An 84,581-nucleotide genomic window follows, 5' to 3' on the forward strand; every position below is an offset into this window, starting at 1 on the left:
GCCGCCCGCTGCTGTGGGTGGGCGTGGGCCTGGTGCTGATGGGCATCGGCATCGAGTTCGCGCAGGGCGCGCTGACCAGCAACCGCATGGCCGACCCGATGGATGCGCTGGCCAACACGATTGGCGTGCTGGCCGGCATGGCCACCGCGCTGACCCCGCTGCGCGACCTGCTGCTGCGCTGGCGGGGGTAAAGGCGTGCCAACCAAGGTTGGCACCTACCAGTAGATCCACGCCAAGCGTGGATGGAATTTCAGTAGATCCACGCCAAGCGTGGATGGACTGCCCGAGGTGCCGACCAAGGTCGGCACCCACCAGGACAGACCTGCCGTTACTTCCCCAGCGTCACCTCATCCAGCACCCACATCGCCGGGCGCGTATCGCCGGTGAAGTTGATGCACAGGTCACCGGTGCCCTGGGTCCCCTTCGGCAGCGTGGCGCGTAGCGTCACGAAGCCATCGGCATCCGGCTTGGCCGGTAGCGGTACCTCAGCCAGCACCTTGCCGCTGCAGTCACCGCGACGCACCTGCATCTCGCCGTGCGCACGCTTGGCCTTCTCGAAGCGGCGCTTGGGTTCGTCGTGGGCCAGCTGGAAGTAGTACGGAATGCGGCCCGCACGGACTTTCACGCTGCCGACATCGTCCAGCTGCGCCTGCGGCCAGCGCCAGCAAGGCTGGAAGATGTCCACGTTGAACACAGCACGCGTTCCCTCGCGCGGACCATCGTCTTCCAGGCGCAGCACCAGCCCCTTCTTGCCCACGCAGCTGAGCAGTTCATCGCTGCGGCGGCTGAGCAGCGACTGCGCGGTGAACGCGGCGATGGTCGGTTTCGCGGCCAGCATCTGGCCCTGGTAGAACGCGGCGGCCTGTACGTTGGCGGGCAGCGGCGAGGTCAGCGGCTGCTGGTACAGCGGCGACTGCGCGGTCACCGGCTGGCCATCGGTGCTGTAACGCACTTCATAGCCCAGCGGATTGGCCAGCGACACGGTCACGGTGTTCTTCGCGCGATCATCGGTGTAGTCCACGCCCACCTCGAACGGGGTCTGCGCGTAGGCCAGGCCCCAGGCGCGGTAACGCTGCAACTGTGCGGGCAGGCGTGCGAGAAAATCGCGGAAGTCACGATGCTCCGGCGTGCTCCAACCGGTCTCGGCCACCGCAGCCAGGCGCGGAAACAGGTTGTGCTGCAGGCGTGCGTAGCTGCGTGTGTGCTCGGTGAACATGTTGGCTTGAAGGCCGAGGATGTGCCCGCGCTTGTCGGCCGCCAGCTCGGCTGGCACCGGCTCGAAGTTGTAGAGCTTGCCGAGGTTGACCTGGGTCGGTCGGCCCGGCGGTTCGTTCGGCGAGGCGGTCTGCAGGTAGTCCAGGTACAGGTAGCCGACCGGCGACATGATCACGTCATGGCCGGCACTGGCTGCAGCCAGCCCACCTTCGGTGCCCTGCCACGACATCACCGTGGCCTGTGGCGGCAGCCCGCCTTCGAGGATCTCGTCCCAGCCGATCAGGCGCCGGTCGTGTTCCTCCAGGAAGGTCTCCAGGCGCTTGATGATGTGGCTCTGCATGGCCATCTCATCCTTGATGCCCAGCGCACGCATGCGCTGCTGCACCTGCTTCGAAGCTTCCCACTGGTCCTTCACTGCCTCGTCGCCACCCACGTGCACGTACTTGGCCGGGAACAGCGCGATCACTTCTTCCAGCACGTTCTCCAGGAAGGTGACGGTGCTGTCTTCCACGTTGAACAGGTTCGGGAACACGCCCCATTCGCTGATCGGCTTCAGCGGCGTGCTGATCGAACCCAGCTCCGGATACGCGGCGATCGCGGCGGTGGCATGGCCGGGCACGTCGATTTCCGGAATCACCTGGATATGCAGCTTGGCGGCGTAGGCGATCACTTCGCGGATCTGCGCCTGCGTGTAGAAGCCGCAGTACGGGTGCTCCTGGCCGCTGACCGGATCGATGCCACCGTCGCCGGCCGGCAGGCGGCAACTGCCCACTTCGGTCAGCTTCGGGTAGCGCTTGATCTCCATGCGCCAGCCCTGGTCATCGGTCAGGTGCCAATGGAACGTGTTGAGCTTGTGTGCGGCCATCGCGTCGAGCACGTGCTTGATCTCGTCCAGGCTCTGGAAATGCCGCGCCGAGTCGAGCATGAAGCCGCGCCAGCTGAAGCGCGGCGCATCCTGGATCTGCACCGCCGGCAATACGCCGTTGCTGCCGCCGGTGGCGAGCTGGGCAAGGGTGGCCGCGCCATAGAACAGGCCGGTCTCGTTGCCGGCCTGCACCAGCACGCCCTGTGCGCTGCTTTCCAGCGTGTAGCCCTCACCGCTGTCGCGGAAGGTCGGGACGATCTGGAAACGGATGCCGCCGTCCTGGGCGGCCGACTTGCCCTTGGCCAGCGCAAGGCGCGGGCCACCGCTGCGCGCCAGCAGGTCGGCGAACTGGGTGGCGACCCGCTGCGCGGCCTCGCCTTCGGCATGCAGCGGGGTGCCAGCACGTACGCTGATGCCGCTGCCCTGGCCGGACTGCACATTGGCCGGGGCGGGAATCAGCATCAGGCTGCCGGCGCGCAGCTGCGGGCCAGGAGCTTCAGCGGCGGGCGTCGGGTCGGCGGCGAGTGCCGGCATCGCCGGCAGCATCGCGAACAGGCTGCCCAGCAGCAGTGCGCTGCGCATCCGGGCGCGGGAAGGCTTGACCATCGGAACGACTCCTTGGAACGGTGCGATGAACGCTATACATGAAAAACGCCGGGCCCGGAATGACCCAGGCCCGGCGTGCGTGCACGACTCGGCGATGTTGCCGCCGCTGGATCAGTACTTGAAGCGGAAGTTGAGGTAGTACTGGCGACCGTTGCTGTAGAACGAGGTCGGGATGGCCGCGGTCTGGTAGTACTTGTAGGTCGGGTTGTTGAGGTTCAGCGCATCGAAGCTGATGCTCAGCCAGTCGGTGGCCTTGTAGCTCAGCGATGCCGACAGCGTGCCGAAGTCATCCTGGTAGTAAGGGTTGGCACCGGACAGGCCGATCAGGAACGACGAACGGCGGGTGTAGCTGACGCGTGCACCGAAGGTGTCGTTCTCGAAGTAGGCACCCACGTTGTAGGTGTTCTTCGAGGTGCCCAGCAGGTTGTCGGTGCCATCGGCCCAGGTGTGCTCGGTGCTGCCATCGGCGTAGGTGTAGTTGGCGTTGACGCCGAAGTACTCGCCGATCGGCTGCTCATAGGCCACTTCGATACCGCGTACCTTGCCGTCGGCGTTCTTCGGACGCGAGATGTCGTACTCCTCGAGCCTGTTGGTCAGCTCGCTGAACAGCATCTGCTTCTCGGTGCTGAAGGCCACGTAGTCCTTCAGGCGCATCGAGTACGCACCGACCGACAGCATGCCGCGCGGCATGAAGTACCACTCCAGGTTGGCGTCGAAGTTGGTCGAGATCACCGGCTTCAGCTTCGGGTTGCCGCCGCCGCCCTTGCGGTTCAGATCCGAGCCGTACGAAGACGCACCCAGTGCGGAGTAGTCAGGCAGGGTCTGGGTCTGGGAGGCGGCGAGGCGCAGCACCAGGTCGTCGCGCAGGTCGTACTTGAAGTTGGCGCTCGGCAGCACGCGGTTGTGCTTGTTCTCGAAGGCTTCGCGGGTCCACGCACCGAACAGGCTCTTCACGTCCGGCACGGTCGAGCCCGTGGCGGTGGCGTAGGTATCGATGTCCTGCTTGATGTTGACGTAGCGCAGGCCGACGTTGCCGCTCCAGCGGTCGCCGCTGAAATTGCCCTGCACGTAGGCAGCGAAGTTCTTTTCGGTCACCTTCCATTCGGCGCCGTAGTTGTGGCGGCCATCCGGACCATCATTGCCCGACAGCCATTCGGAATTGTTGGTCACCGCATTGCGCAGCGCTGCCGGGGTGTAGTACCAGATGTTGCGCGGGAAGTTGCCGCCGATGTCGCCGGCGAAGCCACCCGGGTAGTTGGCGGTGGGGCTGCCGCGCAAGGCGTCCCAGATGTTGCCCGGGGTGGCGCCTTCCGGCGACTTCGCTTCACGCGTGTGGTCGGCGTAGCGGGCGCCGAAATCGATCGAGCTCAATACGCCGGCATTGAAGTACTGGCTGAAATCGACGTTGGCCCACTTTTCCTTGTCGATCGCAGTGACCTGCTGGTTACCCCAGGTACCGCCCCAGCTGGCGCCGGCAGGGCTGATATCGCCCCCCACATTCCAGTCCACCGGCGAGCCGTTGCCATGGGTGGTCCAGCTGGCGCCACCACCGTTGGCGGTCAACAGCTCTGCGATGTACTGGCGCGGCGTTTCGCCAGTGCCCTTGGTGGTACCGGCCTGGAACTTCGCAGTCAGGTTTTCGCTGACCTGCCAGTCGGCATCCAGGGTGATGTAGTTGGTCTTGGCCGTCGACTCGCGGTAGATCATGTCGTACACCGCGTAGTTCGTGCCTGGCTTGCCGACGTAGCTGGCCTGGGTCAGCACGCCATCCTTGACCACGTAGCCCGGATCAGGTGCCTGCGACTTGCCGAAGCTGTTGCCGAACATCATGAAGTTGCGGTTGTAGTTGTTCGCTTCCAGCTTGGAGCTGAAGCCGCTGAGTACGAAGCTCAGATCGTCGGTCGGCTTGAACTGCAGCGAAACCAGGCCGCCGGTACGCTTGCGGGTCTGTTCGAACAGGGTTGAGCCCAGCAGGCCCGGAACCTGTACGCCGACCAGATCCGGGTTGGTCTTGGCCACCGGATCGTTGGCTTCAATAGTGAAGAAGCCACCCGGGATTTCCTGCGCTTCGCGGCGCAGCTCGCGCTTCTGGCTGAAGGCCTGCAGCATCACGCCGAAGGTGCCTTCATCGTTCTTGTAGTTGAACAGCGCCGACAGCTGCGGGTCGTTCGACTTGGCCTGGTCCGAGCGCACCGCGCCGATCGAGCCTTCAGCGGTGAACTGCTTGGAGAATTCCAGCGGCTTGCGGGTGATGATGTTGACGGTACCGGTGGTGCCGCCGTCCTGCAGCTTGGCCTGCGAGGACTTGTTCACTTCCACCGAGCTGACCAGTTCCGACGGCAGCAGCGAGTAGCTGACGCTGCGGCCGACGTTGTTGCCCTGGCTGAGCACGAACCAGTCGGCGGAGCCGACGGTGTGGCCGTTGATCAGGGTCTGGGTCAGGCTCGGGCTGGTGCCGCGAAGGCTGACACGGTCGGCTTCGTCGAAGCCGCCTTCATCGGCGCTGGACGAACTGATGTTGACGCCCGGCAGGCGCTGCAGGGTGTCGGCGACGTTGTGCGCGGGCAGTTTGCCCACGTCTTCGGCAGTGACCACTTCCACGCGCGCATTGGCTTCGCGCTTGGTGTCCAGCGACTTTTCCATCGAACCGCGGATGCCGGTGACGGTGACGGTGTCCAGATCGGTGGCGGTCTGGGGGGGCTGCTGCGCGTGCGCACTGAAGGCGATGCAGCTGACGATGGCGGCCGAAAGCAGGGTCTTGCGGGTGTTCATGATGTCTCTCCTCATCACTCGAATGGATGCCGGCGGCGGTGTTCGATTACGGTTGCGATGACATGCGCGGGGCGGCGGCGAAGTCCCGTGCGTTGGCGTGCCACGTACTGCGTGCTGCGATTGCGTTGAAGCCTGTTGCGGTGTCAGGCGGCGGACTGCTGCTGCAGGTACCAGCTGGCAGCGCCGACCACGCCCAGCTGGCCGTGTTCGACCACCTTCACCGGGATGCGTGCCAGCGCTTCGCCCATCGGACCCTTCTGCAGGTAGCGTTCGACGAAGGTGCTGCCGCGCAGGTATTCGCGGATCTGCGGCAGGATGCCGCCGGCCAGGTAGACGCCGCCATGGGCGCCGTAGAACAGGGCCATGTCGCCGATGGTGCTGCCGAGCAGGCCGCAGAACACATCCAGCGCCTGGCGCGCATGCGCATCGGTATCGGCCATGGCCGCTGCGGTGACCGCGTCGGGGCTGGCCAAGGTCGGTGCCTGGTCCTGCAGCGCACACACTGCGCGGTACAGGTTCATCAGGCCCGGGCCGGAGATTGCGTGTTCGATCGACACGTGGGCGCGGTCACGCTGCATGTGGCGGACGATGGCCATTTCCAGTTCGGTGCTGGCCGCCAGGGTCGGCTGGCCGGCTTCGGTGGGCAGGACCACCGGGCCGTGCGCGGTGGGAATCCACAGCGCCGCGCCAAGCCCGGTGCCGGGGCCGACAACCAGGGTCGGACCGCGTGCGGCAGTGTCAGGTCCGCACAGGTGCAGCACGCCACTGGCGTCAACCTGCGCGGCTGCGTAGGCCACTGCTTCGAAGTCGTTGACGATGTAGACCCGCTGCAGGCCGACGTCGGCTTCCACCTGGCGGGCTGACAGCGGCCACGGCAGGTTGGCGGTGATCACCGTGCCGTCTTCGCGGGCATAGCCGGCGCTGGCGACCACGCAATGGGTAGGACGCACGCCTTCACCCAGGAAATCGGACAGGATCGCGCTGAGGCCAGCATGGTCGGCATTGCGGTACTTGCGGTATTCCAGCACCTGCACCGGATGGGCAGCATCACCGCTGGCCTGGACCCGGGCAACGCGCACATGGGTGCCACCGACGTCGGCGGCCAGGAACGAGGGCGCGACTCGGGACAGGACATGGGCCGGGGCGGGGTGGCTGGCGGTCACGCGGGCTCCTGCTGCAGGTGGGGCCGGCCCCGGGATCGGGGGCGGCGATTGGGGCGGAGTCTGTAACCCCGCTGACAACGATGTCAACGAGTTCGTGACACTTTCGTTGCTGCATCGCAACGAATGCGATAGGCAGTAAACGTTTACATGGCGTGAGTGCGGGTTTCACGTTGGAACCATTGCCGCACATGGCCCAAGGCCTCCGGCGCATTCAGCACGAGGCGCCGCGATCGGGTTGCGCAGTGCAGCACGAGGTTCACAGGGCTGCGCGTGGAAGTTGACAAACCGCAGCTGTCCATCGAAAGAATGTGACAACGTTGTTCCCAGCCACTCTCCGACGCCGCGTTCTGCGGCCGTCGCCGCAGGAGCCCTCCTGATGTCCGCCGTCCCCGCTGCAAGCGCGCGCCCGAACGTGGCCACCTCCATCGCCATCGTTGGCGTGTTGTTCTTCCTGATCGGCTTCTTCACCTGGCTCAACGGCCCGCTGATCACCTTCGTCAAGTTGGCCTTCGAACTCAGTGAGGTCGGCGCCTTCCTGGTGCTGATGGTGTTCTACCTGTCCTACTTCTTCCTGGCCTTGCCGGCGTCGTGGATCCTGCGTCGCACCGGCATGAAGAAGGGCCTGAGCCTGAGCCTGCTGGTGATGGCCGGTGGTGCCGCGTTGTTCGGCGAATTCGCCACCCAGCGCTGGTACCCGGGCGCGCTCGGTGGCCTGTTCGTGATCGGCAGCGGCCTGGCGCTGCTGCAGACCGCGATCAACCCCTACATCTCCATCCTCGGCCCGATCGAGACCGCGGCACGCCGCATCGCACTGATGGGTATCTGCAACAAGATCGCCGGCATGCTCGCCCCGGTGCTGATCGGTACCGTGGTGCTGCATGGCATCGGTGACCTGTCGGCCACGGTGGCCGCTGCGGACGAAGCCACCAAGGCGCAGCTGCTCAACGAATTCGCCGCCAAGATCCACGCGCCTTACCTGGCCATGGCCGGCCTGCTGGTGGTGCTGGCGGTGGCCGTGCTGTTCTCGCCGCTGCCGGAAATCAAGTCCTCCGAGGCCAACGCCACGCCGGTGGCTGCCGGTGCCGCCGAGCGCCGCAGCATCTTCCAGTTCCCGCACCTGTGGCTGGGCGTGCTTTGCCTGTTCGTCTACGTGGGCGTTGAGGTGATGGCCGGTGATGCGATCGGCACCTACGGCCATGGTTTCGACCTGCCGCTGGACCAGACCAAGATGTTCACCTCGCTCACCCTCGGCGCGATGCTGGTGGGCTACGTGGTCGGCCTGCTGCTGATCCCCAAGGTCGTGTCGCAGTCGCGCTACCTGACCATTTCGGCGGTGCTGGGCGTGGTGTTCTGCCTCGGTGCCTGGGCCACCCACGGCTATGTGTCGGTGGCCTTCGTGGCCCTGCTGGGCTTCGCCAACGCGATGATGTGGCCGGCGATCTTCCCGCTGGCGATCCGCGGCCTGGGCCGTTTCACCGAGACCGGCTCGGCGCTGCTGGTAATGGGCATTGCCGGTGGCGCGATCATTCCGCAGCTGTTCGCCGTGCTCAAGCAGCACATCGACTTCCAGCTGGTGTTCGTGCTGCTGATGGTGCCCTGCTACCTGTACATCCTGTTCTATTCGGTGATCGGCCATCGCGCCGGCCTGCCGCAGGACAAGGTCTGATCGGCGATGATGGACGGCAGCCAACCCCAGGGGAAACCGATGCGCAGAGCGACCATCAAGGACGTTGCGGAGAAGGCCAAGGTCTCGCTGAAGACGGTCTCGCGGGTGATCAACAACGAGCCTTCGGTGATGCAGGCCACCCGTGCACGGGTGCTGCGTGCCATCGCCGAACTCGATTACGAGCCCGATCCGTCCGCGCGCAACCTGCGCAGTGGCACCACCTTCGTGATCGGGCTGGTCTACGACAACCCGAACCCGTACCACATCATCGGCGTGCAGAACGGCGTGCTGGCCGCGTGCCGCGAGACCGGCTTCGGCCTGCAGATCCATCCCTGCGATTCCAGCTCGCCGCTGCTGGCCGACGAGCTGGCCGATTGGGTGCAGCGTTCGCGCCTGGCCGGTCTGGTACTGACCGCGCCGATGTCCGAGCGTCGTGACCTGATCCAGGCGCTGACCGCGCGCGGCATCAAGCTGGTGCGGATCATCGCCGCTACCGAAGACCCGGCCGATGGCGCCTGCGTGTTCGTCGACGACCGTGAGGCCGCCTATGAGATCACCGAGCACCTGATCCAGCTGGGCCACCAGCGTATCGGCTTCCTCTGGGGCGGCATCTCGCACCGTTCCTCGGGCGAGCGCTACGCCGGTTACGAAGCCGCGCTGAAGGACTACGGCATGACCGTGGACAAGCACCTGGTGGTGCAGGGCGACTACACCTTCGACGATGGTTTCCGTGGTGCGCGCCGCCTGTTGGCGCTGCGCGAACCGCCCACGGCCATCTTCGGTTCCAACGACGAAATCGCCGCCGGTGTGCTGGCCGCAGCGAAGTCGGCCGGCATGAACGTGCCGTACGACCTGTCCATCGCCGGCTTCGAGGACAGCCCGTTCTCGCGCCAGTCATGGCCGCCGCTGACCACCGCCAAGCAGGCCACCGAAGACATCGCCCGCCATGCCGCGCGCCTGCTGATCGCACAGCTGCGCAGCGACGCCTACGACGACGCGCCGGCATCGCTGCACAACCAGGGCTTCGTGCCGCAGCTGGTGGTGCGCGGTTCGACCGCGCCGATGCGCCCGGCCGGCGCACGCCCCCTTCCTTCCGATCCTGCCTGAGCCTGCCATGTCGCTGTCAGACCCCACTTCCACCCTGATGTTCGCCGAAGCCGCTGAAGCGGCCGACGTGGTCGCCCGCCAGTTCTCGCGCAACCACGCCACCATGGAGACCCTGGCCGCCAGCCTGCGCGCGGCGCCGCCGCCGTTCGTGGTCACCTGTGCCCGTGGCAGCTCCGACCATGCCGCCACCTACGGCAAGTACCTGCTGGAAACCCAGCTGGGCCTGGTGGTGGCCTCGGCCTCGCCGTCGGTGGGGTCGGTCTATGCCGCACCGCTGCAGCTGCGCGGCGCGCTGTTCATCGTCATCTCGCAGTCGGGCAAGAGCCCGGACCTGCTGCGCAACGCCGAGGCCGCCAAGGCGGCCGGCGCGCGCGTGATCGCGCTGGTCAATGTCGAGGATTCGCCGTTGGCGCAGCTGGCCGACACGGTCATTCCGCTGCATGCCGGTGCCGAGAAGAGCGTGGCAGCGACCAAGAGCTACCTTGCTTCGCTGGCCGCATTGCTGCAGCTGGCCGCGTACTGGAAGCAGGACAGCAGCCTGCGCAATGCGCTGGATCTGCTGCCGGATGCGATGCGCGAGGCCTGGCAGTGCGATTGGACGCCGGTGACCGAGGGCCTGGTCGAGGCGACCAATCTGTTCGTGCTGGGGCGCGGCTTGGGGCTCGGCGCGGCGCAGGAAGCTGCATTGAAGTTCAAGGAAACCTGCAGCCTGCATGCCGAGGCCTACAGCTCGGCCGAAGTGAAGCACGGCCCGATGGCGCTGGTCGATCGCGGTTTCCCGGTGCTGGCTTTTGCCCAGCCCGACGAAACCGGCGCCGGCACTCGTGCTGTCGTCGAAGAATTCACTTCGCGTGGCGCGCAGGTGTGGATGGCCGGTGCCGGTGGCAACCTGCCGGTGGCCGCCGCGCCGCACCCGCTGTGCGCACCGCTGCTGACCGTGCAGAGCTTCTACCGCGCGATCAACGCGCTGGCACTGCGTCGTGGCTTCAACCCGGACCTGCCGCCGCACTTGAACAAGGTTACGGAGACGGTGTGATGGCAGCGGTCCTGCGCAACGCTCGCGTCCTTGCCGGCGACGAGTTCCGTGATGATCTGGCGGTGGTGATCGAGCACGGACGCATCAGCGCGCTGCTGCCCGATGCAGCGCCGCAACTGGGCCAGGCTGCCGAGCAGTTTGATCTGGGCGGTGGCTGGCTGCTGCCCGGTTTCATCGATGTGCAGGTCAATGGCGGTGGTGGTGCGCTGTTCAACAACACGCCGGACGTGGCGGCACTGCGCACCATCGCGCAGGCGCACCGCCGCTTCGGTACCACCGCGATGCTGCCGACGTTGATCAGCGATGACCTGGGCGTGATGCGTGAAGCCATCGATGCGATGCGCGAGGCGATCGCGCAGGGTGTGCCAGGCGTGATCGGCATCCATCTGGAAGGACCGTACATCGCGCCGGCGCGCAAGGGCACGCACGATGCCAGCAAGTTCCGCGTGCCCGACGAAGAAGAAATCGCACTGGCCGCATCGCTGGACAACGGCGTGACCCTGCTGACGCTGGCGCCGGAGCGCGTGCCGCTGGAGACCATCCGCGCGTTGGTGGAGCGCGGCGTGATCGTTGCCGCTGGGCACACCGCAGGCACCTACGAAGAGATCCGCGCCGGCCTGGATGCCGGCGTGCGTGGCTTCACCCATCTGTACAACGCGATGTCGCCGCTGCAGGGGCGTGAGCCCGGCGCGGTGGGCGCTGCGCTGGAAGACCGCGACAGCTGGATCGGCATCATCGTCGATGGCGTGCATGTGCATCCGGCCAGCCTGCGCGTGGCGCTGGCGGCCAAGCCGCGCGGTCGCCTGCTGCTGGTGACCGATGCGATGCCACCGGTGGGTGCCGATGAACCCAGCTATGTGCTGTATGGCGAAACCATCACCGCCATCGATGGCGTGGTGCGCAATGCCGCCGGTTCGCTGGCCGGCTCGGCGCTGGACATGGCCACTGCCGTGCGAAACACCGTGCAACTGCTCGGCCAGCCGTTGGCAGAAGCCGCGCGCATGGCCTCGACCTATCCGGCGCAGTTCCTCAACGTTGACGATCGTCTGGGTCACATCGCCGAGGGCTACCAGGCTGACCTGGTGCTGCTGGATGATGCCCTGCAGGTGCGTGGTACCTGGATTGCCGGACAGTACGAGGCTGCCTGATGAACAGTACGCCGCCACGCCGGCTGGGCTCGATCGATGCCCTGCGCGGCATCACCGTGGCGGCGATGCTGCTGGTCAACAACCCGGGTGACTGGAGCGCGGTGTTCGCGCCGCTGCGTCATTCGGAATGGCATGGCTGCACGCCCACCGATCTGGTGTTCCCGTTCTTCCTGTTCCTGGTCGGCGTGTCGATGGCCTTCAGCGTAGCGCCGCGCGCGCTGGACGCGTCGGCGCGACCTGCACTGGCGCGTGGCGTGCTGGAACGCGCGCTGCGCATCCTGGTGGCCGGTGCGCTGCTGCATCTGCTGATCTGGTGGGCGCTGCATACCCATCACTTCCGCATCTGGGGCGTGCTGCAACGGATCGCGGTGTGCGCAGCCTTGGTGGGTGTACTGGCGGTGTATGCACGGCCGCGCGTGCAGTCCGGCGTGCTGGTCGCGCTGCTGGTGGGCTATACCGTGTTGCTGCTGGGCATCGGTGACCTGGCGCCGTGGACCAACCCGGCCAGCCGCCTCGATACCACGCTGTTCGCGCCATGGATCTACCAATGGCACGCCGATACCGGGCTGGGCCATGACCCGGAAGGGCTGCTGAGCACGCTGGGCGCGTTGGCCAGCACCGTGCTTGGCCTGCTGGCCGGTGGCCTGCTGCGCAACCGGCGCACTGCTGCATTGGCTGGGCTGGGCGCGGTTGCTGCCGTGCTGGGCCTGCTGCTGGCCGTGGTTCTCCCGTTGAACAAGCAGCTGTGGACGCCCAGCTACGTGCTGTGGACCGGCGGCCTGGCGGCGCTGGCGCTGTGGCTGGGCCACGTGTTGATCGACCAGAAGGGTTGGCCGGCGCTGGGCCGTCGCTTCGGCGTCAATGCGATCACCGCGTATCTCGGGGCATCGGTGATGTCGGTGGCATTGATGGCGACCGGTGCCTGGGGCTGGATCTGGCAGCAGCTGGCCACCGCGATGCCGCAGGCGCTCGAGCTGGCATCGATGCTGCAGGCGCTGGCGTTCGTCGCGCTGTGGTGGGGCGTGGCGTGGTGGCTGGACCGGCGGAAGATCTATCTGAAGATCTGATGGCACAGGGTCGGATGCCTTTCCGCGGGAAAGGGCCCAGACCCTTCCCGCGAACGCCATGCGTGGATGTTCTGAGCGCAGCCTGTGGGCGCCGCAAAGATGAACTTTTTCAGGCACGTAAAGGCGAAGTGATGCTCGATCAAGTTCGCATCTGAACTGTGATAGCCAACACGCAAGTTCACCTGTCGAAACGGTTCACATCACGGCAGACTAAGCCCGCAGTACCGCATGTCCGCAGTTCCTGATCCCCTGTCCAGGAGTGCTGTATGACCCATGCCGTCCCGCGCGCATTCCGTCCGCGCCGCCTCACCGTTTCCGTGCTGCAGGCCCTGGCTGTCCCGTCCGTCATGCTGATGACCGCCAGCGTCGCCTGGGCCGGCTGCAACAACTCGGCACCGACCGCCGGCCAGACAGTCACCTGCGATGCCAATGCGCCGAATCCGCATACCGTTCCCATCACCGCCAGTGGCGCGGCCGGCATCACCGTCAACGTCGCCAATGCCGCGCAGCTGCAACAGAGCAGCGGCGGAAGCGCGGTTTCGCTCGTCGGTGAAGGTGGTCACCTGCTGTCCAATCTGGGGGCGATCAGTTCGACGGGTGGTGTAGCCGTCCAACTTGGTGGCGGCAGCCGCGTCGAGAACAGCGGCAGCATCAGCGCGGGCAACAACGTGGCCCTGCAGTTCGTCGGCACTGGTGACAGCGTTCTGGTCAACCGCGGAACGATCAGTGGCCGCACTGGCGTGCAGTTCGGTGCCGGCAACGATCGCCTCGAGATGCAGGCCGGCAGCATTACCGGCGGCGTCCTGCAAGGGGATGGCAACGACGTGTTGCTGCTCAACGACGGAACGATCGACAGTGTCGACCAGGGCGCCGGTGATGATCAGATGACGATCAACGGTGGCACCGTTACTGGCCTGGTGACGCAGGGCAGCGGCCGCGACGATTTCGTCATGACCGGCGGCACCGTCGGGGCCCTGCAGCAGGGTGACAACATCGATACCTTCCGCATGAGCGGCGGTCGCATCGTCGGCGCGCTCGAGGATGGCGACCAGGCCTGGATGACCGGTGGCCGCATCGGCCGGGTCAACATGAAGCTGGACAAGAACCTGTGGGACCAGTCCGGCGGCACGGTGGACGGCAACGTGGTCACCGGCTTCGACACCGATACCATCATCATCTCCGGTACGGCCTACATCGGCGGCAATATCAGCGTCAGCGGCGGCAATGACAGCGTGACCATCACCGATGGCACCGTGCGTGGCCAGGTGCTGCTCAGTACCGGCAATGACACGTTCAACTGGAATGGCGGCGGCATCGTCTACGGCGCGATCGACATGGGCCCTGACAACGATGTGGCCAACCTCAGCAATCTCAACCAGGCCAACCTGGGCGCGGTGCCGCTGTTCGACGGTGGCGCAGGCGACGACAGGCTCAGCTTCAACAACGTAAAGACCGCAGGCGTGGGGCGCTTCCAGAACTGGGAAGCGATCAGCCTGGCCAACAGCACCGAGCTGAACTTCGACGGCGATCTGGTGCTGGGCGACAGTGCCAGCGGCACCGGTTCGCTCACCGTGGATGACACCAGCACGGTCTACGCAGGCAGTGGCGGCCATGCCATCCGTCCGTTCAACAGTGGTGCATTGGTGGAGATGGTCAATGCAGGGCGCATCGACCTGACCGGTAGCGGCGCCGGGGATGTGTTCACTGTCCGCGGCAACTATCGCGGTGACGGCGGTGGCCTGTACCTGCGCACCGTGCTGGGCGCGGACAATTCCACCAGCGACCGACTGGTGATCGATGGCGGCACCGCAACCGGCACTACCGGCATCGGCATTCTCAACGCCGGCGGCGGCGGAGCGGCGACGCTGGCAGACGGCATTCTGGTGGTACAGGCCTTGAATGGTGGCAGCACCGCAGCAGGCGCATTCTCCTTGTTCGCGCCGGTGTCTGCGGGTGCCTACGAGTACTTCCTGTTCAAGGGCGGCGTCAGTGCCGGCACCGGCGAGAACTGGTATCTGCGCTCCACGTTGGTCAGCGGGCCGACGCCGGCACCCAACGGCGGCGGCAGCGCGACACCGCCGCCCCTGACGCCGCCGGTGGCGCCACCTCCGCCGATCACCCCAGCGCCGCCACCGCCGCCCGAAGGCGCTACTGATCCGAACCTGACCGCGGGCGAGACCGCACCGCCACCGCCGCCTCCAGAACCCGCGCCGGTGGCCCCACCCAGCGATCCAGCGGTGCCTGACGTGCCGGTGGCCGGCGGTGCATTGCCCGGTACCGGCGCGCCGCCGACACCGGGTGCGCGTCCCGCCGAAGGCGCGGTGGTGCCGCTGTACCGCGTGGAGACCGCCACCTATGCGGTGGTGCCTCCGTTGCTGCGTGAGGCTTCGCTGGCCAGCCTGGGTACCTTCCACGAGCGCCAGGGCGAGCAGCGCCTGCTGTACAACCAGGGTGCGCTGCGTACCGCATGGGGCCGGTTGGTCGGGCAGAGCAGCGAGATCCACTGGAAGGGCGATGCGCAGCCGGGCTTCGATGGCGATGTGATGGGCCTGCAGGCCGGTCTGGATGTATGGGCCGCCGCCTCCGACAATCATCGCAACCAGATTGGCGTGTTCGTCGGCCGCACCCGCGCGCAGGGCAAGACCACTGGTCTGGCTCTGGGCTGGGAAAACGTGCAGGTCGGCCAGAACCGTCTGGATGACAAGCACGTGGGCCTGTACTGGACGTTCACCGACAGCAGCGGCGGCTATATCGATGCGGTGGCGATGCAGAGCCGTTACGACGGCCGCGTGCGTTCCTCGCGTGGGCTCGGCTTCGGCGTGAGCGGTGACGGTACCGGCGCGTCGGTGGAGGCTGGCAAGCCGCTGCTGCACTTCGGGCAATCCGCATGGTGGCTGGAGCCGCAGGTGCAGGTGATCTGGCAGCGCACCTCGCTGGACGATCGCCGCGATGAAGTGTCGAGCGTGCGCTTCGACAATGACAATGCCTGGACCGGCCGCATCGGACTGCGCCTTGCCGGCGACTACCAGCTGGCCGACAACGGCTGGCAGCCGTACTTCAAGCTCAACTACTGGCATGGCCGTTCCGGCGAGGATCGCATCCGTTTCGACGACGACGTGATCGTCAATTCGCAGCGTTCGCGTGCACTGGAAGCCGGCGTGGGTGTGGTCGGGCGCTTCAACCGCACCATCAGCGCCTATGCCGTGGCCGACTACACGCGCGAGCTGGGCGGTGACCGCAACGAGAAGCGCCGCACCATCGAAGGCAACATCGGCCTGCGCGCGGATTGGTAGCGCGTAGGCCATGCCCGGCGGCGTGACCCGCTCTGATAGGTGCCGACCTCGGTCGGCACCTATTCCGCCGACGCCATGACCCTGCTCTGGTAGGTGTCGACCTTGGTCGACACGAATCCATCGGTGCCATTACCCCGCGCATTCACCCGGCGCCACCAGCGCGCTGGCATGATCGGCCAACACCACCACCGCGTGCAGCAGGCCTTCCTCCACCTGCGGCGGACACTGCGCCTGCGCATCGTCTGTCTCGCGCGCCGACTGTGCAGCCAGCAGTACCCCGCCGCACGCAGACAATGCTGCCAAGCAGCGCGTCGCCTCCGCTAGTTCCCGGCCACGCACATCGCTGAGTTGCCGTTCGCGCCAGACCTGACCATCGGCGGCGTGGCTTTGCGCGATGCCGTGCAACCGGGCGAAGAAGGCCGGCGGCGGAGCGTGTTCATGGGCTTCTGTGAGCGCATCTTCCAACGCTTCGGCTGCGGCATTGGAGAGCTGCAGGCCGGGCATTGCGGCACCGAGCAGTACATGCAGACGTGGGTAGGTGGGGTAGAGCGTGGTCATGGCAGCAACCTCACAAGGCTGGGCCACCTGCAGGAATGCAAGGTGGCGGGCGGTGCGGGTTGGCGTGCCGGTGAAGCTACCCAAAGGAAACGAAGCCGGCGGATCGGAAGGATCCCCACGCACCGCCCGCCGCAGAACGACGGACGGTGCAGTATTCGAGCCCGCGACATGGTCGCAAGCCCGACTTCAGGTAGCTTCATTCAGGACGCCAATCCCGGCCAGCGCAGGAGGCGCCGACGGAGGTAACCTTCTCGCGCTCTACGTGGCGATGACATGGGCAAAGTTGCAATTTGCTGATCGCGTGCACGCTGTCTTGCTGCAACCCGCGACCGGGCCAGATACGACAGTTCGCGCATGGTGGAAACCATCACCCGCGAGCTATGCTGCGCGCCTGACTCAACGACAGGGAAACGTCACATGCAGGTTCGCAAGGGAGTGCGTCGTATTGGTACGCTGGTGATCGCGCTGGTGGCTGCCAACGCCATGGCCGATACGCCCAAGGCAATCGAAGTGCCCTCGCCGGAGGCGGAGGCCGAGATCCTCAACCTGCTTGAACGGCAGGCGCTGTATCGCGACCGGGTGGACTGGCCTGCGACCCGCACACGACTGCAATCGGTGCAGGGCGACCCCGTGAAGCGGCTGGCGTTGCTGCGCGAAGCCATTGCGCTCAGCACGGGCAATCATGGCGTATGGATGACGACCCAGCGCCAGAGCGAATCCCTTGCGCGCGCGCAGCAGGTCGGCGCCGCCGCCGTGGAAAGGGCCAAGGCCGCCGATGCGGTGGATGCGCGCATCGGCTGGCTGGTCATCGAGGGATATGCCTCCACGCCCGGCGCGACGCCACAGGAAGCGTTCCGCCAGAACATCCAGCGCGCCGCGCGGTGGCAGCAGGTCATCCGCAGCAAGGACGACGGCATGCGCTGTGGCTGGATCGTCGACCTGCGTGACAACAGCGGTGGCAACATGTGGCCAATGCTGCTGGGCATGGCACCGCTGCTGCGCACCTCGATGGTGAACAACGAAGATGTGGGGTCGTTCGAAACCGCACAGGGGCCGGAGCGCTGGACGTTGACCGCGACCGCCGTGCAGCGTGCAGGCAAGCCGGTGCTGGACTTCGGCCAGACCGGCTATGTGCTGCGGCAGCCTGGCGCGCCGGTGGCGGTGCTGTTCGGACCGCGTACCGGCAGTTCGGGCGAGGCCTCGGCGCTGGCGTGGCGTGGCCGCGCGCAGACGCGCAGCTTCGGCCAGCCGACGGCAGGGGTCTCGACTGGCAACAACGTGCGCACACTGGCCGATGGCAGCCGCCTGTTGTTGACCACCACCGTGATGCGCGACCGCAATGATCGTGGTGATGGGTTAAAGATCGAGCCCGACCAGCGCATCGAGGGTGATGCCGCCACTTTGGCCGCCGCCCAGCAATGGCTGCTGGCCCAACCCGCCTGCCAGGGCCGCTGACCCATGATCCTGATCGGCCAACAGGAACGGGTGGTGATCGTCGGCCCCACCGAAGCGCATCACTGCCTGCGCTGCCAGACGGAAACCGAGTTCGCCCCGCAGTTGCGCTACAGGATGGCGCGCATCGACCTGCTGTTCGGCTTCACCTACCAGCGCCGTTACGAGCTGGCCTGCACCCGCTGCGGGCACGGTTGGCTGCTGGACACCGACACCCTGGACCAGCAGCTGGGCGGGGTGCCGATCCCGTGGCGGCATCGCTTCGGCCTGCCGCTGATGCTGGTGGTGGTAACCGGGCTGGCCCTGCTGGGCTGGCTGTGGCGGCACGGATTCATCGGTTGAGGGCCGGGGCTGTTAAAGTCTGTCCTGCAATCACGTACCGGAAGCGACCATGGACCACGACACCCCGTTCGAACCCCTCAACGACCTCGAGGTGCGCCTGCTGCAGGCCCAGGACGGCACGCTGACCGCGGCCCAGTTCCTCGATGGCCTGCTGACCTCGACGGCGTTCGTGCTGCTGGACAAAGCCATCGGCGAAGACGGTGCCTGGGATGAAAGCATTTCGCCGCTGGTGCTGACCAGCGAGAACGGCGAGGCGATGTTCGCGGTGTTCACCGCGCCCGAGCGCGCCGGCCTGTGGCATGAGCAGCTGCCGCAGTTTGCGCATGCCATGCCGATCGCGGTGCACGCGCTGCTGGCCGGTATCGGCGATGGCGTGGGCCTGGTGCTGAACCCGGGTCTGGACGTGGGCATGGAGATGATTCCCGATGCCGTGGCCCAGCTGAAGCAGCGTGCGGCCGCGATCACCCGCGGCATGGCGCATTGAATCCAGGGACTATCTGGTTGCCGGCCAGCGGCCGGCACTACCAGTAACAGTTCGCGCGCGGCCGGAACGGCCGTTGCGGATCAGCGGGCGGCGGCGATGGCTTTCACCCGCGCCTTGGCCAGTGCTTCACCGATGGCTGGGCCCTTCAGATGCGTGGTATCCAGATCGCGTGCCTGCACTGACAGCGCTGCCTGATGCAGGCGCTTGAGCGTCTCGCCCTGCGGGTAGTCGGCATCCTCGAAACCGAGCCGGCCGCGCTTGTCGGCCTCGCAGCACAGCGCGATGCGGGCCACGCGCTCCGGTCGGCGCAGCGCATCGCAGCGGCCCAGCAGTTCCAGCACGGTGGCATCGCGCAGCTCGTCGATGCGGTGCACGTTCAAGTGCTCACGGCAGACGGCCTCGGCCAGCTGCTGGTGTTCGGTGGGAACCTTCAGCCGTGCACACAGTTCCTTCAACGGCGTGGTGCCGCGCTGCTCGTGCATGATGTGGCGCGGCCATTCCTCTGGCGGGGTCAGGCCCTTGCCGAGGTCGTGGGTGAGGGCAGCGAAGCCGACCAGGTCATCACCCGGCGCCAGTTTCGCGGCCATGTCGCTGACCATTTCCTGGTGGATGCCGGTGTCGACTTCCGGGTGGAATTCGGCACGCTGCGGCACGCCGTACAGCGCTTCCAGTTCGGGCAGGATCGGGCCCAGTGCCTGTGCATCGTGCAGCGTGCGCAGGAAGGCGGAGGGCCGTTCACTGACCAGCGCCTTGCGCAGTTCCTGCCAGACGCGTTCCGGCACCAGCGCGTCCAGCTCGCCACTGGCGGCGACCTCGCGCATCAGTGCCATGGTCTCTTCGGCGATGGTGAAGCCCAGCGGCGCGAAGCGCGCCATGAAGCGCGCCGCGCGCAGCACGCGCAGCGGGTCTTCGACAAAGGCCGGACCGACGTGCCGCAGCACACGCTGTTCGATATCGCGTAGGCCGCCGTAAGGATCGACCAGTGAGCCGGTCTCCTCATCGCAGGCGATCGCGTTGATGGTGAAGTCGCGGCGCTGCAGGTCTTCTTCAAGGGTGACCGCCGGATCGGCATCGACCACGAAGCCGCGATAGCCACGGCCGGATTTGCGCTCGGTGCGAGCCAGCGCGTACTCCTCGCCGGTCTTCGGGTGCAGGAACACCGGGAAATCGCGGCCCACCGCAGTAAAGCCCTGCGCTTCCATCTGCGTGGGCGTGGCGCCGACGACGACCCAGTCACGGTCGCCGGCCGGGCGCTGCAGCAGGCGGTCGCGTACGGCGCCGCCGACAAGATAGATCTTCATGGGAGGATGATGGCACGGTAGCGCCGGGCCATGCCCGGCGGGATACATTGCGGCGTCCGCCGGGCATGGCCCGGCGCTACCGCCACCGGGGGATCAATCCCCGCCCTGGTCCGCGTTGGCGGCGCAGCTGAAGCTCTTGCGCTTGTCCACCAGGCGGCCCATCAGGCGGTCGCTCAGCGGCAGCGCATCGCCGTTGAGGCGCCAGTCGTAGATCACGCTGAAGGCCAGCACGCGGGCGACGTACTCGCGGGTTTCCTTGTAGCTGATGGTCTCGATCCACAGGTCCGGATCAAAGCCCGGGCGCTGGCCCTGCCAGCGTGCGGTCGGGGTCGGGCCGGCGTTGTACGCGGCGATGGTCACGTACGGCAGGCCGTCGTACTTGTTCATCAGCTGGCGCAGGTAGGCGGTGCCGATGGCAATGTTGGTATCCGGATCGTACAGGCTGTCGGCGCCGCCGTAGCCGGTCAGGCCGATCGACTTGGCCACGCCGGCACCGGTGGCCGGCAGCACCTGCATCAGGCCCATGGCGTTGGCAGGCGAGCGCGCGCGCGGGGTGAAGGTGCTCTCGGCGCGGATCTCGGCGGCCACCCAGGCCGGATCGATCGCATTGCGCGCCGATTCGCGGCGGATGGTGGCGTCGTGGTGCAGCGGGAAGCGCAGGTCATACAGGCGCTGTTCCTGCGGCTGCTTGCCGAGTGCGAACACAGCGCGGTCGAACCAGCCGTTGTCCTGCGCCACGCGAACGGCGAGGCGGCGCTGGGTGTCATCGAAGCGCGACAGCGCGCTGTTCCATTCGGCCACGGCCCAGCCAGCGCGATCGATCTGGTACAGCGCCATCGCGCGCTGGATGGCCGGGTCGCGCGCGATCACCGCCTGTGCCTGTGCGCTGTCGTTCGGCTTCCACGGGCACAGTGTGTAGCCCTGCTGCAGTTTGTCGGCGGCGAGGAAACCATGGAAGGTCGGTGCACGTGCGGCCTCGCGGAACAGGGGCTGCGCCTGCTGGGCCTGGCCGGTCTTCTCCAGCATGCGGCCTTCGAAATAGCGCCAACGCGGGTCGCTGCGCTGCTTGCTGGCCATCTTGCGGATCGCGGTCAGCGCCGCCGGCCAGTCACCGCGCGACATCGCTTCGCGCACGCGCCATTCGTGCAGGCGTTCGTCATACGCCGATTCGGGCACCGCGTTGAGGCGGCGCGCCGAATCGGGCAGGTAGGAGGCCACCGTCCACAGCGCAATCTGGTATAGCACCTGGCCCTGCTGGTCGGCACTCAGGCCGAGCGCCTGGGCGTACTGCGGCAGCTGCTGTTCGGTGGCGCCGGGGTCGGCCTTGGCCAGCTTGGCCAGGCCGTCGGTGGCGATGCGCCGGCTGCGCTCGTTGCGCGGCCAGTTCAACGCGCTGGTATTGGGCTTATCGACGAAGGCGGCGTAGCTGTTGGCCAGTGTCAGGTCGGTGGCAGGCAGGCCACGTGCGGCGCTGCGCATCACGGCCGGTTGCTGCGCATCGGCGGCGGCATCGATGCGTTCCCAGCGCAGGGCGTCGCTCAGACCACCCTGCGCCTGCAGCACGGCGAAAACGGCATCACAGCCGTCCGGCAGCGACTTGCCGTTCTTGCGCCACAGATCCTGCGCTTCGCTGATCCACTGCGGATTGACCTTGCCCGTCACTTGGCGCGCGGTCAGCTGCGCACAGCGCAGGCCGGCGTTGTCGGTGGGCACCCAGTTGGCGAGCAGGGTCGGCCAATCCTGGCGGCGCGCGACCGAGGGCAGCCACACGCTGCGGAACGTGTTGGCCACGGCCTGGCCGTCATAGCGCTTGAGGAAGGCCTGCGCCTGCGCGGTATCGACGGTGTCGATGTTGCGGCGCAGGTTGGCGTACTCCAGCCAGCCGTATGCCGGATGGCGGCTGAGCGCAGCGGCCTGGCCAGGATCGAACTGGCCGCGTTCGGCGGCCGCGATCGCGGCCTTCAGCTGCGCGTTCTGGGCATCGAGGGACTGGGCATTGGCGCAGCCGATCAGCAGCGTGGTGGCCAAGGGCAGCAGGGACAGGGCGGTCGAAGAGCGTCGGGTCATGGCGATCAGCATAGCGGGCAGAGGCTGAATTCAGTTTCGCATTGCGTGCACGTCCTTGGCCGGCAACGGCAGCTGAATGTCACAGCGGCGGGCACTGCCCCGCAGGGCTGCGGGAGCCGTACTGTCGACCTTGGGCGAACGGCCCGGCTGCAGGGAGCGGCACATGGCGTTCAGTAGCGCAGGAAGAAGCGGCCCGCTGGCGGACATCAATGTCACGCCACTGGTGGATGTGATGCTGGTGCTGTTGATCATCTTCATCGTGACCGCGCCGATCGTGGCCCGGCCGATTGCCGTGCAGTTGCCACAGGCCACCGATCGCACGATAGATCGCCCCGAACCGCCACCGCCGATCGAGCTGCGCCTGGATGCGGCGAACCAGCTGAGCTGGGATGGCCAGCCGATGGCCATCAGCGATCTGCAGGCGCGTCTGCAGGCACAGGCCGGCGAGCATGCCGGCAACCTGCCGGAGCTGCGCATCGCCACCGATCCGTCGGCCGAGTACGAAGGCATGGCCCGGATATTGGTTGCGGCCGAAGCGACCGGGATGGAGCGTATCGCCTTCGTGCGATAGGGCGTTGTCTCACTGCCGCTCATGCGGTGATTGCTGCATGAGCGGTGCTTGCCCTGCTGACAGCGTCGCATCCAGGATCCGCAGAAAAGCCATTTCAATCTGCGCTGGAACCGGGGTTGGATGTGCTCGCCACCTTCCGGTCCCAGGGTCATGTTCAACGTCGAAAGCAGTCAACTCGGCACTCTCGAAATCCACCACAACCGTCAATCCCTCTCCCGAGGCCAAGGCCGCATCGGTGGGAGAAGGGCAGTTGTTGCACTCGATCAGGCCGCCTGCTCTCGGTTCGCCCGCTGGGGAAAGAAGCAGCGTCATCACCGTCGTGACGCCCAGCACCGCACTCACTGCTTTCATGATCGACTCTCCCGCGAATGGCTGGAGGTGCGAGTCTGCGCTGGGTCGATTAGCGGTGCCTTCTGAATGAAGGAATTTCAAACTATTCCTGAAACGGTCCGGCAAAGACCTTTTCCATGAATGCGGCAGCTCCCGGCGCGCGCTGTCGCAGCCGGCATCAAGGCTGCCTGTCGTGAACAATATCGTCCGGTCATAAACTGCAGCTATCTGACGCAATCACCAGTCAATTGCGTCAATTCCGTGTGAAAGAGTGTCGATCATCACGCCGTGGTTTTTACCACTTGTTTACAAAGGAGACGCTGCCGCCATGCAGGGGGGAGCGCGGCAGCCAATGTCCCGACATTCCTTTGGAGAGAGAGCGAATGATTCACCTGCATCACCGCCCGTTGGCGGTTGCCGTTGCGCTGTGCGTGACGGCCCTGGCACCGCTGGGTGCCGCTGCACAATCCACCACCAACCTCGATGCGGTGGAAGTGACCGGTACCCGCATCAAGCGCGCTGAAGTCGAAGGCCAGGTACCGATCCAGACCCTGACCCGCGGCGACATCGAACGCACCGGCCTGACCTCGATCGGCGAGGTGCTGCAGCAGCTCACCGGCTCTGGTTCGGCGCTCAATGCCAAGTTCAACTCGTCCGGTAACTTCGGCTTTCCGCCCGATGGCAGCGGTGTAGGCGCCGGCTCGGCGCAGGTCGATCTGCGCCATCTGGGTGCCAAACGCGTGCTGGTGCTGGTCGATGGCATCCGCTGGGTCAATGAGTCGTCCGCGTCCGGCGTGGGCTCGGCCACCGACCTCAACACCATTCCGCTGGCCATCGTCGAACGCATTGAAGTGCTGGAAGATGGTGCGTCGTCGCTGTATGGCTCCGACGCCATTGCGGGCGTGGTCAACATCATCACCCGCCGCGATTTCGACGGCGGGCAGGTGACACTGAACTACGGTGAGTACAGCAAGGGCGACGGCACGCAGAAGGGCGTGGATCTGGCCTGGGGCAAGAGCGGTGACCGCTACAGCCTGTTCCTGGGCGCCAGCTGGACCAAGCAGGATCCGGTGTTCGCCAAGGATCGCGAGCAGTCGCGCTTCCCGATTCCCGGCACTGGCCTGGCCTTCGGCAGCGGCGGCATTCCGCAGGGCCGCTTCGCCTTCGTCGATCCCAACACCGGTGCCGAGCAGGACATCGTGCCCAATACCGGCGTAGGCAACCCGCGTTACGACGGCAGTGCCGGCTGCAACCGCAGTGATGACTACCACTGCTTCACCAGCGCCGACCGCTTCAACTTCGCCGAGTACAACATGGTGCTGACGCCGTCGGAGCGCAAAGGCCTGTTCGGTCAGTTCCGCTTTGACATCACCGACAACGTGCAGTGGTACGTCAAGGCACTGGGCAACCGCCGCGAGTCGACCAACCAGGCCGGGCCGGAGCCGCTGTTCTTCGGCCCCGATGGCGCCACAGGCAACCCGCTGGCCGACAACATCGTGGTGTCGCGCTTGAACCCGTACAACCCGTTCGGCTTCGATCTGGTGTCCGGCGGCAACATGAGCCTGATCGGCCGCCGCCCGGTGGAAGGCGGCGCGCGCGTGTTCGAGCAGAAGGTGGATACCACGTACTTCGCCACCGGTCTGGTCGGTGACTTCCATGCCGCTGATCGCAGCTGGTACTGGGACGTCAACGGCATGTACAGCAAGAACAAGGCCGAGCAGACCAACTACGGCAGCTACAACATCTACAACGTCAACATGGCACTGGGCGATCCTGCAATCTGTGCGGCGACGCCGGGGTGTGTGCCGCTGAACATCTTCGGCGGCGTCGGCTCGATCACGCCGGACATGCTGAAGTGGATCCAGCCGGTGGTGCGCGACCGCAGCCAGAACGAACTGAGCCTGTTCACCGCCAACCTGTCCAGCGAACTGTTCTCGCTGCCGGCTGGTCCGGTCTCGTTCGCCACCGGTTTCGAGTACCGCAAGTACGAGGGGTCGTACCAGCCGGATCCGTTGACCGTGGCCGGCCATTACAACGGTGTGCCATCGCAGCCGACCTCGGGCTCGTACGACGTCAACGAGGCCTACCTGGAGCTGAGCGTGCCGATCTTCGCCGACTCCTCGTTCGGCAAGAAGCTGGACCTGAGCCTGGCCGGTCGCTACTCGGATTACTCGACTTTCGGCGGCGAGTTCACGCCCAAGTACGGCCTGCGCTGGCAGGTGACCGATGACTTCGTGCTGCGCACGACCTATGCGGAAGGCTTCCGAGCGCCGTCGATCGGCGAACTGTATGGCTCGGCGGCGCGTGCCGACCTGCAGCTGTTCGATCCATGCTCGGTGGGCCTGGGCGGTACGCCGCCGCGCGGCAGTGCGGCCAACTGCGCTGCGCTGGGCGTGCCGGCCGGCTTCCAGCAGGCCAACTCGCAGATCTCGGTGACCACCGGCGGCAACCGCGAGCTGGACCCGGAGCGTTCGCGCAGCTTCAGTGCCGGCTTCGTCTGGAGCCCGTGGTTCGGCAACAACACCTCGTGGTCGGAACGCTTCGACGTGGAAGTGACCTTCTACCGCCACGCCATCGACGGCGCTATCCAAGCGATCAACGCGCAGACCCAGCTGGACCTGTGCGTGGAGACGCTCGACCCGATCTACTGTGATGGCATTACCCGGGCCAGCACCGGTGCGGTCAGCAGCTTCAACAATCGCCTGACCAACCTCGGCTCGATCAAGACAGATGGCTGGGACGTGGACCTGTTCTGGACGTTGCCACAGTCCTCCATCGGCCAGTTCAAGCTGGGCTGGAAGAACACCTTCGTCGGCCGCTATGAGGCTACCGGCGCGGCTGGCCAGAAGCAGCCGCAGAAGCCGGGCGTGGAAGTGGCCGACAGTTCGATTCCGGAATGGACCAGCAATGCCAGCATCGGCTGGACACTGGACCGCTGGAGCGCCAACTGGACGGTGCGCCACATCTCCGAGCTGACCGAGAATTGTGGAGATGCCGCTGCGTTCCCGGTGTGCAGCAACCAGGCCGCCGGAACCAACACGCTCTCGGCCACCACCTTCCACGACATGCAGGTGGGCTACAAGATCGACTGGATGAAGGGGCTGCAGCTGACCGCTGGCCTGAACAACGTGTTCGACAAGGATCCGCCGATCTGCCTGTCGTGCTCGTTGAACGGCTACGACGTTTCGACCTATGACATCCCGCGTGGCCGTTACTGGTACCTGCGCGCGGATTTGCGCTTCTGATGTGACGTGGCAGCGCCGGTCAGTTCCGGCGCTGCCTTGCTAGTGTGGAGCCGAGCCCACGCTCGGCTGATTCTCTGATCCGGGCATGGGCTCGGCTCTACAGGAGCGGGGCGGTTGTGCCCCGCAGCTGATCAGAACGCCCAGGTAAACGTCAGCGAGCCGTTGCGGCCATCGCCGTACGCACCGTAACCGGTGATCTGCGAGTAGTACTTCTTGTCCAGCAGGTTGTTGAGGTTGGCCTGCACGCTGAACTCCGGCGAGATGCGGTAGCGCAAGAAGGCACTCACCAGCGCGTAGCCTTCCTGTTCGAAACGGCCCACCACCGGCGCAGCGTAGTAGATGCGGTTCTGCCAGTTGGCGCCGCCGCCGACGGTCAGTGCCTGCAGCGACTGCGGGGTGTAGCTGGTGAACAGCTTCAGTGCGGTCTGCGGCAGGTTGGTGTTGATGTCGGCGTCGTTGATGTCCTTGGCCACATAGCGCGAAGCACCGAAGGTGGCATTCCAGCCCGGTGCCAGTTCGCCGTTCACTTCGAACTCGAAGCCACGGCTGACGGTGCCGCGTGCGGCGATCGATGCGAACTCGCCTGGACGGCCGATGATCGGTTCGCTGGTGGCCTGGGCCACGTTGTCCTGTTCGATACGGAACACCCCCAGCGAAGCGTTCAGGCGGTTGTCGAACCAGGCACCCTTGACGCCCACCTCGTAGCTCTTGCCGTCAACCGGATCGAGGTAGCGGTCGTTGCGGTCGCGTGCGGTCTGCGGCTGGAAGATCTCGGTGTAGCTGGCGTAGGCCGAGTAGGTGTCGTTGATGTCATACACCAGGCCGGCGTACGGGGTGGTCACCTTGTGCTCGCGGTCGTCGTTCTCGCCTTCGCTCTTCCAGTTGGTGTAACGCGCACCGAGGATCAGCTTCAGCGGATCGGCCAGGGACAGGCGTGCGGCCGCGTAGCCGGCCTTCTGGGTGATGGTGCCCTGGCTGGCGAGCGCCAGCGGATTCCAGTTCGGCTGGGCGATGTTGCCGGTCCAGTTGAGATAGCTGTCGAATGGTTTCCAATTGGGACCGCCCATCTGGAAGTCACCGTAGTTGGCGAACTCGCGCTTGTTGTAGCTCAGGCCGGCCATGAACTGGTGCTCGCGGCCGAACAGCTGGAACGGCCCATCGATGTAGCCATCGATACCATCGACCTTGCGCTCGGTGTTGTAGAAACCGGCCATCGGTGTGACGCCAGCACCGGTATTCTTGTCGAACGCGGTGTAGGACGGATAGAACAGCTTGTCGTCGGCCTTGGTGCGGTCATGGGTGGCGCCGATCTTGAACTTCCAGCCATTGCTGAAGGCGTGCTGCAGGGTGGCGAACGCACGCTTGCTGGTGGTGTCCCAGTAGGTCCAGTCCGGCGACGGATTGAACGAGGTCGGGTAGTTGGTCGGGCTACCGTCGGCGTACCACATCGGGAAGCCGCCCCAGGTCGCGCCGTTGGCGCGCTTCTGCTGGTAGTCGTAGCCCACGCTGAGCTGCGTGTCCGGGGTCAGGTCGGCGTCGATCACCGCATAGCCCAGTGTCTTGCGCTGGTTGTAGCGGTCCATCTGGCCATCGGTATCCAGGTAGCTGCCGATCACGCGGCCACGCACCGTGCCACTGGCATTCAGCGCACTGCCCACGTCCACGGTGGTCCGGGTGCGGCCCCAGCTGCCCACGTTCACCGAGACGCTGCCGGTCAGCTCGGCGCTGTCGGCGTGCTTGCGGATCAGGTTCACCGATGCGGATGGATTGCCGGCGCCGCTGAGCAGGCCGGTGGCGCCGCGCACGACTTCCACGCGGTCATACAGGGCCAGGTCCAGGCCGGAATCGCCGTAGCTCCAGTTCTGCACCATCTGCGTCGGCAGGCCGTCGAACTGGTAGGCATCGATGTAGAAGCCGCGCGCGTAGAACTCGGTGCGCTCGCTGTCGGACTGGGTGCTGGTCACGCCGGTGGTGTTGGCCAGCACGTCGATGATGTCGTCCAGCTTCTGATCTTCGATGCGCTGGTGGCTGATGATGCTGACCGACTGCGGGATCTCGCGCGGTGCCAGATCGAAGCGGGTGCCGGCCGAGGTGCGGCGTACCGAATAGCCTTCGGCACGCTCGCCCTTGACCACCACCTTGTCCAGCGTGGTCGGGTCGGCGGCGGTGTCGGCAAAGGCGGCCGGGGCCACGGTGCAGAGAACAGCGAACACGGCAATGGACAGCCGCTGCGGCTGCAGGGTACGGAAGGCGGGACGGGTCATGGGGAATCCTGGACGAGCACGCGCGTTCGGCCGGCATCCAGGAGGCGAGGCGCTTACGGGTAGGGGAAGGGCGGGCAGGCCGTCCTGGCACCACCGGAAATGAAAGAAATGGTAATACGAACTATTCCTATTTACAAACCATGAACGATGAAGGCAGTCGGGCATGCTTGACGGTACAAAATGGGTCAGCGCAGCAGTGGCAGTGGATCGCGTGCACCGTCGGCGCCGTAGATGCCCCAGTGCAGGTGCGGCGGCGTGCCCTTGGCATTGCCGCTGTCGCCGACGTGGCCGAGCAGGTCGCCGGGCTGGACCACCTGGCCGCGCGCCAGGCCCTCGGCCCAGCCTTCCAGATGCGCGTAGTAGTAGCGCTCGCGCCCGGGCCCGATCACCCAGACCTGGCGGCCGCCGAGCCCGCGTTCGCTGACATCCGCGATGACGCCGGCAGTGACGCTGCGCACCGGCGTGCCGCGCTTGGCGAAGATGTCGATGCCGGCGTGGGATCGGTCACGGCCTCGCGGCGCGCCGAAGGTGTCGGCAATCTGCCGGGGGCGTACACCCTCCACCGGCACCGGCAGTTCGGTGGCCGGCGGCATCCGCGAGAGTGCCCACAGCATTTTCGGCGCGGCCGCCCATGGGCTGTTCCAAAGCATCATCGCGGCAACGATGGCAATGCCCAGCCACAGGCCGCGCAGCAGCCAGCGGCGCAGGCGACGGGCAAGGGAGGACGGTGTGCTCATGGTTTCGGAGTGTAGAGTCGAGCGCTGCTCGACGGCTGTTGCTTTGAGGTCAAAAAGCAGTCGAGCATGGCTCGACGCTACAGAACCGGCAGCAGCGGCACCTCGAAACTCCGCTTCAACGTCCCAAGTGCCACCGAGGTACGGAAGCGCTCGATGTTGTCGTCGCCGCCGAACAACCGCTCAGTGATCGCTTCGTATTCTTCCATCGACGCCGCCGAAAGCAGCAGCAGGAAATCGCCGTCACCGGTAATTGAATAGCACTGCTGCACGGCCGGGTCGTCCTGCACGCGGCGCTTGAACGGCGCCACGCGTTCGCGTTGCTCGCTGACCACGCGCACCTCGACAATGATGGTCAGCGGCCGCCCCACCTTGGCCGCGGCAACCACGGCCACATTGGCCGCGATCACGCCACTGTCCTGGAGGCGCTTGATCCGGCGCTGCACCGCAGGAGTGGACAGGTGCACGGCCTCGGCGATCTCGCGCTGCGGCAGGGTGTTGTCCCGCTGCAGCAGGTCGAGGATGGCGCGGTCGAAACTGTCGAGCACGGGGGCGATGGCCATGGTGAGCAGAAATTGCACGAACGGGCTGTCAATTGAGCCAAGTGCTCGGCGCCGGCGCAATAGACTTTGCGCATGCAGACTTCACGATTCGCGCCGATGTTGCCGGCGCTGGCAGTGCTCGGTTCGGTCACCTCGCTGGCCATCGGCACGTCCTACGCCAAACACCTGTTCCCGCTGATCGGCGCGCAGGGCACCAGCGCATTGCGGGTGGGCTTCTCGGCGCTGTTGCTGCTGCTGTTCTGGCGGCCGTGGCGCTGGAAGACCAGCCGCGTGGATGCGATCACCATCCTGCGCTACGGGCTCACCCTGGGCCTGATGAACCTGCTGTTCTACATGGCCCTGCGCACCATCCCCTTCGGCATCGCGGTGGCCATCGAGTTCACCGGCCCGCTGACGGTAGCGATGCTGTCATCACGACGACCGATCGACTTCCTGTGGGTGGGCTGCGCGGCGGTGGGGCTGCTGTTGCTGTTGCCGATCGGTGGCGGCCCGGCGCTGGATCCGGCCGGCGTGCTGTATGCCATGGGTGCGGCGGCGTGCTGGGGCCTGTACATCGTGTTCGGCAAGCGCGCCGGTCACCTGCATGCCGGGCATTCGGTGTCGCTGGGCCTGTTGGCCGCGTCGCTGGTGGTGGTGCCGGTGGGCGTGGTGCATGCCGGCGCCGCGCTGCTCGATCCGAAGATTCTGGCGGCAGGCCTGCTGGTGGCGCTGGTGTCCAGCGCGATCCCGATGTCGCTGGAGATGATGGCGCTCAAACGCCTGCCGAAGGAGACCTTCGGCATCCTGATCAGCATGGAGCCAGCGGTGGCCGCTCTGTGGGCGATGCTGCTGCTGCACGAGCACCTGCATGGACTGCAGTGGCTGGCCATCGGCTGCACGGTGCTGGCCTCGGTGGGCAGCACGATGACGGCACGACGGCTGAAGGTGCCGGTGGTGCAGGCGGGGTAGCGCCGGGCCTTGACCGGCGGAGAGCGTGCGGACCAACGGTCCTCACCCACCAGGGCAGCGTGCCAACCAAGGTTGGCACCCACCAGGGCAGTGGTCCGCACCCACCAGAGCGGCGTGCCAACCAAGGTTGGCACCCACCAGGGCAGTGGTCCGCACCCACCAGAGCGGCGTGCCAACCAAGGTTGGCCCCTACCAGGGGCGGTAGCGCCGGGCCATGCCCGGCGAGCGCAGCGGAAGCGCTCAGCGCAGGGCGTTGGCCGGTACGTCGATCGCCATCGCCAGCGCGAGGTGATCGGAGAACGCCGCCGGTACGGCTTCCACGCTGCGGGTCTGCAGGCCGCTGCTGACCAGGATGTGGTCGATGGCGCGGTCGGGGCGCCAGCTGGGGAAGGTCGGCACGATGCAGCCGGGTGGCTGCAACCGGGTCTTCTGGTACAGCACCTGCATTTCCGGGCGTTCGGCCAGGCAGTTGAAGTCGCCCATCAGTACGGCGTTGGGGTGGTCGGACAGCAGCTCGGCGATGAAGCCCAGCTGCGACATCCGCGAACCCGCCCCCAGCGACAGATGGGCCACCGCCACCGCCAGGCCGTCCTCGCCATCCCCGAACTTGGCCAGCAGTACGCCGCGCCCGCCGATGCGGCCGGGCAGGGCGTGGTCCTGTACTTCCACCGGTTCCAGTTTGCTCAGCAGGCCATTGGCGCTGGAAGCGACCCCGCCCATGCGCCGGTTCGGCTGGTGGCTCCAGTAGTTGAAGCCGGCGCGCTGGGCCAGGTAGTGGGTCTGGTTGGTGAAGCCCGAGCGCAGGCTGCCCGGGTCGGCCTCCTGCAGGCCGACGATGTCGTGTTCGCGTGCCAATGTGGCGATCGCGTCAAGACTGCTGCGCTTGCGACCCGCCGGCAGTGCATGTGACCAGCTGCGGGTCACATAGTCACTGTAGCGGCGGGTACTTGAGCCGGCCTGGATGTTGGCCGTCAGCAAGCGCAGGGTCCGTGTGTGGGGGGAAGTCACGGCCGGGAACAGCTTCTCTTGGATCAGTGAGCCTGGGCCGCACCGCGCTCGCGGGCGATCAGGTGGTCGGCGATGCGCAGCATGTCCGGGAAGCTCTTGCCCTTCACCAGGTACTTGCCGTTGACGATGATCGACGGGGTGCCGCTGATCTGGCTGCGCTGGGCGAACTGCTTGGCCGAGTTGGTCTTGGCGTTCACCGCGAAGCTGCCCATGGTGGCGGCGAACTGCTTCGGATCCACGCCATAGGCGCCGTAGAACTTGGCGATGTCGTCCACCGAGTCACGGCCGCGCTCGCCCTTCAGGGTCTTCTGCGAGTGGATGGCGGCGTACAGCGCTTCGTGGGTCTTTTCCTGCACGCCCAGGGTCTGCGCGGCGTAGAAGGCACGGGCGTAGTCATCCCAGGTGCCGCCGAACATGGCCGGCACGTAGACGAAGTTCACATCGCTCGGCAGGCCGGCCTTCCACGGGCCGACCAGCGGCTGGAACGCTGCGCAGGCCGGGCAGACATAGCCGAAGATCTCGGTCACTTCGATCTTGCCGGCGGCCGGCTGGAACGGCTGGCCGTTCGGGATCACCTGGTAGTCGGCGCCTTCCACCGGGGCCGGGCCGGTCAGTGCGGCGGTGGTCGGGGCCGGTGCCGCGGCCGGTGCGGCTTCAGCCGGGGCCTTGTCGCCTTCAGCGGCCGGGGCGGCGCCTTCGCTGCCAGCGGCCGGTGCTGCCGGCTCGGTGGTGGCCGGAGCGGCGGTCGGCTCAGCCGGGGCGGCGGTGGTGTTGGTGCTGCCATCGTCGGCCTTGCAGGCGGCCAGGATCGGCAGCAGCGCTGCGAGTGCGAGGGCGTAACGGATCTTCATGGAAACGTCTCCAGCATCTGGATAGGTGGGGCCGGCAACCAGTGCCGGCCAGAGGGAAATGATGACATGCGGCGGCGACAGCGCCGTGTCGATGGTGTGTATTGGTTCAGCGGCCGCGGGCGGCGCGGGCCTGGGCGATCAGCGCCGAGGCGATGCGCAGCTGGTCGTCGAAACTGTTGCCACGCACAAGGTACTGGCCGTTGATGATGATCGCCGGGGTGCCCGGAATCTTGGTGCGCTGGGCGAAGGCGCGGGCCGCGTCGACCTTCTTCTGCACCGCATCGCTACGCAGGGCCTGGATGTAGCGGTCCGGGGTCACGCCATAGGCCTTGTAGAAGTTGGCGAGCTCATCGGCCGAGACGTTCTGCATCGGCAGCGAGCCATCCTGATGCAGGGCCTTGAACACGGCCGCGTGGCTGCGCTTGGCCACGCCTACCTGGTCGGCGGCGTAGTAGGCCAGGGCCCAGGCATCCCAGGCGCCACCGAATGCGGCCGGGACCGGGGTGAAGCGCACGTCGGCCGGCAGCTTGGCCGCCCAGGCTTCCAGCTGCGGCTCGAAATGGGCGCAGTGTGGGCAGGTGTAGCCAAAGACTTCGACCACCTCGATCTTGCCGGCCAGCGGCTGGAACGGGCCCGGCTGGGCGATGCGTTCGTAGTCTTTGCCTTCCACCAGCGGCGCGTTGGCAGGGGTGGCGGCGCTGGCGGCCAGCGGCAGCAGGACCAGCAGGGACAACAGCAGGCGGGAAATCAACCTCATCGACACGCATCTCCGTTGAAAAAAGCAACGCCGGCGCAGTCGCCGGCGTGAAGGAAACATACCGCAGGCGCGGGCCGTGGTGGCGGCCCGGGCCGGCCAATGGTGGTCAGGGGGCGGCGGCCGGTTGTGCCGGCACAGGCGCGGCAGCCACGTCATCGGCCTTGTTGTGCAGGCCCTGCAGGTAGCTCGACAACGCCTGCACCTCCTGCTCGCTCAGCTTCTGCGCGACCGCAGCCATGATCTGGAAGTGCGCCTTGTCGGTCTCGTGGGTCTGCCCGGCCTGGTATTCCTGCAGGCGCCGCGCGACGTAGCTGGCGTGCTGACCACCGATATGCGGGTAGGCCGGGCCCGGATTGCCGGCGCCGCTGGGGCCGTGGCAGGCCATGCAGGCCGGCAGGCCACGCTTGGCGTCGCCGCCGCGGTACAGCTGCTGGCCGATCTCATAGAACTTCATGCCCTTGTAGGGGCCTTCGGTGACCGCCGTGTCGTCGGCGATGCCGGCGGTGGCTTTCTGCGTGGCGAAGAACGCGCCGATATCGCGCATGTCCTGCGGGGTGAGGTTCTGCACGAACGGCACCATCGCCACCGCCGCACCGGAACTGCGCTGGCCGTTGGCGATCAGGGCCATCTGCTGGGCCACGTAGCGTTCGCTCTGGCCGGCGATGGACGGGTACATCTCCACCGTGGAGTTGCCGTCGGCGCCATGGCAGGCCGCGCAGGCCGAGGCCTTGGTCTGGCCTGCCTTGGCATCGCCCCAGTGGGTCTTGCTGAAATCCACCTCCAGCGAGGCGGTGTTGATCGGCCCGTTGTCGGGCAGCGGGGTCAACGTGGTCTGCGCGAACGCAGCGGCGGCAACGACTACGGCAGTGGCAAGGGCGGATACGGCAAGAACGCGAGCGTGGCGCATGCTAAAGCTCCGTATGGACCGGGCCGGGCGGCAGCCACGGCATCGCCCGGATTATCAACGCCGTTTCCGCGCACGGTCAACGCAGCAGTGCAGCATTTTCCCGCTGGAAGGCCCCGGGCCGGGCGCGCGGCGCCGCAACATGCGATCCTATGCGCATGTCATTGCTCATCGAACGCGCCCAATACCACCTCTCTGCCCACAACATGGGGCAGCTGCCGCCCGATGAGGGGGCCGAAGTGGCCTTTGCGGGCCGCTCCAACGCCGGCAAGTCCAGTGCTCTCAACGCATTGACCCGCCAGAACAGCCTGGCCCGGGTCTCCAAGACCCCCGGCCGCACCCAGCAGCTGGTGTTCTTCCAGGTGACCCCGGAAGCCCATCTGGTCGATCTGCCCGGTTACGGCTACGCCAAGGTGCCGCTGGACCTGCAGGCGCACTGGCAGGCCTTCATCGACCGCTACTTCCGCACCCGCAATGCGCTGAGGGGGCTGGTGGTGGTGATGGATATCCGCCACCCGCTGAAGGACTACGACCGGCAGATGCTGGCCTATGCCGTGCAGCGTGGCCTGCCGGCGCATGCGTTGCTGACCAAGGCCGACAAGCTGAGCCGCAGCCAGCAGATGCAGACCCTGCAGAAGGTGCGCAAGGAACTGCACTCCTCCTTCGGGGATACGGTCAGCGTGCAGGTGTTCTCCGGCGCCGCCCGCACCGGTGTGGACGAAGCCCGCGGCATCATCGGCGGCTGGCTGGGGCTGGAATAAGAACAAGGTGCGCCGGGCGACGCCCGGCGGCATTCCTGTAGAGCCGAGCCCATGCTCGGCTGCCGCGCGCAGCGCAGCGAGACCCCGAAGAACCGAGCATGAGCTCGGCTCTGCAAGGTTCATTTCAGCGGCGAATACTCCGCCGGCACCCAGGCATAGGCCTGGCCCTCGCTGCGCACATGGCCCAGGCCGGGGAACGGCAGGTGCGCACCTGCCACCCACCAGCGGTTGGTGGTGGCCTGCTGCAGCAGGCTGCGGCGACTGGCGATGGCCGCCTTGCGGTCCGAATCGGCCTCGAACGCGGCCTCCGGGTGCGCGAACTGCACCGCGTGGAAGTGCAGCACATCACCCCACACCAGCAGTGACTGGCCCAGGCTGTCGAACCGGTAGGAGACATGGCCCGGGGTATGGCCATGGGTATCCATCGCCACAGCACCGCCGGGCAGGGCATCGCCGGGGCTGAAGGTACGCAGATGGCCGCTGGCCTGGTACGGCGCTATCGCGTTGCGTGCCAGTGGGAAGGCGAAGCGTATGCCTTGCGGTGCACTGGCCTCGCTGGCCGGGTTGAGCCAGTAACCGGCATCGGCCTTGGACAGCCACACCGTGGCGTTCGGGTAGGCCGGCTTGCCCTGCGCGTCGAGTACGCCACACAGGTGATCCGGATGGGCATGGGTCAGCAGCACGTCATCCACCTCGGCCGGGTCGACGCCGGAAGCACGCAGATTGCCCAGCACCTGGCCCAGGCCGGGGCCGAAGCACTGCGCGGTACCGGTATCGACCAGGGTCAGGTGATTGCCCTGACGCACAAGGAAAGCGTTGATCGCGGTCTGCAGCCCCTTCTTGTCTTCCGGCACATAGCGACCTTCCAGCAGGCGGCTGACCAGCGTCGGCGGCACGTCCACCACTTCCTGCCGGCCCAGTGCGACCACACCATCGAACAGGGCGGTGACCTGCAGCGCCCCGACGCGCTGGTGGTAGACGCCGGGCACCTGTTGTGTGGGGGCAGGCGAGGTGGCTTCGGCCAGCGCGGTCAGCGGCAGGCACGACAGGGCCAGCAGCAGGGCGCCGTGCAGCGGCAGGTGACGCAGGGTCATGGCGGTTCTCGGTGGATGACGGGCAATTCCGTTGCTGCATAGCCTGCCGTGGCCGGTGTGCGCGCGGCGCTCAAACCACTACGCGGAATGCTCAGGGAAGGGGTGTCTGCAGGGCTGCGCCCTGCACCCGCAGAGGCAAAGGCCGAAGCAACAGCAACAGCAACAGCAACAGCAACAGCGGCTATCCGTGGGATGGCGGGGTGGGTCCGGTTGCGGGGGACGCTGCAAGTGCGTCCATGTAAGCTCGGTCGCCGCATCCATGCGGCTCACGCCCCCGCAACCGGACCCACCCCGCCTTCGACAGTTTTCCGCGATCTGTTGGAAATGCTCTTGGGGTCAGATCCGTTTTCCGTAGGAAAACGGATCTGACCCCAGAATTTCATTCGATATCTGACAGATGTGTCGACCAAGGTCGACACCTACCAACAGCCGCCGGAATCTATCGAAGGCGGGGCACTGTGGGGTTGCGGGGTGTGAGCGGCATGGATGCCGCGATCAAGCCCCCATGGACGGGTTTACGGCGTCCCCGCAAGCCCACAGTGCCCCGCCATCCCACGGAATGCACGCTGTTGCTGTTGCTTCGGCTGTTGCCGTTGCCTCTGCGGGTGCAGGGCGCAGCCCTGCCGAACACCCTTAAATGTCTGTAGGGGCCAACCCGTACTGCTCGGCGAAGCGCTTGCTGAAACTGGCGGCAGACCGGTAGCCCGCGCGTGCGGCCACGGTCTTCAGCGGCAGATCCGTCGTGTACAGCAACGTCATTCCATGTGCCAGCCGCGCCTCGGTCAACAACTGCCGCAGGCTGGTGCGCTCGGCTGCCAGCCGACGGCGCAGGGTCGCGCCGCTCAGCGCGAACTGCTCTTCCACATCGCGTGATTGCCAGTCGCGGGCCGGTTCGGCGGCGATGCGGTCGCGGATCTGTTCACCCAGGCTCGGCACCTGCGGCAGCAGCAGGTTGCCATGGCCCTGCCGGCACAGGGTCAGTACCAGCGAGGCCAGGGCCAGCCGTGCGTCGCTGTAACGGCCGTCCTGCAGCGATTGCCGCCACTGTCGCAGCACCGCGCCATGCTCGGTCAATGGCAACCGCCCCATCATCGGGCCGGGGCTGGGCAGCGCTTCGCTCCACAGCGTGCGCGCCGCGGCCAGTACTTCGGCACACAGCGGTACGATGGCACTGAGGTAGCGGCCGGTCCCCGGGTCGGGCGTGTTGACTACATCGATGCGGCAGCGCTGGGTGATCAGCAGGATGTCGCCGGGCACGAAATCCAGCGACTGATGCGCGGTGCGTACCTGCTTGCGGCCTTCCAGCAGGATTGCGAACTGCGGCTGTGGAATTTCCACCGAACTGGCGCCGTGTTCGCGGCGCGCAGTGATGCAGGCATAGCCTTCGGCGCGGTCGCAGCCGGCCAGGCTGGCCATCTCCGCCAGCAGGGCGACGGCCGGTGGCAGCATCGTGGTCATGACACGTGGGCTCCCAGCAGTCTGCCGACACCGGCAGCGGCGGCCATCGCCAGCGCGCCCCAGAACATTACCCGGATCGCACCGCGTGCAGGCGAAGCACCGCCGGCCCGGGCGGCCATTGCGCCGGTCAGGCACAGGCCGAGCAGGGTGCTGGCCGTGGTCATCATCGCCACCTTGTCGGCCGGTGCCAGCAGCGCGGTCAGCACCGGCAGCGCGGCGCCGCAGGTGAAGGCACCGGCCGAGGCCATCGCCGCCTGCAGCGGGCGTGCGCGCAGTTCTTCGGTGATGCCCAGCTCGTCGCGTGCGTGGGCGCCCAGCGCATCGTGGGCGGTGAGCTGTTCGGCCACCTGCCGCGCCAGTGCCGGCTCCAGCCCGCGATGGCGGTAGATCGCGGTCAGTTCGTCCAGTTCGCTGTGCGGGTCTTCGTGCAGCTCACGCTTCTCCATCGCCAGATCGGCATTTTCGGTATCGGCCTGGGTCTGTACCGACACATACTCGCCGGCGGCCATCGACATCGCGCCGGCCACGGTGCCGGCCACGCCGGTGGCGAGGATCGTGCTGGCCGAGGCGCCGCTGGCGGCCACGCCGACCACCAGGCCGGCGACCGAGACGATGCCATCGTTGGCGCCCAGTACGGCGGCCCGCAGCCAGCCGACGCGATCGGCACGGTGCAGCTCGGGATGTCGTGAATGGCGGCTCATGGCCCTGAGTGTACGAGGGTCAAGAGGGTGTCGGTAGGATGCTGAAACCCGTCACCGTCGCATGACGCGACGAAGTGCCACGCTATAGTGCGCCCTTGCGATGCAAGGCCCTCAGCCCCACATCCCCTGCCACTGTCCAGCGAGTCCTCCCCTTGTCGAGCCCCAGCCACGTCGCCGATACGCCCATTACCGACCGCTCGCAACTGGTGGCGGAGATCGCCTCCGGCGAGAAGCCCCGTTCGCAGTGGCGCATCGGTACCGAGCACGAGAAGTTCGGGTTCCGCCTGGATGACCTGCGTCCGCCGACCTTCGATGGAGAGCGCGGCATCGAGGCACTGCTCAACGGCCTGGTCCGCTTCGGCTGGACGCCGGTGCAGGAAAACGGCAACACCATCGCCCTGCTGCGTGATGGCGCCTCGGTGACCCTGGAGCCGGCGGGCCAGCTGGAGCTGTCCGGTGCGGCGCTGGAAACCATCCATCAGACCTGCGTGGAAACCGGCACCCACCTCAATGAAGTGGCGCAGGTGGCCGGTGAACTGCAGCTGGGTTTCCTCGGCATGGGCTTCCAGCCGAAGTGGACGCGCGATGAAATGCCGTGGATGCCCAAGGGCCGCTACAAGATCATGCGCTCGTACATGCCCAAGGTCGGTTCGCTCGGCCTGGACATGATGACCCGCACCTGCACCGTGCAGGTGAACCTGGATTACGCCAGCGAAGCGGACATGGTGAAGAAGTTCCGCGTGTCGTTGGCGCTGCAGCCGATCGCCACCGCACTGTTCGCCGACTCGCCGTTCACCGAAGGCAGGCCGAACGGCTACCTCAGCTACCGCTCGCACATCTGGACCGATACCGATGCCGATCGTACCGGCATGCTCGACTTCGTGTTCGAGGACGGCTTCGGTTACGAGCGCTATGTCGACTACCTGCTCGATGTGCCGATGTATTTCTCCTACCGCGATGGCATCTACCACGATGCCAGCGGGCAGAGCTTCCGCGACTTCATGCAGGGCAAGCTGCCGGTGCTGCCAGGCCAGCTGCCGACGCTGCGCGACTGGTCGGACCACACCACGACCGCGTTCCCGGAAGTGCGCCTGAAGAAGTACCTGGAAATGCGCGGCGCCGATGGTGGCCCGTGGAGCCGCCTGTGTGCGCTGCCGGCATTCTGGGTCGGCCTGCTGTACGACGACACCGCCCTGGATGCCGCCTGGGATCTGGTGCGTGACTTCACCCTGGCCGAGCGTCATGCGCTGCGTGACGGCGTGCCGAAGCATGCGATGAACCTGCCGTTCCGCAATGGCAGCGTGCGTGACCTGGCCCGCGAGGCGGTGAAGATTTCCGTGGAAGGCCTCAAGCGCCGTGCCGCACGCAATACCGACGGCCAGGACGAGAGCAAGTTCCTGGACGTGTTGCAGGAAATTGTCGAGTCCGGCCTGACCCCCGCCGAGCGCAAGCTGGCGCTGTTCCATGGCCGTTGGCACGGCGACGTCGATCCGGTGTTCCGCGAGTTCGCGTATTGATCGCCTTGCGGGGTTGCCGACCAGCGGCCGGCACTACCAAAAGAAAAACCCCGGCATTGCCGGGGTTTTTCTTTTTTCACACCTGCCTTGGATCAGGCGGCGTTCTTCATCGTCGCCATGTCGATCACGAAGCGATAGCGCACATCGTTCTTCGCCATGCGCTCCCAGGCTTCATTGACGTTCTTGATGTCGATCATCTCGACATCGCTGACGATGCCGTGCTCGGCACAGAAGTCCATCATTTCCTGGGTCTCGGCCATGCCGCCGATCGCAGAACCGGTCAGGTGCTTGCGGCCGAAGATCACGCTGCCACCGGTCAGCGGCGGGTCCAGTTCGGTCAGCACGCCGACCAGGCACATGGTGGCCTCGCGCTTGAGCAGACCCATGTACGGGTTGGTGTCATGGCCGACCGGGATGGTGTTGAGCAGGAAGTCGAAGCTGCCCGCATGTGCCTTCATCTGTGCGGCATCGCGCGAGACCAGCACTTCGTCGGCGCCCAGGCGCTTGGCATCGGCACCCTTTTCCGGCGTGGTGGTGATCATCACCACGTGCGCGCCGAGCGCCTTGGCGAACTTCACGCCCATGTGGCCGAGGCCACCGAGGCCGATCACGCCCACCTTCTGGCCTGGCCCCACCTTCCAGTGGCGCAGTGGCGACCAGGTGGTGATGCCGGCGCACAGCAGCGGCGCGGCCGCCTTCAGGTCGAGGCTGTCGGACACCTTCACCACGAAGCGCTGTTCGACCACCACGTGGTCGGAATAGCCACCGTAGGTCGGTGCGCCGCTTTCGCGTTCACGGCCGTTGTAGGTCCAGGTCGCGCCTTCGGCGCAGTACTGCTCCAGATCGTGCTCGCAGGCATCGCAGTGGCGGCAGGAATCGACCATGCAGCCCACGCCGGCATGGTCGCCGACCTTGAAGCGGGTGACGTTGCTGCCGACCTCGGTCACGCGGCCGATGATCTCGTGGCCCGGCACCATCGGGTAGATCGAACCACCCCAGTCGTCGCGGGCCTGGTGCAGGTCGGAGTGGCAGATGCCGCTGTAGAGGATCTCGATACGCACATCGTCCGGGCCGACCGCGCGGCGTTCGAACTCGTACGGGATCAGCGGGTCGGTATGTGAATGGGCGGCGTAACCACGGGCGAGGGACATGGGGAATCCTTGGCAGGGTTTGTCGAAAGGCGCTTTACAATACGCCCCGTACCCAGCGGCAGAAAGCCCGGATATCGGCATGATTCATCAAGTGAAACTGCACAATCATGGCCGCTGACAATCTCTCCCACCTGGCTGCGTTCGCCGCAGTCGCCCGCCACCGCAGCTTCCGCCGTGCCGGCGCCGAGCTGGCGCTGTCGACCTCGGCGGTGAGCTATGCGATCCGCGCGCTGGAAGAACGGTTGGGGGTGGGCCTGTTCCATCGCACCACCCGCAGCGTGGCCCTGACCGAGGCCGGGCAGCGCCTGCTGGAGCGCCTGCAGCCGGCCTTGGGGCAGGTGCACGATGCGTTGGAGGAGATGAATCAGTTCCGTGCTGTCCCGGCTGGCCTGCTGCGCATCAACGCCACCCGCGCGGCGGTGTCGACCCAGCTGGGGCCGCGGTTGGCGCGCTTCCTGCGCGCCCATCCCGACGTGCGGGTGGAGCTGACCGAGAACGACGGCCTGGTCGACATCGTGGCCGAGGGCTACGACGCCGGCGTGCGCCTGCACGAGTTCGTGCCCGAGGACATGGTGGCAGTGCCTATGGGGCCACCGCTGCGCGGGCTGATTGTCGGCTCGCCGGACTATCTGCGGCGTCACCCCGCGCCACAGCATCCGCGCGATCTCGCTGCACACGAATGCATCCGCTTCCGCTTCGCCAGCGGGCATCTGTACAAGTGGCAGTTCGAGCGCGGTGGGCAGGCGCTGGAGATCGACGTGCCCGGACGGCTGACGCTGGGCGAGCAGGGCACCGTGGTTGGCGCGGTGCTCGATGGAATCGGCCTGGCTTACGTGCTGGAAGACACCGCGCGGCCCTACATCGAATCGGGCCAGATGGTGGCGGTGCTGGAAGACTGGAGCGAGCCGTTCGCCGGCTTCGCGCTGTACTACCCGAAGCAGCGGCAGATGCCCGGTGCACTGCGTGCGTTCGTGGATATGCTGCGCGAGTGAGTGCTGGTCTGCTCCAGTAGATCCACGCCATGCGTGGATGGCGCCACGCTACGGCGCCTGCAACACCGGCGCCAACAACGCCATGCACTCGCGCAGATGCACCTCTACCGGCGCATCCTCGGCCACCACACCGATCACGCGTTCGCGTAGTGGCTCGGCCACGGCCATCGCCAGGATCAGCCGTGCCATGCACGCGGCATCTCCCTCGCGCAGCAGCCCACACTGCTGCTGCCGTGCCAGCCAGTCGGCCAACAGCGCCCGGCAGCGCTCGATGCCGTTGTCCAGGTAGGCCTGCAGCAGCGCTTCCTTGCCGGGAAAGTCCGTCGCCAGCAGGCGGAACACCTGCACCGCCTGCGGCGAAAGCGCCTGTGCACACACTGCCTGCAGGATGACCTGCAGCAACGGCACGACCTCTTGGGCATTGCGCGCATCGCGCTGCAGCTGCGGCGCGAAGCCGTCGGTCCACTCGCGCACCGCCAACCCGACCAGTTCCTCGCGGTTGCTGGCGTGGCGGTACACGGTCTTCTTCGCCACCCCGGCATGCGCCGCCACCGCTTCGATGGTGGTGGCCTCGTAACCCTGTGCCAGCAACAGCTCCAGCGTGGCCTGCAGCACGGCGTGGCGGACTTCGGCTTCCGGCCGCGCAGGACGGCCGCGGCGGCGGGTCGGCGTTGAGGGCTCGGGCAGGGTGGTGCTGTTCATTGCGCCCATCTTACCTCATCCGGGTAATTGAGAAACGACGAACGTTTCCGTATTGTCGGGCATCCGAACCCCGTAGGAGACCTTCATGGATACCGCTGTGAACGCACGCGCCTGGCTGGATCACCACGATCTGCTCGACCCGGCACCGATGCATCTGGAAACCGGGATCCAGCGCCGGGAAGATGGCACCTTGCTGGTGGCGGTGCGCACTGACCTGCACGGTTGCAAGGGCCGCATGCTGGACTGGTGGTTCACCTTCTTCGAGACCACCCAGCACATCCGCTGGTGGCATCCAGTCGATCATGTCGAACATCGCGGCTGGGATGAGGCCTGGCAGCGCGGACGCAGCTATCACGGCGCCAGCATCCATGCCGTGGAATCGCTCGCCGACATCCCGCCGGTGGCGGCGCGTTTGAAGTTCCATGACCCGAGCACGCTGCTCGCACCCGAGCACCTGCGGGCGGCGCAGGAAGCAGGAGATGTGTCGGCGGTGATCGCCGCGCGCATCGGTTTTGGTGATCACGTGCGTCTGGATGCGCACGGTGATCCCTGCGACGGGCAGATGTTGCATGTGGCACGCGATACACCGTTCGGCTGCGTGCTGCGTAGCCGTTTCGTGCTCGGCCTGGACAGCACCGATCCGCAACGCGATGCCAGCGATGCGGTAGGCCTGGGCCTGCTCAAGCACTGCTACACGGAGTTCAGTTTTCTTTCCCGCCTGCTGCCGTCGCTGTACTACGGCGAGCGTGCCAACGGCGAGGCAGTGCCGTTGCCGTGGTGAACCACGCGCTGGTCATTCGAGCAACGCGTCGTAGCCTTCGCCACTGAACTGGATCAGGCAGAAACCGTGGCCGAAAGGATCGGCCAGCACGGCGATGCGACCCCAGCGATGTTCGCGCAGCGGCTGCTCGAGTGTTGCCCCGGCCGCAACCGCACGTGCCAACGCCGCTTCGATTTCATTCACCACCCAGTCCAGGTGCAGCGGCGTCCAATGGCGCTCGTAATCGCGCACGTCGCCGTCCTCGGTGGCGGCGCTGCCGGCCTCGTTCTGCAGCAGGTACAGCGGCGTTGGTCCGCCGAGCAGTTCCACTGCGCCCGGGCCGAGGCGCCGGCCGATCTGCAGGCCGAAGGCTTCGATGTAGAAGGCCTCAGCCACTGCAAGATCGGGAACGTCGAGATTGACGATGAATGATGCGGTGGGCGTATCCATGGGCGCATCCAGTGAATCCGGGCGGGCAGTGTACGCCCGCTGTGCGATGCGGCGCACCGGCGCTGTGCGGGTGCGGCCGCATCCACGCATGGCGGGGATCTACTGTGCGCGCGGGTAATCGAGATAGCCAGCTTCGCCGCCGCCGTAATAGGTGCCGCGATCGGGTATGGCGAGTGCAACATCGCGTTGCAGGCGCTCGACCAGATCTGGATTGGCGATGAACGGCTGGCCGAACGCGGCCAGGTCGATGGTGCCGGCCTCGACCAGTTGCAGGGCGCGCTCGCGGGTCATGCCACCGGCCAGGATCACGGTGCCACCGTAGGCCTGCTTGAACTGCTGCAGGAACGCTTCGCCCAGCACCGACTGCCCTGCCTGCAGGTTGTCGTTGAGATGCACATAGGCCAGCCCGCGCTTGCCCAGTTCCTCGGCCAGATACAGATAGGTGGCCTCGTTGTCGGGGTAGTACGGCATGTCGAAGGTGAGGTTGTTCGGCGCCAGGCGCACGCCGATGCGGTGGGCGCCGATGCGCTGGGCCATCGCGTCGACGGTCTCCAGGATCAATCGCGTGCGGTTGGGCAGCGAGCCGCCGTAGCGGTCCTCGCGTTCGTTGATGAGCGGGTTGAGGAACTGTTCGAACAGGTAGCCGTTGGCCGCATGCAGCTCGATGCCATCGAAGCCGGCGGCGATGGCGTTGTCGGCGCCCCGTGCGAAGTCGGCAATGATGCCCGGGATCTCTTCAGTGGCCAGTGCACGTGCCGGAGTGGGATCAGCATGGCCTCGGCTGCCATCGTCCAGATACACGAATGAGGTGTTCTTCGGCGCGCTGGCCACCGTGCGCGTACCCGCACTTACCGGTTGGCCGCCATTGGGCTGCAGCGAGGAATGCGACATGCGGCCCACATGCCAGAGCTGGGCGAAGATCGTGCCTTGGGCGGCATGCACCGCCTCGGTGACCAGCTTCCAGCCGGCCACCTGTTCGGCTGACCAGATGCCCGGCACGTCGATGTAGCCCTGGCCTTGCGGCGAGACCGGCGTGCCTTCGCTGATGATCAGGCCGGCGCTGGCGCGCTGCCGGTAGTACTGCGCGGTGAGCGCGTTGGCGATCGAGCCGGGATTGCGGGCGCGGGTCATCGGCGCCATCGCGATGCGGTTGCGCAGGGCGGCTCCAGCGAGGTCGTAGGGGTGGAAGAGGGCGGCGGTCATGTCGGTCATCTCGGTGCGGGGGAGAGGCGCCACAGGCGCGATGCACACAGGATGGAGTTGACATGCGGGCGCATAAAGCGCTTCGATCTCCCTTGGTGCGGGACTATTTGTCCCCAATGGGGGGGTGTAAGAGATGCTGCCGCTGGAATCCTTGAATGGCTTGGTGACGTTCGTCACTACCGCACGCTCGGGCAGCTTCACCGAGGCCGCCGATGCATTGGGCATCTCGCGCTCGGCCGTGGGCAAGGCCATCGCCCGGCTGGAAACACGGTTGGGGGTGCGCCTGTTCCACCGCACTACGCGGCGCATCGCACTGACCACCGATGGCGAGGCGTACTACGCGTCGTGTGCGGCGGCGCTGGAAGAGATCTCCGCGGCCGAGGCCTGCCTGGGTTCGGCCGGCCTGCCCAGCGGGCGGCTGCGCATCGACATGCCGTCCTCGTTCGGGCGGCTGGTGGTGCTGCCGGTGCTGCTGCGGTTGTGCCGGCAGTACCCGGACCTGCAGTTGACGTTGACCTTCACCGATCACTTTGTAGATCCGGTCGAAGAGGGCATCGACCTGCTGATCCGGTTTGGTGGGCTGCACCATGCCGAGCATCTGGTCGCGCGCCGGCTGGGTCGCCAGCGCCTGGTCACGTGTGCATCGCCGGCGTACCTGCAGGCACATGGCGTGCCGCGCACGGTGGAGGAACTGGCGCAGCACCGCAGCATCGTCGGCTTCCGCCATGGCCAGCCGGTCTGGTGGCGGATCGGCAGCGAGGAGGACGAGGGAACGTTCATCCCCAGTGCGCCGTATCAACTCAATGACGGCGACGCGGTGATCGAAGCGGCCATCGCCGGGCTCGGTATCTGCCAGATGCCTGTTTCACTGGTGCGTCGCCACCTGGAATCCGGTGCACTGCAATCGGTGCTGGACGAGCACATGCAGCGGCACATCGACATCCATGCGCTGTGGCCACCGACGCGTCACCTGCGGCCGAAGGTGCGCTACGTGGTGGATGAACTGACCCGGTTGGCGGGTGAGGGATTGTTCGATTGAGCGGGGCCCGGAAACCGGGCCCCGCCTGTGGAACCGCTGCGCCTGGCCTACTTGAAGTTGTAGCGCAGGCTGGCCATGTAGCGACGGCCCAGTGAATCCAGCACATACGGGAACGGCCCGATGTCGTCGCCTACGTTGATCACCGACAACGTCACGCGAGCGGCATCGGTGATGCGGTAGGTGACGTTGGCGTCCCAGGTGGTCCAGCTGTCTCGATAGAAGTACTGACGACTTTCCGGGGTATCGGTCATGGTGTACTGGGCGCGGCTGGTGTAGTTGGAGGCCACGCCGTAGTTCCAGTTGCCGATGCGGTGCTGTGCGGTCCAGCGGAACTGGCGCTTGGGCTCGTTGAAGCTGCCCGCCTGTTCGACGAACGGCACGTCCCGGTTCGCGGCCTGGCCACGGTTCTTCGGCATGTAGCCGTAGAAGTCCAGGTCCAGCACGCCGAAGCGCGACAGGTCCCAACGGTAGCCGACTTCGGCGGTCCAGCCACGGAACATCAGCACCGGGCCGTTGCCATACTCGGTCTTGATGCTGGTAGCCACGCCGGTGTTCGGATCACGCGTCACCAGGCCGCAGAAGCGGTTGGCATTGGGCACGTTGGCGGCATTGAAGTCGGCGTTGTCGAAGCAACCGGTGATGATGTCGTTGGCGCTCAGCGAGGTGATCACGTTGTTGATCTTGATGTCATACCAGTCGGCGGCGACGCGCAGGCCCGGGATCCATTCCGGCGCGAACACGATGCCGGCCGTCCACGACTTCGCCGTTTCGTTCTGCAGGCGGGTGCTGCCGTTGGTCGAGCCCAGCGTATTGGTCGGTTGCTGGCGGAAGGTATTCGGATCGGCGCCCGGGTAAGCGGCGAAGAATGCCTGGCAGTTGCGGCGACGCACCGCCGGATTGGAGCCGCCGCTGATATTGTCCAGCGAGCACACTTCCGGGATGTTGTAGTAGGCCGGCTGCTGGGTGGTGTAGAGCTCGGCGATGGAGGGCGCGCGCAGTGACTGGGTCTTGTTGCCGCGCAGCTGCAGGCCAGCGATCGGTTCGTACTGGATGCCGTAGGTGAACGCATTGAACGCGCCGGCTACGGAGTTGTCGACGCGGCGGAACTTGGCGGTCAGGTCCAGGCGATGCAGACCCGGGATATCCCAGTCGGGATTGAACAGCGGTGCCAGCACTTCAGCGAACACTTCGTTGGTGTGGTATTTGCCTTCCGCCGCCTGGGTCGGCACCGAGCGGCCCTGGCCCAGGCGCTGGTACTCGCTGGGGGTGAAGGAGCCTTCTTCGCGGCGGTGTTCGAAGCCGGCCGCCGCGGACAGCTCGCCGCCGGGAAGATCGAACAGGCCGCCGGATACCGATGCATTGATGACGGTCTGGCGAGTCTGCGCCTTGGCCACGGTCCGGGTGGAGACATAGTCCAAGGCTTCGCGCGACGCCTGGTTCTCGCCGAACAGGTTCAGCGGGCGGCAGTTCGCATCGGCCGTAGTACCCGGGCTCGTGGCATCGCAGATGATGCGGCCGCTGGCATCGGTGGTCACGTTGATCGCATTGATGAAGTTCTGCTGGATCAGGCCGGTGCCGAGGTAGTCGAAGTCACCACGGCCGTGGGTGACGCTGGCTTCCCAGTTGAAGTTGCGTTTCCCAACCTCGAACGCACCACTCAGGCCAAGCACCGCACGGGTCAGGCGGGTTTCGGTGCTGGCGTTGTTCATCGACAGGTCGCGCGAAGAACGCGACAGGCGGAACGAGGTGATGCCGTTGTCGGCGAGGATCTTGCGGGTTTCCGCACTGAGGAACGGATTGCTGGCACTGAAGGTCAGCGCGCCGCTGGCGGTACCGCCACCGTCCAGGCGCGCATTGCCGAAGGACACCGCGTTGTAGACGTTCTGGTCCAGGGTTTCGCGGGCGGTCGCTTCGTATCGCGAAAGCTCGAAGAAGCCGCGCACGTTGTCGGTGAAGTCGAAGCTGCCGGTGGAGAACACCGAGCGTCGTTCGAGGTCGGCGATCAACGGCACCGTCTCGAACAGGTTCAGGCCGTCACCGCCGGAGGCATTGCCGCCCACGTAGCTGGTGCCGGGGTTGAACTCGACCAGCTTGCCCTCATTGTTGAACTGCCACAGTTTGTCTTTGTTCGGGCCGAAGCCAAGGATGTCACCCAGGCCGTTGCGCGTGTAGCTGCCGGTGGCCGGCATCACCAGGCCACCGAAGGTCATGCTGGCAATGCGCCGGTTGCGGATCCAGACCTGGTCGGGGATGCCATCGCGGGGCCCGGTGTTGAACGGAATGCTGCCGTCGATGCGGCCATCATTGGTCGGACGGCGCAGGGGCTGGGAAGTGGCATTGGCCACCGTGGGATTGGCCTGCAGGCTGTAGCCCTGGCGGTAGAAATCACGTTGCAGCGCGTTCACACCGTCGGCGTTGTCCAGTTCGGCGGCCACCACGATGTGGCCGCGCCCATCAGCGAAGTCGGTACCGAAGATGGCCGACCAGGAGTAGCGCTCGTTGTCGTTCTTGCTGGTTCTACCGTAGCCCAGCTCGACTTCGGCGCCATCGAACTTGTCGCGCAGGATGATGTTGTTGACGCCGGAGATCGCATCCGAGCCATAGGTGGGGGCACCGCCCACGCTCAGGCTTTCAATGCGTTGCACCATGACGCTGGGGATGGCGTTCATGTCGACCTGGATGCCAGAGCCGCCGCCGGCACCAAAGATGGTGGGCGGGGTGGAGGTCACGAAGCGGCGCCCGTTGACCAGGGTCAGCAGGCGATTACTGCCCAGGCCGAATTTGCTGGCGAAGTTGACGCCGGCACCGAAGCCGGCCTGGTCGCCCCGCGAACTGACGCCCGCGCTGACGCCGGGAATCCGGGTTACCGCATCGATGAGGTTGGTATCGCCATAGTTCTCGATCGATTCGCGGCTGACTACCGCGGCCGGTTCCAGCGTGTCGAAGCCTGCGCGGTAGATGCGAGAACCGGTGACCGTGATCCGGTCCAGTTGTACGGGGGTCTTGGTGCTGCTGGCGGGCTCGGCCTTCTCTTCCTGCGTGGCGGCCTGCTGTGCCATGGCCGGTGCGGCGGCCACCAGCACCAATGCCGAACCCAGCGCGACAGACAAGCGACTGCGGGCGAACAACGGTCGGTACATGATTTCTCCCTGGCCACGCCAATGTGACTCAGGGATAAACGCAGAGGCGAACACGGCACCCTACGTCATGAAAAAGTAACAATTGAATCTATTTATTATTCATTCATATTTACGGGCTGATCTATCCCTGGAGCATGCTCCGCCAGCACGATATGGCCTCAATCGCTCGCCTGTGTATACTATCCCCCAGTATAGTTCCGAGCGAGTTCGCCATGCCGCACTCCCCCGAAGAGAAGAAGAAGGTCCTGGCCCGCGTGCGCCGCATCCGCGGCCAGTGCGATGCGCTGGACCGCGCACTGGAAGCCGGCGCCGATTGCGGGCCGGTGCTGCAGCAGATCGCCGCCATCCGTGGTGCGGTCAACGGCCTGATGTCCGAGGTGATGGAGGCCCATCTGCGCGAGGAGTTCGGCCAACCTGCGGCCTCCGATGAACAGCGCGCCGAACGCGTGCGCGACATGAGCGCATTGATCCGCTCGTACCTGAAGTAAGCGATGGCGCATCACCGCGCCGTGCATCCCGTTTTCCTTATGTCTGGAGAGTCCACCATGAAGTCCCGTGCCGCCGTCGCCTTTGGTCCCGGCCAGCCGCTGCAGATCGTCGAGATCGACGTCGCCCCGCCGAAGGCAGGCGAAGTGCTGGTCAGGATCACCCACACCGGTGTCTGCCACACCGATGCGTTCACCCTGTCCGGGGATGATCCGGAAGGCCTGTTCCCGGTGGTGCTGGGCCATGAGGGCGCCGGCATCGTGGTGGAAGTGGGCGAGGGCGTGACCAGCGTCAAGCCCGGCGACCACGTGATTCCGCTGTATACCGCCGAGTGCGGCGAATGCCTGTTCTGCAAGAGCGGCAAGACCAACCTGTGCGTCTCGGTGCGTGCCACCCAGGGCAAGGGCGTGATGCCGGACGGCACCAGCCGCTTCAGCTACAACGGCGAGCCGATCTACCACTACATGGGCTGCTCGACCTTCAGCGAATACACCGTCGTTGCCGAGGTGTCGCTGGCGAAGATCAACCCGGAAGCGAACCCGGAGCATGTCTGCCTGCTCGGCTGCGGCGTCACCACCGGCATCGGCGCGGTGCACAACACCGCCAAGGTGCAGGAAGGCGACAGCGTGGCGGTGTTCGGCCTCGGTGGCATCGGCCTTGCAGTGATCCAGGGCGCGCGCCAGGCCAAGGCCGGCCGCATCATCGCGGTGGACACCAACCCGTCCAAGTTCGAGCTGGCCCGCGAATTCGGTGCCACCGACTGCATCAACCCGAAAGACTTCGACAAGCCGATCCAGCAGGTCATCGTTGAAATGACCACCTGGGGCGTGGACCACAGCTTCGAGTGCATCGGCAACGTCAACGTGATGCGCGCGGCGCTGGAATGCGCGCATCGTGGCTGGGGCCAGAGCGTGGTGATCGGTGTGGCCGGTTCGGGCCAGGAGATCTCCACCCGTCCGTTCCAGCTGGTGACCGGCCGCAAGTGGATGGGTACTGCTTTCGGTGGTGTGAAGGGCCGCAGCCAGCTGCCGGGCATGGTGGAAGACGCGATGAAGGGAGATATCGAACTGGCCCCGTTCGTCACCCATACCATGGACCTGGACAAGATCAACGAAGCCTTCGACCTGATGCATGAAGGCAAGTCGATCCGTTCGGTGGTCCACTACTGAGCCGCGTCATGGGCTGGCTGGATGCCCTGCACCGGCCGCGTGCGGAAGACCCGCGCGCGGCCCTGGTGGCCCCGATCGAGCAGGCGTTGCGTGCGCTGGGCTGGGTAGTGGGGGAGGTGTGGCCACCGCGTGTGGTGACCTCGGCCTTCGGCAGCGACGATGGCATGCCGTTCGAGCAGTGGCTTGCGCAGGTATTCCTGCCACGCCTTTACGAGGCGCGCGCGGCCGGGCAGTGGCCGCCGCGCAGCGATGTGGCCGCGGCTGCCTATCGCAATCTTGATGGCCAGCCTGGCGTCGAATCGTTGCTGCGCCTGCTGGCGCAGCTGGATGAACTGATCAACAAAGGCATCCACGCCGCGCGTGGATAAGCCGACCAAGGTCGGCATCTACCAGAAGCACGCGTGCGCTCACGCGCCGCGCAGGAGAGCACCATGGAACGCATTGAACACCGCGCCTGTTTCGGCGGCTGGCAGGACGTCTACCGCCATCATTCGGCCACGCTGGGCTGCGACATGCAGTTCGCCGTGTACCTGCCGCCGCAGGCGGAGACTCGCAAGCTGCCGGTGCTGTACTGGCTGAGCGGGCTGACCTGCACCGAGCAGAATTTCATCACCAAAGCCGGTGCGCAGCGCTATGCGGCCGAGCACGGCGTGATCATCGTCGCGCCTGATACCAGCCCGCGCGGCGATGGCGTGGCCGACGCCGAAGGCTATGACATCGGCAAGGGGGCAGGGTTCTACCTCAACGCCAGCCGTGTGCCGTGGGCGAAGCACTACCGCATGCACGACTACGTGGCACAGGAGCTGCCGACGCTGATCGAAGCCAACGTCGCGGTGACCGATGCACGTGCGATCAGTGGCCATTCGATGGGCGGCCACGGTGCGCTGGTGATCGCGCTGCGCAACCCGGGGTGCTACCGCAGCGTGTCGGCGTTCTCGCCGATCGTTGCACCCAGCCACGTGCCGTGGGGGCAGAAGGCGTTCCATGCCTACCTGGGGGACAACCCGGCCGACTGGGCGCAGTGGGATGCCTGCGAGCTGATCGCAGTGGCCAGCGAGCGCCTGCCGCTGCTGGTCGACCAGGGTGAGGCGGACGAATTCCTTCAGACCCAGCTGCAACCGCAGCGCCTGCAGCAGGCCTGTGATGCCGCCGGCCATCCGCTGACCCTGCGCCTGCAGCCGGGCTACGACCACAGCTACTACTTCATCGCCAGTTTCATCGGCGAGCACATCGCCCACCACGCCCGCGCCCTCCACGGCTGACGGCTTTCCGGTAGTGCCGGCCGCTGGCCGGCAACCTGCAGCCCTGTGACTCCCTGGGACTGCCGGCCAGCGGCCGGCACTACCATGGCGGTGCACGTGGAGTGTCGTCTTGCCGCAGTGGATCACGCCGCTGTGGCGCGGGCAGGACTATCGTGCGTCCATACGGCCTTGCGGATCGGGGGATGCATGCCGGTAGTGCTGGCGCTGCTGTATGTGCTGTGCCATGGCCTGGTGCTGGCCCTGTGGCCGGAAGGGGCGGGTGCCGGCTCGTTCGTGTTCCTGACCGGCGCGCCCCTGTTGGCGGCTGCCGCCTGCCTGTGGCGGGCCCGTCGCGACCGCGCAGCACTGGGCTGGCGTGCAACCGCACTGGCGCTGCTGCTGTGGGCCGGTGGCATGGCCATCAACATGTTCGACGCACTGGGTGCTGGCCGTGCCGACATCACCCCGCAGGCCAGCCTGTTCCTGTACGTGCTGTATGGCGTGCCGATGGTGTTCATCCTGGCCCGTGCACGACGCGAGCGGCTGAGCATCAGCCTGATCGATGCAGCGATGGCGGCACTGCTGGGCGTAATGTTCTTCGTACATACGCAGTCGTTCGCCGACCGGGTCGAGATCGATCCTTTGGCGCTGGTCAGCATGCAGCGCATGTTCGATATCCAGAACCTGTGCATCGCCGGCTTCGCGGTGGTGCGCTGGCTGGCCGGCGACGTGCCCGAGCGGCGCAGCTTCTTCCGCGCGCTGGCGTTGTATGCGCTGGCCTACCTGCTGGTGGCCTATTACATCAACCATTACACCTCGGAAGATTCCTTCGGTGCCTACAACGACCTGCTGATCGACCTGCCGTTCCTGCTGCTGGCGTTGCTGGCGCTGAGCCGGGCACCGCTGCCGGGCGCCGTGCCTCACCCGCGGCTGGCGCGCACGGTGCAGGCGGCTGGCCCGATGATCCTGCCGCTGCTGCTGCTGGTGGTCGGCACGCTGGTGGTCGATCACGCGCGGCCGTTGGCGGTCAGCGGGTTCGTGGTGGCGACGCTGGGCTTCGGCCTGCGCAGCATCCTGCTGCAGACCGACCTGATGGAGCGGCAGGCGGGCCTGGACCAGCTGGCGCGGCAGGACGGCCTCACCGGCGTGGCCAACCGCCGCGAGTTCGATGCACTGCTGCTGGCCGAGTGGAACCGTGCGCGGCGTAGTGGCAGCGAGCTGGGCCTGCTGCTGGTGGACATCGATCACTTCAAGGCGTTCAACGACCAGCACGGCCATCCCGCCGGGGATCGCTGCCTGCAGGCCGTGGCCGCGGTGTTGAAGGCCATTGCCGGTCGCGGCGGCGACAGTGTTGCCCGTTATGGCGGTGAAGAGTTCGCGGTGATCGTGCCGGCAAGCCCGCTGTCCGGTGTGCTGGCACTGGCCGAACGCCTGCGCGAGGCGGTGGAAGTGCTTCCGTTGCCGGAGGGACGGGTCAGCATCAGCGTTGGTGTGGGCTACCTGCATCCGCCGGCGCTGGCCAGCGCTGATCAGCTGCTGGCCGATGCTGACGCCGGCCTGTATGCCGCCAAGCGTGCCGGCCGCAACCGGGTGGTCCTGCATGCGCATGTGCTTGATGACGAAGGCAGCGCACATGGCACGATCGACTGCTGAATGTCGTGGATCCGCATCCCTGCGCTGGGTCAGCGTTGCCGCTGCCAGCCGGCCGGGTCGAGCAGCCTCAGCCCGACCGGTGACAACGAGCGTTGCCGCAACGGCAGGTTTGCCGTCTGCACGGCCAGCGCACAGCGCGCCAGTTGCTGGCGCAACGGTGCCAGCGTGTCATCTTCGCGCGGGCGTGCATGCCGCCACTGGGCGATGCGCAGCAGGCAGACCAGCAGGTCCAGTTCGCTGGCCGCGATGAACGGTGAGCCGGCGGGCAACAGGTCGATCGAGGCGGTGGGCGTGGCCAGCAGCGGCAGCAGGCCGACGAACGCGTCGCAGCCTTCGGGATCAATACCGAGGCTGCTCAGCTGGGCGAGTCCATCGGCCTGTTGATCAGGATCGTGCAGCTGGCGTATCGCCGCCAGCAGTGCCTGTTCGCCACGGCCGAACTGGCGGCCGAAGGCGCGGTAGTTGACGCGGGTGGGAAACAATGGGGAACGGGAGGCCATGGTTGCTAGGGCTGTGGGTCGCGGGTTTCCACCAGTACGGGACAGGGCGCGTGGTCGATGGTCCATTGCCCTATCGAGGGTTCGAACAGGCGTTCCAGGCGGGACAGATGGCGGTGGCCGATCACGATCAGGTCGCATTTCAGGCGCCGGGCCTGGTCGCTGATCACTTCGCCGGGGTCACCTGAAGGAATCTGGGCGATGGCATCGACGCCGCGTTCGCGCAGCTCGGCCAGTGCCTCGGCAAGTATCGCTTCCGCCCGCGAGCGCTGGCGCGCGGCTTCGGGGTACTCGACGCGATCGGCGTCGCTGGCGTCGGCGGCCAGCGCGTACTCGGGGTCGAGCACGCACAGCAGGTGCAGGCGGCTGCGGGGGCCGGCAATGGCGGCGGCCAGGTCCAGCACGCGTGCGTGCTGGGGGCCACCGTCGAGGGCGACCAGCAGGGTAGTGAACATGGATGTCTCCTTTGCAGGCCAGGGATGGTCGCCGATGTCACCGCGCGCACCCATGCCGTGCGCGGCAGTCAATGAATGCGTCAAACGCACTTCATGCCAGTGGCGAGTGTCGTAGAGTCATCTGGTTTACTGGAGACTGTCATGCCCCTGCCGGACCTGAACCTGTTGTTGGCACTGGACGTGCTGATCGACGAATGCAGCGTGGCCGCCGCCGCGCGGCGGATGAACCTGAGCGCGCCGGCGATGAGCCGTACCCTGGGCCGGATCCGGACCGCGCTTGGCGACCCGGTATTGGTGCGCGCCGGCCGTGGGCTGGCTCCCACCCCGCGCGCACTGGAACTGCGCGAGCAGGTCCGTGATGTCATCGAGCAGGCGCACCGCGTGTTCAATGCCGGCCGTGAAGTGGACATGGCAACCCTGGAGCGGACCTTCAGCGTGCGCGCCAACGACGTGTTCATCGGCAGCTATGGAGGGCGGCTGCGCGAGGTGTTCCGCCAGCAGGCACCTGGCTGCATGCTGCGCTTCGTACCCGAGGGCGATACCGATGACGATGCGATGGTGCAGGGGCGGATCGACCTGTACATCAGCACCGCCGGCAAGCACAGCCCGGAAACCAAGGTGCAGCACCTGTTCACCACCTCGCTGCTGGGTGCGGCGCGCGCCGACCATCCCTTGTTCGATGGTGATATCAGTGCCGAACGTTTCGCCGCCTGCGACCACATCGCGGTGTCCCGGCGCGGCTTGGCGCACGGACCGATCGACGAGGAACTGGCAGCGCTGGGCCTGCAGCGGCGGGTGGCGGTGGTGATTCCCACCTTCCATGGCGCGATCTTCGCCGCTGCCGATTCGGATCTTGTGCTGCCGCAGATGCCGAGCGTGATGCTCGATCGCATCGCCCATATGGGCCTGCCGCTGCGCATGTTCCCGTTGCCAGTACCGGTGCGCACCGTGGCGCTGGTGCAGGCCTGGCACCCGCGGATGGACAACGATCCCGCCCACCAGTGGCTGCGGCGGGCGATCAAGAGCATGTGCGATTCGGTCGAGGCGGCTCGCCACTGATCGGCGGAAGGCGTGCGCCGGACGCACGCCTGGGATGCCGGTCACGCCATTTTTCGCAAGGTAACGGCTCCCTAGACTGCGCTCCCCGGAGTTTCACTGAGCGCATTCCAATGACCCCCAACATGCCGTGTACTGCACGGATCGGTGCCCGGCGATGAGTACGCCGGCCGCTGCTGTTCCGGCCACCGCAGCGCCCCGTCCCGCCGCCGCCCCCGGACTCGACCGCCGCGTCCTGGTCGGCTTGTGTGGCGTGCTGCTGGCGGTGCTGGTGTCGGGCTTCAACGAGAACATCACCAAGGTCGCCCTGGCCGACATCCGCGGTGCGATGGGTTTCAGCGTCGATGACGGCAGCTGGATTGTTGCCCTGTACAGCGCGATGTCGGTCAGCGCGATGGCCTTCGCTCCGTGGTGCGCCGCCACCTTCTCGCTGCGCCGTTTCGCGCTGGCGATGATCGGTGGCTTCATGGTGCTGGGTGTGCTGTGCCCGCTTGCCCCGAACCTGCAGACTTTCCTGCTGCTGCGCGCGCTGCAGGGTCTCTGCGGTGGCGCGCTGCCGCCGCTGCTGATGAGCGTGGCGCTGCGCTTCCTGCCGCCGGGCATCAAGCTGTATGGCCTGGCCGGCTATGCGCTGACGGCGACGTTCGGCCCGAGCATGGGCACGCCGCTGGCCGCGTTCTGGGTCGAGCAGGTGGGCTGGCACTGGGCGTTCTGGCAGATCGTGCCGTACTGCCTGGCCGCCATGGCGATGGTCAGCTGGGGTCTGCCACAGGACCCGCTGCGGCTGGAGCGCTTCGCCCAGTTCGACGGCGTGGGCCTGGCGCTGGGCCTGCCGGCGCTGGTGCTGCTGGTGCTGGGCCTGGTGCAGGGCCCGCGCCTGAACTGGTTCGACTCGCCGATGATCACCCTGATGATCGGTGGCGGTACCGGCTTGATGGTGCTGTTCATGATCAATGAATGGTTCCATCCGCTGCCATTCTTCAAGCTGCAGCTGCTGGCCAACCGCAACCTCAGCTACTCGCTGGTGACGCTGGGTGGCGTGCTGTTCGTGCTGCTGGCGGTAATCTCGATCCCGTCCGGCTTCCTGGCCAGCGTGCAGGGCTACCGGCCGTTGCAGACCGCGCCGATGCTGCTGTGGGTGGCGTTGCCACAGGCGATCGCGCTGCCGCTGGTGGCGGCGTTGTTGAACGTTCGCGCGGTGGATTGCCGCTGGGTGCAGGCCACGGGCCTGGCGATGCTGGCGCTGGCGTGCTGGTTGGGCTCGCATCTGGATGTGGCCTGGATCCGCGACAACTTCCTGTGGGTGCAGCTGCTGCAGGTATTTGCCCAGCCGATGGCGGTACTGCCGCTGCTGATGCTGGCGACCAACGGCCTGCCACCGCAGGACGGCCCGTTTGCCTCGGCGTGGTTCAACACGGTCAAGGGCTTCGCTGCAGTGCTCGCCAGCGGCGTGCTTGATGCCGTCGCCCAGGGCCGCCGTCATTTCCATTCCACCGTGCTGGTCGACCGCCTTGGCGAGCAACCGTGGCTGGCCGAGGGCCCGCAGCTGGGCGCGCGCCTGCATGCACAGGTACAGGCGCTGACCTCGGCCGACCTGTACTGGGTGGTCGCGCTGGTCGCGCTGGCCTTCATTCCCCTCATTGCCTGGATGCCCACCCGCATCCATCCGCCACGTGCCGTGGCCTGAACCTTTCGCAGGAACCCCCTCATGACGATCAATAGAACCACTCTCCACACCGGCCTGGGCCTGGGCGTGCTGGCCCTGGCCATCGGCGCCTGGCTGCTGCTGCGCGATGGCAGCCACCAGGCCACCAACAACGCGTACGTGGTGGCTGATTACACGTTGGTCGCGCCGAAGATTCCCGGCTTTGTCAGTGCCGTGGAGGTGGAGGACAACCAGTCGGTGAAGGCCGGCGACGTGCTTGCCCGCATTGACGACCGCGACTACCAGGTAGCACTGCAGGCGGCCCGTGCCGACCTGGCCAATGCCCGTGCACAGCTTGCCAACGCGCAGGCCGCGCTGGCCCAGCAGGACTCGCTGATCGAACAGGCCAGGGCCAGCGTCGATGTCAGCCGTTCCGAATTGACCTTGGCCAGTGCCGACCAGCAGCGTTACCGCGAACTGGCCCGTGACGGCGCCGGCACCGTACAGAACGCACAGCAGGCGCAATCGAAGCAGGCCGTGGCCAGTGCGCATCTGCAGCAAGGCCAGGCCGCGCTGTCGACCGCACGCCAGCGCACCGACATCCTCAGCGCGGGCGTGCAGGCCGCGCAGGCTGCGGTGCAACGCGCCGATGCGGCGCAGGCGCGCGCCGAACTGGATCTGTCGCACACCGTGCTGCGTGCACCGATCGATGGCGTGGTCGGTCGTCGCGCAGTGCGCGTGGGTGCCTACCTGACCCCGGGTACGCCGGTGGCTGCGGTGGTGCCGCTGAAGCGCGCCTTCGTGGTCGCCAACTTCCAGGAAACGCAGATGACCCGCATGCAGGCCGGCCAGCAGGTCGAACTGAAGGTGGACGTGTTCCCGGGCAAGCCGCTGCGCGGGCACATCGACAGCATCGCACCGGCGACCGGCGTCACCTTCGCCGCGGTAGCGCCGGAAAACGCCACCGGCAACTTCACCAAGGTGGTGCAGCGTATTCCGGTGAAGATCGTGCTGGAGCCGGGTCAGCCGCTGCTGGAGCAGCTGCGTGCCGGCATGTCGGTGGAAGCCAGCGTTGACCTGGGGAGCGGCACGCGTGCGCAGAGTGCGCAGCGCGAACAGGGCCACAAAGGCGAGGAGGGTGCATGAGCGCGGTCACCGTGTTCCGCACCTTCGTTGCGGCCAGCGTGTGCACGGTCCTGGCTGCCTGCATGATGGGGCCGGACTTCGTGCGCCCGCAGGCGGAACTGCCCAGCGACTGGCAGGGTGAGGCCGTCGCCGGCAACGCCATCGACCAGGACGCGGCCTGGTGGGCCGGCTTCGATGATCCACTGCTGGGCCAGCTGGCCAGCCAGGTGCTGGCGGCCAACCTGGACCTGCAGCTGGCGGCCAACCGCGTGCAGCAGAGCCGCGCCGCACGCGGCATCACTACCGCTGATCGCCTGCCCAGCGTCAGCGCGAGCGCCAGTGGCGTGCGCGCACGCAACAGCGAAGTGGGCCTGAATGATCCATCCGGTAATGGCGGCCGTGATGACTATGGGCTGTTCCAGACCGGTATCGGCCTGAGCTGGGAACTGGACCTGTGGGGGCGCGTGCGCCGACAGGTGGAAGCGGCCGATGCACGCGTGCAGATGGCGGAGGAGGATGCACACGCGGTGCGCATTGCGCTGCTGGCGGAAACCGCGCGTGACTACCTGCAGCTGCGTGCGACACGGCAGCTGCTGGCGATCACCGAGGACAACCTCAGCATCGCCCTCGACATGAAGCGCCTGACCGAGGCACGCCAGCAGCAGGGCGTTGCCAGCACGCTGCAGGTGTCCAGCGCGTCCGCGCAGGTGGCATCGCTGCAGGCACGCATCGCGCCGCTGCGGCATCGTGAATCGCAGTTGCGCAATGCGCTGGCGTTCCTGCTGGCCCAGCCGCCGCAGGCGCTGTACGCGCAGCTGCAGGATGCACGCCGTGACTGGCCAGCGTTGCCGACCGTAGCGGTGGGGCTGCCCAGTGAACTGGCCGAGCGTCGCCCGGACATCCGTCGTGCCGAAGCGGCACTGCATGCGGCAACGGCCGGCATCGGCGTGGCCAAGGCCAGTTTCCTGCCGCGCATCACCTTGAATGGCGACGCTGGCTTCCAGGCCAAACAGCTGGATGATCTGGACGGCTGGAACGCGCACCGCTTCAGCATCGGGCCGTCGATCAGCGTGCCGATCTTCCAGGGCGGCCGGTTGAAGGCCAACTTGGCGCTGAGCAAGCTGCAGCAGCAACAGTCGTCGCTGCAGTTCCGCCGCACCGTGCTGCAGGCCTGGCATGAAGTGGACGACGCCATTGATGGCTACAGTGCCGAGCAGCAGCGCACGGTGCAGCTGCACGTGGCGGTGGATGAGAGCGAAACCGCACTGGGTACGGCGCGCCGGCAGTACCAGGCCGGTGTGGTCGACATGCTGGATGTGCTGACCACCCAGCGCATTGCGCTGGACAACCAGGCCGCGCTGGCCAAAAGCCAGGCCACCGCCGCGATCGCGCGGGTGGAGCTGTACCGCGCGCTGGGCGGTGGCTGGTAGGGAAATGGAAACGCCGGGCCATGCCCGGCGGTTCGTCGGTAGTTGCCAACCTTGGTTGGCAGCTTTTTTCAGAAGCGCCAACCAAGGTTGGCATCTACCAGAGCATGGCCTCAACGCACGTCGCGCAGCTCCCAGTGGCTGCCGGCGAGCAGGCGCAGGCGCTGCTTGAACACGTCACTGTCGATGCGGGTGGTGGCGACCAGGTTGATGCGCAGGTCCTTCTGCTCGCCGGTCACGGTGGCCTCCGGATCGGTCACGCCCCACTGCGGTTCCACCGCATCCGGGTCGGGCTGCTTGGCTTTCCAGCGCTCGAACAGCGTGCCGCTGCGCAGGGCATCCTGCAGTTCTTCGGCGAAGCCGGCCGCACCCTGCGAATGGAAGGACAGGTCGGGGTCGTTACCGCGGGCCTTGGACGGGTCGGGCAGGCTGATGTGGTACTGCGCAGGCATGGAGTTCTCCTTGAAGTGTGGAAAGGCTGGCACAGTCGCGGTGGAATCGATGTGCAGATGCCAGCCTGCGTTGGCCCTCATTCAAACCGATGCGGCCCATCGGCGAAGCCCACGGTGACCGCGCCCTTGCCGACGTTGACCATGCCGGTCAGGCTCATCACCGATTCGTACACGGTCACGCCATGGGTGGCGCAGATTTCCTTCAGCTGCGCGTAGCCGGGCAGGGTGCGCAGCTCGTCCAGCTCGCCGCCGTAGCTGACGCACACCGTGGGTGTCATCAGCCCGGCGCGCACGCGCTGGCCGACCACCGCGAACAGCTTCTGCACGGCGTTGTCGAAGCCCTTGATCTTGGCCACCGGCCCGGTCTCGCCGCGGTAGCCATGCAGCACCGGCTTGATGTCCAGCGCGCTGCCCAGTGCGGCGCTGAGCAGGCCGACACTACGGTCGCCCTTGTGCCGCGCACGCGCGCGCATGTAGTACAGGTCACGGGTGACCATGTAGCCGTGTACGTTGCCAGCCAGTTCCTCCAGCCGCTCGCGGATCTGCTGCACGCTGGCGTTGCTGTCGCGCAGGCGCACCGCTTCCACCGCCGTCACCGCCTGGGCGGCGAACAGGTTCTGGGTGTCGAGCACGCGCAGCGCGAACGGCGAGTTGTAGCCGGCCGCCTGACGCACCGGCTTGTAGTCGTTGAGGATGGCGAAACTGGCCTGCAGCGCGTTGTCGTGGATCGGGCTACGGGTCTTGGTGATGGTCATGCAGAACACGTGGTCGTAATCGATCACCAGCTGCTGCAGGAACAGGTCGCGGATCTGGTTGACGCTGAAGGGAATGGTCTCCGCTTCAGCACCGTGCTCGGCCACATGCGCATGCAGGAAGCTCAGCGTAGCCTGCTCATCGCGGTGATCGGCCAGCACCGCTTCGCCGATCCGTACGGTGATCGGCAGCAGCACGATGTTGTGTTCGGCAATGAAGGCCTGCGGCAGGTCGCAGGCCGAGTCAACGACGATTCCGATGCGCATCCGCGGCTCCCCCTCCAGGGCGGTTGTAGGTTCGGAAACGTGAAATCTATCTCAAATCCCAGCCAGGCGCGCGAGGGAAACGCGCCACGCCCTGTTCAGCGACTGCGCTGCACCGCCACCGGCAGGCTGGCCAGGCGCTGCCATTCGGGCTGCTGCAGCAGGCCAGGATCGGCCAGAACCGCGGCCATCAGCGGGTGGGCGTCGTTGCCCCAGAACAGTTCCCCGTCGATGGCCAGGGTCGGCACACCGAACACGCCGGCGCTGATCGCGGCCTCGGTATTGCGCCGCAACTGCTCCTTGACCACCGGTTCGGCGATGGCCGTGGCGACATCATCGATGCCCAGCCGGGTGCCGGGCTCGCGCAGCGCCTCGGCGCTGTCGGCGGCATTGCCGTCGCGCCAGATCCAGTCGAACAGCACGTCCACCGCCTGCGCGCTGGCGCCGGCGGCCAGGCACAGGCGCAGGGCGGACAACGGGTTGAACGGATGACCCGGCGGGAAGCGCAGCGGCGTGCCCTCGGTCTGCGCGGTCCACAGCAGCTGGCGGTAGATGAAGCGCCGCTTGGCCGGAATCTCCGCGGGTCCGAGGTTGCCCAGGTGGTGCAGCACCGCACCGAAGGCGATCGGCACGGTCTGGATCTGCGCGAACTGCGGCAGCTGCTTCAGCTTCTGCCAATGCAGGTAGGAATAGGGCGAGATGAAATCGAAATACCAGCGCAGTGTGGCCATCGGTGTGTCCTCGTGTGCGGTCAGGGCTGCGCGTTGCGCTGCAGGTAGCGGTCGCGCAGTTCGGTCTGCCGTGAGCGCATCGGCATTGCACGACCACCCAGCCAGACCTGCTCGGCATAGTGCGCCACGTCCAGCGGGTCGCCTTCCCACAGCACCAGGTCGGCACGCTTGCCGGGTTCGATGCTGCCAATCTGGTCGGCCACGCCGAACGCCTGCGCCGGTACCCGGGTCAGGCCGGCCAGGCCATCGGCCCAGGGCAGGCCATTGGCCACCGCATTGCCGGCCAGCTGGCGCATCTTGCGTGCATTGTGGCTGGCGTCGCCGCGCTGCACGAAGGAGACCGCTACGCCGGCACGCTGCAGGCGCGCAGCGTTTTCCAGGGTGGCACCGATCTGGTCGAAGCTTGCGGGCAGATTGGACAGTACGTCGACGAACACCGGCACGTGCGCAGCGGCCAGTTCCGGGGCCACCTGCCAGGCTTCGCTGGCACCGGCAATGGCGATCTTCACTTTCTCGCGGGCGGCCCAGCGCAGCAGCTGGCGGATGTCGGCGGCACGGTCCACTTCCACCACGATGCGGCCCTGGCCGGCCAGGTAACGGCTGAGCGTGCGGCGCCCGGCGGGGGTCAGCAATGCATGCGGCGAGTCCGCAGCCACTTGGCCACGCGCCTCGTCGATCATCTGCTGCAGCAGCATCCACTGTGCGGCGCGCGAATGACCGGTCAGTTCTGAGGCCGCTGCGCCGATGCGCAGGAACAGCGCGCGCGGACCGATCGGGTCGATGCTGCCATCCAGCCGCATCACGCCGCCCTGGCCCGCCACGAAGCCACCGCCGGTGGCTGCCCCCAACGCAGTGAAGCCGATACCTTCCAGCCGCGTGACCGGAATCAGCACTGAGGCTGGGTTGTAGGCGAGGGTGACGTCGAATTCCGGCCGCAGCGGTTGCTCGCCGATCTTCAGCGAACTGTCCACCGTGCTGGATTCACCGGAAACTTCTTCGATGCCGGTCTCGGTGATGCCGCCGAACAGTGCAGGCGTCAGTGGGCGGCCATTGGCCTCGACCACGGTGGCGCCGGCCGGTGCCGACAGGCCGTTGCCCACCGCGCGGATGACGCCACCCTGCACCAGCACATCGGCATTCTGCAGGCTGCCGCGCGCGCTGGCGGTATGCACCGTCGCGTTGCGCACCAACAGGTCCTGCGCCGAGGCTGCGGCTGTCATCAACAACAGCGCAACCAAGGTAGCGCCGGGCCATGCCCGGCGGCGCTTGTTCAACACGCCCATCAGCGCACCTCCTGGCCAAGCTGGAAATCGGAACGCGGCGTTGCTTGCGGCGCGTTGCGGTCGTACAAGCGTCGGCCATCGACGAAGACCTGCTCGGCCAGTGCGTACGAACTGAAGGGATTTCCATTCCACACCACCACGTCGGCCATCTTGCCGGCCTCCAGGCTGCCGGTCTGGCCTTCGATGCCCAGCGCCTTGGCGGCGTTGGCGGTCATCCAGGTGATGGCACGTTCGGGCGTGATCTCCGGCATGCGTGCGCGTCGCGCGGAGGCCATCACCTTGGCGGCTTCCTGGTTCAGGCGCTGGATGCCCTCGGGTGAATCGGAGTGGACGATGGCGCAGCTGTTTTTCGGGCGGTCGACCAGCGCGATGTTCTCCGGGATACCGTCGAAGGCTTCCATCTTGAAGCCCCACCAGTCGGCCCACAGCGCACCGCAGACGCCGTCGGCAGCCAGCCGGTCGGCCAGCTTGTAGGCCTCCACGCCGTGGTGGAACGCAGCGACCTTGAAACCGAACTCCTTGGCCAGGTCGAGCATGGTGGCCATCTCGTCGGCGCGGTAGCAGTGGATGTGCACGCGGATGTCGCCTTCGATGGCGCCGGCCAGCGTGTCCAGCTTGAGATCGCGCTTGCCGCCGGCATCACCGGCACTGTCGCCCTTGTCACTGCCGAACCAGCCCTTGCGCTTGGCCGGCTTGGGCTTGTTCTTGGCGATGTAGTCGGCGGCATCGATGAAGGCGGCGCGATAGCCGGCCACGTTGCCCATGCGCGTGGCCGGCGTCACGCCCTTGCCTTCGCCGTAGACCCGCTTGGGGTTCTCGCCGCAGGCCATCTTCAACCCCCACGGCGCACCGGGGAATTTCATGGCCTGGTAGGTGATGGCCGGGACGTTCTTCAGGGTCACGCCGCGGCCGCCGACCAGGTTGGCCGAGCCTGGCAGCACCTGCATGCTGGTCACGCCGCCGGCCAGTGCGGTGGCGAAGCCGGGGTCCTGCGGCCACACCGAGTGTTCGGCCCAGACATTGGCGGTGACCGGTGCGGTCATCTCGTTGCCGTCGCTGTGCGCGCCAACCCCGGGGCTGGGGTACACGCCCAGATGCGAGTGCACGTCGATCAGGCCCGGGGTCACCCACTTGCCCTGCGCGTCGATGCGGGTGATGCCGGCGTCGGCCTGCAGCTGGCGGCCCACGGCGACGATGCGGCCATCGCGGAGCAGCACGTCGGCGTTGTCCAGCCGCTGGCCGGTGCCGGTCAGCACGGTGGCGTTCTGGATCAGTACTGGCGCATCGGGATGGGCCTGGTAGGTGCTGGGGTAGGGATCGGCGACGAAGCGCGAGACGCCCACTGCCGGTGCCGTGCTCAATGAAAGCAGCGCCAATGCCACCCCGGCGTGCAACAACGTCGATGCCATGCAGTTCCCCTCGCAGCGTAGTCCAGCCGCCGACGCTAGCCGGGCGGTGGCGTGCTTGCCAAGTGACCTTCTTCACATGGTGGCATGCGGCTGCTCGACGGCATCGCCCGGCTGGCCGAAAATAGCCGGTCCCCCGCCGTACCGGACCGTCCATGAAGAGCAAGCAGGAAATCGTCGACAACTGGTTGCCGCGCTATACCGGCGTACCGCTGGACCAGTTCGGCCAGCACATCCTGCTGACCAACTTCGGCGGCTACCTGCATACGTTCTCGGAGCTGACCGGTGCGCCGGTCATCGGCCTGGACCGGCCGATGGCCAGTGCCACCATCGATGGCATCACCATGATCAACTTCGGCATGGGCAGTCCCAATGCCGCGATCATCATGGACCTGCTGTCGGCGGTGATGCCCAAGGCGGTGCTGTTCCTGGGCAAGTGCGGGGGCCTCAAGCGCAAGAACCAGCTGGGCGACCTGGTGCTGCCGATCGCGGCGATCCGCGGCGAGGGCACCTCGGGCGACTACCTGCCGCCGGAAGTACCGGCGCTGCCGGCCTTCGCGCTGCAGCGTGCGGTCTCGACCATGATCCGCGACCTCGGCCACGATTACTGGACCGGCACCGTCTACACCACCAACCGCCGGGTATGGGAGCACGACGAGGCCTTCAAGGAGCGGCTGCGGGCAATGCGCTGCATGGCCATCGACATGGAAACGGCTACGGTGTTCGCCGCCGGCTTTGCCAACCACATCCCCAGCGGCGCGCTGCTGCTGGTTTCGGACCAGCCGATGATCCCGGACGGGGTCAAGACCGAGGCCTCCGATGCCAAGGTCAGCTCCCAGTTCGTGGAAAACCATATCCAGATCGGCATCGAGGCGCTTAAGCTTATCCGGCGCAACGGCAAGTCGGTCCGCCACCTGCGCTTCGACGAATGATGATGAAGGCCGGGCGCGGGGCGTCCGGGCCTGGGAGTAGGTAATGGACGTTGCCGCGCAAGTGGTGGAATTCTGGAAGGAGGCGGGCCCTACGAAGTGGTTCGCCCGCGACGACGCGTTCGACGCGCAGTTCCGCCAGTTGTTTTTGGACGAGCATTTCGCAGCGGCGTCGCGCGCGCGCGAACATTGGCTGGGCAGTGCCGAAGGGGCGCTGGCCCTGATGCTGCTGCTGGACCAGTTTCCGCGCAACTGCTTCCGTGGTACCGCGCATTCCTATGCGACCGACGGCCTGGCGCGGCACTACGCCACGCGTGCCATCGAGGAAGGCCTGGACCTGCAGCTGGTGCCCAAGCTGCGCGCCTTCATCTACCTGCCGTTCGAACATTCCGAGGATCCGCTGGACCAGGACCGCTCGGTGGCGATGTTCGACGTGCTGGGTGACAAGGAATACCTGCAGTACGCCGAACTGCACCGCGACATCATCCGCCGCTTCGGCCGCTTCCCGCACCGCAACGCGGTGGTTGGCCGCATTCCGACGCCGGAAGAACTGGACTACCTGGCCGAAGGCGGGTTTGCCGGATAAGAAAAAGGGGACGGAGGGGATCAAGTCGTTTGTGCCTCAAACGACTTGATCCCCTCCGTCCCCTTTTTCAGTGCCGATCAGTACTTCGGCACGCCGTTGTCCACGTCTTCCGACCAGGCATTGATGCCGCCGGTGACGTTGAACACCTTGGTGAAGCCCAGCGCGCGGAACTGCTCGGCAGCCTGTGCGCTGCGGCCGCCGTGGTGGCACATGAAGGCCAGCGCGGTGTCCTTGGGCAGGGCTTCCAGCTCGGCGCGGCCGTTGCCGTCGAAGCTCTTGAACGGCACGCCGACCGCGGCGATGGCGCGCTCATCGGCCGGGCGCACGTCCACCAGGGTGATGTTGCCGGCACGCACCAGGTCGTCGGCATCACGCACGCTGATTTCCTGCACCGGCTTGGGCGCGTTCGGGTTGTCGATCGCCAGGCCCTTGCCGCGGATGTCGTCCACCCAGTCGATGGTGATGCCATTGGCGCGGCGGGCGCTGGCCAGGTCGAACTGCACGCGCAGGCCGTTGGACTCGGCGGCGATCGCGCCTTCGTCGTGCGGGGCCAGCTGGAAGTTCGGCTGGAAGCCGGCGTCGATGCTCAGCTGCAGGGCAGCGCCCGGGGCGTCGGCCAGCGCGCCCTTGAGCATTTCCACGGCGGCCGGGGTGACGGTGATGTTCGGCGGGGTGCGGTCCGGCGCAGCCAGGCCCAGCACGCTGCTCAGCTCGCCGCTGGCGGCCATCTGCAGCACGATGTCGCTGCCGCCGACCAGTTCGCCGTCGATGTACAGCTGCGGGATGGTCGGCCAGTCGCCATAGGCCTTGATGCCTTCACGGATTTCCTGGTCGGCCAGCACGTTGACATGGGCGAACTCGACGCCCAGGTCCTGCAGGGCGCCCACGGCCTTGGCCGAGAAACCACACTGCGGCATCGACGGCTGGCCCTTCATGAACAGCACGACGCGGTTGTCGTTGAGAATGGTTTCGATGCGCGAACGCAGGGCGGGATCGAGGGACATGGACGTCGGGGTTCCGGGAATTCGAATCGTCAATTCTAACCCCCATGGCATCATGGGGGATGAGCAGCGAAGGAACATTGCATCGCATCCCGGCCCGCCCCTGGCGCTGGCTGCCCTGGCTGGTGGCGTCGCAGATGGTCGTGATCCTGGCCTGGGTGCTGGCCGGCTGGCAGTGGGGACTGCCGCTGCTGGTGGCCAGCCATGCGTTGTTCATGGTGCCGGTGTTCCTGCCCAACAGCTGTTTCTATGCGCCCGTGCTGGCCCGGTTACCGAAGGCCGGAAACACGGTGTGGCTGACCATCGATGACGGCCCCAGCCAGGAAACCGGTGCCGTGCTCGACCTGCTGGACCGCCACCAGGCGCGTGCGACCTTCTTTCTGGTGGGCGCGCGCGCGCTGGCGCAGCCGGAACTGGTGCAGGAGATCCTGCGCCGCGGGCATGACCTGGGCAACCACAGCCTGAGCCACCCGCAGGCCCGCTTCTGGCGGCTTGGCCCGGCCGCGATGCATGCCGAGATCGAGGGCTGCCAGCACGCACTGCAGGCGCTGAGTGGCCAGCCGGTGCGCTGGTACCGCTCGGTGGTGGGCATGACCAACCCGTTCGTGGCGCCGGTGCTGCAGCGGTTGGGACTGGTCCGGGTGGGCTGGAGCGCGCGCGGCTACGACGGGGTCGACTGCACGCCGGACGGCGTGCTGGCACGGCTGCTGCCTGACCTGCGCCCAGGTGCCATCGTGCTGCTGCATGAAGGTGCGGCGCACGGCCACAACCTGGAGATCATCGAGCGCGTGCTGCAGGCGCTGGATGAGCGTGGGTTGAAGGCTGAACTGCCGGCCGGATAACCGGTAGCGCCGGGCCACGCCCGGCGAGCGCAGCGGCATGGATGGAATCCGCCGGGCATGGCGCGGCGCTAGCGGATGCGGTGCGCCACCAGCAACCAGCTGTTGAACGGGGTGCGTCCATGCAGTGGCCGCGGCGCCGTTACCCGCAGTCCGGCTTCGGCCAGTGTCGCCTGCAGCGCCTGTCGGGCGGGGTAGTGACGCGGCCGGGTGCCCATCCAGCCAACCAGCCAGGCCAACCGGTCGGCCACCCGGGTGGTGCGGTCGCGGCCATCGCCGGTGGCCAGCGGCGTCCGCAGCAGCAGGCGGCCACCTGGCGCCACCCGCGCACTGGCCGCGCGCAGCAGCACCTGTTGCGGACCTGCGTCCAGATACTGCAGTACGTCCAGCAGCAACACGTGCCCGGACTGGGCCGGCAGCGACGCCTGCAGGTCCAGGCAGTCGAAGTGCACATCGTGCAGATCGGCGGCAGCGCGCCGGGCGCGCGTGATCTTGGCGGCATCCACGTCTACGCCCAGATAGCGTTGGGTACCGCCACGCTGGCGCAGCACGTGGGCCAACAGGCCCAGTCCGCAGCCCAGGTCCAGTAGCGGCTGCCCGTCGTCAGGCAGGTGCTGCAACACGCCGTCGTACAGGGGGTCGCTGCCGAGTTTGCTGCGGGCGTAGTAGTAGTCGCGGCGGTTGCCCCAGGCCTGCGCCGGACGGAATGCCTCGGCGATCAAGCGAGACTGCGCGCTCGTCAGAGGAGTGCAGGGCAGCGGCGTGCCAGTCCGTGGCATGCCGTCCATCGCTTCAGTCCGTGCCGCCAAGCAGGTGCGCGGCCACCGGCAGTGCCCGCTCGCTCCACAGCGCATACATCCGCGCCGAGGGGTGCAGGCCGTCCTCGGCGATCATCGCCGGATCGGTGCCGCGGTCGCGGCTGATGTCGGTGATATCGACGAAGGCCACGCCCAGCCGGGTGCTGATCACCTCAGCGGCCGCATTGAACTCGTCGGTCTCGATCTCGACCGCGGCCAGGTCACGGCCACTGCCAGCACCGAACGGGGTGGTGCCCCAATCCGGGAAGGACAGCACCAGCACACGTTCGGCGCGGCCGGCAGCAAAGCCGATTGCCCGCTGCAGCAGCGCCTGGAACTGCAGGCGGTACTCGTCCAGCGGTCGGCCGCGGTACTGGTTGTTGACGCCGATCAGCAGGCTGACGAAATCGAACGGGCCCTGCAGTGCGGCTGCGTCGATGCCGGCGTCGAGCTCATCGGTGGTCCAGCCGGTGGTGGCGATGGTCTGTGGCTCGGCCAGGTCCACGCCCTGCGCGCGCAGGGCGGCGGCCAGCTGGTGCGGCCAGCGGCCTTCGACCGCCACCGCTTCACCGATCGTGTACGAATCGCCCAGCGCAAGGTAGGACAGCGCCACGGCTCAGGCCACCGAGCGGCGTGGCTTCAGCGGCACGACCTTGGTCGCGTCCTCGGCACGGCGGGCCAGCACGCGGTCGATGCGGGCAAACACATCGCGCATCGCCGAGGCTTCCGGCAGCAGGGTCACGCGGAAATGATGGCGGTAGGGCACGTTGAAGCTGGAGCCCGGCACCACCAGCACGCCTTCGTTATTCATCAGGTCCAGCGCGAAATTGTGGTCGTCGAAGCCCTTGGCGGCGGCACCGACCACGGCCGGGAATGCGTACAGCGCGCCGGCGGGCGCGACCAGCGACAGGTGTTCGCTGGCTTCGCAGGCCTCGATCACCGCGCGGCGGGTTTCATACAGGCGGCCACCGGGGGTGCACAGCTCGGAGATGGTGTCCGGGCCGTTCACCGCAGCATCGATGGCGTACTGGCCCGGCACGTTGGCGCACAGGCGCAGCGCGCCCAGCAGGTCCAGCGCGGCGCGGAAGTCGCCCAGGCGCGCATCGTCGCCGCTCAGGTGGGCCCAGCCCACGCGCCAGCCGCAGGCGCGGTGCACCTTGCTCAGGCCACTGAAGGTCAGGCACGGGTGGTCGCCGGCCAGCGGCGCGACCGGCTGGAACACCGCGTCGTCATACAGGATCTGGTCGTAGATCTCGTCGACCAGCAGCAGTAGGTTGTGGCGGCGCGCGATCTCGACCACGCGTTCCAGCAGCTCGCGCGGGTAGCTGGCGCCGCTGGGATTGTTCGGGTTGATCAGCACGATGGCGCGGGTGCGCGAGGACACCAGCGTCTCGATTTCGCTCGGGTCCGGCTGGAAGCCGTTCTCCGGCGCACAGCGGTAATACACCGGGCGGCCGTCATTGAGGATGGTCGAGGCCGACCAAAGCGGATAGTCCGGCGAGGGCACCAGCACTTCATCGCCCGGGTTGAGCAGGGCGCGCAGCGACAGGTCGATCAGCTCGCTGACGCCGTTGCCGACGAACACGCGGTCCGGGTGTGCATCGGGCGCACCGCGACGGGCGTAGGCCGCGGCGATGGCTTCACGCGCTTCCGGCAGGCCCTGCTGGTGGGTATAGGGATCGGTGCGGCCCATGTCATCGGCGATCGCGCGCTGCAGGTGTTCCGGTGCACGGAAGCCGAACGCACCAGGGTTGCCGATGTTGAGCTTGATCAGCTTGCGACCCTGCGCCTCCAGCTCCCGCGCTCGCCGAGCCAGTTCTCCGCGGATTTCATAGCGCACTTCGGAGAGGCGCTCGCGGATGACCAGGGGCTTGGGCGAGGGGGTGGACATGGGCGGTGGGCCGTCGAATGGCATGGGGATTCCATGGTAGCGGAATTGCTGCAGCGCATGGCAAGGCCCCAGGGCTTGCCGTTGTTGGGCTGGCGGGGCACTGGCACAGGTAGAATGGCGGCGATGACCCAGACTCCCGATTTTACCGCCCTGCAGACCATCGGCTGGCCCTGGCCGGGCCCGGCGCAGCAGGCCGAGTGGCAGGCTGTGATGGCCGCCCACCCGCAGGCCCGCCCGGCGCGGGTGATCGAACAGCACCGCACCCACTACGTGGTGGCCGATGGCCCGGATGCGGCGATCAAGGCCGAATCGCTGCCGGAATGGCAGCGCCCGCGCTTCCCCAGCCACGAACGGCCGGCGGTGGGCGACTGGGTGCTGCTGGATGGCATCCGCATCGTTGCCCTGCTGCCGCGGCGTACCGCGATCAAGCGTGGCGCGGCCGGCGAGCATTACCACCAGCAGGTGATCGCGGCCAACATCGATACGGTGTTCATCGTCTGTGGCCTGGATGCCGACTTCAATCCGCGTCGCATCGAGCGCTACCTGCTGCTGGTCGGCGGTGGCGGTGCCGAGCCGGTGGTTGTGCTGACCAAGGCCGACCAGACCGAATACAGCGAGGATGCGCTGGCGGTGCTGGAAGAGCTGGAGATGCAGGGCATCGCCCTGCATGCGATCAACGGCCTGGATGCCGACAGCGTGGCGGTGCTGGAACCGTGGCTGGGCCCGGGCCGCACCGTGGTGCTGGTGGGATCATCCGGTGCCGGCAAGTCGACGCTGACCAACACCCTGCTGGGCGAGCAGCGGATGAAGACCAATGCGGTGCGCGCCAATGACTCGCGTGGCCGCCATACCACCACCCATCGCGCGCTGATGCCGCTGCCGATGGGCGCCTGTCTGATCGACACCCCCGGCATGCGCGAACTGAAGCCAACCGGTGAAGAGACGCTGGCCGAAGGCGGTTTCGCCGATATCGAAGCGTTGGCGGCGCAGTGCCGCTTCAACGACTGCATGCATCAGCAGGAACCGGGTTGTGCGGTGCGTGCTGCGATCGACGCGGGCGAGATTGAAGAAAGCCGGCTGCTGAACTACTTCAAGCTGAAGGAAGAAGTGGCCGCCGCCGCGGCCAAGCTGGCCGTTCGCCAGGCCGAGACCGCGCAGGAGCGGGGTGGCAGGAAGGGCAAGGGGCAGCAGTTCCGCCCGGCCGGCAAGCCGCGTAGGCGTTGATCGGTACTGCGGGGTCGGATCCCATCGCGCGGCAATGGGCTCTGACCCCTGCAATGAAACCCGCCTCTGCCTGCTTCGGGTGGGTGCCAACCTTGGTTGGCACGAATCTGTCCGAAGCCCGCCTTCGGCGGATGCCAACCAAGGTTGGCACCTACCAAAGCAAGGGCAGGGCGCTATAGTCCGCGCATGGAACCGACCGCGACGCTGGACCGTGACGTGGCCCACCATGCAGCGCTCGATGCGCGCCTGGTCGAGGCCGTGGGAGGCATCCGCCTGCTGGGCCTGACCAGCTGGCCGGCAACGCTGCAGGCACCGTTCCTGGACAGCGTGGCGCGTGGCCAGCCGGTGCTGCCGAAGGTGGATTACCCTCGGCTCAACTTCAGCGAAGAGCGCCGCGCGCTGGCCGCGATCGCTGCCGACTGTGACGAGAATCATCCGCTGGGTCACTACGTGCGGCAGTCGGTGCAGAGCTGGGACCTGGCCGCACAGCTTCTGGAAGGGTTGGGCACGGCTGCGGTCGATACCTGCTCGGTGCAGCTGTTCGGCGCCCCCGAGCAGCCGCTGCCGGGCAATGGCCCAAGCACGCGCGAAGCGGCGCGTCACTTCATCCAGATTGCTGCCGAACTCGATCACGAACTGCTGGCGCCGGAAGAGCAGGTGCCGGTTTCGGCCATTGCCCTGCAGCTGCAGCTGCAGAACGATCTGGACGCGTTCTTCGAGTCGCGCATCATCCAGGTGCAGCTCGATCCGGAGCTGGTGTCCAAGGCCGCCGCCGGCCCGACCCGCATCCGCCTGCGCACCAGTGCGCGCTTCAGCGCCTACGACCGCGCGCAGTTGTTCCACCACGAAGCGCTGGTGCATTCGCTGACCGCCTTGAACGGCCGTGAGCAGCCTGTGCTGCCGAGCCTGGCACTGTCCTCGCCACGGGTGACCGCCACCCAGGAAGGGCTGGCGACGTTCGCTGAACAGATCACCGGCAGCATCGACATCGAGCGCCTCAAGCGCATCAGCCTGCGTACCGAGGCGATCGCGATGGCGCGCGAAGGTGCGGACTTCATCGAGGTGTTCCGCTACTTCTGCGATGCCGGGCAGAACCCGGAAGAGAGCTTCGCCTCGGCGCAGCGGGTGTTCCGCGGTGTGCCGCCGAGTGGCGGCCTGGCCTTCACCAAGGACACGGTGTACCTGCGCGGGCTGGTGTCGGTGCATACCTTCTTCCGCCACATGCTGGCCGAGGATCGCCTGCAGGTCTGCCGATGGCTGTTCGCCGGCAAGATGAGCCTGACCGATGCGATGGCGTTCGCGCCGTTGTTCGAGTCCGGTGTATTGAAGCCGCCGCGTTGGCTGCCGCATTGGGTGAGTCGCGCCAACGGCCTGGCCGGCATGCTGGCATTCTCGCTGTTCGCAAACCGGATACGGATGGACCAGTTGGCGCCGGAATGAAATGCGTTGGCGGACCTGCCAGCGCCTGCCTGCTATCGGTGGGGAGGAGGCGGGCCACCCTGGCCAGGACACGCAAAAGCCCCTCCATCGAGCCCCCATGGGTGAGGGCGCTTCGTTTGCGAAGCACTGCTTCGCAAGCGCCCGAACGCACAGCCGCCAGCGGCTGGGCCGGACCGCGGAGCGGGGTTCACGGCGTGTCCTGCGCCGGCCCATCCGACCCTGCCCCGCGACAACAATCAAGACGCCGCGGGGCAACGCTTCTGGCTTAGAACTCCGCCGCCACTGTCATGAACAGCTGCCGCGGTGCGCTCGCATGGATCGCATAACGCGTGCCCTTTGGATCGGTCGGTGCAAACGAGCTCAACTGGCCGGCGTAGCGCTTGTTGGTCAGGTTGGTCGCGTTCAACGACACCCGCACGTTGCGCAGGCCCATGCCCGGGCCGAAGTCGTAGCCCGCACCGGCGTCGAAGGTGGTCACGCCCGGCACCGACTGGTCGTTGGTGTAGGTGTAGTAACGCTTGCCTGTGTACTTGGCACGCAGGCTGGCAAAGAAGCCATCGCGGTTCCAGCTGATTTCACTGGAGGCCATGCGCTGTGGCGTATCCACGGTGATCTTGCCGGCCACCGGCACCACCGCGCCGCCGGACAGGTAGTCGTCCTCGTAGGTGGTCTTGTTCCAGGACAGCGCGTTGTACCACTGCAGGCCGTCGATCGGCTTGAGTATGAAGGTCAGCTCCGCGCCGTGGCTCTTTACCGAACCGACGTTGATGAAACGGGTCACGCACTCCGGGCGCGTGCCGACTTCGATGCTTGAGCACGGGTTCAGCGACAGCAGGCGGTTGTCGAACTTCACGTTGTAGGCCGCGATCGACGCCTGGTACTTCTCACCGAAAGTACGGAAACCGGCTTCCAGGCTCTTCGACTTCTCCGGCTCCAGGCCGGCGCTGGCCGCGAACGATTCCGGCGACACCTGCAGCGGGCCGCCGCTGCCACCGCCGACGAAGGCAGCGATGTTCTCGGCATACGAGGCGAACAGCTCGTTGTTGGCGTTGAGCTTGAAGCCCAGGCCCAGCTGCGGCAGCACCGATTCCTTGGCAGTCAGCGTGCCCGAGGCGATGCTGGTTTCCACCCCCGGGTTGGCGGTGGCGCGCATGCGGGTGTTCGGGCTCTTGATGCCGACGTCCACGGTCAGGCGCTGGTCCAGGAAGCGCATGCGGTCCTGCACGTAGAACTGGCGCGTGCGGATGTCGAAGTCCTGGTTGAACAGCAGGCGGTCCGGGTTCTTCAGGTACAGGTCGTCCAGGAACGGACCGCTGATGTAGTAGAAGTTGCGCGAGACGTTATGGTCGTTCTGCTCGTACCACAGGCCGGCTTCCAGCTCGTGGATGCCCACCGTCCACGACAGCGCGGCAGTCAGGCCGTCGCGGTTGATCGTGTAGTTGGTGCTGCGGATCGAGATCGGCAACATCTTGTCGGTTCCTGGGTAGGACGGCTGGCCCGGTGCCCACCAGTGGCCCTGGCCACGGTTGTCATGGTGGTAGGCCAGCAGCTTGAGGCGGCCCTGCTCACCGAGGCGCAGGTCGGCATCGACCGAATAGAGGTTGTCGTCGCGCAGTGCGCGGCTCTGGTAGTACGCATCGTCGATGCTGTTGACGCCACCACTGAACTTGCACTTGCTGCGGTCCAGCGTGCCCGGTGCGCAGTATGCGGCGGCGACGGCGCGCTCCCAGTCCGGCGCGTAGATGTTCCAGTCATAGCCCAAGCCGCGCGCCAGCATGTCCTTGGACAGGTAGGCGTAGTTGGCCTGGCTGGCGCGCGAGGTCGCGACGAACGCACCGAAACGATGGTCGCCCACGTTCCACACCGCCTTGGCATTGAACTGGCGGGTGGTCTGGTTCTGGTAGGGCGCGGCCCACATGTCCTGGTCCTGGTGTACGCCGGAGACGTAGGCCGAGAAGCCGTTGATGTCGCCGGTGTCCACGCGCAGGTAGCCGCGGCGCTGGCTGTTGTCGCCAACGGTGACGCTGGCGCGGCCACCGAATTCGGTCGACGGGTCCATTGAGAAGTACTGGATGGTGCCACCCAGGTTGCTGGTCGAGGCCACGCCCAGCGAACCGATGCCCTGCGACAGCTCTGCGCCGGCCAGGTTCTCGGCGATGATCGCGCGGGCAATGCTCAGGCCGTTGTAGTTGCCGTAGCTGTTGTCACCCAGCGGGATGCCGTCCAGCGTGTAGCCGAGGCGACTCTTGTCGAAGCCGCGCAGGCTGATGGTCTGCGACTCCTCGTTGGCACCGAAGGCATCGTTGGACTGCACCGACACGCCTGGCAGGCGGTCGAGGATCTTCTGGCCGCTGGTGCCCGGCGGCAGCACCTGCTTGTCCACCGTGGTGATGCGCTGCACCTGGCGGGTCTCGCCCTGGCCGATCACGGAGACAGTATCCAGCGTCTGCGCGTTCAGCGCGGCATCGGTGCTGGCGCCGGTATCGGCGGCGGTGGCAGCATGGGCGCTGGCGGCGGAGAGCGCGATCGCCACGGCGATCGTCAGGTGTCGGGTCTGCATGGTGGTCCGTTGCATTGGGGGTGGTCACCGGCACGGATGCGCGGTGCATGGCCACTATGCGAACGGAACATGAAACCTTCTTTACGGAAAACCAACGAACGGTGCAGGGTGGTGTGCAACCTGCAACATTCCTGTCACGGCGGCGGTGCATCTGCCGGTTTGAGGATCACCTGCGCGACGCACGCGTGATGCAATCCGGGAAAAAGGTAGCTCACCCATCGATCCGGGGATGGGTAGCTCAACGTCAATGCCTGTTCCGGGGCGTGGCCTGAAGGAGGAAGCACGCGCGCTGGCGCGACCTGGCGCTGGACGATCTGCCGACGCGTCACGCATGCGCCCCCGACATCCAGGCGCACGGAGTGCACGTGCTGGCGATCGGCCTGCAGCAGGACCATGCCGCCGGTGATCTGGAGTGGTGGGGACAGGGCCACCGGTGGCAGCGTGATGCCCGGCAATGCATAAGGTGTTTCGATGACGGCCACTGTCGCTGGCAGCATGGCGCGAAGGTCTTCCAGACGCGCCGCGCGGGGCAACGGTTTGCCCCAGCTGCGGGTCAGTTCGAGCAGACGATCTGCCTGCACGTCGTCAGCCATCGGCAGCTGGTCGGGTGCGGCCGCCGCACACAGTACAGGCAGCAGGATCGCAAGGTTTCCCCACCACAGACGCTGCATGGGTGAACTTCCGGTTCACGGATGCTGCCGGTATAGCCCGCACCGGGTACAGGCAAGAAAAAAGGGGCCGGATCACCCCCGCAAGCGAAGGTTCTCCGGCCCCGCGCACTCCGTGGGGGAGGCGGTCCACGTACTGCGTGGACGAGGGCTTACCCCATGTACAGGCCACCGTTGACCGGATAATCGGCGCCGGTCACGTACGAGGCTTCATCCGAGGCCAGCCACGCACACAGGCCGGCCACTTCTTCCGGACGGCCCAGGCGGCGCACTGGCACCGAGGCGGCCAGCCGGTCCAGCACATCTGGCGGGAAACTGCTGATGGCCTGGCTGGCGATGTAACCCGGCGACAAGGTGTTGACGGTGACCCCGCGCGAGGCCACTTCCGCGGCCAGCGCACGGCTGAAGCCATGCATCGCGGCCTTGGCGGTGGCGTAGTTCACCTGGCCGATCTGGCCCTTGTGGGCGCTGACCGAACCGATGTTGATGATGCGGCCCCAGCCCCGCGTCGCCATGCCATCGACCACCTGCTTGGTCAGGTTGAACAGCGAGTTGAGGTTGGAGGCGATCACCGCATTCCAGTCCTCCACCGTCATCTGCCGGAACAGCAGGTCGCGGCTGCCACCGGAGTTGTTGACCAGCACGTCCACTTCACCGACTTCGGCGCGCACCTTGGCGAACGCGGCGCTGGTCGAGGCCCAGTCGGTAGCGTTGCCTTCGGAGGCGATGAAGTCGAAGCCCTGTTCGCGCTGCTCGCGCAGCCAGTTGGCCTTGCGCGGCGAGTTCGGCGCGCAACCGGCAACCACGGTGTGGCCGCTGCGGGCCAGGCTCTGGCAGATGGCAGTACCGACACTGCCCATGCCGCTGGTGACGTAAGCGATTCGAAGCGTCATTGCAGAAGGCTCCTTGGTAAGAGGTCAGGCGGCGAGCGGGTACAGGCCGAACAGCAGGCTGCCGACCATCAGCAGCATCGAGATGGCGATGGCCCACTTCAGGGTGAACTTCTGGTGGTCGGCGAATTCGACTTTGGCCAGGCCTACCAGCAGGTAGGTGGACGGCACCAGCGGGCTGAGCAGGTGCACCGGCTGGCCGGCCAGCGAGGCGCGCGCCATTTCCACCGGGGTGATGCCGTAGTTGCCGGCGGCCTCGGACAGGATCGGCAGCACGCCGAAGTAGAACGCGTCGTTGGACATGAAGAACGTGAACGGCATCGATGCCACGGCGGTGATCACCGCCAGGTACGGGCCCCACGATTCCGGAATGACGGCCAGGAAGCTGTGCGACATCGCTTCGACCATGCCGGTGTTGTTGAGGATGCCGGTGAAGATGCCTGCGGCGAAGATCAGCGACACCACCGACAGCACGTTGCCGGCATGGTTGACTACGCGGCGGCGCTGCTCGGCCAGGTTCGGGTAGTTGATCACCAGGGCGATGGCGAAACCGACCATGAACAGGACCGGCATCGGCAGGATGCCGATGATCAGCGCGGTCATCAGTGCCACGGTCAGGGCCAGGTTCACCCACAGCAGCTTCGGACGCTTGATGTCCTCGGCGTCTTCCACCGTCGGCAGCGCATTGCTGTCGTCGGACACGCTGTTGTCCATCCAGCTGCCACCCTTGGGCAGGGTCACCACACCCAGCCGGCGGCGTTCCTTCAGGCCCAGGTACCAGGCCAGCAGCAGCACGCCGGCGCAGGCGATCACCATCGACGGGATCAGCGGCACGAACACATCGGCCGGGTCCACGTGCAGTGCAGTGGCCGCGCGTGCGGTCGGGCCACCCCACGGCGTCAGGTTCATCACGCCTCCGGCGAGGATGGTCACGCAGGTCATGTTCAGCGCGTTCATGCCCAGCCGCTGGTACAGCGGCAGCATTGCCGAGACGGTGATCATGTAGGTGGTCGAGCCATCACCATCGAGCGAGATCAGCATCGCCAGCACGGCGGTGCCGAGCACGATCTTCATCGGATCGCCCTTGACGAAGCGCAGGATGATCCGCACCAGCGGATCGAACAGGCCCGCATCGATCATCACGCCGAAGTAGAGGATGGCGAACATCAGCATCACGCCGGTCGGCGCGATCTTCTTGATGCCCTCCAGCATCATCTCGTCGAGGCCGGCGCCGAAGCCACCGATCAGCGCGAACAGGATGGGGATGGTGATCAGGGCGACGAGCGGCGACAGGCGTTTGCTCATGATCAAGTACATGAACGTAATGACCATGCCAAAGCCGAGGATGCTCAGCATCATCTGCGGACTCCTTGCGAAAACAGGACGTGGGGGAGTGGAAGGGGCCCGGGCGGCATGCCCGGGATTGCGGGCTTAGAAGTCGTACTGCAGGCGGCCGGTGACCGCGCGCGTGCGGTCCACCGTGACCCCGGCCAGGCGGTCGCGGTTGCGGCTTTCGATGACGTTGAGCATGAAGCGCAGGTTGTCGCGCAGGTACCAGTTGCCACCCAGCGTCCAGGCTTCGGTGCTGCCGCGGCGCAGGTCCGGCGCACCGTCCAGGTGCTGCGCGCCCCACATCTGGTCGTAGCGCAATGCCAGTTCGAAGGCACCGGCCTTGTGGCGGATATCCTTCACCCGCGCGAAGCGGCCGGTCTTGCGGTCGTAGGCGCGGCTCTCGCCGGTGACAAACCAACTGAGCATGCCGTAGGCGGCCATCACGTCACCGCGCTGGGCACCGTCATCGAAGGTGGCGCCGCTGAATTCGCCCTGCCAGGACAGCGGGCCGCGCACCTGCGCGTATTCCAGCGACCACTTGTTGACGTCGGTATCGCGGCCGGCGGAGAAGTTGACCAGGGTCAGGCGGCTTTCATCGGACAGATGGCCGGCCGGGCGCGGGCGGATGCTCAGGCCTGGAGTGCCGTTGGCGCCGGGGTTGTCGTACGCCTCGCGGGCCAGCGACAGGCCCAGGTGCAGCACGTCGCCCTCGCTGGGCGCGGGGGCCCAGGTGACGCGGCCACCGGCGGCGCGGCCCTTCACCTGCCAGGCGTCGATGCTTTCCAGGCTGTAGATGCTGGCCGCCCAGGTGAAGTCACCCGGATTGGCCTGCCACGACGCACCCAGGCGGTACAGCGGGGCCAGCGTGGTGCCGGCGTTGCCGCGCTCCAGGAAGCTGCCATAGTTGGAACCGGTGCGGTCGTCCAGCGAGAAATACTGCTTGAACTGGCCCACGGTGAGGCGGCCGGCATCACCGAAGCTGCGGCTCAGGTAGACGTCTTTGGCCTCGACACGGTCGCCGGAGAAATCGGCTTCCAGCTTGTAGTCGACCACGAAGAACTTGCCGGAAACGTCAACCCAGGCGCGGCGGATCTCGGTGTCGTCCTTGTTCGGCGTACCGCGGTTGTCGTTGTCGAAGGTGGCGAAGTCCAAGTGCAGGCGGCCGCCCAGGCTGGCGGTGACCGGACGGTCGTCTTCGGCGGCAAAGGCCGGCGCCGACAGGGCAGCCATAGCCATCATGGCGGCAGGACGCCGCCAGGCAAACGTGAATTCCACAAACCCTCCCAGGTGCACGCCAGGCGCGCGGCAATCGTGGGCACCGGACGGTGCGCGGCCGCAGTCTGGGTCGGGCAAGCTGTCATCGTCCTGTCAGCGATTTGTGCGGTGCAGCGAGGATCGTTGCCGCTGCGCTCGCCGGGCCATGCCCGGCGGACGCCATCCCGCTCCACGCGGTAGCATTCGTTTCCCCTCCCACCCCCGTGCCCATGCGCCTGCTGCTGGTCGAAGACAATCAGGATCTGGCCGATGCCATCATCCGCCGCATGCGCCGCAGTGGGCACGCCGTGGACTGGCAGGCCGATGGCCTGGCCGCCGCCAGCGTGCTGCGCTACCAGAGCTTCGACCTGGTCGTGCTGGATATCGGGCTGCCCAAGCTGGATGGCCTGCGCGTGCTTTCCGGCATGCGCGAGCGCGGCGACAGCACGCCGGTGCTGATGCTGACCGCGCGCGATGGCATCGAAGATCGGGTGCAGGCGCTGGATGTCGGTGCCGACGATTACCTGGGCAAGCCATTCGATTTCCGCGAGTTCGAAGCGCGCTGCCGCGTGCTGCTGCGCCGCGCGCGTGGCCAGGCCAGTGAGGTGGTGCAGATCGGGGGGTTCCAGTTCGACAATGCCGCGCACCGCGTCAGTCTCGACGGCGAACCGATCGAACTGCCCAACCGCGAGTACCGGTTGCTGGAGATTCTGGTCGGCCGCCTCGGCCAGGTGGTCGGCAAGGACGAAATCGGCAATGGCCTGTTCGGCTTCGATGACGAGGCCGGTCCGAATGCGATCGAGCTATACATCGGTCGCCTGAGAAAAAAACTGGCCGCTGCGCCGTTGCGCATCACCACGGTGCGCGGTGTCGGCTACCTGCTGGAAGCCAGTGATACCCATGCCGACGCCGATGGCTGACGCACGTGCTGCGACTGCGGCGCCGGGTTCGTTGCGGCGCACCCTGCTGCTCTACCTCGGCGTGCTGCTGGCGGTGTTCGCGGTGGCCCTGCTGTTCGCCGCACGCGATTACGGCCAGCGCGCCGCCAACCGATCCTATGATCACCTGCTGGTGTCCTCGGCGCTGTCCATCGCCGATTCGGTGGCCCTGGTCGATGGCCAATGGCAGGTCGACCTGCCTTATGCGGCGCTGGACCTGCTGGCGATGGCGCCGGAGGATCGCGTGTTCTATCGGGTCGCCGACAGCCGCGGCAACCTGATCACCGGCTATGGCGATCTGCCGGAGCCGCCGCGCCGGCCCGGCACGCAACCGCAGTTGTTCGATGCGGCCTACAGCGGTGAAACCGTGCGTTTCGTCATGGTCGGCCGCAGCTTTGCCGCGGCCTCCGCGCAGGGCGAGGTGCAGGTGCAGGTGGGGCAGACCCGGCGTGCGCGCGAAGCGGTGGCGCAGGACCTGGTCAATCGAGCGTTGCTGGCGATCGGTGTGCTGTCCGGCCTGCTGCTGGCGCTGGTGGCCTTTGGCGTGCACCGCGCGTTCCGGCCGCTGGTGCGGGTGGAACGCGAGCTGTCGCGCCGCGAGCCGTCCGACCTGAAACCGCTGGATGCGCGCGTGCCGCGTGAGATGGACCAGATGGTGGCCGCCTTGAACCGCTTCATGGAGCGCCTGTCCAGCAGCAACGAGACGCTGCGCGCCTTCATGGCGGAGGCCGCGCACCAGATGCGCACGCCGCTGGCGGCGCTGCGTGCGCAGGCGCAGCTGGCGCTGGACGACGACGACCCGGAAGACATGCGCCGCAGCCTGCAGGCGATCGAGCGCAACGCCACCCATATGAGCCGGTTGCTCAACCAGCTGCTCAGCGATGCCAGCGTGATCCATCGTTCGCACCTGCAGCGCTTTGCGGCGGTGGACCTGGCCGAGACCGTGCACCAGGCCCTGCATGAAGCGCTGCCGCAGGCCGGCCCGGCGCCGCGCGTGCAACTGGCGATGACCGCCGAGCCGGTGCAGGTGCATGGCGATGCACTGCTGCTGCGCGAGGCGATCAAGAACCTGGTCGACAACGCCCTGAAGTACGGTGGCGATGGCCCCTTGCAGATCGCACTGACCGTGGAAGGTGGGCAGGCGGTGCTGACCATTGCCGACCACGGCACCGGGATTGCCGCAGCAGACGCAGAGCGCGTCTTTGAACGTTTTGCCCGTGGCGAAGGTGCGCCGTCCGGCGGTGCTGGCCTCGGCCTCGCCATCGTCAAGCGCGTGGTCGACAGCCACGGCGGCCGCATCGACCTCAGCAACCGTCCGCAGGGCGGCTTGATCGCTACCATCCGCCTGCCCCGGAGCAGTTCATGATCCGCCTGTTCGCCGCTGCCGTTGCCCTGCTGCTGGCCGTGCCGGTGCTGGCCGCGCCGGGCGACGTGCGCCGCTTCCCTGCGCAGGGAAAGGCGGCTGCGCAGCTGCGTATCCACGGCACCACCGACATCGAAGTGTTCGCGGTGGTCATCGCCGACTACCAGCGCCTGCATCCCGGCACCGAAGTGGTGTACGAGGACATCATCACCCAGGACCTGTACGCGCGTTACCTGCATGACCGCGCCGGACCTGCATCGCCGGACCTGCTGATCTCCAGCGGCATGGATCTGCAGACCAAGCTCGTCAACGACGGCCATGCACTACCGCACCGTTCGGCGCAGACCGCTGCGCTACCGGCCTGGGCGCAGTGGCGCAACGAGGCGTTCGGGATCAGCTACGAGCCGGTGGTCATGGTCTACAACACCCGAGCGCTGCCTGCAGCGAAGGTGCCGCACACCCGGCGTCAGCTGCTGGACCGGCTGCGCGCGGAGGGCGCGCCGCTGCGCGGAAAGGTCGGCACCTATGACATCGAGCGCAGCAGTGTCGGTTACCTGCTGGCGACCCAGGACGCGCAGCGTGGCAGCATCGCCGGTGCATTGCTGGGTGCGCTCGGTGACAACGACGTGGTGCGCGAAGAGCGCACCGGCGTGCTGCTGGACCAGCTGGCCAGCGGTCAGCTGTCGCTGGTCTACAACGTGCTCGGCTCCTACGCGCAGGCACGTGTCGATGCCGGCGCGCCGCTGGCCATCGTCGAACCCGAGGACTACACGCTGGTGGTGCTGCGTACCGCAGTGATTCCGCGCACGGGTCCGCACCCGGAAGAAGCGCGGCGCTTCCTCGATTACCTGCTGTCGCCACGCGGCCAGCAGGTGCTGTCGCGCGAGGCGCGGCTGATGCCGATCGTCACCGGCAGTGCACGCGGCGCGAATGCACCCGGCCGCAGCCGCCGCCCGATCCAGCTCGGTCCCGGCCTGCTGGTGTACCTGGACGCGCTCAAGCGCCGCCAGTTCCTCGATGCGTGGCGCAGCAGCGTGGAGCCGGCGGGGCGCTGATGCCCTGATGGCGCCGGGCCATGCCCGGCGGAGGCCGTTGGCTGCCCGTACAATGGCCGCATGAGCGAATACACCATCCTGATCGCCGATGACCACCCGCTGCTGCGTTCGGCGGTGGTGCAGTCATTGCGGCAGAGCCTGCCGCTGGTGCAGGTGCGCGAGGTTGCCAGCGCCGAAGCGCTGGCTGAGGCACTCGACGCGCACCCGGATGTGGACCTGGTGCTGCTCGACCTGACCATGCCCGGCGCACACGGTTTTTCCGCGCTGCTGCACGTGCGCGGCTCGCATCCGGACATACCGGTGGTCATCCTCTCGTCCAACGACCACCCGCGTGTGATCCGCCGCGCGCAGCAGTTCGGTGCCGCCGGTTTCATCCCGAAGTCGGCGCCGGCCGAGACCATCGGCGAGGCGGTGCAGGCCGTGCTTGATGGGGGCCTGTGGTTCCCGGCGATGGCCGCCGAGCGTTCGGAGGCCGATGCGCTGCTGGCCAGCCGCCTGGCGCAGCTGACCCCGCAGCAGTTCCGCGTGCTGCTGTGCCTGGCCGACGGACTGCTCAACAAGCAGATTGCTTACACGCTGGGTCTGGCGGAAAACACGGTGAAGGTGCATGTCACCGCGATCCTGAAGAAGCTCGAATGCCACAGCCGCACGCAGGCCGCAGTGCTGGTGAAGGCGCTGGAGCCTGAGGGCGACGCCGGCATCGGGGTGTAGTTTCCAGCCAACGGCGCAGCCCCTCGTGGGTGGTGACTGGTTGGTCACCGAGAGCCGGATTGCTGAGGGCTGGCCGGGTGGGTGGGTAGTGCGGGGACGCCGTAAACCCATCCATGGGGCTTGGCCGCGGCATTCATGCCGCGGACACCCCGCACTACCCCCCCACCCGGCCGCGG

74 protein-coding genes (1 of these 74 cut by a window edge) are annotated in these 84,581 nt (G+C 66.8%); 36 read left to right on the top strand and 38 right to left on the bottom strand.

Features of this window, described 5'->3' with window-relative positions:
* Positions 1-191, top strand: partial view of a VanZ family protein gene (locus tag AC07M7_RS10360; protein WP_495207317.1) — the 3' end only. Its footprint begins 202 nt before the window's first position; the window shows 191 of its 393 coding nt (coding positions 203-393); the start codon falls outside the window, past its left edge; it ends in the stop codon at positions 189-191.
* 137 nt (positions 192-328) lie between these two features.
* On the opposite strand, the gene AC07M7_RS10365 is transcribed toward AC07M7_RS10360, so the two are convergent.
* The 3 genes from AC07M7_RS10365 to AC07M7_RS10375 all read right to left on the bottom strand — a co-directional run bounded on the left by AC07M7_RS10365 (position 329) and on the right by AC07M7_RS10375 (position 6,621).
* Positions 329-2,686, bottom strand: a complete 2,358-nt coding sequence (locus AC07M7_RS10365; RefSeq protein WP_495207318.1) for a beta-N-acetylhexosaminidase — start codon at positions 2,684-2,686, stop codon at positions 329-331.
* A 111-nt stretch (positions 2,687-2,797) separates the two neighbouring features.
* On the bottom strand, positions 2,798-5,458 hold the full coding sequence (locus AC07M7_RS10370) for a TonB-dependent receptor (protein WP_495207319.1): 2,661 nt from the start codon (positions 5,456-5,458) through the stop codon (positions 2,798-2,800).
* 143 nt (positions 5,459-5,601) lie between these two features.
* On the bottom strand, positions 5,602-6,621 hold the full coding sequence (locus AC07M7_RS10375; RefSeq protein ID WP_136638960.1) for a glucokinase family protein: 1,020 nt from the start codon (positions 6,619-6,621) through the stop codon (positions 5,602-5,604).
* 376 nt (positions 6,622-6,997) lie between these two features.
* Here AC07M7_RS10375 and AC07M7_RS10380 point away from each other — a divergent pair, with 376 nt between their 5' ends.
* From AC07M7_RS10380 to AC07M7_RS10405, 6 genes are all read left to right on the top strand, one after another.
* Positions 6,998-8,287, top strand: a complete 1,290-nt coding sequence (locus AC07M7_RS10380; RefSeq protein WP_006391721.1) for a sugar MFS transporter — start codon at positions 6,998-7,000, stop codon at positions 8,285-8,287.
* A 39-nt stretch (positions 8,288-8,326) separates the two neighbouring features.
* Entirely contained in the window at positions 8,327-9,394 is a 1,068-nt protein-coding gene (locus AC07M7_RS10385; protein ID WP_495207320.1) for a LacI family DNA-binding transcriptional regulator, read from the top strand.
* A 7-nt stretch (positions 9,395-9,401) separates the two neighbouring features.
* Positions 9,402-10,430, top strand: coding sequence for an SIS domain-containing protein (locus tag AC07M7_RS10390; protein WP_097048877.1), 1,029 nt, complete (start codon positions 9,402-9,404; stop codon positions 10,428-10,430).
* On the top strand, positions 10,430-11,578 hold the full coding sequence (nagA, locus tag AC07M7_RS10395) for an N-acetylglucosamine-6-phosphate deacetylase (RefSeq protein ID WP_495207321.1): 1,149 nt from the start codon (positions 10,430-10,432) through the stop codon (positions 11,576-11,578). Before AC07M7_RS10390 ends, nagA begins: the two co-directional genes overlap by 1 nt.
* The gene (locus AC07M7_RS10400; protein WP_495207322.1) at positions 11,578-12,645 is read left to right on the top strand and encodes an acyltransferase family protein; all 1,068 of its coding nucleotides are present in this window, start codon (positions 11,578-11,580) and stop codon (positions 12,643-12,645) included. Before nagA ends, AC07M7_RS10400 begins: the two co-directional genes overlap by 1 nt.
* Before the next feature lie 266 nt (positions 12,646-12,911).
* Positions 12,912-15,938: an autotransporter family protein gene (locus AC07M7_RS10405; RefSeq protein WP_495207323.1), complete on the top strand. Its 3,027-nt coding sequence runs from the start codon at positions 12,912-12,914 to the stop codon at positions 15,936-15,938.
* A gap of 129 nt (positions 15,939-16,067) precedes the next feature.
* Here AC07M7_RS10405 and AC07M7_RS10410 read toward each other — a convergent pair whose 3' ends face one another.
* Positions 16,068-16,496, bottom strand: coding sequence for a hypothetical protein (locus tag AC07M7_RS10410; RefSeq protein ID WP_136638965.1), 429 nt, complete (start codon positions 16,494-16,496; stop codon positions 16,068-16,070).
* Between the two features lie 417 nt (positions 16,497-16,913).
* Between AC07M7_RS10410 and AC07M7_RS10415 the strand changes: the two genes are divergently transcribed.
* The 3 genes from AC07M7_RS10415 to AC07M7_RS10425 are packed head-to-tail and all read left to right on the top strand — an operon-like array spanning position 16,914 to position 18,774.
* Positions 16,914-17,951, top strand: coding sequence for a S41 family peptidase (locus AC07M7_RS10415; protein WP_495207324.1), 1,038 nt, complete (start codon positions 16,914-16,916; stop codon positions 17,949-17,951).
* Between the two features lie 3 nt (positions 17,952-17,954).
* Complete coding sequence (locus AC07M7_RS10420) at positions 17,955-18,290, top strand: hypothetical protein (RefSeq protein WP_337302198.1); 336 nt, start codon at positions 17,955-17,957, stop codon at positions 18,288-18,290.
* 49 nt (positions 18,291-18,339) lie between these two features.
* Positions 18,340-18,774, top strand: coding sequence for an SseB family protein (locus tag AC07M7_RS10425; RefSeq protein ID WP_136638968.1), 435 nt, complete (start codon positions 18,340-18,342; stop codon positions 18,772-18,774).
* 80 nt (positions 18,775-18,854) lie between these two features.
* On the opposite strand, the gene AC07M7_RS10430 is transcribed toward AC07M7_RS10425, so the two are convergent.
* Both AC07M7_RS10430 and AC07M7_RS10435 read right to left on the bottom strand, forming a co-directional pair.
* On the bottom strand, positions 18,855-20,075 hold the full coding sequence (locus AC07M7_RS10430) for a multifunctional CCA addition/repair protein (protein WP_495207325.1): 1,221 nt from the start codon (positions 20,073-20,075) through the stop codon (positions 18,855-18,857).
* A gap of 93 nt (positions 20,076-20,168) precedes the next feature.
* Positions 20,169-22,154, bottom strand: coding sequence for a transglycosylase SLT domain-containing protein (locus tag AC07M7_RS10435; protein ID WP_495207326.1), 1,986 nt, complete (start codon positions 22,152-22,154; stop codon positions 20,169-20,171).
* Positions 22,155-22,305: 151 nt separating this feature from the next.
* Here AC07M7_RS10435 and AC07M7_RS10440 point away from each other — a divergent pair, with 151 nt between their 5' ends.
* Positions 22,306-22,713 (top strand): ExbD/TolR family protein, encoded by a 408-nt coding sequence (locus AC07M7_RS10440; RefSeq protein ID WP_495207327.1) that lies wholly within the window; start codon positions 22,306-22,308, stop codon positions 22,711-22,713.
* Positions 22,714-22,722: 9 nt separating this feature from the next.
* On the opposite strand, the gene AC07M7_RS10445 is transcribed toward AC07M7_RS10440, so the two are convergent.
* Positions 22,723-23,064: a hypothetical protein gene (locus AC07M7_RS10445; RefSeq protein WP_495207328.1), complete on the bottom strand. Its 342-nt coding sequence runs from the start codon at positions 23,062-23,064 to the stop codon at positions 22,723-22,725.
* A gap of 362 nt (positions 23,065-23,426) precedes the next feature.
* Here AC07M7_RS10445 and AC07M7_RS10450 point away from each other — a divergent pair, with 362 nt between their 5' ends.
* The gene (locus AC07M7_RS10450) at positions 23,427-26,288 is read left to right on the top strand and encodes a TonB-dependent receptor plug domain-containing protein (protein ID WP_495207329.1); all 2,862 of its coding nucleotides are present in this window, start codon (positions 23,427-23,429) and stop codon (positions 26,286-26,288) included.
* Positions 26,289-26,419: 131 nt separating this feature from the next.
* Here AC07M7_RS10450 and fhuE read toward each other — a convergent pair whose 3' ends face one another.
* The 3 genes from fhuE to AC07M7_RS10465 form a co-directional block, all read right to left on the bottom strand.
* Positions 26,420-28,552 (bottom strand): ferric-rhodotorulic acid/ferric-coprogen receptor FhuE, encoded by a 2,133-nt coding sequence (fhuE, locus tag AC07M7_RS10455; RefSeq protein ID WP_495207330.1) that lies wholly within the window; start codon positions 28,550-28,552, stop codon positions 26,420-26,422.
* 185 nt (positions 28,553-28,737) lie between these two features.
* On the bottom strand, positions 28,738-29,289 hold the full coding sequence (locus AC07M7_RS10460; protein WP_495207331.1) for a M23 family metallopeptidase: 552 nt from the start codon (positions 29,287-29,289) through the stop codon (positions 28,738-28,740).
* Positions 29,290-29,366: 77 nt separating this feature from the next.
* Positions 29,367-29,849 carry an Lrp/AsnC family transcriptional regulator gene (locus AC07M7_RS10465; protein ID WP_414540577.1) on the bottom strand — a complete coding sequence of 161 codons (483 nt, stop codon included), beginning with the start codon at positions 29,847-29,849 and terminating at the stop codon, positions 29,367-29,369.
* Positions 29,850-29,921: 72 nt separating this feature from the next.
* Here AC07M7_RS10465 and AC07M7_RS10470 point away from each other — a divergent pair, with 72 nt between their 5' ends.
* Positions 29,922-30,797 carry an EamA family transporter gene (locus tag AC07M7_RS10470; protein ID WP_012512098.1) on the top strand — a complete coding sequence of 292 codons (876 nt, stop codon included), beginning with the start codon at positions 29,922-29,924 and terminating at the stop codon, positions 30,795-30,797.
* Positions 30,798-31,037: 240 nt separating this feature from the next.
* On the opposite strand, the gene AC07M7_RS10475 is transcribed toward AC07M7_RS10470, so the two are convergent.
* From AC07M7_RS10475 to AC07M7_RS10490, 4 genes are all read right to left on the bottom strand, one after another.
* The gene (locus AC07M7_RS10475) at positions 31,038-31,775 is read right to left on the bottom strand and encodes an endonuclease/exonuclease/phosphatase family protein (protein ID WP_211195202.1); all 738 of its coding nucleotides are present in this window, start codon (positions 31,773-31,775) and stop codon (positions 31,038-31,040) included.
* A gap of 53 nt (positions 31,776-31,828) precedes the next feature.
* Positions 31,829-32,656 carry a thiol:disulfide interchange protein DsbA/DsbL gene (locus AC07M7_RS10480; RefSeq protein ID WP_136638980.1) on the bottom strand — a complete coding sequence of 276 codons (828 nt, stop codon included), beginning with the start codon at positions 32,654-32,656 and terminating at the stop codon, positions 31,829-31,831.
* Between the two features lie 106 nt (positions 32,657-32,762).
* Positions 32,763-33,413 carry a thiol:disulfide interchange protein DsbA/DsbL gene (locus AC07M7_RS10485; protein WP_006391516.1) on the bottom strand — a complete coding sequence of 217 codons (651 nt, stop codon included), beginning with the start codon at positions 33,411-33,413 and terminating at the stop codon, positions 32,763-32,765.
* Between the two features lie 106 nt (positions 33,414-33,519).
* Entirely contained in the window at positions 33,520-34,320 is an 801-nt protein-coding gene (locus AC07M7_RS10490; protein WP_136638981.1) for a c-type cytochrome, read from the bottom strand.
* A 155-nt stretch (positions 34,321-34,475) separates the two neighbouring features.
* Here AC07M7_RS10490 and yihA point away from each other — a divergent pair, with 155 nt between their 5' ends.
* Complete coding sequence (gene yihA, locus AC07M7_RS10495) at positions 34,476-35,078, top strand: ribosome biogenesis GTP-binding protein YihA/YsxC (protein WP_041864681.1); 603 nt, start codon at positions 34,476-34,478, stop codon at positions 35,076-35,078.
* A 119-nt stretch (positions 35,079-35,197) separates the two neighbouring features.
* On the opposite strand, the gene AC07M7_RS10500 is transcribed toward yihA, so the two are convergent.
* From AC07M7_RS10500 to AC07M7_RS10510, 3 genes are all read right to left on the bottom strand, one after another.
* On the bottom strand, positions 35,198-36,172 hold the full coding sequence (locus tag AC07M7_RS10500; protein ID WP_495207332.1) for an MBL fold metallo-hydrolase: 975 nt from the start codon (positions 36,170-36,172) through the stop codon (positions 35,198-35,200).
* Positions 36,173-36,805: 633 nt separating this feature from the next.
* Positions 36,806-37,630, bottom strand: a complete 825-nt coding sequence (locus AC07M7_RS10505; protein ID WP_495207333.1) for a helix-turn-helix transcriptional regulator — start codon at positions 37,628-37,630, stop codon at positions 36,806-36,808.
* Complete coding sequence (locus AC07M7_RS10510) at positions 37,627-38,331, bottom strand: VIT1/CCC1 transporter family protein (protein WP_495207334.1); 705 nt, start codon at positions 38,329-38,331, stop codon at positions 37,627-37,629. The genes AC07M7_RS10505 and AC07M7_RS10510 overlap by 4 nt, the downstream gene beginning before the upstream one ends.
* Before the next feature lie 152 nt (positions 38,332-38,483).
* Between AC07M7_RS10510 and AC07M7_RS10515 the strand changes: the two genes are divergently transcribed.
* On the top strand, positions 38,484-39,848 hold the full coding sequence (locus AC07M7_RS10515; protein WP_495207335.1) for a glutamate--cysteine ligase: 1,365 nt from the start codon (positions 38,484-38,486) through the stop codon (positions 39,846-39,848).
* A 92-nt stretch (positions 39,849-39,940) separates the two neighbouring features.
* Here the strand turns inward: AC07M7_RS10515 and AC07M7_RS10520 are convergent, their stop codons facing one another.
* Positions 39,941-40,999 carry an NAD(P)-dependent alcohol dehydrogenase gene (locus tag AC07M7_RS10520; protein ID WP_428710408.1) on the bottom strand — a complete coding sequence of 353 codons (1,059 nt, stop codon included), beginning with the start codon at positions 40,997-40,999 and terminating at the stop codon, positions 39,941-39,943.
* 107 nt (positions 41,000-41,106) lie between these two features.
* On the opposite strand from AC07M7_RS10520, the gene AC07M7_RS10525 reads away from it, so the two are divergent.
* On the top strand, positions 41,107-41,991 hold the full coding sequence (locus AC07M7_RS10525; protein WP_495207336.1) for a LysR family transcriptional regulator: 885 nt from the start codon (positions 41,107-41,109) through the stop codon (positions 41,989-41,991).
* A 48-nt stretch (positions 41,992-42,039) separates the two neighbouring features.
* Here the strand turns inward: AC07M7_RS10525 and AC07M7_RS10530 are convergent, their stop codons facing one another.
* Entirely contained in the window at positions 42,040-42,702 is a 663-nt protein-coding gene (locus AC07M7_RS10530) for a TetR/AcrR family transcriptional regulator (protein WP_495207337.1), read from the bottom strand.
* Between the two features lie 76 nt (positions 42,703-42,778).
* Here AC07M7_RS10530 and AC07M7_RS10535 point away from each other — a divergent pair, with 76 nt between their 5' ends.
* On the top strand, positions 42,779-43,474 hold the full coding sequence (locus tag AC07M7_RS10535; protein WP_136639620.1) for a DAPG hydrolase family protein: 696 nt from the start codon (positions 42,779-42,781) through the stop codon (positions 43,472-43,474).
* Positions 43,475-43,486: 12 nt separating this feature from the next.
* Here the strand turns inward: AC07M7_RS10535 and AC07M7_RS10540 are convergent, their stop codons facing one another.
* Together AC07M7_RS10540 and AC07M7_RS10545 are read right to left on the bottom strand one after the other, a co-directional pair.
* Positions 43,487-43,903 (bottom strand): VOC family protein, encoded by a 417-nt coding sequence (locus tag AC07M7_RS10540; protein WP_495207338.1) that lies wholly within the window; start codon positions 43,901-43,903, stop codon positions 43,487-43,489.
* A 99-nt stretch (positions 43,904-44,002) separates the two neighbouring features.
* Positions 44,003-45,106: an alkene reductase gene (locus AC07M7_RS10545; RefSeq protein ID WP_426355170.1), complete on the bottom strand. Its 1,104-nt coding sequence runs from the start codon at positions 45,104-45,106 to the stop codon at positions 44,003-44,005.
* Positions 45,107-45,239: 133 nt separating this feature from the next.
* On the opposite strand from AC07M7_RS10545, the gene AC07M7_RS10550 reads away from it, so the two are divergent.
* Positions 45,240-46,145 carry a LysR family transcriptional regulator gene (locus tag AC07M7_RS10550; protein ID WP_046982993.1) on the top strand — a complete coding sequence of 302 codons (906 nt, stop codon included), beginning with the start codon at positions 45,240-45,242 and terminating at the stop codon, positions 46,143-46,145.
* Between the two features lie 47 nt (positions 46,146-46,192).
* Here AC07M7_RS10550 and AC07M7_RS10555 read toward each other — a convergent pair whose 3' ends face one another.
* Positions 46,193-49,285 (bottom strand): TonB-dependent receptor domain-containing protein, encoded by a 3,093-nt coding sequence (locus AC07M7_RS10555; protein ID WP_495207339.1) that lies wholly within the window; start codon positions 49,283-49,285, stop codon positions 46,193-46,195.
* A 212-nt stretch (positions 49,286-49,497) separates the two neighbouring features.
* Here AC07M7_RS10555 and frmR point away from each other — a divergent pair, with 212 nt between their 5' ends.
* The 5 genes from frmR (at position 49,498) to AC07M7_RS10580 (ending at position 53,834) form a co-directional block, all read left to right on the top strand.
* Complete coding sequence (gene frmR, locus AC07M7_RS10560; RefSeq protein ID WP_005411009.1) at positions 49,498-49,773, top strand: formaldehyde-responsive transcriptional repressor FrmR; 276 nt, start codon at positions 49,498-49,500, stop codon at positions 49,771-49,773.
* A gap of 57 nt (positions 49,774-49,830) precedes the next feature.
* The gene (locus AC07M7_RS10565) at positions 49,831-50,940 is read left to right on the top strand and encodes an S-(hydroxymethyl)glutathione dehydrogenase/class III alcohol dehydrogenase (RefSeq protein WP_480982185.1); all 1,110 of its coding nucleotides are present in this window, start codon (positions 49,831-49,833) and stop codon (positions 50,938-50,940) included.
* Positions 50,941-50,948: 8 nt separating this feature from the next.
* Positions 50,949-51,308, top strand: a complete 360-nt coding sequence (locus AC07M7_RS10570) for a YqcC family protein (RefSeq protein ID WP_046982996.1) — start codon at positions 50,949-50,951, stop codon at positions 51,306-51,308.
* Between the two features lie 63 nt (positions 51,309-51,371).
* Positions 51,372-52,202 carry an S-formylglutathione hydrolase gene (gene fghA, locus AC07M7_RS10575; RefSeq protein ID WP_495207340.1) on the top strand — a complete coding sequence of 277 codons (831 nt, stop codon included), beginning with the start codon at positions 51,372-51,374 and terminating at the stop codon, positions 52,200-52,202.
* A gap of 186 nt (positions 52,203-52,388) precedes the next feature.
* Positions 52,389-53,834 carry a GGDEF domain-containing protein gene (locus tag AC07M7_RS10580; protein ID WP_447782553.1) on the top strand — a complete coding sequence of 482 codons (1,446 nt, stop codon included), beginning with the start codon at positions 52,389-52,391 and terminating at the stop codon, positions 53,832-53,834.
* Between the two features lie 29 nt (positions 53,835-53,863).
* Here AC07M7_RS10580 and AC07M7_RS10585 read toward each other — a convergent pair whose 3' ends face one another.
* Both AC07M7_RS10585 and AC07M7_RS10590 read right to left on the bottom strand, forming a co-directional pair.
* Positions 53,864-54,334, bottom strand: a complete 471-nt coding sequence (locus AC07M7_RS10585; RefSeq protein WP_495207341.1) for a hypothetical protein — start codon at positions 54,332-54,334, stop codon at positions 53,864-53,866.
* 5 nt (positions 54,335-54,339) lie between these two features.
* A complete protein-coding gene (locus tag AC07M7_RS10590; protein WP_046983014.1) occupies positions 54,340-54,786 on the bottom strand; it encodes a universal stress protein in 447 nt (148 codons plus the stop codon).
* A 141-nt stretch (positions 54,787-54,927) separates the two neighbouring features.
* Between AC07M7_RS10590 and AC07M7_RS10595 the strand changes: the two genes are divergently transcribed.
* The 4 genes from AC07M7_RS10595 to AC07M7_RS10610 all read left to right on the top strand — a co-directional run bounded on the left by AC07M7_RS10595 (position 54,928) and on the right by AC07M7_RS10610 (position 60,042).
* On the top strand, positions 54,928-55,845 hold the full coding sequence (locus AC07M7_RS10595) for a LysR family transcriptional regulator (protein ID WP_012512076.1): 918 nt from the start codon (positions 54,928-54,930) through the stop codon (positions 55,843-55,845).
* 154 nt (positions 55,846-55,999) lie between these two features.
* The gene (locus tag AC07M7_RS10600; protein WP_495207342.1) at positions 56,000-57,529 is read left to right on the top strand and encodes an MFS transporter; all 1,530 of its coding nucleotides are present in this window, start codon (positions 56,000-56,002) and stop codon (positions 57,527-57,529) included.
* A 21-nt stretch (positions 57,530-57,550) separates the two neighbouring features.
* Complete coding sequence (locus AC07M7_RS10605; protein WP_428710274.1) at positions 57,551-58,633, top strand: HlyD family secretion protein; 1,083 nt, start codon at positions 57,551-57,553, stop codon at positions 58,631-58,633.
* Positions 58,630-60,042, top strand: a complete 1,413-nt coding sequence (locus AC07M7_RS10610; protein WP_495207343.1) for an efflux transporter outer membrane subunit — start codon at positions 58,630-58,632, stop codon at positions 60,040-60,042. The genes AC07M7_RS10605 and AC07M7_RS10610 overlap by 4 nt, the downstream gene beginning before the upstream one ends.
* Positions 60,043-60,152: 110 nt before the next feature.
* Here the strand turns inward: AC07M7_RS10610 and AC07M7_RS10615 are convergent, their stop codons facing one another.
* The 5 genes from AC07M7_RS10615 to AC07M7_RS10635 all read right to left on the bottom strand — a co-directional run bounded on the left by AC07M7_RS10615 (position 60,153) and on the right by AC07M7_RS10635 (position 64,930).
* Positions 60,153-60,491 (bottom strand): hypothetical protein, encoded by a 339-nt coding sequence (locus AC07M7_RS10615; RefSeq protein WP_005410998.1) that lies wholly within the window; start codon positions 60,489-60,491, stop codon positions 60,153-60,155.
* A 77-nt stretch (positions 60,492-60,568) separates the two neighbouring features.
* Complete coding sequence (locus AC07M7_RS10620) at positions 60,569-61,510, bottom strand: DegV family protein (protein WP_046983004.1); 942 nt, start codon at positions 61,508-61,510, stop codon at positions 60,569-60,571.
* A gap of 95 nt (positions 61,511-61,605) precedes the next feature.
* Positions 61,606-62,238, bottom strand: coding sequence for a 2-hydroxychromene-2-carboxylate isomerase (locus AC07M7_RS10625; RefSeq protein ID WP_495207344.1), 633 nt, complete (start codon positions 62,236-62,238; stop codon positions 61,606-61,608).
* A 20-nt stretch (positions 62,239-62,258) separates the two neighbouring features.
* Entirely contained in the window at positions 62,259-63,521 is a 1,263-nt protein-coding gene (locus AC07M7_RS10630; RefSeq protein WP_495207345.1) for an amidohydrolase family protein, read from the bottom strand.
* Positions 63,521-64,930, bottom strand: coding sequence for an amidohydrolase (locus tag AC07M7_RS10635; RefSeq protein ID WP_495207346.1), 1,410 nt, complete (start codon positions 64,928-64,930; stop codon positions 63,521-63,523). The genes AC07M7_RS10630 and AC07M7_RS10635 overlap by 1 nt, the downstream gene beginning before the upstream one ends.
* A gap of 152 nt (positions 64,931-65,082) precedes the next feature.
* Between AC07M7_RS10635 and AC07M7_RS10640 the strand changes: the two genes are divergently transcribed.
* Positions 65,083-65,859, top strand: a complete 777-nt coding sequence (locus AC07M7_RS10640; protein ID WP_005414446.1) for an AMP nucleosidase — start codon at positions 65,083-65,085, stop codon at positions 65,857-65,859.
* Positions 65,860-65,902: 43 nt separating this feature from the next.
* Positions 65,903-66,442, top strand: a complete 540-nt coding sequence (locus tag AC07M7_RS10645) for a DUF924 family protein (protein ID WP_495207347.1) — start codon at positions 65,903-65,905, stop codon at positions 66,440-66,442.
* Between the two features lie 77 nt (positions 66,443-66,519).
* Here AC07M7_RS10645 and grxD read toward each other — a convergent pair whose 3' ends face one another.
* Positions 66,520-67,446: a Grx4 family monothiol glutaredoxin gene (gene grxD / locus AC07M7_RS10650; protein ID WP_495207348.1), complete on the bottom strand. Its 927-nt coding sequence runs from the start codon at positions 67,444-67,446 to the stop codon at positions 66,520-66,522.
* 59 nt (positions 67,447-67,505) lie between these two features.
* Here grxD and AC07M7_RS10655 point away from each other — a divergent pair, with 59 nt between their 5' ends.
* Entirely contained in the window at positions 67,506-68,285 is a 780-nt protein-coding gene (locus AC07M7_RS10655; protein WP_253078695.1) for a polysaccharide deacetylase family protein, read from the top strand.
* Positions 68,286-68,353: 68 nt separating this feature from the next.
* Here AC07M7_RS10655 and AC07M7_RS10660 read toward each other — a convergent pair whose 3' ends face one another.
* From AC07M7_RS10660 to AC07M7_RS10670, 3 genes are read right to left on the bottom strand one after another with little or no spacing between them, the layout of a single operon-like run.
* Positions 68,354-69,070 (bottom strand): methyltransferase domain-containing protein, encoded by a 717-nt coding sequence (locus tag AC07M7_RS10660; RefSeq protein ID WP_495207349.1) that lies wholly within the window; start codon positions 69,068-69,070, stop codon positions 68,354-68,356.
* A gap of 4 nt (positions 69,071-69,074) precedes the next feature.
* Positions 69,075-69,692 (bottom strand): SGNH/GDSL hydrolase family protein, encoded by a 618-nt coding sequence (locus AC07M7_RS10665; RefSeq protein WP_495207350.1) that lies wholly within the window; start codon positions 69,690-69,692, stop codon positions 69,075-69,077.
* Between the two features lie 3 nt (positions 69,693-69,695).
* Positions 69,696-70,970: a pyridoxal phosphate-dependent aminotransferase gene (locus AC07M7_RS10670; RefSeq protein WP_253078693.1), complete on the bottom strand. Its 1,275-nt coding sequence runs from the start codon at positions 70,968-70,970 to the stop codon at positions 69,696-69,698.
* Positions 70,971-71,084: 114 nt separating this feature from the next.
* Between AC07M7_RS10670 and rsgA the strand changes: the two genes are divergently transcribed.
* A complete protein-coding gene (rsgA, locus tag AC07M7_RS10675) occupies positions 71,085-72,194 on the top strand; it encodes a ribosome small subunit-dependent GTPase A (RefSeq protein ID WP_426355188.1) in 1,110 nt (369 codons plus the stop codon).
* A gap of 186 nt (positions 72,195-72,380) precedes the next feature.
* Positions 72,381-73,634, top strand: a complete 1,254-nt coding sequence (locus AC07M7_RS10680) for a flavohemoglobin expression-modulating QEGLA motif protein (protein ID WP_495207351.1) — start codon at positions 72,381-72,383, stop codon at positions 73,632-73,634.
* 265 nt (positions 73,635-73,899) lie between these two features.
* Here the strand turns inward: AC07M7_RS10680 and AC07M7_RS10685 are convergent, their stop codons facing one another.
* The 5 genes from AC07M7_RS10685 to AC07M7_RS10705 all read right to left on the bottom strand — a co-directional run bounded on the left by AC07M7_RS10685 (position 73,900) and on the right by AC07M7_RS10705 (position 80,323).
* Positions 73,900-76,194, bottom strand: coding sequence for a TonB-dependent receptor (locus tag AC07M7_RS10685; protein WP_046987158.1), 2,295 nt, complete (start codon positions 76,192-76,194; stop codon positions 73,900-73,902).
* 134 nt (positions 76,195-76,328) lie between these two features.
* Positions 76,329-76,865, bottom strand: coding sequence for a hypothetical protein (locus AC07M7_RS10690; RefSeq protein ID WP_495207352.1), 537 nt, complete (start codon positions 76,863-76,865; stop codon positions 76,329-76,331).
* 149 nt (positions 76,866-77,014) lie between these two features.
* On the bottom strand, positions 77,015-77,755 hold the full coding sequence (gene phbB, locus AC07M7_RS10695; protein ID WP_012481221.1) for an acetoacetyl-CoA reductase: 741 nt from the start codon (positions 77,753-77,755) through the stop codon (positions 77,015-77,017).
* Between the two features lie 24 nt (positions 77,756-77,779).
* Positions 77,780-79,108 carry a CitMHS family transporter gene (locus AC07M7_RS10700; protein WP_046987164.1) on the bottom strand — a complete coding sequence of 443 codons (1,329 nt, stop codon included), beginning with the start codon at positions 79,106-79,108 and terminating at the stop codon, positions 77,780-77,782.
* Positions 79,109-79,183: 75 nt separating this feature from the next.
* The gene (locus AC07M7_RS10705) at positions 79,184-80,323 is read right to left on the bottom strand and encodes an OprO/OprP family phosphate-selective porin (RefSeq protein WP_253078689.1); all 1,140 of its coding nucleotides are present in this window, start codon (positions 80,321-80,323) and stop codon (positions 79,184-79,186) included.
* 245 nt (positions 80,324-80,568) lie between these two features.
* Between AC07M7_RS10705 and AC07M7_RS10710 the strand changes: the two genes are divergently transcribed.
* The 4 genes from AC07M7_RS10710 to AC07M7_RS10725 are packed head-to-tail and all read left to right on the top strand — an operon-like array spanning position 80,569 to position 84,405.
* Positions 80,569-81,258: a response regulator gene (locus AC07M7_RS10710; protein WP_253078688.1), complete on the top strand. Its 690-nt coding sequence runs from the start codon at positions 80,569-80,571 to the stop codon at positions 81,256-81,258.
* Positions 81,251-82,642, top strand: a complete 1,392-nt coding sequence (locus tag AC07M7_RS10715) for a sensor histidine kinase N-terminal domain-containing protein (protein ID WP_495207353.1) — start codon at positions 81,251-81,253, stop codon at positions 82,640-82,642. Before AC07M7_RS10710 ends, AC07M7_RS10715 begins: the two co-directional genes overlap by 8 nt.
* A complete protein-coding gene (locus AC07M7_RS10720; RefSeq protein WP_046987162.1) occupies positions 82,639-83,694 on the top strand; it encodes an ABC transporter substrate-binding protein in 1,056 nt (351 codons plus the stop codon). Before AC07M7_RS10715 ends, AC07M7_RS10720 begins: the two co-directional genes overlap by 4 nt.
* A 60-nt stretch (positions 83,695-83,754) precedes the next feature.
* Entirely contained in the window at positions 83,755-84,405 is a 651-nt protein-coding gene (locus AC07M7_RS10725) for a response regulator (protein WP_495207354.1), read from the top strand.
* Positions 84,406-84,581 lie beyond the last annotated feature (176 nt).

The sequence above is a fragment of the Stenotrophomonas sp. GW821-FHT09E08 genome, assembly GCF_059416125.1.

Excerpts from the sequence above, each read along its gene's own strand:
- AC07M7_RS10590 (WP_046983014.1), bottom strand. The coding sequence starts at position 54,786 with ATGTTCACTACCCTGCTGGTCGCCCTCGACGGTGGCCCCCAGCACGCA.
- AC07M7_RS10635 (WP_495207346.1), bottom strand. The coding sequence starts at position 64,930 with ATGGCATCGACGTTGTTGCACGCCGGGGTGGCATTGGCGCTGCTTTCA.
- AC07M7_RS10710 (WP_253078688.1), top strand. The coding sequence starts at position 80,569 with ATGCGCCTGCTGCTGGTCGAAGACAATCAGGATCTGGCCGATGCCATC.
- yihA (WP_041864681.1), top strand. The coding sequence starts at position 34,476 with ATGTCATTGCTCATCGAACGCGCCCAATACCACCTCTCTGCCCACAAC.
- rsgA (WP_426355188.1), top strand. The coding sequence starts at position 71,085 with ATGGCGGCGATGACCCAGACTCCCGATTTTACCGCCCTGCAGACCATC.
- AC07M7_RS10530 (WP_495207337.1), bottom strand. The coding sequence starts at position 42,702 with ATGGGCGCAATGAACAGCACCACCCTGCCCGAGCCCTCAACGCCGACC.
- AC07M7_RS10620 (WP_046983004.1), bottom strand. The coding sequence starts at position 61,510 with ATGCGCATCGGAATCGTCGTTGACTCGGCCTGCGACCTGCCGCAGGCC.
- AC07M7_RS10580 (WP_447782553.1), top strand. The coding sequence starts at position 52,389 with ATGCCGGTAGTGCTGGCGCTGCTGTATGTGCTGTGCCATGGCCTGGTG.
- AC07M7_RS10445 (WP_495207328.1), bottom strand. The coding sequence starts at position 23,064 with ATGAAAGCAGTGAGTGCGGTGCTGGGCGTCACGACGGTGATGACGCTG.
- AC07M7_RS10670 (WP_253078693.1), bottom strand. The coding sequence starts at position 70,970 with ATGTCCACCCCCTCGCCCAAGCCCCTGGTCATCCGCGAGCGCCTCTCC.
- AC07M7_RS10705 (WP_253078689.1), bottom strand. The coding sequence starts at position 80,323 with ATGATGGCTATGGCTGCCCTGTCGGCGCCGGCCTTTGCCGCCGAAGAC.
- AC07M7_RS10415 (WP_495207324.1), top strand. The coding sequence starts at position 16,914 with ATGCAGGTTCGCAAGGGAGTGCGTCGTATTGGTACGCTGGTGATCGCG.
- AC07M7_RS10625 (WP_495207344.1), bottom strand. The coding sequence starts at position 62,238 with ATGGCCACACTGCGCTGGTATTTCGATTTCATCTCGCCCTATTCCTAC.
- grxD (WP_495207348.1), bottom strand. The coding sequence starts at position 67,446 with ATGTCCCTCGATCCCGCCCTGCGTTCGCGCATCGAAACCATTCTCAAC.
- AC07M7_RS10715 (WP_495207353.1), top strand. The coding sequence starts at position 81,251 with ATGGCTGACGCACGTGCTGCGACTGCGGCGCCGGGTTCGTTGCGGCGC.
- AC07M7_RS10660 (WP_495207349.1), bottom strand. The coding sequence starts at position 69,070 with ATGGACGGCATGCCACGGACTGGCACGCCGCTGCCCTGCACTCCTCTG.
- AC07M7_RS10600 (WP_495207342.1), top strand. The coding sequence starts at position 56,000 with ATGAGTACGCCGGCCGCTGCTGTTCCGGCCACCGCAGCGCCCCGTCCC.
- AC07M7_RS10380 (WP_006391721.1), top strand. The coding sequence starts at position 6,998 with ATGTCCGCCGTCCCCGCTGCAAGCGCGCGCCCGAACGTGGCCACCTCC.
- AC07M7_RS10700 (WP_046987164.1), bottom strand. The coding sequence starts at position 79,108 with ATGCTGAGCATCCTCGGCTTTGGCATGGTCATTACGTTCATGTACTTG.
- AC07M7_RS10400 (WP_495207322.1), top strand. The coding sequence starts at position 11,578 with ATGAACAGTACGCCGCCACGCCGGCTGGGCTCGATCGATGCCCTGCGC.
- AC07M7_RS10570 (WP_046982996.1), top strand. The coding sequence starts at position 50,949 with ATGGGCTGGCTGGATGCCCTGCACCGGCCGCGTGCGGAAGACCCGCGC.
- AC07M7_RS10655 (WP_253078695.1), top strand. The coding sequence starts at position 67,506 with ATGAGCAGCGAAGGAACATTGCATCGCATCCCGGCCCGCCCCTGGCGC.
- AC07M7_RS10405 (WP_495207323.1), top strand. The coding sequence starts at position 12,912 with ATGACCCATGCCGTCCCGCGCGCATTCCGTCCGCGCCGCCTCACCGTT.
- AC07M7_RS10390 (WP_097048877.1), top strand. The coding sequence starts at position 9,402 with ATGTCGCTGTCAGACCCCACTTCCACCCTGATGTTCGCCGAAGCCGCT.
- AC07M7_RS10435 (WP_495207326.1), bottom strand. The coding sequence starts at position 22,154 with ATGCTGATCGCCATGACCCGACGCTCTTCGACCGCCCTGTCCCTGCTG.
- AC07M7_RS10595 (WP_012512076.1), top strand. The coding sequence starts at position 54,928 with ATGCCCCTGCCGGACCTGAACCTGTTGTTGGCACTGGACGTGCTGATC.
- AC07M7_RS10490 (WP_136638981.1), bottom strand. The coding sequence starts at position 34,320 with ATGCGCCACGCTCGCGTTCTTGCCGTATCCGCCCTTGCCACTGCCGTA.
- AC07M7_RS10520 (WP_428710408.1), bottom strand. The coding sequence starts at position 40,999 with ATGTCCCTCGCCCGTGGTTACGCCGCCCATTCACATACCGACCCGCTG.
- AC07M7_RS10615 (WP_005410998.1), bottom strand. The coding sequence starts at position 60,491 with ATGCCTGCGCAGTACCACATCAGCCTGCCCGACCCGTCCAAGGCCCGC.
- AC07M7_RS10610 (WP_495207343.1), top strand. The coding sequence starts at position 58,630 with ATGAGCGCGGTCACCGTGTTCCGCACCTTCGTTGCGGCCAGCGTGTGC.
- AC07M7_RS10385 (WP_495207320.1), top strand. The coding sequence starts at position 8,327 with ATGCGCAGAGCGACCATCAAGGACGTTGCGGAGAAGGCCAAGGTCTCG.
- AC07M7_RS10410 (WP_136638965.1), bottom strand. The coding sequence starts at position 16,496 with ATGACCACGCTCTACCCCACCTACCCACGTCTGCATGTACTGCTCGGT.
- AC07M7_RS10440 (WP_495207327.1), top strand. The coding sequence starts at position 22,306 with ATGGCGTTCAGTAGCGCAGGAAGAAGCGGCCCGCTGGCGGACATCAAT.
- AC07M7_RS10485 (WP_006391516.1), bottom strand. The coding sequence starts at position 33,413 with ATGAGGTTGATTTCCCGCCTGCTGTTGTCCCTGCTGGTCCTGCTGCCG.
- AC07M7_RS10480 (WP_136638980.1), bottom strand. The coding sequence starts at position 32,656 with ATGAAGATCCGTTACGCCCTCGCACTCGCAGCGCTGCTGCCGATCCTG.
- AC07M7_RS10525 (WP_495207336.1), top strand. The coding sequence starts at position 41,107 with ATGGCCGCTGACAATCTCTCCCACCTGGCTGCGTTCGCCGCAGTCGCC.
- AC07M7_RS10420 (WP_337302198.1), top strand. The coding sequence starts at position 17,955 with ATGATCCTGATCGGCCAACAGGAACGGGTGGTGATCGTCGGCCCCACC.
- AC07M7_RS10645 (WP_495207347.1), top strand. The coding sequence starts at position 65,903 with ATGGACGTTGCCGCGCAAGTGGTGGAATTCTGGAAGGAGGCGGGCCCT.
- AC07M7_RS10500 (WP_495207332.1), bottom strand. The coding sequence starts at position 36,172 with ATGACCCTGCGTCACCTGCCGCTGCACGGCGCCCTGCTGCTGGCCCTG.
- AC07M7_RS10630 (WP_495207345.1), bottom strand. The coding sequence starts at position 63,521 with ATGGGCGTGTTGAACAAGCGCCGCCGGGCATGGCCCGGCGCTACCTTG.
- frmR (WP_005411009.1), top strand. The coding sequence starts at position 49,498 with ATGCCGCACTCCCCCGAAGAGAAGAAGAAGGTCCTGGCCCGCGTGCGC.
- AC07M7_RS10545 (WP_426355170.1), bottom strand. The coding sequence starts at position 45,106 with ATGACCGCCGCCCTCTTCCACCCCTACGACCTCGCTGGAGCCGCCCTG.
- AC07M7_RS10470 (WP_012512098.1), top strand. The coding sequence starts at position 29,922 with ATGCAGACTTCACGATTCGCGCCGATGTTGCCGGCGCTGGCAGTGCTC.
- AC07M7_RS10370 (WP_495207319.1), bottom strand. The coding sequence starts at position 5,458 with ATGAACACCCGCAAGACCCTGCTTTCGGCCGCCATCGTCAGCTGCATC.
- AC07M7_RS10430 (WP_495207325.1), bottom strand. The coding sequence starts at position 20,075 with ATGAAGATCTATCTTGTCGGCGGCGCCGTACGCGACCGCCTGCTGCAG.
- AC07M7_RS10585 (WP_495207341.1), bottom strand. The coding sequence starts at position 54,334 with ATGGCCTCCCGTTCCCCATTGTTTCCCACCCGCGTCAACTACCGCGCC.
- AC07M7_RS10565 (WP_480982185.1), top strand. The coding sequence starts at position 49,831 with ATGAAGTCCCGTGCCGCCGTCGCCTTTGGTCCCGGCCAGCCGCTGCAG.
- AC07M7_RS10685 (WP_046987158.1), bottom strand. The coding sequence starts at position 76,194 with ATGCAGACCCGACACCTGACGATCGCCGTGGCGATCGCGCTCTCCGCC.
- nagA (WP_495207321.1), top strand. The coding sequence starts at position 10,430 with ATGGCAGCGGTCCTGCGCAACGCTCGCGTCCTTGCCGGCGACGAGTTC.
- fghA (WP_495207340.1), top strand. The coding sequence starts at position 51,372 with ATGGAACGCATTGAACACCGCGCCTGTTTCGGCGGCTGGCAGGACGTC.
- AC07M7_RS10425 (WP_136638968.1), top strand. The coding sequence starts at position 18,340 with ATGGACCACGACACCCCGTTCGAACCCCTCAACGACCTCGAGGTGCGC.
- AC07M7_RS10680 (WP_495207351.1), top strand. The coding sequence starts at position 72,381 with ATGGAACCGACCGCGACGCTGGACCGTGACGTGGCCCACCATGCAGCG.
- phbB (WP_012481221.1), bottom strand. The coding sequence starts at position 77,755 with ATGACGCTTCGAATCGCTTACGTCACCAGCGGCATGGGCAGTGTCGGT.
- AC07M7_RS10720 (WP_046987162.1), top strand. The coding sequence starts at position 82,639 with ATGATCCGCCTGTTCGCCGCTGCCGTTGCCCTGCTGCTGGCCGTGCCG.
- AC07M7_RS10535 (WP_136639620.1), top strand. The coding sequence starts at position 42,779 with ATGGATACCGCTGTGAACGCACGCGCCTGGCTGGATCACCACGATCTG.
- AC07M7_RS10505 (WP_495207333.1), bottom strand. The coding sequence starts at position 37,630 with ATGACCACGATGCTGCCACCGGCCGTCGCCCTGCTGGCGGAGATGGCC.
- AC07M7_RS10365 (WP_495207318.1), bottom strand. The coding sequence starts at position 2,686 with ATGGTCAAGCCTTCCCGCGCCCGGATGCGCAGCGCACTGCTGCTGGGC.
- AC07M7_RS10605 (WP_428710274.1), top strand. The coding sequence starts at position 57,551 with ATGACGATCAATAGAACCACTCTCCACACCGGCCTGGGCCTGGGCGTG.
- AC07M7_RS10460 (WP_495207331.1), bottom strand. The coding sequence starts at position 29,289 with ATGAGCACACCGTCCTCCCTTGCCCGTCGCCTGCGCCGCTGGCTGCTG.
- AC07M7_RS10540 (WP_495207338.1), bottom strand. The coding sequence starts at position 43,903 with ATGGATACGCCCACCGCATCATTCATCGTCAATCTCGACGTTCCCGAT.
- AC07M7_RS10450 (WP_495207329.1), top strand. The coding sequence starts at position 23,427 with ATGATTCACCTGCATCACCGCCCGTTGGCGGTTGCCGTTGCGCTGTGC.
- fhuE (WP_495207330.1), bottom strand. The coding sequence starts at position 28,552 with ATGACCCGTCCCGCCTTCCGTACCCTGCAGCCGCAGCGGCTGTCCATT.
- AC07M7_RS10510 (WP_495207334.1), bottom strand. The coding sequence starts at position 38,331 with ATGAGCCGCCATTCACGACATCCCGAGCTGCACCGTGCCGATCGCGTC.
- AC07M7_RS10640 (WP_005414446.1), top strand. The coding sequence starts at position 65,083 with ATGAAGAGCAAGCAGGAAATCGTCGACAACTGGTTGCCGCGCTATACC.
- AC07M7_RS10690 (WP_495207352.1), bottom strand. The coding sequence starts at position 76,865 with ATGCAGCGTCTGTGGTGGGGAAACCTTGCGATCCTGCTGCCTGTACTG.
- AC07M7_RS10555 (WP_495207339.1), bottom strand. The coding sequence starts at position 49,285 with ATGTACCGACCGTTGTTCGCCCGCAGTCGCTTGTCTGTCGCGCTGGGT.
- AC07M7_RS10550 (WP_046982993.1), top strand. The coding sequence starts at position 45,240 with ATGCTGCCGCTGGAATCCTTGAATGGCTTGGTGACGTTCGTCACTACC.
- AC07M7_RS10725 (WP_495207354.1), top strand. The coding sequence starts at position 83,755 with ATGAGCGAATACACCATCCTGATCGCCGATGACCACCCGCTGCTGCGT.
- AC07M7_RS10465 (WP_414540577.1), bottom strand. The coding sequence starts at position 29,849 with ATGGCCATCGCCCCCGTGCTCGACAGTTTCGACCGCGCCATCCTCGAC.